Origin of the sequence: Sphingomonas pseudosanguinis, assembly GCF_014196255.1 — a bacterium.
GTDB lineage: Bacteria > Pseudomonadota > Alphaproteobacteria > Sphingomonadales > Sphingomonadaceae > Sphingomonas > Sphingomonas pseudosanguinis.
Genome location: NZ_JACIDH010000008.1, coordinates 1 through 112,814, shown reverse-complemented (window position 1 = coordinate 112,814; position 112,814 = coordinate 1). Strand labels below are relative to the sequence as shown.

Here is a 112,814-nt window from a genome sequence, read left to right as displayed (position 1 = left end):
CTCATGCCCACCGTGATCAGGAACACGCCGAGCGCGAGGCCCTTGAACGGCGCGGTCATCACCTCGACTTCCGAATGATATTCGGTTTCGGCGATCAGCAGGCCGGCGAGCAGCGCGCCAACGATCGGCGACAGCCCGGCGGCAGTCGTAGCGACGCTGGCGACGATGACGACGAGCAGCGAGGCGGCGAGGAACAGCTCCGGGCTCTTGGTCCGCGCGGCCTGGGCGAACAGGCGGGGCAGCACGAATTTGCCGCCGAGATACATGGCGACGACGGTCAGCCCGCCGCGAAGCGCGACACCGGCGATACCGACCCAGCCCTCGTCGCTCGCGGTCGGTGCCATCGCGCCCAGCGCGAAGATGATCGGGACGAGTGCCAGATCCTCGAACAGCAGCATCGCGAACGCGCCGCGCCCCACTGGGCTGGTCGTGCCGACCAGCGGCAACACCAATGCCGTCGACGACAGGGTCAGCGCCAGTCCCAAACCGATCGCCCCGGCCCAGCCCTGGCCCATCAGATGCAACGCCGTGCCGATCAGCACCGCCGAGCCGAGCAGCTCCGCCGCACCGGTGCCGAACACCAGCCGACGCATCGCCCATAGCCTGCGAAAGGACAGCTCCAACCCTATGGAAAACAGCAATAAGATTATGCCGAACTCGGCGAATGGCTCGATCGATTCCGGGTTGGATATGGTCAGATAATAGAGCCACGGCGCATGGGGCACGAGCGAACCCAGCCCGGCCGGGCCGACCAGAAGCCCGACCAGGATGAAGCCGATCACCGGGCTGACGCGGAACCGGGCGAAGGCGGGGATGACGATCCCCGCCGAGCCGAGGATGACGAGCGCGTCGGAGAAGCCTTGATTGTCGAGCCGTAATGCCATGCCGACAGACTAACCCGGCTTTGCCACGCTTGTCAGGTCGTTAATCCCGCGAAACGGTCATGGGGCAATCGGTCCACTGCCGTGTGGCCGATGGTGGCGCTAGGGCGCGGCGATGACCCGCCCGTTCCGTATTGCTTCTGCGCCCGTTCTTTCGATGCTCCTGCTGGCCGGGTGCGGTGACGGCGACCGGGCAGCCCGGTTGAAGGCGGCGGGGCCGAACCCGTCGCTCGACGCGCTGATGCGCGTGGCCGATGCCGATGCCGGGGCGCGGACCTTCGGCCAATGTCTCGCCTGTCACACCATCGGCAAGGGCGAGCTGGATCGCGCCGGGCCGAATCTGCACGGGATCATGGGCAAGCCGGTGGCGGGCGGTAGCGATCGCTTCGGCTATACGGGGGCTTTGAAGACGGTCGGCGGGGTCTGGAATCGTCCGACGATGGACCGCTGGCTGACCTCGCCGCAACGCTTCGCGCCGGGCACGAGGATGACCTTTGCCGGCCTGTCCGACCCGCTCGCGCGGGCGGATGTGATCGCTTATCTGGAGCGCGAGGGGCGGGAATAAAGCTTTGCTTGAGCGGAGAGGGCGGGGCGCGCGCTTCGACTTCGCTCAGCGTGAACGGCTTTGGGGGGCAGGGGCCGCCCTAATCCCAACATCAACCCCCCAACGTCCGTTCAGCCTGAGCGACGTCGAAGGCTACGCCGGAACCTCTTCAATGTCCGTTTTGCAGAGGGCCTCCCTTGGCCTTCGACTTCGCTCAGGCTGAACGGAGGTGGGGCGGGGGCATAAAAAAGAGCCCGGAGACAATGCCTCCGAGCCCCTTCTTCACAACCTCTCGACAGAATTACTGCCAGTTGGCCATTTCCGTTTCAAGGTTGACGCGGATCGCCTCGAAGAACTGCTCGGTGGTCATCCAGGGCTGATCCGGGCCGATCAGGATCGCGAGATCCTTGGTCATCTGGCCGTTCTCGACGGTCTGGACGCAGACCTTTTCCAGCGTCTCGGCAAAGCGGACGACGTCCGGCGTGTTGTCGAACTTGCCGCGATACTTCAGGCCGCCGGTCCAGGCGAAGATCGACGCGATCGGGTTGGTCGAGGTCGCCTTGCCCTGCTGGTGCTGGCGATAGTGACGGGTGACGGTGCCGTGCGCCGCTTCCGCCTCGATCGTCTTGCCGTCCGGGGTCATCAGGACCGAGGTCATCAGGCCCAGCGAGCCGAAGCCCTGCGCCACCGTGTCCGACTGCACGTCACCGTCATAGTTCTTGCACGCCCAGACGAATTCGCCGTGCCACTTCAGTGCCGAGGCGACCATGTCGTCGATCAGCCGGTGCTGATATTCGATGCCCGCCGCCTTGAACTGCTCGGCGAACTCGGCGTCGAAGACTTCCTGGAAGATATCCTTGAAGCGGCCGTCATAGGCCTTCAGGATAGTGTTCTTGGTCGACAGATAGACCGGCCAGCCGCGGTTCAGGCCGTAGTTCATCGAGGCACGCGCGAAGTCGCGGATCGATTCGTCGAGATTGTACATGCCCATGGCGACGCCGGCGGCGGGGAAGTTGAACACCTCCTCCTCGATCGACTCGCCATTCTCGCCTTCCCACTTCAGGGTCAGCTTGCCCTTGCCGGGAACCTTGAAATCGGTCGCCTTATACTGGTCGCCGAATGCGTGACGGCCGACGACGATCGGGTGGGTCCAGCCCGGAACCAGGCGGGGAACGTTCTTGATGACGATCGGCTCGCGGAACACCACGCCGCCCAGGATGTTGCGGATCGTGCCGTTGGGCGACTTCCACATCTTCTTCAGGCCGAATTCCTCGACGCGCTGCTCGTCGGGGGTGATGGTCGCGCACTTGATCGCGACGCCGTACTTCTGGGTCGCATGCGCGCTGTCGATCGTCACCTGGTCGGCGGTCGCGTCGCGGTTCTGAACCGAGAGGTCGAAATAGGCCAACTCGATGTCGAGATACGGCTTGATCAGGCGTTCGCGAATCCATTCCCAGATGATCCGGGTCATTTCGTCGCCGTCGATCTCCACGACGGGGGTGTTTACCTTGATCTTCGCCATATGCGCATCCTTCAGATTAGGCGGGTTTTGCACGCGTCTAGGGGAGGGGGCGCGGCGGATCAACCACCCCTTGGGCGGTGCCGGATGATGGTGAAAGGGCCGGGGCGAACCGAAAAGATTGTGCGATGGCCGGTGGACAGGTAGACAGGCCCGATGCCTTCGCTTGAAAAGCCCCCCGTCGCGACCACCACCGTCAAGTGGCGCTTCCCCGCCGTCCATCCCGAAGGGCGCAAATATGTGCTGATCGGGGCGGGCCTGACCCTGATCGCCACGCTGATCACCAAGATCCTGTTCTGGCCGTTCGTCGGTCTGTGCATCTGGATCGCGGCGTTCTTTCGCGATCCGGTTCGCACCACGCCGCAGGGCGACGACCTGATCGTCGCGCCCGCCGATGGCCTGGTCACGATGATCCAGCGCGTGCCGATCCCGCGCGAGCTGGTCGGCGAGCTGGGCGAGGCGCCTTTGGTCCGCGTGTCGATCTTCATGTCGGTGTTCGACGTGCATATCAACCGCACGCCGGTGGCGGGTGTCATCCGCCAGGTCGTCTATATTTCGGGCAAATTCCTGAACGCCGATCTCGACAAGGCGTCGGACGAGAATGAGCGCCAGCATTTCGTGGTCGAAGGCCGTGACGGCCGCAAGATCGGTTTCACCCAGATCGCGGGTTTGGTCGCGCGTCGCATCGTCGGCTTCGTGAAGCCCGGGGACATGGTCGCCGCCGGTCAGCGCGTCGGCCTGATCCGTTTCGGCAGCCGCGTCGACGTCTATCTGCCCGATGACGTTACCCCGCAGGTCTGCCTGGGCCAGCGTTCGGTCGCGGGCGAGACGGTGCTGGGCCGCGTCGGCGGCAAGCCGATGACCGGCATCGCGCAGTAACCCATGGCCATTTCCCCCCGTTTCGCCCGTCGCGGTCCGCCGCGTGGCCTGCCGCTCCGGGCGATCGCCCCCAATGCGGTCACCGCGCTCGCGCTGTGCTCCGGTCTGACGGGCGTGAAGTTCGCGATCGCCCAGTCCTGGGAGGCGGCGGTCACCATGATCATGGTGGCGGCGGTGCTCGACGGACTGGATGGACGGATCGCCCGACTGCTGCGCGGGGAAAGCCGGTTCGGTGCGGAGCTGGACTCGCTGTCCGATGCCATTTCCTTCGGCGTCGCGCCCGCGCTGATCCTCTATCTCTGGTCGCTCTGGACGCTGCCGCGCATCGGTTGGATCGCGGCGCTGCTGCTCGCCGTATTCTGCGCGCTTCGTCTCGCGCGCTTCAACTCGCAGCTCGATGTCGTCGATCAGCCGCGCAAGACGGCGGGCTATTTCACCGGCATCCCTGCGCCCGCAGGGGCCGGCCTGTCGATGCTGCCGCTCTATCTCTGGTTCTGGACCGGCGAGCCGCTCTTCGCATCGCCGCTGCTGGTCGCCCCTTGGGTCACGCTGATCGCGCTGTTGATGGTATCGAGTGTCGCGACCTTCTCATGGACCTCGTTCCGGCTACGCCGCAATGTGCGCTTCGAGGTACTGGCGATCATCGTTCTAGTGGGAGCGGCGCTGCTGTCGGCCCCCTGGCATGCCCTGACCGCAATCTGCCTCGCTTATCTGGGCAGTATCCCGTTCAGCATGATCGCCTATGCCCGGGTCAGGCGGCAGCGCGGCGGCGCGACGCCATCGCGGGGACCGGCGAGCCCGCCGCCCAGCGCCTGACCGCGATCCGCCGCTCGGCCACAACCAGTGTGGCCAGCGGCGTGAAGGCGGGTTCGGTGTGGCCCGTGGCGAGGTGAAGGATACGCCGCCACTGGGGCGCGATCATCATCGCGATGGTGGCGATGGCGGCGACCAAGGCGCCCGTGAAAACCAGAACACTCACCACGATCATCATGATGTCTGCCTCCTGCCTTACCATGGGGTCCGGCATATTAACCGAACCGTAACCATTGGAAATTTTGATCAGTTCCGTTGTCATAATCGCGACAACAGGACGAACCGTGCCAAATCAACGACGTTGCGTTCGCGATTAACCGCAATCAAGCCGTGTTCCCTCTTGCGGTCATCTTATGTTCCACCACTGTTCCCGAGTCAACGGCGTTTGGAACAAAAGTGAACAGCGGAACGCGCTTGCCATGGCGTATCCCGTTCGCTAAGGGCGCGCTCCTCAACACCGCATGGGAAGCATCATATTTCGGTGCGCATGGGCTTTGCCCGCCGCGTCATCCGCTTCCCAGAGGCATAACCGGAAGGAATTAGATTATGGCGGCACCCGTCGTCACCATGCAGCAGCTGGTCGAGACCGGCGCGCACTTCGGCCACCAGACCCACCGCTGGAACCCGAAGATGAAGCCCTACATCTTTGGCGACCGCAACGGCGTCCACATCCTCGACCTGTCGCAGACCGTGCCGCTCTTCGCGCGCGCTCTGGAGTTCATCAGCTCGACCGTCGCTGGCGGTGGCAAGGTCCTGTTCGTCGGCACCAAGCGCCAGGCGCAGGAGCCGGTCGCCGAGGCCGCTCGCCGCGCTGGCCAGCACTTCGTCAACCACCGCTGGCTGGGCGGCATGCTCACCAACTGGAAGACGATCTCGAACTCGATCAAGCGCCTCAAGACCCTTGAAGAGCAGCTGTCGGGCGACACGCACGGCCTGACCAAGAAGGAAGTGCTGAACCTGACCCGCGAGCGCGACAAGCTCGAGCTGTCGCTGGGCGGCATCCGCGACATGGGCGGCATCCCGGACGTGATGTTCGTGATCGACGCCAACAAGGAAGAGCTGGCGATCAAGGAAGCCAACACGCTGGGTATTCCCGTCGTTGCGATCCTCGATTCGAACGTCTCGCCCGACGGCATCGCCTTCCCGGTTCCGGCGAATGACGACGCCAGCCGCGCGATCCGTCTGTACTGCGAAGCCGTTGCCATCGCCGCGACCCGTGGCGGTCACGAGCAGCAGCGCCGTGGCGGTGCGGACTTCGGCGCAATGGCCGAGCCGCCCGTCGAGGACGCGCTGACCGTTGCCCCGACCGAAACCGCCGAGCAGGCGGTCGAGGCCGAGCGCCAGATCGACGCATAATCGCGTGACAAAGCCCCGCGGTGCGGGCGGGGCGATCATCGACCGGATGGGGCAACTCGCCGGTCGGTGACATCGGCTTGACATGCAAGCCGTGCTAAGGGCCGCCTCCGATGGGGCGGCCCTACCCGCATCCCCCTTTTCAGACAGAGGATTGAGACAATGGCCGATATCACCGCAGCGATGGTCAAGGACCTGCGCGAAAAGAGCGGCGCGGGCATGATGGACTGCAAGAAGGCGCTGGCCGAGGCGAATGGCGACATGGACGCCGCGCTGGACTGGCTGCGCACGAAGGGCCTGGCGGCCGCGCAGAAGAAGTCGAGCCGTACCGCCGCCGAGGGTCTGGTCGGCGTCGCCACCAACGGCACCGTCGGTGCTGCCGTCGAAGTGAACTCGGAAACCGACTTCGTCGCCAAGAACGACCAGTTCCAGGCGTTCGTGAAGGACGTGACCGCGATCGCGCTGAAGACCAGCGACGACATCGAGGCGCTGAAGAACGAAGCGATGCCGCAGGGCGGCACCGTCGCCGAAGTGCTGACCAACAATGTCGCGACGATCGGTGAGAACCAGTCGCTGCGTCGCGCCAAGCGCCTCGAAGTGTCGAAGGGCGCGGTCGTGTCCTACGTCCACAACCAGCAGGCGCCGGGCCTGGGCAAGATCGGCGTGCTGGTCGCGCTGGAGTCGGAAGCCGCTGACGAGGTGCTGCAGTCGCTGGGCCGTCAGCTGGCGATGCACATCGCCGCTGCTTTCCCGAAGGCGCTGAACGAGGAAGACCTGGACGAGGCCGAGATCGAGCGTGAGCGCGCGATCGCGACCGAAAAGGCCGCCGAATCGGGCAAGCCCGCCGACATCATCGCCAAGATGGTCGAAGGCGGCATCGCCAAGTACCGCAAGGAGCACGCGCTGGTCAGCCAGCTGTTCGTGATCGACGGCAAGACCAAGATCAGCGACGTCGTGGCGAAGGCAGGCAAGGACGCCGGTGCCGAGATCAAGCTGGTGGACTATGTCCGCTTCCAGCTGGGCGAGGGCATCGAGAAGGAAGCGTCGGACTTCGCGGCCGAAGTGGCGGCGGCTTCGGGCGTTCCGCAGAAGGCGTAATCCTTCGCGCCGTCCCTTGATGGGACGGTGACGGTTCAAGGGGAGCGGCTGCCGCAAGGTGGCCGCTCTCTTTGCGTTTGGGGGCTTCTTCAAATCCTCCCTGAGCTACGCTCGGGGAGGGGGACCATCGCGTTAGCGATGGTGGAGGGGCCATGACAGGCGGGTCATGCCCCTCCACCACGCCCTGCGGGCGCGGTCCCCCTCCCCAAGCGAGCTTGGGGAGGAATGGAATTTCCAACCTCCGTTCGCCCTGAGCGAAGTCGAAGGGCACGCGATGAACGGAGTCGCATGGGCTTCGACTTCGCTCAGCCTGAACGGGGATGGGGTCATGGGCCGGGGGCGCTTGCACGCGTCCCACGAAAATCCCCGCAACCCGCCGCTCCACGGTTGCCCGCCGCCCTGACGCCGCCTAAGGTCCGCGCCACTTTCATGACCAAGATCCGAGAAACGATGACCACCCCGCCCTTTAAACGCATCCTCCTCAAATTGTCGGGCGAGGTCCTGATGGGCGAGGGGGGCTTGGCCATCTCGCCGGAGATCACCGCGCGTGTCGCGCAGGAGATCGCCGATGTGCGGGCCAAGGGCTATGAACTGTGCGTCGTCGTCGGTGGCGGCAACATCTTCCGCGGTCTGTCGGCAGCGGCCAAGGGTATCGAGCGGGCGACCGCCGATTATATGGGCATGCTGGCGACCGTGATGAACGCGCTGGCGGTGCAGAACGCGCTGGAGCAGATCGGCGTCGATACCCGCGTGCAGTCCGCCATCCCGATGGCGAGCGTGTGCGAACCCTTCATCCGTCGCCGCGCCGAGCGACATCTGGAAAAGGGCCGCGTGGTGATCTTCGCCGCCGGTGTCGGCTCGCCCTTCTTCACCACCGATAGCGGCGCCGCGCTGCGCGCCGCCGAGATGAAGTGCGACGCTTTGTTCAAGGGCACCAGCGTCGACGGCGTCTATGATGCGGACCCGAAGAAGGTGCCGACCGCGACCCGTTATGAAACGGTCAGCTATTCCAAGGTCCTGTCCGATGACCTGAAGGTCATGGACGCCTCGGCCATCGCGCTGTGCCGCGACAACAATATCCCGATCGTCGTCTTCAACATCCGCCAGCACGGCAATTTCGGTGCCGTGCTCGCCGGCGAAGGCGTGTCGACGATCGTCCAGAACCAAGGAGCGTAAACCATGGCCGCTTATGACAAGTCCGATCTCGAACGCCGCATGCAGGGCGCGGTGGAGTCGCTGAAGCACGACCTGAACGGCCTGCGCACCGGCCGCGCCTCGACCGCGCTGCTCGATCCGGTGACGGTCGAGGTCTATGGCAGCCACATGCCGTTGAACCAGGTCGCGACCGTTTCCGCCCCCGAGCCGCGCATGCTGTCGGTGCAGGTCTGGGACCGCTCGAACGTGTCGTCGGTCGAGAAGGCGATCCGCTCGGCGGGTCTGGGCCTCAACCCGATCAATGACGGCCAGACGCTGCGCCTGCCGATCCCCGACCTGACCGAGGAGCGCCGCAAGGAGCTCGCCAAGCTGGCCGGCAAGTACGCCGAGGGCGCGCGCATCGCGGTGCGCAACGTGCGTCGCGACGGCATGGACAGCCTGAAGGTCGACGAGAAGAAGGGTGTTTTCGGCGAGGACGAGCGCAAGCGTCACGAGACCGAAGTCCAGAAGCTGACCGACGCCACCATCGCCGAGCTGGATGCGGCGGCGGCGGCCAAGGAAAAGGAAATCCTGGGCAAGTGAGTCCTCCGGCCGCCTCGGCCCAGACGGCTCTGGGGTCGCTGGTGGCCGTGCCCGATACGGGTGCGGTCCCGCGTCACGTCGCGATCATCATGGACGGTAATGGCCGCTGGGCCAAACGCCGTCTGCTGCCCCGCTTCGCCGGCCACAAGGCCGGTGTCGACGCCGTGCGCCGGATCGCGCGTGCGGCGCGGGCGATGGGGATCGAGGCGCTGACGCTCTACGCCTTCTCGTCGGAGAATTGGCGGCGGCCCGAGACCGAGATCAGCGACCTGATGGGTCTGCTGCGCATCTTTCTGCGCAAGGATCTGGCCGAGCTGGTGTCGGACAATGTCCGGTTGCGGGTGATCGGCGATTATCGTCGCTTCCCCGCCGATCTGGTCGCGATGATCGACGATGCGGTCGCGCGCACGGCGGCCAATAGCGGCCCGATCCTGGCCATCGCGCTGAATTACGGTGCGCAGGCCGAGCTGGTCGAGGCCGCCCGGCGGCTGGCCGGCAAGGTCGCGGCCGGCGAAATGGCGGCCGACGCGATCACACCGGAGGCAATCGAAGGCGAATTGCAGACCAACGGCCTGCCGCCGCTCGATCTGGTGATCCGCACCTCGGGCGAGCAGCGCCTGTCCAACTTCCTGCTGTGGCAGGCGGCCTATGCCGAGCTGTTGTTCGTCGACACGCTCTGGCCCGATTTCGACGAAACCGCGCTGGCCGATGCGGTGGCCGAGTTCGGCCGACGTCACAGGCGTTTCGGCGGCCTGTGACCGATCCCGAATCCCCCAAGACCGGAGCGCACGAAGCGGCCCCGGTCAAAAGCATGTCCAACCTGACCAAGCGGGTGTTGGCCAGCGTCGTGATGATCGCGGTGGCCAGCCTCTGTCTGGCCCTGGGCGGTCTGGCCTTCTGGCTGCTCGCCGTCGTCGTCGGGCTGTTCATGATGGCCGAATGGTCCGACCTGTTGAAGGTGGACCGTTCGCGCAAGCGGCTGGCGCAGTTTACCTTGTCGGTGCCGCTGGCGATCATGGCGCCGGGGCTGGCCGCCGGACCGGGCTTTTTCGCGCTTGGGTTGATCGCTGCCGCCTTCTTCTTCCTGACGATCATTTCGCGGCGGCCCGAATATGGTGCGGGCGCGCTCTATGTCGGTCTGCCGGTCCTGTCGCTGCTCGCCATTCGGCTGCATGTCGATGGCCTGGCGCTGTCGCTCTGGGCGATGGCGCTGGTCTGGGCCTGCGACAGCGGCGCTTTCTTCGTCGGGCGGCAGTTCGGCGGGCCGAAGTTGGCGCCCAAAATCAGTCCCGCCAAGACCTGGTCCGGCCTGATCGGTGGCGTGGCGGCGGCGACGCTGCTCGCGGTCGTCATGCGCTGGGCGCATGGTTTGCCGCTGCATCTCGTCATTGCGACGCCCGTGCTGGCAGTGCTGGCGCAGGGCGGCGACCTCTTCGAAAGCGCGCTCAAGCGGCGGGCCGGGGTCAAGGATAGCGGCAATGTGCTGCCCGGCCATGGCGGCGTGATGGACCGGCTGGACGGTATCGTGCCGGTCGCGCCGATCGCGGCTCTTCTGATCTTCCTGCCGGACCTGTTCTGATGCGCAGCGTAACCATTTTGGGCGCGACCGGTTCGGTCGGCACCTCGACCCTCGACCTGATCGAGCGTGAGCCGGACCGTTACCGTGTCCGCGCGCTGACCGCCAATTGCGACGTGGCCAAGCTGGCCGCCGCTGCTCGGCGCACCCATGCCGAACTTGCGGTCGTGGCGGACGAAAGCTGTCTGCCCGATCTGCGCGACGCGCTGGCCGGCACCGAGACCCGCGTGGCGGGGGGGCGTACGGCGGTGATCGAGGCGGCGGCGCTGCATGCCGACTGGACCATGGGCGCGATCGTCGGTTGCGCAGGGCTCGAGCCGGCCATGGCCGCCATCGCCAATGGCGGCACGGTGGTGCTGGCCAACAAGGAGCCGTTGGTCTCGGCGGGCGAGGTGGTGCTGGCGGCTGCGGCCAAGGCGGGTGCGACGCTGCTCCCGGCCGACAGCGAGCACAACGCCATCTATCAGTGCTTCGACTTCGACCGCCCCGAACGGGTGCGCCGGATCGTCCTGACCGCCAGCGGCGGACCGTTCCGCACCTGGACGACCGAGGACATGCGCCGCGTCACTCCCGAGCAGGCGGTGGCGCATCCCAACTGGTCGATGGGCGCGAAGATCTCGGTCGACTCGGCGACGATGATGAACAAGGGGCTGGAGCTGATCGAGGCCGCGCGCCTGTTCCCGGTCCCCTCCGACCGGATCGAGATCGTGCTGCACCCGCAATCGGTCATCCATTCGGCGGTCGATTATATCGATGGCTCGATGCTGGCGCAGCTCGGCCCGTCGGACATGCGCGTGCCGATCGCGCATTGCCTGGCCTGGCCCGACCGGATGCCGACGCCGATGGCGCCGCTCGACCTGGTCGCCTTGGGGCGGATGGACTTCGCCGCGCCCGATCCGGTGCTCTTCCCCGCGCTGCGGCTGGCACGTGCCGCGCTGGAGGCGGGTGGGGCGGCGCCGGCCATCCTGAACGCCGCCAACGAAATCGCGGTGGCGGCTTTTCTCGGCAAGCGCATCGGCTTCCTCGAAATTGCCGCAATCGTCGAGGATGTTCTCCATCGCTACGACCCGGCCCCGCCGGAAACGCTCGACGCAGTGATCGCGATCGATGCGGAGGCGAGGGTCTTGGCGGGCGAGCGCGTAGAGGATTGCATCGTTTGATCGAAACCCCCGGCCTGTTGCTGACCATCCTGGCCTTTGTTTGCGCGCTCGGTCCGCTCGTGTTCGTTCACGAGATGGGGCATTATCTCGCCGGCCGCTGGTTCGGCGTGAAGGCCGAGACGTTCGCGATCGGCTTCGGTCGCGAGATCGCCGGCTTCACCGACAAGCGCGGCACGCGGTGGAAGATCGGCTGGCTGCCGCTGGGCGGCTATGTGAAGTTCGCCGGCGACATGAACCCGGCCAGCCAGGCGGACGCAGCCTGGCTGTCGCTGCCCCCTGAGGAGCGCGCGCGCACCTTCCAGGCCAAGCCGGTATGGCAGCGCGCGATCATCGTCGCGGCGGGGCCGGCGATCAATTTCCTCGCCGCCATCCTGATCCTCGCCGGCTTCGCCTATGCCTATGGCGAGGTCGTGATCCCGCCGGTCGTCGGACAGGTGATGCCGGGCAGCGCGGCGGCCGCGACCGGACTGAAGCCGGGCGACCGGGTCACCGCGATCGACGGCCGGGAGGTCACCGACTTCGCCGACATCGCGCGCTATGTGCAGATTCGCGCCGGTGAGCGCGTGACGATCGCCGCGACGCGGAACGGCACGCCCTTCACCACGTCGACGACCATCGGCACCGATCAGCAGCGCGACCGCTTCGGCAACGAATATCGCGTCGGCCGGCTGGGCCTGCGCGGCGCGGGCACGATCGACGTCCAGCCGGTCGGCCTGCTGCGCGCGCCGGTCGTGGCGGTGAAGCGGACCGGCGAGATCTTCCGCATGATGGTCGAGACGCTGGGGCAGGTGATTTCCGGCCGCCGTTCGGTCAAGGAACTGGGCGGCCCCGTCTCGATCGCCAAGGTGTCGGGCGAGCAGATGTCGCTGGGCCTCGACGCCTTTGTTTTCTTCGTGGCCCTGGTGTCCATCAATCTGGGGTTCATCAACCTGTTGCCGGTGCCGATGCTGGATGGCGGCCATCTTTTCTTTTATGCGATCGAAGCCGTGCGGCGACGCCCCCTGGAGCCGGCGGCTCAGGAATGGGCGTTTCGCGGCGGTTTGATCGCGATCCTGGCCCTGATGCTGTTCGTGACGTTCAACGATCTGGGCAATTTGGGGCTTTGGAAGAATATCGCCGGCTTGATCGGGTGACGCCGATGGGGCAGGGCGCGAGTACGACAGGGGTCGGTTCGACTTTTCTGGGGTGGGTTTGGTGACAGCAATGACGGGTATGAAGACTGTGCGCGCAGGCGCCATGCTGCTGGCGGGCACGATGCTGTCGGGTGTTCCCGTCATGGCGCAGGTCGCGCCGGCCGGTGCCGCGCCGCAGACGACCGCGACCCAGGTGGCCGCACCGGCACCGCAGCGGGTGATCAAGACGCTGCGGGTCGAGGGCGCGCAGCGTATCGAGCCGGAGACGGTGCTCTCCTACACCAAGCTGCGTCAGGGCATTCCCTACACGCCCGAAACGCTCGACCAGGCGCTAAAGGATCTGCAGGCGTCGGAGCTGTTCGCCGACTATTCGATCTCGGGCGTCGAGACCGGCGACATCGTCCTGCGCGTCCGCGAAAACCCGATCATCAACCGGGTGATCCTGGAGGGCAACAAGCGCCTGAAGGACGACAAGATCAAGAAGGAGATCAAGCTCGCGCCGCGGCAGATCTTCACCCGCACCGCCGTCCGCCAGGACGTGGCGCGCATCGTCGAGCTGTATCGCCGCCAGGGCCGGTTCGGCGCGGTGGTCGAACCGAAGATGGTCAATCTCGACCAGAACCGCGTCGATATCGTGTTCGAGATCAGCGAGGGGCCGAAGTCCAAGGTCCGCCAGATCAACATCATCGGCAACGAGAAGTTCTCGGACGACGAATTGCGCGGTGCGATGTTCACCAAGCAGTCGCGCTGGTTCCGCTTCCTGTCCTCGGCCACCAGCTACGACCAGGACCGCCTGGCCGCCGACCAGCAGAAGCTGCGCCAATTCTATCTGACCAACGGCTATGCCGATTTCCGCGTGACCAGCGCGGTCGCCGAGCTGACGCCGGACAAGCGCGACTTCATCATCACCTATGTGGTCGAGGAAGGTCCGCGCTACAAGTTCGGCGATGTGAAGGTCGACAGCCAGATCCGCGACTTCGACAATACCAAGCTCGCCGCGTCGCTGCCGATGAAGAAGGGTGACTGGTACAACGCCAAGCTGGTCGAGGACTCGATCGACAGCCTCAGCCAGACGGCGGGCCTGTTCGGCTATGCCTTCACCGATGTGAACCCCGACTTCCAGCGTGACAAGGACACGCTGACCATGTCGATCACGTTCAACATCGCCGAGGCGAAGCGCACCTATATCGAGCGCATCGACATCAACGGCAACACGCAGACGCAGGACAAGGTCGTCCGCCGCGAAATCCGCGTGGCCGAGGGTGATGCCTTCAACAGCTTCCAGGTCCGCCGCAGCCAGGACCGCATCAACTCGCTCGGCTATTTCCAGGAAAAGCTGGAGATCAAACAGAACCCCGGCTCGACGCCCGACCGTATCGTGCTGGAAACGAATGTCGAGGAACAGTCGACCGGCTCGCTCCAGCTGTCGGCCGGTTACTCGTCGCTCGAGCGCTTCATCGTCCAGGCGAACATCACCCAGCGCAACTTCCGCGGCAAGGGCCAGGAACTGCGCGCCGGCGTGAATTATTCGGCTTACCAGAAGTCGATCGAACTGGGCTTCACCGAGCCCTATGTGTTCGACAAGAATATCGCGCTGGGCGTCGACGTGTTCCGCCGCGACTTCAACTCGTTCAACTTCAACCTGGGGTCGCGCCAGACGACCTACACCCAGGTCTCGACCGGCTTCCAGGTCCGTGCCGGCGTGCCGTTGACCGAATATTGGTCGCTGTCGGGCCGCTATGGTCTCAGCTATGACGAGGTCGGCCTGGCGCGCGACTTCTTCAACGCCGATGGCAGCTGTAACTTCCAACAGGTGGGTCGCTATTTCTGCGACTCGGTCGGCAACCGCTGGACCTCGTCGATCGGCTATTCACTGATCTTCGACAGCCTGAACAGCCGTCTGCGTCCGACCGCCGGTCATCGCTTCTCGCTGAGCCAGGACTTCGCCGGTCTGGGCGGCGACGTGAAATATATCCGCACGCGCGCCGAAGGTGCCAAGTTCATGGGCCTGGGCAAGGGCTTCGTGTTCTCGGTGCTGGGTGAGGGCGGCTATATCCACTCGCTGGAAAAGAGCCGTGGCCCCGGTATCGATCCGGTCCGTATCGTCGACCGTTTCTATCTGGGCGAGCCGCAGTTCCGCGGTTTCGACATCCGTGGCGTCGGCCCGCGCGTGCTGCGTATCCCGTACAATGTGGCGGCAGACGGTACGCAGACGCGCGAGACGGACCGCCAGCGGTTCTTCGACGACGCACTGGGCGGCCGCGCTTATTATCTGGCGCGTGCCGAACTGGAACTGCCGCTCGGTTCGGGCGCCCGTGAAATGGGTCTGCGGCCCAGCATCTATGTCCAGGCGGGCAGCCTGTGGGGCATCACCCGTCCGCTCCCCTCGCTGGGCTTCCCGCAGGCGAAGGATGCGAACGGCAAGCTGCTGTTCAATAAGGATGGTTCGCCCACCCTGGCGCCGATCGCGGCGACCGATCAGCAGGGGCGGCCGCTGTATCAGGTGCCCACACCCGCGGCGGGAACGACCGATCCGAACGCCGGCCTGCAGACGACCTGCCCGGTCGGGTTCTCGTCGACCCTGGGTGGTGCCTGCACCGGCACGTCGGTCAACACCGCGGTCCAGAACACCAATTACACCCTCGAGGAATTCTACGGCGGCACGTGGAAGCCGCGCGTGTCGATCGGTATCGGCGTGAACTGGAATTCACCATTTGGACCGCTGCGCATCGACCTGGCCAAGGCATTGGTCACGCAGCCGGGCGACGACCCCAAGCTCATCACTTTCAACGTAGGGACGCAGTTCTGATGAAGACGATTTCCAAGCTCCTCCTCGCGGCGGCCCTGGTGGCCCCGGCCGCCACCGTCGCGACCAGCGCGCAGGCGCAGGTCAACGGTGTCGCCGTCGCCGATCCGCAGGGCGCGATCGCCGGTTCGCGCGCCTGGGCCGCCGCCCGCCAGCAGATCGAGACCACCTACAAGACCCAGCTCGACCAGGCCGAGACGCGCCGCACCGCGCTGACCCGCGAGCTGGAGCCGCTGGTCCAGGCGTTCCAGACCGCGCGTTCGCAGCCCAACGCCAACCAGACCGCGCTGCGCACCCAGGCCGAGCAGATCGAGACCCGCCAGCAGGCGGCGAACCAGGAACTGCAGCGCCTGACTCAGCCGGCGGTCCGTGCGCAGACCTATGCGGTCGAGCAGCTCCAGGCGCGTCTGGGCGAAGCGGTGCAGAACGCCGTGCGCGCTAAGAATGTCAGCCTGCTGGTCAGCCCGCAGGCCGTGCTGTTCATGCAGCCGACCGCCGACATCACCACCGCCGTGACCGCCGAGCTGGACAAGCTGGTCCCGACCGTCAGCATCACGCCGCCCGCCAACTGGCAGCCGGGCCAGGGTGGCCAGCAGGCCGCGACCCCGGCCAACGCACCGGCCCCCGCCGCCGCGCCGGCAGCGGCACCGGCGCGCCGTCAGAACAGCGGCCGGTAATCTCCGCCGATGACTGACGCAACGACGGACGGGGTGAAGACCGTCATCGGCCCGATGGACGTTACCCGGGTCATGGCGGCGATCCCGCATCGTTACCCGATGCTGCTGGTCGATCGTGTCGAGGAGCTGATCCTCGACACGTCGATCCGCGCGGTGAAGGCGGTGACGATCAACGAGGCCTTTTTCCAGGGCCATTATCCCGGCCGTCCGATCATGCCGGGCGTGTTGATCGTCGAGGCGTTGGCGCAGGCCGCCGGCGTCCTGGGCGTGGAAAGCCTGGGCCTCGCGAACTCGGGCAAACTCGTCTACTTCATGTCGATCGACGGCGTGAAGTTCCGCAAGCCCGTCGAACCCGGCGTCCTCCTCCATCTGGAGGTCGAGTTCGTGTCGAAGCGGACCCGCGTCTGCAAGTTCGCCGGCGTGGCCAAGATCGACGGCGTGGTCGTGGCGGAAGCCCATTTTACCGCGATGATCGCCGACCCGCCCGCCGCCGAGGTGTAAGCGGTCGCGGTTTTGACTAACGGAGCGCGGTCCGCTATGGGCCGCGCTTCCCGCTTTCAGGCTGGTCGGAACCAGCCATTTCCGGAGCAATATCATGAAGACCGACACGCATCCCGACTATCACATGATCAAGGTGCAGATGACCGACGGCACCGTGTTCGAAACCCGCTCCACCTGGGGCAAGGAAGGCGACACGATGCAGCTCGACATCGATCCGCTGGCGCACCCGGCCTGGACCGGCGGCCGTGGCCAGATGCTCGACACCGGCGGTCAGGTCGCGCGCTTCAACAAGCGTTTCGGTGGCGGTCTCACGCTCCGCAAGTAATCGCCCGCACGCCATTCGGCGTCGCTGGACAAAGGCCCGGTGCTTCCTCGCGGAGCGCCGGGCTTTTTTTGCGTAAGGCGCTGTGGCGGCAAAATTCCTTTGCGATGTGTTAACCAGCCTGCTTTAGCTTCGAGCCATGTTCGCCGCTGAATTCGAACCCTTGCAACCTCCCAGCCGCCGCCGGTCGAAGCGTGCGGCGGTGGCGGTCGAGACCGAATATGAAAGCGACGGCATGGCGCGCGCGCTGTGCAAGGTGCTGGACATTTCCGCCCATGGCGCACGGCTCGAAACCTATACCGAGCTGCAATGCGGTATGACGATCGGCCTGCGTCTGCCCAAGATCGGGCAGGTGATCGCCCGTGTCGTCTGGGCGACCGACTTCGCGGCGGGGTGCCAGTTCCATGAGCCGCTCGACAAGGAGTCCTTCGCGATCCTCGCGCCGCTCGCCTGAACCGCCGGGCGGGCGGTAACGGGTGGCCAGTCGGATGGGCATGGGTTATGTCGGGCCAACTCGTAACAATTGGAACGATCTTGACCCTGCCCGCCATTCCCGCCGCCACGCCATCACGAGCCGAGGACAGCGTCGCCGCGGTCAGCGTGACCGAGCTGTTCACCATCGGCATCGGACCGTCGAGCTCGCACACGGTCGGACCGATGCGCGCGGCCAAGGCCTTTGCGACCGAGATGCTCGACACCGGGCTGGTGCCGGACCGGGTGCAGGCCGAATTGTTCGGTTCGCTATCGTTGACGGGGCGGGGACACCATAGCGACCGCGCGGTCCTGCTGGGGCTGGCGGGCGAGACGCCCGAGGCGATCGATCCCGATGCGATCGAGACGATGCTCGCCACCATCCGCGACACGAACCGCATCATGCTCGACGGGCGGCATGCGCTGGCTTTCGATTGCGAGGACGATCTGCTGTTCCGCCCCGGCTTCCTGCCGGCGCATCCGAACGGCATGGTCTTCACCGCCTTCCTGTCCGATGGCAGCGCCGTCGTCCGGCGCTTCTATTCGATCGGTGGCGGCGCGATCCGCATGGAGGGCGCCGAGCCGATGAAGACCAACAGGCGGCTGGCGCATCCCTTCGCGTCGGGCGCCGAACTGCTCGAACGTACGGCGGAGACGGGACTGTCGATCGCGCAGATCGTGCGGGCGAACGAGGCGGCGTGGCGGGAGGATGGCGAAACCGATGCCTTTCTCGACCGGGTGCGCGACGCGATGTGCGCCTCGATCGAGCGGGGCTGTGCTGCCTCGGGCATCCTGCCCGGCGGCCTGAAGGTCCAACGGCGCGCGCAGGCGATCAAGCAGAAGCTGCTCGACCGCGGGCCACGTACCGACCCCAGCCTGGTGTTCGAATGGGTCAGCCTGTGGGCGCTGGCGGTCAATGAGGAGAATGCGGCGGGTGGCCGCGTCGTCACCGCGCCGACCAATGGCGCGGCGGGCGTGATTCCGGCGGTGCTGCGCTATTATGAGGCCTTCGTCCACGGCGCGACGCGTGACGGCACGCGCACGCTGTTGCTGACGGCGGCGGCGGTGGGGATGCTCTACAAGAAGCGCGCGTCGATCTCGGCGGCGGAAATGGGCTGTCAGGGCGAGGTCGGCGTGGCCTGCTCGATGGCGGCGGCCGGGCTGGCGGCAGCGCTGGGCGGCAGTCCGGCGCAGGTCGAGAATGCCGCCGAGATCGGCATGGAGCATAATCTGGGCCTGACCTGCGACCCGATCGGCGGCCTGGTGCAGATTCCCTGTATCGAGCGCAACACGATGGGCGCGATCAAGGCGATCAATGCCGCCTATCTGGCGCTGCACGGCGACGGCCGGCACATCGTCAGCCTCGATCAGGTGATCGAGACGATGCGGCAGACCGGCGAGGACATGAAGTCGCAATATAAGGAAACGAGCCTGGGCGGCTTGGCGGTGAACGTCGTCGAATGCTGACCCCGCCGATCAGCGCGCCGCCCAGCGGATCGCGTTGGTCAGGATGTGGCGATAGGACGGATCGTCGTACAGCTGCGGCTCATGCCCCAGTGCGGAGTAGAAGACCCGGCCTTTGGTGCGCGGATTGATCCACATGACCGGGTGGTGCGCGCCCATGCGGAGCTTTTCGCCGGGGCGATAGCTGGCCTCGTCCACCTGGGCGAGCACGGTCATGCCTTGCGCGGCGGGGTCGCGGTCGAAGCTGTACCATTCGTCGCGTGCGACCCAGGGCAAGGTGACGCCCGCCAGGATCGGATGGCGCGGTTGCGTCGCGGTCACCTGTGCGGTCTGGATATGATCGGGGCCATTGGGGTGGCCGATGAAGGTCGTACCGATGATCGTATCGGCGTACCACGGCGTCTTGTGGCTATCGTCCCCGGCGGAATGGAGCGCCACGACACCGCCGCCGCGCGCGACGAAGCGCGAGAAGGCGGCTTGCTGTTCGGGCGTCAGGAAGTCGCCGCTGGCGCTGTTCAGCACCACCACCGAGAAATGACGCAACTGGTCGTCGTTGAAGACCGCCGCATTCTCAGTGGTGTAGCTCGCGCGGCCCAGCCGCTTGGCGATGTCGGCCAGGACCGCGTTGGAATGCGGGATATGCTCGAAATGCCGCCAGCCATTGGTCTTGGAGACGATCAGCACGCCGTGCGCGATGCCGGCGGGCAGGGTGGGGGCGACAGTGTCGACGACCTTTGTGGGCAGATGTGGGTCGGAGAGTGCCTGTACCGCCGCGACCAGCGCGATCATCATCAGCGTTTTCAGCATCATCCCTCTCCCTTTTGGGGGAGCGTAGCAAGCTGACGGCTAAGGGCAATGCATTCCTCCCCTGCAAGGGGGTGGGGACCATGCGGAGCATGGTGGAGGGGTGTCACCAGCAGCGGTGACACCCCTCCGTCAGTCCTGCGGACTGCCACCTCCCCTTGCAGGGGAGGAATAATCTAGTCCGCCGCGATCGGGCCGTCATGCGGCTTGGGTCGCCGGGTGAACCATGTCAGTGCCGCCAGCACGATGCACAGCCAGGCCGAGACATAGAAGATGTCGGTCGAGGCGAGCAGATAGGCCTGGCCCACCATCTGGCGCGTGACGGCGGCGGCGGCCTGGGTATCGGTCAGCCCGAGATGGTTCAGCCCCATCCGCGCCATCTGCCAGACCGGGTTCTGCCCGATCGCCTCGGCCAGATGCGCCTGGTGCAGCGCCTCGCGCCGGTCCCACATGGTCGTGGTCAGCGAGGCGGCGAAGCTGCCCGCCGTGATCCGCGCGAAGTTCGAGATACCGGTCGCCGAGGGGATACGCGCCTGCGGCACACCGTCCAGCGCGATGGTCAGCATCGCCAGGAAGAAAGTGCTCATCGCGATACCCTGCACCATCAGCGGCAGGACGAAGTCGCCGAAGCTCGCCTGGGTATTGAGGCCCGAGCGCATCCAATAGGACAGGCCGAATGCGGCGAAGGCGATCGTCGCCATGATCCGCGCATCGACCTTGCCCGACAGCCGCGCGACGAAGGGCGTCAGCACCACCGCGACCGCGCCGCTGGGCGCGGCGACAAGCCCCGCCCAGGTCGCCGTATAGCCCAGCTGCGTCTGGAGCCAGAGCGGCAATAGCAGCGTGTTGGCGAAGAACACTGCGTAGCCCAGGCAAAAGGCCAGCGTGCCGATGGCGAAGTTCCGCCCTTTGAACAGCGACAGGTCGACCGCCGGATTGGCGTCGGTCAGCTCCCAGATCAGCCAGGCGATGAAGCCGACGACCGCGATGATCGTCATGACGACGATACGGGTCGAATGGAACCAGTCGTCATTCTTGCCCAGGTCGAGCATCATTTGCAGCGCACCGACCCAGACGACCAGCATGATGAGGCCGACCTTGTCGATCGGCAGGTTGCGGGTCGGCGTTTCGCGAGCGGACAGCCCGCGCCAGCACACGCCCGCACAGAACAGGCCGACCGGCACGTTGATCAGGAAGATCCAGCTCCAGTGATAATTGTCGGAAATATAGCCGCCCAAAATCGGCCCCATGATCGGCGCGACGAGCGTGGTCATCGACCAGATGCCGAGCGCGGTCGATCGCTTCTGCGGCGGGAAGATCGAGATCAGCAGTGCCTGGCTGCCCGGGATCATCGGCCCCGACACCGCACCCTGCAGCACGCGAAAGCCGATCAGCGAGGACAGGTTCCACGCGATGCCGCACAGGAAGGAGGCGATGGTGAACAGCAGGACCGAGACGCAGAAGGTGCGCACCACGCCGAACTTGCCCATCAACCAGCCGGTCAGCGGCACCGCCACGCCGTTCGCGACGGCGAAGGCGGTGACGACCCAGGTCGAATTGTCCGAACTGACGCCCAGATTGCCCGCGATGGTCGGCAGCGAGACATTGGCGATGGTCGAATCGAGCACCTGCATGAAGGTGCCCAGCGCCAGCGCGAAGGCGACGAGCGCCAGCGCCGGGCCTGTCAGCGGCGCCGGGCCCGCCCCCGCGCCCTGGGAAGGGGCGCCGGCCATCAGCGATTGGCCGCGATGATCTGCGCGATCCGGACCTCGACCGCCGGGTCGTTCGCATCGGTGGCGGGGGTGCGATAGGCCTGGGTCGCCGCCGAGCCGATACGCGGGCCGCGCTGATCGGCGGTGTCGACCGTGACGGTCGCGGACAGGCCGACGCGCAGCGGGTTCTGGCGCAGCTCGTTGACGTTCAGGCCGATGCGTACCGGCACGCGCTGGACGATCTTGATCCAGTTGCCGCTGGCGTTCTGCGGGGGCAGCAGCGCGAAGGCGTTGCCGCTGCCCGCGCCCAGGCCGATGACCTTGCCGTGATAGACGATCTTACCGCCATACATGTCGGCGACGATGGTCGCGGGCTGGCCGATGCGCAGGTCCTTCAACTGCGTCTCGCGGAAATTGGCGTCGACCCACAGCCGGTCGAGCGGCACCACCGCCATCAGCGGGGTGCCGGCGGCGACCTGCTGGCCGACCTGCACCGTCCGCTGCGCGACCACGCCGTCGATGGGCGCGATGATGTGCATATGGTTGCGAGTGATCGCGGCGCGGCGATAGGCGGCGATGGCGGCCATCACGGCGGGGTTGGTGCCGACCTGGGTCCCCTGCACGGCGGTCCTGGCCTGGGCGGCCTGCGCACGGGCGAGGTTCAGATTGGCGGTGGCGACCTTCACCGCATCGGCGGCGTGCGACAGTTCCTCGCCCGATACCGCGCCCTCGGCGGCGGCGCCCCGGCGGCGGGCATAGTCGGACTGGGCGCGGGCCAGCTCGGCCTGCGCCTGCACGATCGCCGCGCCGCTCTGGTTGACCTTGGTGAAGTCGGCGCGGGTCGCGCGCACCGCCTGTGCCAGCTGTGCGGCGGCCGAGGCCAACCCGACATCGGCGGTGGCCGGATCGAGGTCGATCAGCGGCGCACCGGCCTTCACCGTCTGGGTATTGTCGGCGTGGATGGCCAGCACCGTGCCCGGATCGCGCGCGGTGATCGACACCACGTCGCCCGCGACATAGGCGTCGTCGGTCTCTTCCTCGGGCTTGGCGAGCAGGAAGTGGAACACCGCCCACACGACCGCGATCAGCACGACGACCACCACCAGGATGGTCAGGCCCAGGCGGCGCGCCTTGGGCTTGCCGCCGGTCGGGGCCTGGGTCGTGGGGGCGGCCGGTGCGGTGGAGGGGGCGGCTTCGGTGTCGCTCATTGCGTGATACCTTGCGAGGAAGAGGAGAAACCGCCGCCCAGCGCGACGGCCAGCGCGATGCGCGCCTGGACCGCGTCGGCGGCGAGATTGATGTCGGCCTGCTGCGCTTCGAGCTGGCGGATGTCGGGATCGATCAGCCCGAGCTGCGATTGCAGCCCGGTCGACACGCGAATGGCGTTCAGGCGGCGGGTCTCGGCCAACCCGCGTACCACCTCGCGCTGTCGTGTCCGCTCGGTGGCGATGGTCCGGCTGCGCGTCACCGCATCGGCGGCTTCGCGCACCGCGCCGACGACGCGGTTGTTATAGTCGGCGGTCGCCAGATCGAGCGCGGCGGTCGCGCCCGCCAGCCCGGCGCGCAGCCGTCCGCCGTCGAAGATCGGCAGATGGATGGCCGGCCCGACGCCCGCCGTGGCGGCATCGGTGGTGAACAGATTGCCCAGGCCCACCGCCTGGAAACCGGCCAGCGCCATCAAATTGACGTTGGGCAGGAACGCCTTGCGCGCCACCTCCTGGCCCGCACTCGCCGCCTCGATCCGGGCGAGCGCGGCGGCGATGTCGGGCCGGCGCGAGAGGAGATCGGCGGGCACGGCCGCCGGCATGGGCAGCGCGGTATCGAAGCCCAGCCGCGTCGGCGTGATGGTGGCGGGATAGTCCAGCCCGCGTCCCGCCAGTGCCGCCAATGCATTGCGCGACAGGGCCGTCTGCGCCTCCGCCCGCGCCAGCGCGACCTGCGCCTGGGCGAGCAGCGTCCGGGCACCGGTGGCGTCCAGCTGGCTGGCCAGATTGTTGCGGATGCGCGCCTGGATCAGCGTCAGCGAATTGCTGCGCGTTGCGATGGTGCTGCGCGCGATGGCCGCCTGCTGCTCGGCGCGGGCCAGCTCGACATAGGTCTGCGCTACCGCGCTGGCGATGGCGAGCCGCGCCGCCGTCACGTCGAGCGCGGCGGCGCGGGTCGAGGCGCGCGCGGCGCCGATCGCGGTGGCCTGTCGCCCGAACAGGTCGATCGTCCAGTTCAGATTGGCCTGCGCCTGGCCCAGCCACTGGGTCGTGCCGGCAAAGGGTGGCGGGATCGTGTAGCGGCCCGAGATCCGGCTATATTGCTCCTGCGCGTTCAGCGAGACGTCGGGGCCATTGTCCGCACGGCGGCTGGCCAGCACCGATTCCGCCTGCCGCAAGCGGGCGAGCGCGATGTCGAGTGAGGGGTTGCCCGACAGCGCGTCGGCCATGATCCGGTCGAGCTGCGCATCGCCCAGACCACGCCACCAGTCGGCCGCGACGAGCGGCGCCTGCGCATCGCCCAGGCCCAAGCCCAGCCGATCCGGGGCGATCGGTGCGACGGCGGGGTGCGTCTGTGGCGCGGAACAGCCGGCCAGCAACAGGCCGATGGCGAGGGCGAAGCGCTTCATGCCACCGTCTCCAGCTTGTTACGCAGTCGCAGAAGATAATCGACCATCTGCTCGACATCCTCGGGTGCCCAGTCGGACAGCCACACATCCCATTGCGCCACGACCTTCTCCTTGCAGCGATGCGCGACTGCGCGCCCTTCGTCGGTCAGGCTCAGCCGCACGACGCGGCGATCCTCGGTGCAGCGGCTCCGCGCGATCAGGCCGTGCTCCTCCAGCGTGTCGACGATCCGGGTGGTGGCACCAGTGTCGTGACACAGATGACGCGACAATTCCGCCGCCGTCCCCGCCAGATCGTAGAGAAGCGCCATCAGCGCGGTCCATTGGACGTGCGTGACTTCCTCATGCTCGAAGATCGGCTCCATGCCGATCCGGGCGAGCTGGAACACACGCTTGGTCAGATAGCCGACCGAGCGTTCGGGGTCATAGGAGTCGGGTTGCTGCGTCACCATATCGCTGCCTTGGCAATGATTGCCTAGGCAGTCAACATCCCATGGCAGGATGACGCATTTGTCATGACGCGAACGCGGCCTGTCATGCGCGTGTAACATCATATCCTGTATTTGCCTGGCTTTTGGTCGGAGTATCCCCTCATGTGCCCTCCCAGCGCTTGCCATCGTCGCCTGTTCGGAGCCACGGCATGACCCTGTTCACCCGACGTCATCTGCTTGGCAGTGCGGTACTGCTCGGGGCCGCACCGGCCGTCCTGCACGCGCAGCAGCTATTCGCCGCCTATCCATTCCGGCTGGGGATCGCGGCGGGTGATCCTTCGGCGGACGGCTTCGTGATCTGGACGCGGCTCGCCCCCGATCCGCTCGCCGAGCATGGCGGCATGCCGATGGCGCCGGTCGCGGTCGACTGGCAGGTGGCGCGCGACGAGGGGATGCGCGATGTAGTCGCGAAGGGCACGGCGCTGGCCCGTCCCGAACTCGCTCATTCGGTCCATGTCGAGGTGACCGGGCTGGAGCCGGCGCGACCCTATTGGTGTCGCTTCCAGATCGGTGGCGAACGGTCGGCGCGGGGCGTGGCGCGGACCTTGCCACCCGCCGGTGCGCCGCTGGACCGGGTCCGCTTCGCGGTCGTCGGGTGCCAGGCCTATGAGGACGGGCTGTACACCGCCTATCGCCACATGGCCGAGGAAGCGCCCGACTTCGTCTTCCATTATGGCGACTATATCTATGAGGGCCGCGATTCCCCGCTCGCGTTCGGCTATGACGGGCAGCCGCGCCGGTTCGTGCGCGAGCATGTCGGGCAGAAGCTGTTCGACCTGGCCGATTACCGCCGGCGCTATGCCCAGTACAAGCTGGATACCGACCTTCAGGTCGCGCACGCCGCCGCCGCATGGTTCCCGACCTTCGACGATCATGAGGTCGAGAACAACTGGGTCGGCCTGATCGATCAGGAGGGCACGCCGCCCGAGGATTTCGCGCTGCGTCGCGCGATGGCGCTCCAGGCCTGGTATGAGCATATGCCGGTCCGGCGTGCCGCGATGCCGACGCCATCGGGGGTGACCGCCTATCGCCGGGCACGGATCGGCAATCTGCTCGACCTGCATCTGCTCGATACCCGCAGCTTCCGTAGCGATCAGCCCTGCGACGATGGCTTCAAGCCGGTCTGCGCCGGGGTACGCGATCCGGCGGCGCAGGTCATGGGCGATGCGCAGGAGAAATGGCTGGCGGCCAATCTCGCCAAAAGCGGCGCGCGCTGGAACGCCATAGCGCAGCAGGTGATGGTCATGCCGCTCGACCGCCGCACCGACGATGCGCCGGCGGCGATCCGCAACATGGACAGCTGGGGCGGCTATGACGGCCCACGCGAGCGGTTGCTGGCGATGCTCAGCGGTCGCAACGCGGTGGTGCTGACCGGCGACGAGCATCAGACCTTCGCCGGCGAATTGCGGACGCAAGGCGGCAACGGCGCGGCCAAGGCGGTGGAGTTCGTCACCACCTCCATCTCCTCGGGCGGAGACGGGGCCGATGTCCGCAAGGGCAATGACCGGATCATGGCGAACAACCCCTATCTGAAATACACCGCCGACCGGCGTGGCTATTCGATCTGCGAGGTGCGCCGCGATGCCTGGCAGACGCGCTTCCACGCGGTGCGCAGCGTCTCGACACGCGATGCGCCGGTGGTGACGCTCGCCACCGCGACCGTCGCGGCGGGGGAGCCGGCCATCACGATGGGGTAGGGCCGATCACCCGGCGCTCCGGGCGGCCTGGCGGCGCCTGGCGCGCCGGGTAGCGTCGCCAACATGACAACGTAAATATGCGATTGATTATCATTAGTGGTATCACTAAAGCCGCCGCCGAACCCCCGAACGGGTGAGAGACAGCAGCGGAGGAAGTATGAAGCGCAGCCTGTTGGCAGGCCTGCTGGCCGGTGTCGCATCGGCCGTGATCGGTGCACCGGCATGTGCGGCGGAGACGGCTCCGGCCAATGATCCGCAACGCGACAACGACATCATCGTCACCGGTGCCCGCGTCGCACAGGCGGGGGATCAGCAGAGCGCATCGCCGACCGGCCTGTCGCTGTCGCTTCGCGAAACGCCGCAGTCGGTGACGGTGATCGATCGTCAGCGGATCGAGGATTTCGCGCTGACCAATGTCCAGGATTTGTTGACCCAGACGGTCGGCATCAATGTCGAGCGGACCGAGACCGACCGGACCGAGTTCAACTCGCGCGGGTTCGACATCACCAATTTCCAGTTCGACGGCATCGGCCTGCCGCTGTTCTACAGCATCCAGACCAGTGACCTCGACACCGTGCTGTTCGACCGGGTCGAGGCGGTGCGCGGGGCGAACGCGATCATGACGGGCGTCGGCAATCCGTCCGCGACGATCAACTTCCTGCGCAAGCGCCCGACGACCGGCTTCCAGGCCAATGGCTCGGCCTATCTCGGCTCGTTCAACATGTGGCGGCTGGACGGCGATGTCTCGGGGCCGCTGACGACGAATGGTGCGCTGCGGGCGCGGGTGATCGGCGCGCATGAGGAGCGCGACAGCTATCTCGACTATAACCACGTCAATCGCGACGTCATGGCGGGGCTGCTCGCCTCGGACGTGACCCCGGCGCTGACCGCGACGCTCGGCTATTCGCGACAGGACAATCGTTCGCGCGGGGTGCTGTGGGGCGCGCTGCCGCTGACCTATTCGGACGGGACGCGGATCGATTATGCCCGCTCGGCCTCGACCTCGGCCGATTGGACCTATTGGAACACCATCGACCAGACCGCCTTTGGCGAGCTGGCGTGGAAGCCGGGCGGCGACTGGGCGGTGCGTGGTGTCGTCACCTATCGCCGGTTCGAGGAAAGCGCGCGGCTGCTCTACGCCTTTGGCCTGCCCGACCGGACGACCGGGCGGGGTATGCAGGGGCAGACCGGGCGGTACGATTCCAACTACGACCAGCTCCTGTTCGACGGCTATGCCTCGGGCAGCGTGTCGCTGTTCGGGCGCGATCACCAGCTGGCCTTCGGCGTGTCGAACGGACGTTCGGACGGCGAGCAATATGCCGGCAACGGCCTGGCGTTCGTCGATTATGGCGATGTTCGCGACCTCGCCGATTTCCGCGCGCCGCAGATCGGCTACAGTCCGATGGCGCAACAGGCGGACACGCGCGACCTGCTGACCCGCGCGTACGGCGCGATGCATCTGAACCTGACCGACCGGCTGAAGGGCGTGGTCGGCGCGACCGCAATCTGGCTGAAGAGCTCGGGCCTGTCCTACGGCACCGATCAGGCGCGCAACAACAGCCGGGTCAGCCCCTATGCCGGGCTGCTCTATGACCTGACCGATCATCTGACCGCCTATGCGAGCTATACCAACATCTTCAATCCGCAGAGCGAGGTCGACATTACCAACCGCCGCCTCGACCCCGCCAGCGGGACCAGCATCGAGGCGGGCCTGAAGGGCGAGTGGATGGGCGGTCGCCTCTATGGCTCGGCGGCGGTGTTCCGCGCCGAGCAGAAGGGGCTGGCGCTGTTCGCAGGGCAGTTCGACGGCACCAACGGGCCTGTCGGCAACAGCTATTACACCGGGCAGGACTCGATCTCGAAGGGCTTTGAGGTCGAGGTGGCGGGGCGGATGACCGATCGCTGGCTGGTGTCGGGCGGCTTCACCCATCTCCAGATCGAGGATGGCGACGGCATCCGCGCGCGCAGCTTCATTCCGCGCGACACGTTCAAGCTGGCCGCGACCTACAGCATCGAGCAGTTGAACGACCTGAAGCTGGGCGGCCAGTTCCGCTATCAGAGCCGGATCAGCAACACCAATGGCGCGGTCGATGCGGCCGGGCAGGCGGTGCCGGTGGTGCAGGATGCCTATGCCACGCTCGACCTGCTGGGCAGCATCCGGGTGATCGACCATGTCCGCGCGAGCGTGAATGTGCGCAATGTGACCAATGCCAAGTATCTCGGCACGCTGAAATACGGCCAGGCCTTCTATGCCGCACCGCGCAGCGTGATGGCGACGCTGCGTTTCGATTATTGAGGCGGGTGAACGGGGCGGGACTATAGTGTCCCGCCCCGCATGCCATCACCGATCTTCCTTCGTCGCCTCGATCGCGGCGTTGGCGGCCAGGATATAGGCCGAGGTCGTCGCCACCGTATATTCATTTTCGAACCACAGGAACGGCCAGTCGGTCTTCAGCTCGGGGAAGTCCGGCTTTACGATCAGCACGCCCGGCACCAGCCCGCCGGGGATGAAGCCGTAATCGGCGCGATTATGGCCATAGCCGATCAGCTTGGAGGCGGTGCCCACCGTCGAGACCAGCGACAAATTATTCGCCGGGTGCCGCCCCAGCACATAGTCGATCGCGTTCAGCGTATAGTCGGTGCCGATGATCTCCGGGAACGCCTTGTGCATCAGGTACATGGTCGATCCGAACTCGACCACCTGATGCGACCCCGCCCAATTGCCCTCGCTGATCGGCACGCCGAACGGGTTCTTGCCGATTTCGGCATCGCGTTTGGCCTTGGCCGCACGCACCATAGGCACCAGCGCGGCACGATACTGGGCGTCCATATAGGGGATGGCGCGGATCGCCGAGGCACCGACCCAGGCGAAGCTCTTGGCGATCACCGGCATCAGGCCGCGCAGGCGATCGGCATAGAGCTTGTCACCCTTGCTGGTGATCAGCAGCTCGACCGTCGCGCCGACATTCGCGCCGTCCGCCGACCAGGGCGAGCCGGAGTCGTCGCGGCCGTCGCCGGCCTTGATCTTGCCCTTCTGCTGGCGCGCCCAGAGGACCTTGGCGGCGTCGAGCGCCTCGGCGGCCATGGCGGGATCGCTGTCGGCCAGCGCGCGCGAAGCGGCGGCCAGCGCGCCCGCCACCGCCAGATTGTTGGCGGGCAGATCGGTGGTGAAGGCCCAGCGATCGTCCTGCGCGCCCGACGAGCCGCCCTTACGCTCGGTCGTGCCCAGCGCGGCGTCATAGGTCAGATTGTCGGTCTGCGACCCGGCATCGCCCAGATGGGCATATTGGCGCTGCGCCGGATCGATGATGCCGACGATCGCATGGCCGAACACCTTGTACTGGGCGAGCAGTTGCAGGACGCCGTGGCGGATCTGCTGGACTGCGTCCGGCTTGCCATCGGGCTTGCGGATCTCGACCGCGCGGGCGGCTTCGTCGACGCTCGTCTCGTCCCAGTCGAGGCCATAGAGTTCACGCCCCCAGACCAGATCGCGAACCACGGCGGCGTTCTGCGGCGTCTGGATGTCGTAATCGCCCGCGTCCTGGAACCCGCCGACGTTCAGGCCGGGGATATGCTCGCCGGGCTTGAAGGGGGAGTCGAGGTTCGGCCCCATCTTGTATCCGTCGAAATGGACGTGATTGGGCGGGGCTTGTCGCGCGTCGTCGAGATGCGAGGGCGCGGACCAGACGCGGTACTGCTCGCGAATGCCGACATGATCCATTTGCTCAGCGATGAAGGTGTCGAGCGAGGTCTGCCAGATGCGGTCATAGGCATCGGCGGCGATGCGGAAGGGGTTGGTGACCTGCCCGCCATAAGCGATGGCATAGACGCCCGGCTCGCGCACGCTGGAGAAGTCGAAGGCGGCGTAATTGTACCGCATCCAGCGCCCGCGCGACGTGACGGCGGCGCGCAGCACCGGCTGACGGGTGCCGTCGGCGGCCAGCTTGACCAGTTCGGCCTCGGCCGGAGCGGGCCCATGCGGATCGGTTTCGATCAGCGCGACCTTCGACCGGCCTGGGGTATAGCCGGCCTGGTTGAACGACACGACCGGCGGGCGCACCCAGTTCTTCACGACATTGGGGCGGACATGCCAGACGACGGCATTGTCCTTTGCCCCGACGGCGATCGGCGAGCGCACCACGAACCAGCCATTCTGCGCCCGGTTGCGCGCGTCATAGAGTTCGAGCGCGCCGGCATCCGAGGTGATGGTGACGCGCGTCAGCGGGTCTTCGGGGGCGAGCGTGATCGACTTGCCGCCCGCCGCCAGCGGTATCGGATCGCCCGAGCCGTCCTTGGCCATCGGCCCCGTCGCGTGGCGCGGGAACAGGCCCGGCGCGGCGTCCATCAGATAGGTCTTGCCAAAATAGCTGGTCGGCAGAAAATCGAGATTGAACCCGGCCTTGCCCGCCAGGCTGGCGGGCAGCGGCTGGTCGAGGTCGACCGCGATGCGAAAGCCGTCGCCCTCGGCGGTGACCTTCACCTTATAGGCCAGGTCGACATCCTTATAGGCGGAACGGACCACGATCTGATTGGCCTCGGTTCCGCGCGTGCGGCCGAGAAAGGCGGGGACGGGGTCCCACTGTTCGGGCGTGCGATTGAGCCGAACCGCGCCATCGGTGGCGATCCGCTCGCCATGCAGCACGATCTGGATGCCGGCATTCTTCTCGTCGAAGAAGATCGGGCTGAACTGGTTCTGGTCGACCATCACGGTCAGCCCCTGGGTCTCCAGCGTTTCGGCCGGTGTCACCGCCAGCGTTTGGGCAAGAGCATGGGCGCTGGCCAACAGGCTGGCCGAGGTCAACAAGGTGAACCCTATCCGTTTCAGCATTACCCCTCCTATTGCGCGATAGCGCTATCATTTCTGCAGATGGATAAGGCGTGAAACGGGCAGGGTGCCCGGTACCTGACCGTCCGCAAATACGGGGCGATTGCCGCCTCCGTTACGGGGCAATCTGAGCGAAGCGTAAGGATTAAACAATGGGAAAATAGCGTCTTGCTTCAGATCAGCATGATCGCGCAGCTTGACGGTCGGGCGAGATTGGCCGGCCAACATTCGCATCCGAATAACGCTCACATGGCTTTGGGCTTTAAATCGACAGGGCATGAAAAAAGGGCGCGGATGGCATGGCCACCCGCGCCCCTCTGGAACGTGCGGATTGCGATCAGGGCTTGGATTTGTAGCGCGGCTGGGCGCGGCCGGCTTCGTCGGCAGCCTGGCGGATCAGCTGGATATTGCGCTTGATCGACGCGGCCAGCGTGGAACGGATCGCCTCATCGGCATCCGAGCCTGCGGGCACCTCGCGCAGCAGCTGCAACCATTCGCCGATCGCCTCGTCATGCTGGCCCTTGAAGTCCTTTTCCATCGCGAAATAGAAGCGGGCGCGCGCGTCGCGCGGATCGATGGCCAGCGCCTTGCGGAACGCCTCGGCGGCCTGGGGCGGCAGGTTGACGTCGTTCGACTTGGTCGTCTGCATCAACGTCTCGCCCAGCGCCGACCAGGCGGTGGACTGGTTCGGATCGATCGCCAGCGAGGCGCGATAGGCGGTTGCGGCCTCCGCGAATTGACGCTTGGCGAGCAGGGCGTCGCCCAGCTGCTTCTGCGCGGCGGCGTCCCCCGGCGCCTTGGCGGCGGCGGCCTTGGCGGCGGTCGGATCGGCGGCGGGGGTGGGGCGCTCGATGAAGACCGGCGTCACCACGGGCTTGGTGTCGGCGGGACGCCGCAGCAGCGCCACCGCGATGAAGGCCAGGATGGCCAGGACGAGCACGATGCCCGCGATGACGAAGATTTTGCCCCGTTTCATTGATCGATCCCTGCTCATTGTGGCGTCAGCCTATCGTGCGATTCGCCTTGCCATAACGTAAAAGGGGCGAAGCACCGGAAAATCCATGTCTTATCTTGAAACAGATTCGACCAAGTCCCTGCACCACAAGGTTATTGTCCGGAATTTTACCGGGTGCGATAGCGATGACGTCCGCGATATACCGGCCTTCAAGTTCGAGGCGCCGAGTCGCCAATTGATTGACGTTCGGAGTGTTGTCGATGCGCAAGTTCACCACCGCCCTGATTTCGGTCGCCGCCGCCGCGCTCGCCGCGACCTCGGCGCAGGCCGCGCCGGGCACCGTGACCAGCACCGCTAACGATTATTATTCCGCGCAGAGGAACGTGCCGGCGGGTTCGACCGTGGTGACGTTCGACACGCCGCAGCTTCCCAACGGCTTCTCGCTGCAGGGCGGCACGATCGGCACGGGTTCGGTCTGGGACCCGAGCGTGGGCAACTGGAAATATGTCGCGCCGTCGGGTGACTCGACCAATTTCCTGGTGACGCTGCCCAACGCATCGACCACGCTGACCGCCGACAAGCGCTTCGGCTATGGCAGCGTCGGGCTGAACTGGGGTTCGATCGACACGTCGAACATCCTCGATGTGCTCGACATCTTTGGCAATGTGATCACCTCGATCACCGGTTTGAACCTGTTGTCGAACCGTTCGTTGCTCGACTTCAGCACCAACCGCTACGTCACCTATTCGCTCGATCCCAATAGCGGTCAGCAGATCGGTGGCCTGCGCTTCACCTCGCCGAACAACAATGGCTGGTCGTTCGAGGTAGACGATATCGCATTCAGCAACGCTTCGCCCGCGGCGGTGCCGGAACCGGCATCGATCGCGCTGTTCGGCGCGGGGCTGGCGGGTCTGGTCGGGGTGGCGCGTCGCCGCCGCCGTCAGGCCGCCTGATACGGAACGGTCCGCAGCGCTGGCATCGCCCGCCGCGCGGACACAGAGAAGATCGGAAGCCGGTATCCGGCGTGTTGCTTTGGTCAAGGACAACAGGGAGAAAGATGATGGCTGGCGTAAAGACGATGATGGCGGTGGCAGGCATGCTGGCCGGTGCGATGGTGTCGACGGCGGCGGTGGCCGGCGTGACGAGCGTCGCCTATGACCAGCCGGCACCGGCGGGCGCGACCCTGGTCGACTTCAACAGCAACGGCACGCCGGGCATGACCAACCTGCCGACCGGCTTCTCGCTGTCGGGTGGCCAGCTCGTCACCGGTTCGGCCAATGGCTACAGCACGCCGCTGGGCGACACGACCCAGTATCTGCTCGTCAACAAGAGCAGCGCGACGCTCAAGTCGAACAACGCCGCCGGCTATGACAGCGTCAGCCTGTATTGGGGGTCGATCGACACCTTCAACACGCTGAACATCCTCGACACCGCCAGCCGCGTCATCAAGACGATCACCGGCACGGAAATCGCGTTCCCGGGCGCGAACAACTCGTTCGGCGATTACAACAACCCGAAGTACAACCAGTATGTTACCTACACGCTGGACAGCCTGACCGGCGCGCGCATCGGTGGCCTGCAGTTCCTGTCGACGGACACCGCGTTCGAGCTCGACAATGTCGCCTTCTTCAACAAGAACCCGACCGCGGTGCCGGAGCCGGCGACGCTGACCCTTTTCGGTGCCGGCATCGGCGGCCTGATCGCCGCTTCGCGCCGTCGTCGCAAGAAGACGGCCTGACGGGCTTTCATAACGGCACCGGCCATTAGGCTGGTGCCGTTTCGAAAAAGGCGGCCTCGGCCGCCCTTTTTTATGCCTGTCGCAGGTGATGGGGTGGGCCGCCGCTCGACGGCATGGCGCAGCCGGGGCAGGGGGCAAACCAATCGGATATGTGCGCGGGGTGGTGGAGAGGGGCAGGCGCCCCTCTCCGGTCAGGCGGCGGCGGAGCGCAGCGCCTCCATCTCGCCCATCACGCGCGCCTTGCGGCCATAGACGAACTCGAACAGCGGGCTGGCCATCATCGTGGTCACGATCGCCATCAGTACGAGCATCGAAAACAGCGTCGGCCCGATGATACCCTTTTGCAGACCGATATTGATGATGATCAGCTCCATCAGCCCGCGCGAGTTCATCAGCGCACCGATGCCGAGCGCGGTCCGGTTATCCTCGCCACAGACACGCGCGGCGAGGTAGCAGGCGCCGAACTTCGCCGCGATCGAGGCGAGGAGGATGGCGAAGGCGATCAGCAGCAGGGGCGCGGAATTGACCATGTCCATCCGCGTGTTCAGCCCCGAATAGGTGAAGAACATCGGCAGCAGCAGGACGACCGCCAGCGGCTCGACCTTCTTCTTGAGTTCGGTGACGAACAGCCCGCGCGGCATGAAGACGCCCAGGATGAAGCCGCCGAAGATGCCATGCACGCCGATCGCGTCCATGATGAACGCCGACACGCAGAAAGCCATCAGGGTGATCGCCAGCACATTGGTCGACATCTCGCCACGCGCCTCGACCGCGCGGCCCAGCGGGGCGAGGATGCGGCGGCCGAACAGCAGGAGGAAGCCCACATACAGGATCGCCCCGCCGATCGCGAGGATCGCAACGCCGCTGCCGCCGCCAAAGGTCGCCAGCACCACCGCCAGCACGCACCAGGATGCGGCATCGTCGAACGCCCCCGCCGCCAGTGACAGCGTGCCGAGCGGGCTGTCCGCCAGTCCCCGTTCGTTGATGATGCGCGCCAGCATCGGGAACGCGGTGAGCGCAATGCAGGCACCCATGAACAGCGAGGCATTGGCCTGGCTGATCCCCGGCGCGAACAGGCCGGGCACGGTCATCAGCCAGGGGGTAATCAGCATCGCGATCAGGAAGGGCACCACGACCCCCGAGGCGGACACCGCCATCGCGCTGCGCGCCTTGGATTCGAAATGGTCGAGGCGCAGCGTCAGCCCGACCAGGAACATGTAGAGCGCGACGCCCAGCTGCGCGCCCGCATAGAGGACGTTGCGCGTTTCCTTGGGAAAGATCGCGCCCTGCAATTCGGGCCAGACCAGTCCCAGCAGCGAGGGGCCGAGCACGACGCCCGCGATCATCTCGCCCACGACCGGCGGCTGAGCGAGGAACTTCTGCCCCAGCCAGCCGACCAGACGACAGGCGAACAGGATCACCGCCAGTTGCAGGAAGAAATGGATGCTATAGTCGCCCGGCGCATAGGTGGCGGCGGCGCCGGTGCTCGCCGGGCCGTGCGGTGACAGGATCGTCGTGGCGGTTCGCCAGAAACTATCCAACGCATTGTGAAGCATCGCCAATTCCCCTCCGCCCGACCGCGCCTCGACGCGGCGGGCCGGCGATGGACGCACCACCGCCTTCCCCTCTTATGCCCTTTGTTTGCCGGGGGACTTTTGGGGCGACAAGAGGAAAAGCGGCCGCCATCACGCGATCGGCCGGTGATCCGCGGGGCGGAAACGATGGAACATGGCCGCGGACCGCGCGCCAGGCGGTCCGCGGCCTATCCTTGAGGTCAGGCGATCTCCGGCAGGCGATCGAGATGCTTTTCCAGCGTCAGCGGATAGTCGCGCACGCGAACCCCGGTGGCGTTGTACACCGCATTGGCCACCGCCGCACCGACCCCGCACAGGCCGAGTTCGCCGACGCCCTTGGCCTTCATCGGGTTCGCCTTGTCATCGGCCTCCTCGAGGAAGATCACCTCCTGGTGCGGGATGTCGGCATGGACCGGCACTTCATAGCCGGCGAGATCGTGATTGACGAAGAAGCCGAAGCGCGTGTCGACGGCCAGTTCCTCCATCAGCGCCGAGCCGACACCCATCGTCATCGCGCCGATCACCTGGCTGCGCGCCGCCTTGGGGTTCAGGATGCGCCCGGCGGCGCAGACGGCCAGCATCCGGCGCAGACGGACCACGCCGGTATAAGCATCGACGCCGACCTCGACGAAATGCGAGCCGAAGGTCGACAGCTGAAAGGTCTTGCCCAGATCGCCGAACTCGATCTTGTCCTCGGCGGTCAGCGGCGCCGATTTCGCCGCGTCGCGCAAAGGCACCGACCGGTTGCCACCCGAGACCTGTCCGCCGGCAAAGGCGATGTCGGCCGAGTTGAAGCCCAGCGTCTGCGCCACCGCCTCGCGCAACTTGACGCAGGCGGCATAGACGCCGGCGGTCGCATTGGCCGCGCCAAACTGGCCGCCCGACCCCGCCGACACCGGATAGGCGGAATCGCCCAACCGGACCTCCACCCGATCCAGCCCTACGCCCATCATCTCGGCGGCAGTCTGGGCAATGATCGTATAGCTGCCCGTGCCGATGTCGGTCATGTCGGTTTCGACCAGCACCCGGCCATCGGATTGCAACGTGACGCGCGCGCCGGAGCGGCGGTTGATATGGTTGCGGAACGCCGCCGCCATGCCCATGCCGACCAGCCAGCGCCCGTCGCGCACCTGCCCCGGCTTGGCATGGCGCCGCGACCAGCCGAAACGCTGCGCGCCTTCCTCGAGGCAGCGGACCAGCTGGCGCTGCGAGAAGCGGCGATCGGGCTTTTGCGGATCGACCTGGGTGTCGTTCTTCACGCGAAAGGCGACCGGGTCCATGCCCAGCTTCTCGGCCATCTCATCCATGGCGATTTCAAGCGCCATCATGCCCGGTGCCTCGCCTGGCGCGCGCATCGAATTGCCCTCGGGCAGGTTGAGCACGGCCAGACGCATCGCGGTCAGGCGGTTGGGGCCGGCATAGAGCAGCTGGGTCTGGTTGACCGCCGTCTCCGGGCCACCGCCCGGCAGGTCGCCCGATCCGCTCTCATGCGCGATCGCCTGGATCGTGCCGTCCTTGGCCGCACCGATCCGGATACGCTGGCGGGTCGCGGGGCGATGGGTGGAGTTGTTGGCCATCAGCGGCCGCTGCATCGCGACCTTGACCGCCCGCCCGACGTCACGCGCGGCCAGCGCCGCCATGATCGCATCGGCGCGCAGGAACAGCTTGCCGCCGAAACCGCCGCCGACATAGGGCGACATGAAACGGATCTTGTCCTTGGCGATGCCCAGCGTCTTGGCCAGATCGCCGCGCCCCCAGTCGATCATCTGGTTGGACGTCCAGATGTGCAACTCATCGCCCTTCCACATGGCGGTGGAGGCGAAGGGCTCCATCATCGCATGGCTATGATCGGGCGTCGTATACGCCGCATCGAGCGTTACCGGCGCGGCGGCAAAGGCCTTCTCGAAATCGCCGACCCGGTCGGCGGCGGGCGCCTTGTTCCCCTCGTTGCTGTCACCACCCACCAGCGGCGCGGTCTTGAGCGCGCTGTCGAGGTCGAAGCTGCCCGACGCGCGGTCATAATCGACACGGACGAGGCCAGCCGCCGCACGCGCCTGTTCGAAGGTCTTGGCAACCACGATCGCGATCACCTGATGATAATGGTCGACCTCCGGGCCGCCGAGCAGCTTGGCAGTGTTGAAATTGCCCTTGGCCAGCGGACCGGCATTGCCGGCGGTGACGATGCCCAGCACGCCGGGCGCGCCGCGTGCATCGTCCAGATCGATGCTGCGGATACGCCCCTTGGCGATCGCTGCACCGATGATCCAGCCATAGGCGGCATCGGGGGCATCGGCATGGCGCTCATAGGCATAGGGCGCGGTGCCCGTGGTCTTGCGCGGTCCGTCGATGCGGTCCTGCGCGCGGCCGACCACGGTCATGCGATCGATGGGATTGGTGCCTGCCGGCTCGGTGAATTTCATGCGGTCCTCGCCTGGCTGATGACGGCGGCGATCGTCCGTTCGACGAGCGGCACCTTGAAGGCATTATGCTCGGTCGGCCTGGCGTCGGCGAGCAGCCTGGCCGTCACCGCCTTGGCCCCGGCGGGCAGCTGGGCATCGGCCGCCTCGACCCGCCACGGCTTGTGCGCGACGCCGCCGACCGCGACCCGGCCGCTGCCATCCTTCTGGACGACCGCCGCGACCGAGATCAGCGCAAAGGCATAGGAGGCGCGGTCGCGTACCTTTTCATAGATGTGCGTGCCGCCAAGCGGGCGGGGCAGGGTGACCGAGGTGATCAGTTCGCCGGGCTGCAACACGGTTTCGATATGCGGCGTGTCGCCGGGCAGGCGGTGGAAGTCGGCGATGGGGATGGCGCGGGTCTGCCCTTGCGGGTTCACCGTCTCGACCACCGCGTCCAGCACCCGCATCGCGACGTTCATGTCGCTGGGGTTGGTCGCGATGCACTGGCCGCTCGTCCCGACGACCGCCAATTGCCGCGAATAGCCGCCGATGGCGCTGCATCCCGAACCCGGCTTGCGCTTGTTGCAGGCCATGTTGGTGTCGTAGAAATAGGGGCAGCGGGTCCGCTGGAGCAGGTTGCCCGCGGTTGTCGCCTTGTTGCGCAACTGGCCGCTCGCACCGGCCGCGATCGCGCGCGACAGGACGCCGTAATCGCGGCGCACCCGTTCGTCCGCCGACAGCGCGGTGTTGGTGACGAGCGCGCCGATGCGCAGGCCACCATCCTCGGTCTTTTCGATCCGGTCGAGCTTCAGGTCCTGCACGTCGATCAGATGGGTCGGCGTCTCGACCTCGATCTTCATCAGGTCGAGCAGGTTGGTGCCGCCCGCCAGGAACTTCGCGCCCGGCCGGGTCGCGGCGCGCGCCGCCGCGACGGGGTCCTTGGCGCGCTCATAGGTGAAGGCCTTCATGCCTTGGCTCCCGCGACATCTGCCATGGCGTCGGCGATGTTGGAATAGGCGCCGCAGCGGCAGATATTGCCGCTCATCCGCTCACGCATCTCGATATTGCTGGCCTGGGGGCGGGCCATCAGGTCGGCCTGGACATGGCTGGGCACGCCGGCGCGAATCTCGTCGAGGACCGCGACCGCCGAGCAGATCTGGCCTGGGGTGCAATAGCCGCATTGATAACCGTCGTGGCGGACGAAGGCCGCCTGCATCGGATGGAGCTTGTCGGGCGTGCCCAGCCCCTCGATCGTAGTGATCGCGTCGCCGTCATGCTGGAGCGCCAGGCTGAGGCAGCTGTTGATCCGTTGGCCGTTGACCAGGACGGTGCAGGCGCCGCACTGGCCATGGTCGCAGCCCTTCTTCGTGCCGCTCAGGTGCAGATGTTCGCGCAGCGCGTCGAGGAGCGTCGTGCGCGGGTCGAGCGACAGCGGCCGATCCTTGCCATTCACCTTCAAAGTGACGGGCATGGTCACGGGCATCGCGGCGGGATCGGGCGGCATGGTGGTCCTCTTGGTCTGGGCGTCCGACGGGGTGGAGGCGGCCATGGCCGTGGCCGCGCCGCCAACCATCACTCCGCGCCGGGAAAATGAAATATTACAAGCGCCTGAAGTCTCGTCCGCCACCGTGCATCTCTCCCTTGGTCCTACCGTTCACCCGTCACCATCAAGCGTCCCACCCTGGGGACATGGGCGCCAAGGGGTCTGGCGTTGTTCGGCATGATAACGCCCGCCCGGGAATTTGGTGTCAAGCGGTGTGGAACAAACACAAAATTCCGTCAGGCGGAAGGGGGTTGGGGGAGAAAGGCGGCGACGCACCCGTCACCCTGTGCTAACCCCGCCGCATCGCCGGTTTGACGACCGCAAGCGCTGGCGACTGAGAGACCCATGTGCTCCCGCTTGTTGGCCGGAGCATCAGCATGACGTCTTTCGATCGGTATCGACGAGGGCGCTTGTCCGCCGCCGCGCGCCCATGGTGAGTGCGCAGGAACGGATGCGGACGCACCGCGCGCTGATGGATGGGATCGGCGCGCTGGAGGATCGTATCGCGCCGCTCTGGGCCGCCGATCGTCCGCCGCCGACATCGCTGCACCATGCGGTCCGTGCCCGCGTCACCTCCAACAGCTTTCGCGAACTGGACGTGCTGCTGGCGCATTGGATAGGGCTGATGATGGGGCAGCCGGTGCGGATGGATGACGTCGACGGCTGGCGTGAGGAGGCCGCGCGGGATTATCCGTTCGATGCGGTCTATACGCCGTTCGAGATCGCGCGGATCGCGGCGACCTATCGGCTGGCGGCGCTGCCGCGGATCGTCACGAAGCGCGATCTCGCCGCCTGAGCAGGCGATCCCCCAAGACCTGCGGTTGATCGGGCACGCCCGCGCGTGCACAGAAGTGGGCGGGGCATCGTGCATGCCGCATCGGGGGAGGGTAGGGCTTTGCGACGGGCATTCATGGGGGCGCTGGGCGCGCTGGCGATCGCGGGGTCCTGCTGGGCCCAGGAGACCCCGGTGCCGCATATCGTCACGCGTGCCGGCCGCCACGCGCTGATCGTCGATGGCCAGCCTTTCCTGATGCTGGGCGCGCAGGTCAACAATTCCAGCAACTATGCCAGCGCGCTGCCGCAGGTCTGGCCGATGCTCGACCGGCTGCATGCCAACACGATCGAGATTCCCGTCGCCTGGCAGCAGATCGAACCGCGCGAGGGGCAGTTCGACTTCGGCTTCGTCCAGACGCTGCTCGACCAGGCCCGCGCGCATGACAAGCGGGTCGTGCTGCTCTGGTTCGGGACCTGGAAGAACACGTCGCCCGGCTATACGCCCGATTGGGTCAAACTCGACAATCGCCGCTTCCCCCGGATGAAGACCCGCGACGGCAACGACCATTATGTCCTGTCGCCGATGTTCCGCGCGACGCTGGAGGCGGACAAGCGCGCCTTCGTCCGGCTGATGGCCTATCTGAAGGCGCATGATCCGCAGAACACCGTCATCATGGTGCAGGCGGAGAATGAGGTCGGCAGCTATCGCAACCCGCGCGATTTCGGCGCGGCGGCGCAGGCGCTGTTCGCTGGACCGGTGCCGGCGGCTCTCACCCGTAAGCTCGGCAAGGCGCCCGGCACCTGGTCCACTGTCTTCGGCGCGCAGGCGGACCGCGCGTTCAACACCTGGTACACCGCCCGCTTCGTCGACGAGATCGCCGCCGCCGGCAAGGCGGTCAAGCCGCTGCCCATCTATGTCAACGGGGCGCTGGCCGGACCGTCCAACGTCCCCGACCCGGACGGGGTGGCGAGCGGCGGGCCGCAGCAGGACGTGCTCGACATCTGGAAGGTCGCTGCGCCCGTGATCGATGCCGCCGCGCCCGATCTCTACGACCGGGCCAGCGCCAATGTCGCCTTGTATCTGAAGGCCTATGCGCGGCCCGACAACCCGCTGCTGGTGCCCGAGATCGGTAACGCCCGCGACTTCGCGCGCTATTTCTATGAAGCGCTGGGGCGCGGCGCGATCGGCTTCGCGCCGTTCGGCATGGATGACACGGGCTTCTTCAACTATCCGCTCGGCGCCAAGGCGCTGGACGAGGCGACGCTGGACGCCTTCGCCAAGCCGTATCGGGCGATGGCGGGGGTGATGCGCGACTGGGCGCGACTGTCCTTCGCGCATGACAGCTGGGGGACGGCGCGGCCCGACGACGGATCGGATCGCCAGACGGTGATGGGCGACTGGTCCATCCGCGCCAGCTTCGGCGGATGGCAGTTCGGGGAGAAGAGCTGGAGCTGGCTCAAGTCCGAACCCGCGCCCTGGGCGAAGGAGCCGATCGGCGGCGTGGCGGTGCTGCACCTGTCGGCGGACGAATTCCTGATGATCGGCGATCATGTGCGGATGCAGTTCGAGCCGGCCACGCCCGACCCCCGCGCGATGGTCGTGCGGGTCGAGGAAGGGCATTTCGCCGATGGGCAATGGGTCATGGACCGGGTGTGGAACGGCGACCAGACCGATTATGGCATCAACATCATCGATCGTCCGGTGGTGCTGAAGGTGACGATGGGCCGCTATCGCTGATCCAGCGGATGGACGGCCGGGCGCAGGCTGATCCGCATCGTCGTGCCCGGCCCCTCGTCGAGCAGGTGCAGTTCGCCGCCCGAAGCATGGAGCAGCGACCGGGCGATCGGCAGGCCCAACCCCGTGCCGCCGCTGACCCGGCGCGAAGTGAAGAAGGGCTCGAAGATGCGCGCCCGATCGGCGGCGGGGATGCCGCCGCCATTGTCGCGGACCGTCAGCAGGAGCCGGTCACCGGCGGCGATGCTAATGACGATCCGGTCGGCATCGGCCTGGACGGCATTCTCGACCAGCGTCGTCAGCACGGCCTCCAGCGTCGAGGCGGGAACGGCGGCGAACAGGGCTGGGGACGCGGCCTCGACGAGGATGGTCATGCCGGTCTTGCGCAGCGCATCGGCCACCTTGTGCGCGGCGGCCACGACATCGGCGCTGCCTTCGGGGCCTGCAATCATCATGTCGGCACGCGCCAGGTCGAGCAGGCGCGACACCAGAAGCGTCAGGCGGGTCGCATCGGCATCGGCATTGGCCAGGAAACGGGCGCGGTCCGCCGCCGTCATGCTGTCGGCATGATCCTGCAACAGCTCGATCGCGCCGCGTATGCCGGTCAGCGGCGTCTTGAACTCATGGCTGACCGCATGGGCGAAGTTGCGGAGATAATGCGAACGCGCCTCGATCGCCTCGGCCATGGCGGCGAAGTCGCGGTAGAGATCCTGTATCTCGATCGCGGCGGTCGGCGGAATGGCGGGCACGCCGCCCCGCCCGGCCGCGACGCTTCGGGTCGCCTCCTGCAATTGCTCGATCGGCCGGGCGATCCCGCGCGACAACAGGCCGGACAACAGGATCAACAGCGCGAGGATGGCGAGGATGCCGATGACGATCTTGCCCCAGTCCTGATCCAGCCCGACGAACAACGATCGGGCCGAGCGCGACAACAGCAGTACGCCGACCACGCGACCATCGACCAGCACGGGCCGCGCATGATGGACCCGCGTCGCCGCCGCGCGGGTCAGCCAGTCGAAGCGATAGACGGCGTGATAGCTGGCGTTGCGGCGCAGTTCGGTGCGCGGCTGGCCCTGAAGCGCCGAGGCGACTTCGGCCAGTCCGGCATAGCTGCCGCGTCGCCCCGTCCCGCCGGCGATCCGCCCGTCGCGGTCGAGCAGGATGATCGAGGCCAGGGTCGCCGCCCGCGTCGCGGCCAGGACGGGGGCAAGCCGGATCGCGGCTGCTCGCGCATCGGCCAAGGGTGCAGGTGCTGCCGAAGGCGCGGGGCGTTCGGGCAGGATCGGCGTCGCGCTGAGGTCGACCGTACTGTCGCCTTCGCCATATCGGGCAGACGCCGGCGTGACGGATCGCCCAGGTGGCGCCTCGGGCCAGAGGACCGCCGCGCTCGCCGCCAGCGCGGCGCCTTGCGCGGCGAGTTCCGCTTCGGTCTGGCGGACCAGCGTATTCTCATAGACCCGCAGCGCCACCGCACCGACGCCGGGCAGCGCGGCGACCAGGAAGAAGCTGGCGAACAGATAGGTGCGCAGGCTCAGGCGCGGCCAGTGCCGCTTGGCCCAGCCCTTGACCCCGCCGATCACGCGCCCGCGCCGGTGCAGGCCCCCAGGCGATAGCCGATGCCGGGCCGCGTCTCGACCAGGTCGGTGCCACCCACGGCGGCGAACTTGGCGCGCAGGTTGCGGATATGGCTGTCCACCGTCCGGTCGGTGACGGCGAAGCCCGGCCCGTGCAGCCGGTCGATGATCGCATCGCGGCCGAACACCTTGCCCGGCATGACGGCCAGGGTCCGCAGGATCGAGAATTCGGTGACGGTCAGCGGCACCTCCGCCCCGTTCCAGTGCGCCTGCCATCCCTCGACATCCAGGGTCAGTCGCGCGTGCTGGATGGTCGCGCCCATCTGCTGGACGCTCGACGGATGGGCATGGGTGCGACGCAGGATCGCCATCACCCGCGCCACCACCTCGCGCGGGGAAAAGGGTTTGACGACATAATCGTCCGCGCCCAGTTCGATCCCCAGCACGCGGTCGATTTCGTCGTCGCGCGACGACAGGAACAGGATCGGGCAATCGCTGTCGGCCCGGAGGCGGCGGCACACCTCCAGCCCGTCCATGCGCGGCATGTTGATGTCCAGCACCACCAGATCGGGCGCATGGGTCAGTGCGGCGGTCAGCGCCGCCTCGCCATCCGCCGCCTCGATCGTGTCCAGCCCCGCCTTGCCCAGCGCGAAGACGAGCAACTGGCGGATATTGGGGTCGTCATCGGCGATCAGGATGGTGCGCGGCATGGGGCACAGGATCATGGCCGGGGCGACTTCGTCAACGGGGTAGGCGCCGGAGGCGGGGCGTCGTCGACGATCCGGATACGCAGGCCGCCACAACCCATGATCCAGCCGTCGGTCAGCGGCGGCGGCGCGGCATGCGGGCGGACCCGCGCCTCGGCCGCCGCCAGCCGTCGCGCGCCGCGCCAGGTCCAGCTATGCCAATCCCGCTGGTCCCGCTCCAGCCGGCCCATCGCCTCGTCGATCAGGTAATTGACGCGCCCCCGCAGCACCGGCCCGCCCGCGCGCTGCTCCAGATCGATCAGCGGCAACAGTGCCGAGGGGCCCAGCTGTTCGAGATAGCAGAGGTCGAGCGCGTCGCCGCGGCGGGCATGGCGGACATTCCAATCGGCGGCGATCGCCCCCAGATCGACCGCGCAGACGCTGGCCAGCACCAGCCCGGCCGCCAGCGCATTGGCGTTGATCAGCCAGGCCACCGACCGGCCCGTCACCATCCGCCAGGTGATCAGGATCAGCCCGGTCGCGACCAGCCCCATCCACAACAGTGCCGCGATCCGCCAGCCCGTCAGCATCGAGGCCGCGATGTAGTCGAGTGTACGCAGCATGCTGGACGCGACGAGCAGGAGGTTCTGCGCGACCCACAACAGGATCAGCCGGCGAACGAGCGGGCTGCGCGCGCCATCGCTGTCGGGCCGAGCCGCCAGCAGCACGAAGGCGCCGGCAAGCAGCGCGGTGACGATCAGCGGATAAGCGCCGCGATGGGCATATTCGGCGGGCGTCACCCCGGCGGGCAGGGCCGCACCGCTCCAGAGAAAGGCGAGGTCCAGCGCGTTCTGGACGGCGAAGATCGCGTTGAAGGTGACCAGCGACAGGATCAAGGCGGTGACCGGCAGATGCCGGGCACGGGCCGTATCCGCCACACCGCCAAAGTCGAACCGCAGCACCGCGCGGTGCGGCCGCAGCGCCGGCCAGACGGCCAGCAGGATGATAAGCCAGAAGACGGCGTGAAAGATCATCGCCGACAGGTCCGGGAAACGGATCGCGGCAAAGGCACCGGCGATCAGCGGGTTGGCCTGGGCGAACAGATACAGGAACAGCGCACCGCCCAGGACGGGCAGGATCAGCAGCCCCGAAACGGTGACCAGCGCGCGCGACGGACATTGTCGGGCGAGACGCCGGGCGTCACGAAAAGGCGTGGCCAGGCCGAATATGCCATGCAGGGCGATCCGCAGGCCCCAGCGTATCGCGTCGTCGAACCGGCGCAGCGGCAAGAGGCTGGCGGACATCAGCGCCAGCCCGAACAGGCACCAGTCGAGCGGCCCGGGATCGTCGACCAGCATCACGCCGAACAGGAGCGCGACGACGAGCGCCACCCGTGCCGCGCGATCGTGCCGCACATCGGGGCGGGTGACGGCCAGCACCAGGGCCCAGGCGAGCGCGAAGCCGCCCAGCGTCCAGCCCGGCTCGTGATCGTAGAAGAACAGGTCCGCCAGGCCGATCAGCGCGGCAGCGCCGAACAGCTTGGCCAGGAAAGAATATCGCGGTGATCCGATGACGGTCATGCCGGTCTCCTTAGCAGGCCTTGCTGATGGCGGGCGGATATGGAGCGGGATCATGGCACCCGTTGCGAATCTCGCGAGCCTTTTGTGCAGAAGCCGTGCAGACCGGTGTCCTGCCTTGACCGGGGGGACTTGAAGACGCGCCGTTTCTTGCGCATGGGGGCGCGGCAAAGACGGGTGGATGGCCGAGTGGTTTAAGGCTCCATTCTCGAAAGCCACTGGAGGTTCAGGGCTGACGCGGTGAGAAGGCAAGGATTTCTGCGGGTCTGCCGCTACATCTGGGTTGCGGGTGCAAACACCCGTAAGTAGATTGTAAACAGCAGGCGCGATGATGGTACGGAAGAGTGTCCGAGTGGTTTAAGGAACCGGTCTTGAAAACCGGCGAGCGGGCAACCGTTCCGTGGGTTCGAATCCCACCTCTTCCGCCAGCCAGTGCTGCTACCTGTGACTTACCTGCAACAGTTCCAGGAAAGTAACGATCTTGGCGCGCCGGCCCCTTGGCACGAAGTCGCGCGTTCCTACTTCGATCACGTCCCCGGAATTGGCCGACGGATACGATCGTTGCAACGCGCAACCCGCGATACGAGTAGCAGTTCCACGGCGATGCCGCGGATCAGCGACTCTGCGAGTGCGAGTGTCAGATTGACGAGCATAGCTCCGATGATCTCCTCGATTACACGATACCACATAGCGTTCTAGACCCGCGCCGACGAGCAGCCTCACACGGGCCTAACAGGGGTGGATTGTGGTGTGCGTCCGGGGGCATCCAGCTTGCTGGGGTCTCGGGTCAAGACTGGCCCCCGGACTCTGCTATTGATAGGCTCGCCTGATGAAGACGCCTAACTGGTTCCGCCCGCGCGGTTATCTCCACCTAGACATGCCCGTTAAGCCCGAGTTCGCGACTGGGCTGACGCCCGCGAAGGTCGCGGCGCACAAGTGGTCACCTTTGATCCACTACGTAAAGACCGAGAAGCGCTACAAGGTTAAGGAGCGAAAGACGGTCGCCAAGGAGCGCCCGATCATGTTTGCCTCCCACCGCGACTCCTGCATCCTGTCCAAGTACTCGGCCGAGCTGGTGACGCGGTTGGACGACTGGTACGCCGCCAACGGGCTGGACGACACGGTGATCGCCTACCGGTCGCTCGGCAAGTCCAACTACCACTTCGCTCGGCGGGTGGAGGACTTCGTGCGGGCGCACCCGTCGCTCACCGTCATGTGCTTCGACGTCACTGGCTTCTTCGACAACCTTGACCACAAGAAGCTCAAGGAGCGGTTGAAGTGGGTTCTGGGCTGCGGTGAACTGGCGGATGACTGGTTCGCCGTCTTCCGCACGGTGACGCGGTACCACTACGTCCACCTGGAGGAGATCAAGAAGCACGACGACCTGGCGAAGCGCCTCCGCGAGCGGAAGCGGCACCCGCTCGCCACCATCGCAGACCTCAAGGCGCTGGGAGTTCCAATAGAGAAGAATCCGAAGGCGGTCGGCATCCCGCAGGGCACCCCGATCAGCGCCAGCCTGTCCAACCTGTACATGACCCGGTTCGACGCTGAGATGGAGGCAGAGGCCGCCAAGCGCGGCGCACTCTATCAGCGGTACTCTGACGACATCCTCGTGGCGTGCCCGCCGACGAGGCACGGTGTGCTCAAGGCGCTGGTCGAGGAGAAGTTGGCCGACCACGGGCTGGAACTCCAGTCGGCGAAGACCGAGGTTGTGACGCTGCACGCACCGGCCAGCACCCTCACCTTTCAGTACCTCGGCTACCAGCTAGGGCTCGTGGACGCCCGTCTGCGCCTGAAGTCGCTGTCCAGGCAGTGGCGCACCGCGAAGCGCGCCATCCGCAAGACGGAGCGGGTCGGACTGAACGCCATCAAGCAGGGCAAGGCCAAGCAGATATTCACCCGCAAGCTGCACAAGCGCTTCACCGGGGCTGGCGACCGGAACTTCCTCGCATACGCGGAGCGCTCTGCTGAGGCGCTGGACTCCCCGGCCATCCGTAAGCAGGCGAAGAAGCTGCGACGCTACATGCACGATGAGTTGGCGAGGCTGAGGGGAAAGCCGAAGCCCAAGCCGTGACCGCTTCCGATACGCTTCTTGATCCCGACGCGCGTGGAAGAACGCGCGCGTTCTGAGGCGTCTAGCGGTCGGCTCCGTCAAATATGATAACTGGCGAACGGGTAACCGTTCCGTGGGTTCGAATCCCACTCCACCCGCCATTAGTGCTTGATCCCCGACAGCGGCTGATCGTGCCTTCCCTGCGGTGACGTGAGGTTCCGGATGCGGGGCCGCTATGGCAAAGAACGGTCCATGTGGGGGAACATTACCCGGCGCGGGATGCGCCTCGGCATTTTTTCGGTCCTGGCGACGCTGATGAGCAGCGCGCCCGCGCTGGCGCAGGACGAGGCTGGGTTTCAGAGCTATCTGCAACAGGTTCGCGGCACTGCGCTGGCGCAGGGCGTCAGCCGCGCGACGCTGGACGCGGTGCTGCCGACGCTGACGCTCAACGAGCGGGTGATCGAGCTCGACCGGCGTCAGCCCGGCGGCCCCGCCAATAGCGGTTTCAGCCCCTTCGCCCCCTATAAGGCCGCGCATGTCGATGCCGCGCGGATCAGCCGGGGGCGCAGCAAATATCTGGCGCAGCGCCCGCGCCTGTCGCGGATCGAGCGCGAGACGGGCGTGCCCGAATCGATCATGGTCGCGATCTGGGGCCACGAGACCAATTACGGGTCCTATACCGGCAATTTCGACCTGATCCGCTCGCTGGCGAGCCTGGCGTATGAAGGTCGCCGCCGGCCGCTGTTCGAGGGCGAGTTCATCGCCGCGATGAAGATGATGGACCGGGGCGTCAGCCGCGAGCAGTTGAAGGGCAGCTGGGCGGGCGCGACGGGCAATCCGCAATTCCTGCCCTCCATCTATCTCCGCCTGGCACGCGACGGCGATGGCGATGGCCGCGCCGACATCTGGAACAGCGAGGCGGACACGCTGGCCTCGATCGGCAATTATTTCGTCAACGCCGGCTGGCGCGCGGGCCAGCCCTGGGGCTTCGCGGTCAGCGTGCCCGCCGGGTTCGACCGGTCGATGGTGCGCAACCAGCTGGTCAGCCCGCGCTGCCCCCGCGTGTTCGAACGGCATAGCGGCTGGCGCACCATCGCCGAATGGCGTGCGCTGGGCATCGTGCCGCAGGGTGCGGCCTGGCCCGACGACCGGGTGCTGGCAACCTTGATGGAGCCGGACGGGCAGGGGGCGACCGCCTATCTGCTGACCGGCAACTACCGGGTCATCCTGGATTACAACTGTTCCAATTTCTATGCGCTGTCGGTGGGATTGCTGGCCGATGCGATTGCGGGTTGAGCGCCTCGCCATCGCGGCGCTGGCCGCGATGCTGGCGGTGCCCGCGACGGCGGCGGCACCGGACGATGCGCCGGCGGCGCGTTATGGCAGCTATCAGGCGACGGGCCGCGCCAGCTGGTACGGGCATGAATTGGCCGGGCGGCGCACCGCGACCGGCCGGCGTTTCAACCCCGACGATGTGATGATCGCGCACCGCTCGCTCCCGCTCGATTCGATGGTCGAGGTGACCGATGTCGATACCGGCCGCACCATCGTCGCACGCGTCGGCGATCGCGGGCCGGGCCGTGCGGACCGGGTGGCCGACCTGTCGCTCGGCGCGGCGCGCCTGCTGGGCACCAATCGCCGCGCGGTCGCCAATATCCGGCTGCGGGCGCTGAAAGCCGGCTCCGACAATCCCGGCCTGATCCTGGCGGGGGCGAGCGCCGCGCCGCCCGTCGCCCGGCCGATCAAGCTGGATGCCGCCGGCACCTACCGCGTCCAGATCGCCAGCTTCACCAGCCAGGGCCGCGCCGAAGCGCTCGCCCGCCGGTTCGACGCCCGTACCCAACATGTCGGCCGCGTCTGGCGCGTCGAACGCGGCGCGCTCGATGCAAATTCGGCGAAAGCGCTGCGTGACGCGGCTGCGCAGGCCGGTTATGACGACGCCCGCGTCCTGCATCAGGATTGACCTCCTCCCGCCCTTTGGTCACGGAACACCCATGAAGACGTTGTTCGCATCGCTCGCCGCCCCGCTCGCTCTCGTCGCGCTGGCCCACCCCTCGATCGCGGCCGCGCCGCAGTTCGACACGCCCGCCCCGGTCGCGTTCATGAAGGATCTGTCCTCGGGCGCGATCCTGTTCCAGCGCGATGCCGATCGCCGCATGCCGCCGGCCTCGATGGCCAAGATGATGACCGTCTATGTCGCCTTCGATCTGGTCAAGAAGGGCCAGTTGAAGCTCAACGACATGGTCACCGTCCAGCCCGAGACGTGGAAGAAGTGGCACGGGCCCCAGGCCGGATCGACCATGTTCCTGTCGCCGAACGAGCAGGTCAGCGTCGCCAATCTGCTGTACGGCATCGTCACGCTGTCGGGCAACGACGCCTGCGTCGTGCTGGCCGAGCATATCGCGGGCACCGAGCAGAATTTTACCGAGCGGATGAACCGCACCGCCAAGCAGATCGGGCTGAACAACAGCCATTTCGGCACGTCGAACGGCTGGCCGGACGGCGGCGTGACCTATGTCACCGCGCGTGACCTGGCCGACCTGGCCGAGCACACGATCCAGGACTTTCCGCAGCTCTACAAGCAATTCTATTCGCGCCGCGATTTCTCGTGGGGCAAGACGATGGGCGGCAACGCCATCACCCAGGCCAATCGCGATCCGCTGCTCGGCCGCGTCGCCGGCGCCGACGGTCTGAAGACCGGCCACACCGAAGAGGCCGGCTATGGCTTCACCGGCTCGGCCGAACAGAATGGCCGCCGTCTTGTGATGGTCATGGCCGGGCTGAACAGCTCGGGCGCGCGGGCCGAGGAATCGGTCAAGTTCATGAACTGGGGCTTCCGCGCATGGCAGGCCAAGCCCGTCGTGTCGCAGGGCAAGAAGGTCGCCGATGCCGAGGTCCAGATGGGATCGTCGAGCAGCGTCGGCCTGGTCGCGCCGCGCCAGTTGACCGTCACGCTGCCCGCCGGGCTAGACCCGCAACTGAGCGCCAAGGTCGTCTATCAGGGGCCGATCAAGGCGCCGATCAAGGCCGGTCAGCATATCGCCGATTTGGTCGTCAGCTCGCCTGACATGCCCGCGCAGCGCCTGCCGCTGGTCGCGGAAAAGGATGTGAGCGAAGCGGGCTTCTTCGGCCGTGCCTGGTCCGGGCTGACCTCGTTCTTCGGCTGATCGGATGACCCTGCCGGTCGGCAATGATGCAGGCCAGGCCGCTTTCGCCGCCGCGTTGGGAGGCGCCAAGCTCCACCATGCCTGGCTGATCGCCGGGCCGGAGGGTGTGGGCAAGGCCAGCTTCGCGCGCGCGGCGGCAACGCGGCTGCTGGCGCGGGCGAGCGGGCAGGGTGACCTGCCCCCCGGCCTCGCCGTGCCGGAGCAGCATCCGACCGTCAAGCTGATCGAGGCGGGGTCGCATCCCGACTTCCGCGTGCTCTCGCGCCTGCCCAAGGATGCGGAAAAGCCCGATCAGGATCTGGCGCGGTCGATCACGATCGCGCAGGTCCGCACCCTGCAACCCATGTTCGCCACCGCACCCGCAATGGGGCCGGCGCGGGTCGTGTTGATCGATGCGATCGACGATCTGGAGCGGGGCGGCGCGAACGCGCTCCTTAAGAATTTGGAAGAGCCGCCGGCGGGGACGGTGTTCCTGCTGGTCAGCCATGCCCCGGGGCGGCTGCTGCCGACGATCCGATCGCGGTGCCGGCTCCTGCGCTTCGAGCGGCTGTCGGACAGCGATGTCGCGCGCGTCCTGCGCCAGCAACTGCCCGAGGCGGATGAGGGCGAGATCGGCGCACTGGTCGCCGCTGCCGAGGGCGCGCCGGGTCGCGCCTTGCGCTTTGCCGGTCTGGACATCGCGGGCATGGACGCGGCGATCGCGCGCATCGCCGAGAGCGGCGACCCCGGCAATGCCGAGCGGGTGAAGCTGGCCAAGTCGCTGGCCGGCAAGGCGGCGCAGGCGCGGTACGAGGCGTTTCTCGACCGGGTGCCGGCCTTCATCGCCACGCAGGCGCGGGGGCGTTCCGGCGCGCGGTTGAAGGTGGCGCTGGATGCCTATGCGGCGGCGCAGGATTTGGCCGGCGCGGCGCGGGGGCTTTCGCTGGATGCGCAGGGGACGGTGTTCGAGATGGCGGGGATCATCGCGACGTTGCGGTGAGGGGTTCCCTTGGCCTTCGACTTCGCTCAGGCTGAACGGGGTTTGGGGCGTAGGGCTTCTCCCTCCAGCCGTTCAGGCTGAGCGAAGTCGAAGCCCACGCCCCAACGCTTTCACCCCACGCGTTCGAAGTGCCCCGGCGTAAAGCCTTCGATCGCCAGCGCGGCGATCCGGTCCGCCACCACTTCGGGCGCCTTTACCGACGCGGGGTCTTCCCCCGGATAGGCCTTGGCGCGCATCTGGGTCCGGGTCGCGCCCGGATCGACGATAGCGGTGCGGATGGCGCTGATCTCGGACGTCTCGTCGCCATAAGCGCCGAGCAGCGTCTCGAACGCCGCCTTGGACGCGCCGTAAGCGCCCCAATAGGCGCGCGGCTTGCGCCCGACCGAGGAGGTCACGCCGATCACCCGCGCCCCTTTCGACCGACGCAGCATCGGGTCGAACGCGGCGATCAGCGCGGCCTGCGCGCTGACGTTCAGGGTCAGGACGCGGGCGAATTCCTTGGCGTCGATCGCCGGCACGGCGGCGAGCGAGCCGAGCATCCCGGCGTTCAGCACCATCACGTCCAGCGCCTGCCAGCGCTCGCCGATCGCGCCCGCCAGCCGACCGATCGATTCGTTTTCGGTCAGGTCGAGTGGGGCGATGGTCGCGGCCCCGCCGGCGTTGAAGATGGTCTCCTCGACCTCCTCCAATCCCTTGGGCGTCCGCGCGGTCAGGATGACATGCGCGCCCTGCGCCGCCAGCGCGATGGCGGTGGCGGCACCGATCCCCCGGCTGGCCCCGGTGACCAGCGCCAGCTTGCCGTCGAGCGCGCCCGCCATCAGGCGACCCGCTCGGCCAGCATCGCGAACTGGTCGACCGTGGCGGTTTCGTCATGGTCGGTCAGCGTCGTCGGATAATCGCCGGTGAAGCAGGCGTCGCAATAGCTGGGCTTGCCGTCCCGCGCGGCGTTCAGCGCCTTGTAGAGGCCCTCGATCGACACGAAGGACAGGCTGTCGGCATGGATGAAGTCGGTCATGCCGCCCAGATCGAGCTTGGCCGCCAGCAGCTTGGCTCGCTCGGGCGTGTCGACGCCGTAGAAGCAGGAATGGCGGGTGGGCGGCGACGCGATCCGCATATGCACCTCGGCCGCGCCGGCCTCGCGCATCATCTGCACGATCTTGAGCGACGTGGTCCCGCGCACGATCGAATCGTCGATCAGCACGACCTTCTTGCCCTGGATCAGCGCGCGATTGGCATTATGCTTCAGCTTGACGCCGAGGTGACGGACCTTGTCGCCCGGCTGGATGAAGGTGCGGCCGACATAGTGCGACCGGATGATGCCCAGCTCGAACGGGATGCCCGATTGCTGCGCATAGCCGATCGCGGCGGGGACGCCCGAATCGGGGACCGGGATGACGAGGTCGGCATCGACGGGCGCTTCGATCGCCAGCTGTGCGCCGATTTCCTTGCGCACCGAATAGACCGACTGGTCGCCCGCGATCGAATCGGGGCGGCTGAAATAGACCCATTCGAAGATGCAGGGGCGGGGGCTGACCGCCTGGAAGGGATGGATCGAGCGGATCTCGGTGCCCTGGACGATGACCAGCTCGCCCGGTTCGACCGCGCGTTCGAAGGTCGCACCGCACACGTCGAGCGCCACCGTCTCCGAAGCGAAGATCACCGCGCCGTCCAATCGGCCCATGACCAGCGGCCGGATGCCCAGCGGATCGCGGCAGGCGATCATGCCCTCGGGTGTCATCACGATCAGCGAATAGGCGCCCTCGACCTGCTTGAGCGCGTCGATGAAGCGGTCGAGGAGCGTGCGGTAGTTGGACGTGGCAACCAAGTGGATGATCGTCTCGGTATCGCTGGTCGACTGGAAGATCGAGCCGCGACGCACCAGTTCGCGACGCAGCTTCATCGCGTTCGAGATGTTGCCGTTATGCGCGACGGCGAAGCCGCCGGTCGACAGGTCGGCGTAAAGCGGCTGGACGTTGCGCAGCGCCGTCTCGCCGGTGGTCGAATAGCGGACATGGCCGCAGGCGACCTCGCCGGGCAGGCCACGGATCACGTCGTCGCGGTCGAAATTGCCCGCGACATGGCCCATCGCGCGGTGGGTGTGGAACAGCGTGCCGTCGAAGCTGGTGATGCCGGCGGCTTCCTGTCCGCGATGCTGCAGGGCGTGGAGCCCCAGCGCGGTCAGCGCGGCCGCGCCGGTGGCGCCGGACACGCCGAAGATACCGCATTCCTCGCGGAGTTTGTCGTCGTCGAAGGGGTTGGTGGTCAGCATGGGAGAGGCGCTCGCAACGTTCGCAACTAAGGGGCAGACGGGGCGCATATAGGAATGTGATCGGCGTTTGTCGCCTGTTTGTCATGGTTGACGGGATCATTTTCGACAGGTCCGCGTTTCGAACCCGAAAGCAGGAGATGCCATATGGCCCGCGATCACGGCGCCCAGATCAAGGATGATGGGCTGTACGAGGAACTGCGCAAGCAGGGCCAATCCAAGGAAAAAGCCGCGCGCATCGCCAATGCCAAGGCGAACGACAGCCTGAAGCATAACGCGACCCATTTGGAGGATCGGACCAAGGACGATCTGATGCAGGAGGCGCGCAAGATCGGCATCGAAGGGCGGTCCAAGATGAAGAAGGCCGACCTGATCGAGGCGATTCGCAACCACGGATAGCTTGGAAGAGGCCGGGGTTGCGGCTAGATCGCGATCATGGCCGACCAACGCGACACCGGGCTGACGCTCGACCCCAAATTCGATGCCCAGGGCTTGCTGACCGCGATCGTTACCGATCGTGTCAGTGGTGAATTGCTGATGGTCGCGCATATGAATGCCGAGGCGCTGGCGGCGACCCGGGCGACCGGACAGGCGCATTTCTGGTCGCGCAGCCGCCAGCGGCTGTGGAAAAAGGGCGAAAGTTCGAACAACGTGCTGAACGTCGCCGAAATCCGGATCGACTGCGATCAGGATGCGCTGTGGCTGATCTGCGACCCCGCCGGGCCCACCTGTCACACCGGCGCGCGCAGCTGTTTCTTCCGCCGGGTCGAGGGGGACGGGCTGGCGCCGGTGGCGTGATCGCGCGTCGCCTTGGCCTCATCCTGTACCTGTTGATCGCCGCCTGCACGTCATCGGGCGAGACGGCGGACAATGCGGCGGGCGAGCGGTTGGAGGCGGCCAGCATCGCGACCGGCCTTGTCGCCGATCCGGCGACCATTCCACTCGACGGCATCTGGGCACGCGATTCGGACCGGATGTGCATCATGCCCGCCTCGGGGGGTGAGGATGATGCGCCCCGCCACATCGGCGTGCTGCTCGATTACGGCGAAGGACAGGGCTGTACCGCGCGGGGCACCCTGACCCGTTCCGGCCGGGACCTGACGATCGCGCTGGGCGCATGCCGGTTTTCCGCCCGGCTCGATGGCGACAGCATCCAGTTTCCCGCCGCTTTGCCAGCGACTTGCAACGGCCTGTGCACCGGCCGCGCCACATTGTCGGCGCTGGCGGTCGAGCGGGTCAGCGCTTCGGTGGCGGAGGCACGCACCCTGCGTGGCCCCAACGGGACCGCACTTTGCGCCGATTGACGTTGACGTAAAGGGTATTTAGCGTCGCGACCATGACCAGGGTCGCCGCCTATGCCGCCATTCCCCCTCGGGGCGATCGGGACGATTACACGATCACCGAGCTATGCGGTGAGTTCGGCGTCACGGCCCGCGCGCTTCGCTTCTATGAGGATGAAGGGCTGATCGCGCCCGAGCGGCGGGGCACACAGCGTATCTATTCGCAGCGCGATCGCGCCCGGCTCGCGTGGATCTTGCGGGGTAAGCGGGTGGGGTTCAGCCTGGCCGAAATCCGCGAGATGATCGATCTCTACGACCTGGGCGACGGCCGGCGGCAGCAGCGCGAGGTCACCGTCGCGCGCTGCGCCGCCAAGATCGATGCGCTCCAGGCCCAGAAGCAGGACATCGATGCCGCCATCGCCGAGCTGACCGAGTTCGTCGACCTGTTGAACGCCCATCGCGACTGAGCAGGTCAAGGGCGGGGCTGCGCCTCCGCCGGTGCGGCGCTGGCGCGACGGACGCCGGGCAGTTCACCGGGCGCGGGGGTAGGGGCGGGTGCCGGCGCGCCGGCCTGCAATGTCTGGCTCGGCGTGATGGGCATCGCCGTCAGGCTCTGCCGTTTCATGCAACGCGGCCCTTTCATCGCGGTATAGACGGTGCAGTTCCACAGGGTCCGCTCGATGCCGATCCCGGTGTCGCGATAATAGCTGAACGCCATCGTCTCCATCTGAAGCGGCGTCAGCGGCACCGCCTGCGGCGTGGCGGCGGTTTCGCGCCAGGCCATGACGGTGCAATGCGCCCGGTCGCCGCACAGCTTGAGCGCGTATGCCGGGAATCCCTCCGCCGCCAGACCGCCGGGCAGCGACACCAGGAAGGTATCGGGTTCATTCGCCAGCGGTGTGGCCGCGCCGGTGGCAGCCGCCCCCTCGGCCAGCGCGGCGCCCGCCTCGGCGGTGCCGTCCACCCCGGCCCGGTGCGCGGGCGAGAAGGGTGCCAGCGACGCGATGACCGGCTCGCCCGGCACCAGATGTCGGTTGAACGCGGGCGGCGTTCCCCACCATCCCGACCAGCGGAAGAACAAATGGCTGCCGACCGCCGCCACTTTGTCGAGGCTCGCCTGCCAATAGGGCACGACCCAGTCGGTGTGATAATGGGTCGCATGGCCCACGGCACGGAACACCTTGCCGTTCAGCGCCATGCCGGCGATGTCGCGGGCGCGGGTCCAGGCGGCTTCGGGCGGCTGCCACTTGGTCAGCGCGCCATCGCAGCTGAAGGTGAACTGGCAGCCGGTGCTGCGCTCCTGCCCCTCGAACACCACGCCACACACCGTCTTGGGAAAGGCGGGATGGCGCAGCCGGTTGAGCACGACCTGCGCCACCGCCTGTTCGCCCTTGGCATCGTCGCCCGCCTCGTAGAGCACGCCCGCCGCCAGACAGTCGAGCGCCCGCGCCTTGTCCTCCGCCGTACCGCGAAAGACGAAGGGACGCGCCGCCGGATTGGGATCGTTCGAAAAGGGGACGCTGGCGTTATAGACCCGTGCTTCGTCGGGGGTCATGTCGACAAAGGCGACCGGCTCCACCGCCGGCACTTCGGCCGGGGGCACGACGCGACCCGCCCGCGCCGGACCTTGCGGCCGGGCACGGGCCTGATGCGGGATGGCGGGGGCGTTCGCCACGAGCAAAGCCGGTACGGCGCTGGCCGTACCGGCGATGACGAACAAGGCCGCGCGGATGCCGCCGCGCGGCCGATCTGGCGTGCTCACTGTTCGGGCAGGAAGTCCGGCACCGACAGATAGCGCTCGCCCGTGTCATAGTTGAAGCCGAGCACGCGGACACCCTCGGGCAGGTCGGGCAGCTTCTGCAGGATCGCCGCCAGCGTCGCACCCGACGAGATGCCGACCAGCAGCCCTTCCTCGGTCGCCGAACGGCGCGCCATGTCCTTGGCGACATTGGCATCGACCTCGATCACCCCGTCGATCGCCTGGGTGTGGAGATTGGCGGGGACGAAGCCTGCGCCGATGCCCTGGATCGGGTGCGGGCCGGGCTGGCCGCCCGAAATGACCGGCGAGGCGGCGGGTTCGACCGCATAGACCTTCAGTTCGGGCCATTCCTTCTTCAGCGTCTCGGCAACGCCGGTGATATGGCCGCCGGTGCCGACGCCGGTGATGATGACGTCGATCGGCGAATCGCGGAAGTCGTTCAGGATCTCCTGCGCGGTCGTGCGGACATGCACGTCGATATTCGCGGGGTTCTCGAACTGCTGCGGCATCCAGGCGCCGGGCGTGTCGCGCACGATCTCCAGCGCGCGCTCGATCGCGCCCTTCATGCCCTTTTCACGCGGGGTCAGGTCGAAGGTCGCGCCGTAGGCCAGCATCAGGCGACGGCGCTCGATCGACATGGATTCGGGCATGACCAGGATCAGCTTGTAACCCTTCACCGCCGCGACCATCGCCAGGCCGACGCCGGTGTTGCCGCTGGTCGGCTCGACGATGGTGCCGCCGGGCTTCAGCTCGCCCCTGGCTTCCGCCGCCTCGATCATGGCGAGCGCGATACGATCCTTGATCGAGCCGCCGGGATTGGAACGCTCCGACTTGATCCAGACTTCCGATCCGGGGAACAGCCGCTGGATCTTGATGTGCGGCGTGTTGCCGATCGTTTCCAGGATGGTGTTGGCCTTCATGGCTTGGCTTCTCCGTGGGTTGGTTCGGTGCTGAGGATTTCAGGCGGATCAAAGGTTCGCGCGCGCCGGAGTTCCGGAAACAGCCGCGACCAGAGCAGGGTAACGCCGATCGCGCCCACCCCGCCGAACACGACGGCGCCGACCGGACCGAGGATCGAGGCCATCACGCCGCTCTCGAACTCGCCCAGCTCGTTCGAGGCGGAGATGGTCAGCTGCGACACCGCGCTCACCCGCCCGCGCATGACATCGGGGGTGTGGAGCTGGATCAGCGACTGGCGGACATAGACCGACACCATGTCCGCACCGCCCGCCACGATCAGCGCGACGAGGCTGAGCAGGAAGGCCGGATGGACGAAGAGGCTGGCCCCACCCAGCCGGACGGTGCCGGTATCCAGTCCCAGCGCGCCGGTGATGTGGCTGGCGATGCCGAAGGTCAGGATGGCGAGGCCGAAGACGACCACGGCGACGAGCATCTTCACCCCGACATTCGACTTCATCGGCCGGACTGAGAACCAGATGGCGGTGGTCGCCGCACCGATGCCCATGCCGGCGGCCAGCAGCCCCAGCCCCTGCGACCCGACATGCAGGATGTCGCGGGCATAGACCGGCAGCAGCGAGGTGGCGCCCGCCAGCAGCACCGCGAACAGGTCGAGCGTGATCGCCGCCTGGACCAGCCGGTTGCGCCGGACATAGCTGAACCCCTCGATGATCCGGGTCAGCGGCCGGCGATCGGTCTGCGCCGGCGGCTGCGGAACCGGGCCGATCAGGAAGATGCAGAACAGCGCGACCGCGAACAACAAGGTCGCGACGCCGTAGGCGAATTCGGGATGGACCGCGTAGAGCAGCCCGCCGACGCTGGGCCCCGCGATCGTGCCGACCTGCCACGCGATCGAGCTAACCGCGATCGCGGTGGGCAGACTTTCGCGCGGCACCAAATTGGGCGCGAGCGCCGAATAGGCCGGACCCGAAAAGGCGCGCGCGATGCCGAAGGCGACGGCGGCGGTGAACAGCGCGCCCAGCGTCAGATGCCCCGACCAGGTCAGAAGCCACAGGCTGGCGGCGGTCAGCACGAGCAGCGTCGTCGTCGCCCGCACGATCCAGCGCCGGTCGACGCTGTCTGCGACCAGGCCGGTGATCGGGGTCAGCAGGAACAGCGGCACGAACTGCGCGAAGCCGATCATGCCCAGCATGAAGGCGGCCTGACGCACGTCCATCGTCTCGCGCGCCAGATTATAGACCTGCCACCCGATGACGATCGACATCGCCGATACCGCGATCGTGCCGCTGAAACGGGACAGCCAGTAACTGCGGAAATTGGCGATGCGGAAAGGGTGCAGGGGTCTATCCATGGTCGGCGTGCGTTGTAGGCTCCGGCTTGACAGCAAGGCAACCGAGGCTGAGCTATCACCCGGCAAAATCCAGCTGTCCCGTGATGTTTTGTAACGGGGAATTGAGTTTCGCGCAGAACCGCGCCAATAGGCGTCGATCCTTCCCTAACGGAAACAAAGGTGTTCCCGACTGTGGCAAAAGCTCCAAGCCGTACCAGCGAGCCCCCCATTCCCAATCGGGAGCGTCCCGCCGAACCGCAACCGTTCCAGGCTACCAAGGAACAGTTGCTGGATTTCTACAAGCAGATGCTCCTGATCCGCCGCTTCGAAGAGAAGGCGGGCCAGCTCTACGGCCTCGGCCTGATCGGCGGTTTCTGCCACCTGTATATCGGCCAGGAAGCCGTGGCGGTGGGTCTGCAGTCGGCGCTCGACGGCGACAAGGATTCGGTCATCACCGGCTATCGCGACCATGGCCATATGTTGGCCTATGGCATCGATCCCAAGGTCATCATGGCCGAGCTCACGGGGCGTGCCGCCGGCATCTCCAAGGGCAAGGGCGGGTCGATGCACATGTTCTCGACCGAGCATAAATTCTACGGCGGCCACGGCATCGTGGGCGCGCAGGTGTCGCTGGGCACCGGCCTGGCGTTCGGGCACAAGTACAGCAATGACGGCGGCGTCTGCCTCGCCTATTTCGGCGACGGTGCGGCCAATCAGGGCCAGGTGTACGAGAGCTTCAACATGGCCGAGCTGTGGAAGCTTCCGATCATCTTCGTGATCGAGAACAACCAGTACGCCATGGGCACTGCGGTCAACCGCGCCTCGTCCGAGGACCAGCTGTATCGCCGCGGCGAGAGCTTCCGCATCCCCGGCATCCAGGTCGACGGCATGGACGTGCTGGCGTGCCGTGGCGCGGCCGAAGAGGCGCTGGCCTGGGTCCGCGCGGGCAAGGGTCCGGTCATCCTGGAGATGAAGACCTATCGCTATCGCGGTCACTCCATGTCCGACCCCGCCAAGTATCGCAGCCGCGAGGAAGTGCAGGGCGTGCGCGACAAGTCCGATCCGATCGACCATGTGAAGCGGCTGCTCGAAGAGCAGGGCGTCACCGAGGCCGATCTGAAGGGCCTGGAGCAGGACATCCGCAAGACGGTCAACGAGGCGGCCGACTTCGCCGAGCAGACCCCCGAGCCCGATGTGGCTGAACTCTACACTGAAGTGCTGGTGGAGCGTTACTAAGATGGCGATCGAGATCAAGATGCCGGCCCTTTCGCCGACGATGGAAGAGGGCACGCTCGCCAAGTGGCTCGTGAAGGAAGGCGATACGGTCAAGTCCGGCGACATCATGGCCGAGATCGAGACCGACAAGGCGACGATGGAATTCGAAGCTGTCGATGAAGGCGTGATCGCCAAGATCATCGTCGCCGAGGGCACCGACAATGTGAAGGTCGGCACTGCCATCGCGCTGCTCGCCGAAGAGGGCGAAGACGTCGCGTCTGCCGCCGCGTCGGGTTCGCGTTCGGGCGATGCGGCCAATGCCGCGCCGAAGAACGAGCCGACCGACCATAACGCCCCGCCGATGCCGGAAGGCGCGGCTGCGGCCGAGCAGGAAAGCGGCACGCAGAAGCTGGTCGCCGCCGCCGAGCAGGAAGCGCCCGCCTCGCCGGAAATCCCGGAAGGCACCGAGATGGTGAAGCTCACCGTCCGCGAAGCGCTGCGCGATGCGATGGCCGAGGAAATGCGCGCCGACGACCGCGTCTTCGTGATGGGCGAGGAAGTCGCCCAGTATCAGGGCGCGTACAAGGTCACGCAGGGCCTGCTGGACGAGTTCGGCGACCGTCGCGTGATCGACACGCCGATCACCGAATATGGCTTTGCCGGTGTCGGCACGGGTGCCGCCATGGGCGGCCTGCGTCCGGTCATCGAGTTCATGACGTTCAACTTCGCCATGCAGGCGATCGACCACATCATCAACTCGGCCGCCAAGACCAACTATATGTCCGGCGGCCAGATGCGTTGCCCGATCGTGTTCCGTGGTCCCAACGGCGCCGCCAGCCGCGTCGGTGCACAGCACTCGCAGAATTACGGCCCCTGGTACGCCAGCGTCCCCGGCCTGATCGTGATCGCGCCCTATGACGCGGCCGATGCCAAGGGCCTGCTGAAGGCCGCGATCCGCTCGGAAGATCCGGTCGTGTTCCTCGAGAACGAGCTGATGTACGGCCGTTCGTTCGACGTGCCCAAGCTCGACGATTTCGTCCTGCCGATCGGCAAGGCGCGGATCATGCGCGAGGGCAAGGACGTGACGCTGGTCTCCTACTCGATCGGCGTGGGCGTTGCGCTCGAAGCCGCCGAGAAGCTGGCCGCCGAGGGCATCGATGCGGAGGTCATCGACCTGCGCACGCTGCGTCCGCTCGACACCAAGACGGTGCTCAAGTCGCTCGCCAAGACCAACCGCCTGGTCGTGGTCGAGGAAGGCTGGCCCACCTGCTCGATCGCGTCGGAAATCACGGCCGTCGTGATGGAGGAAGGGTTCGACGACCTCGACGCGCCGGTGCTGCGCGTGACCAACGAGGACGTGCCGCTGCCTTATGCCGCCAACCTCGAAAAGCTGGCGCTGGTCGACGCGAACAAGGTCGTCGCGGCGGTCAAGAAGGTGACCTATCGCGGCTAAGCCGTGAGGTAAGCTTTTGGTTTGAAAGGGGCCTTCCGGGAAACCGGGAGGCCCTTTTTCATGGCCGCCACCTGTGCGAAGGGCAAGGGATGACCGATGCTCCTGCCGCCCCTACACCTCCGCCCGCCATCGAGGCAGTGATGCGCGAACAGGCGCTGGCGGTCGGCTATGCGCCCGCGTCGGCGCGGGACGGGTTTGCGGCGCTGCTCGATCTGGACCACCAGCTCGCGTCGATCCTGCAAAGCACGACCGAGCCGATGATCGGCCAGATGCGGCTGACCTGGTGGTTCGAGGCGCTGGAAAAGCTCGACCGCGAGCCTGCCCCTGCGCATCCGGTGTTGCAGCGGCTGGCGTCGTCTGTGCTGCCCGGTGGTGTGCGGGGGGCAGACCTCGCCCCGATGATCGAGGGGTGGGAGGCGCTGCTCGATGATGGCGAGCCGCTGGATGACGAGCGTGTCGCGCGCCATGCCGAGGCTCGGGGGGGGGTGTTGTTCGCATCCGTTGGGCAACTGCAAGGGCAGGCCGGGATGGCGCCGCTGGGAACGGCCTGGGCCAGGGCCGATCTGGCGCAGCATGTCTCCGATCATGCCGTTCGCGCTCGAATCGCAGGGGCGGCCTTGTCGGAATTGGACGGAGTGCTGACGGCGAAATCGCCGAAGCCGGCTCGCGGTTTAAGCGGTCTGGCGGTTCTGGCCCGCGAGAGCCTGCGCCATCCGGATCGCTTGCCCGGTCATCCGCTACGTGCCGCAAGGCTGGCATGGCACGGCCTGACCGGACGCTGACCCACTGCACTTCCAGGTGAAGCCGTACCCCGGCGAAGGCCGGGGTCCAGATGCAATGCCCTCGCTATAGCGAAAGGCGTTTGCGTCTTCGTCTACCCCGGCGCGCCTTCAGCAGCATAGAAACTGGACCCCAGCCTTCGCCGGGGTACGCCCGAGAGTAGGGCCGCCCCTACCGACCCCCCGTTCAGCCTGAGCGAAGTCGAAGGCCAAGGGAATCCTCTTGCCGCTCATCCTCAACCCCGGTTAACCATAGGTCCGTCGAATGGGGGAGACGGGACCGATGTGGCGCTATCTGGCCGGTGGGTTGGGCACGCTCGCGCTGGTGGGGGCAGGGTTGTTTCTCTGGGGCAGTCGCCCCGACACACCGTCCCCGCTGCCCGCCGCGAGTGCCGCGACGACAACTGCCCAGCAAGCCGCAGATGACGACACGGCACTCCCCGAAGCCTCCGCCCGTACCCGCGAGCAGAAGCGCTTCGACCGCTATGACAAGGACCGCGACGGCACGATCACGCGCGAGGAGTATCTCGCCGCGCGGCATAAGGCTTACGCCAAGCTCGACCGCGACGGCGATGGCAAGCTGTCGTTCGACGAATGGGCGATCAAGGCCACGACCAAATTCGCCACCGCCGACCGGGACAAGTCGGGTACGATGAACGCGGCCGAGTTCGCCACCACCGCCGTCAAGCGTCGACCGGCTGCGCGGGCGAACTGTCCTCCGGCACGAACGGCACCGGCTGAGGCACCGGAGGCGGCCCCGGCGGAAGAGAGTTGAGCCAGCCAGGCAGCGCTTCGCGCGCACGGTCGGTGTACATCCGCTTGCGGTCGGCCTTCTTGGTCCGGCCGGGGATGGGCGGGAACAGGCCGAAATTGACGTTCATCGGCTGATAGGTCTCGGCCTCGGCCAGGCCCGTGATGTGCCCCAGCAGCGCACCCAAAGCCGTCTCGACCGGCGGCGGCGCGATGGCCTTCCCCGTCAGCTCGGCGGCGGCGAAACGCCCGGCGAGCAGGCCGATGGCGGCGCTTTCGATATAGCCCTCGCACCCCGTGATCTGGCCCGCGAAGCGCAGGTTCGGCCGCGACTTCAGCCGCAGCGTCGCGTCGAGCAACTCGGGCGAGCGGATGAAGGTGTTGCGGTGCAGACCACCGAGCCGCGCGAACTCGGCCTTTTCCAGCCCGGGAATGGTGCGGAAGATGCGGATTTGCTCGGCATATTTCAGCTTGGTCTGGAAGCCGACGATGTTCCACAGCGTCCCCGCCGCATTGTCCTGCCGCAGCTGGACGACGGCATAGGGCCAGCGTCCGGTGCGCGGGTCGTCAAGCCCAACGCCCTTCATCGGGCCGAAACGCAGCGTCTCAACTCCGCGCTCGGCCATCACCTCGACGGGCATACAGCCGTCGAAATAAGGCGTGTCCTTTTCCCACTCGCGAAATTCGGTCTTCTCGCCGTCAAGCAGCGCCTGATGGAAGGCGTAATATTGCTCCTTGTCCATCGGGCAGTTGATGTAGTCTTTGCCCGTGCCCTTGTTCCAGCGGCTCTGGAACCAGGCGACATCCATGTCGATCGACTCGCGGTGGACGATCGGCGCGATCGCGTCGAAAAAGGCCAGCGCTTCGGCGCCGGTCGCCTCGCCGATGCCACCCGCCAAGCTTGGAGCGGTCAGCGGGCCGGTGGCGATGATCGCAGGCCCGTCGGGTAGCGCGTCGATCCGCTCGCGGACGATGGTGATGTTGCGATGCGCCGCCAGCGCCGCCGTCACCCCGCCCGAAAAGCCGTCGCGGTCGACCGCCAGCGCGGACCCGGCGGGCACGGCATGGGTGTCACCCTTGGCCATGATGATCGAGCCGAGCGCGCGCATTTCCTGATGCAGCAACCCGACTGCGTTGGAGGTCGCGTCGTCCGAACGAAAGGAGTTGGAGCAGACGAGCTCCGCCAAGTCGCCGCCATGATGGGCGGGCGTGGTGTCCGCGCCGCCGCGCATTTCGGACAGGCGCACCTTCAGCCCCGCCTCGGCGAGCTGCCACGCGGCTTCCGAGCCCGCCAGCCCGCCGCCGATCACATGAATGTCATAGGTCATCGCGACGCCTTAAACCCGGACGGCCCCGGTTGGAAGGACTTGGCGCGTGAGGCACGGCTCCCCAAGTCGGTGATATGACGACCATCTTCACCATCGGTTACGAAGGCGCGACCGTCGACGGCTTTCTCGCGACGCTGAAAACGGCCGGGGTCGCGCGGCTGATCGATGTCCGCGCGCTGCCGCTGTCACGGCGGCCCGGTTTTTCCAAATCGCCGCTGGCCGCCGCGTTGAAGGAGGTCGGGATCGACTATGTTCATCTCAAGGATCTCGGCACGCCCAAGCGCGGGCGTGATGCCGCGAAGAAGGGCGATGTCGGCACGCTGCGCGAGGTCTATGATGACCAACTTGCCTTGCCCGAGGCGCAGGCGGCGGCCGCGCGGATGCTCGATCTGGCGGGTGAGAAGCCCAGCGCGCTGCTCTGCTATGAGCGCGATCCCTGTCATTGCCACCGCACCTTGTTGTTGGAAGCGGTGGGGCAGGGGGTGGACGTGGTCGATCTCTACGTCTGACAGGTCAGAGGGCGACCAGTTCGACGAAGCGCGCGGTCCGTTCGCGCAGGGACTCGATCGTGTCGCCGAGCGCCTGTGACAGCGTGTCGAGCGATCCGGCATCGCGGTCGATCCGGGTCGCGTCGCGCTCGATCTGTGCCACCTGCCGGCCGATCTGATGCGCCGCCGTCACCGACTGTTCGACATTGGTGGCGATGGCGGTGGTTGCGACTGCTTGGGCCGCGACCGCGACGTCGATCGACTGCGAGATGGCGCCGATCGCGGAGACGGCCTCGCCCAGCTGGCCCTGTTCGGTGACGAGCGCGTGGAGGTTCGCCTTGACCTCGGCGATGTTGCGGGCGGCGTCCTGCGCAGCGTCGCGGGTCTGGCTGGCGAGCGCCTTCACCTCATGCGCGACGACGGCGAAGCCGCGTCCGGCGTCACCGGCGCGGGCGGCCTCGATCGCGGCGTTCAGCGCGAGCAGGTTGGTGCGCGCCGACACCGTCTCGATCAGCGCGAGCAACGCGTCGATCGCGGTGGCGCTGTCGGCCAGCGCGGCGGTGCGGCGGCTGGCCCTGGCGATACGGTCGCTGACTCTGCCACGTATCTCGCGCGCTTCGTCCATGTCGCGGGTGATCGTGGCGAAAGCGCTGGCGAGGCCGCGTCCGCGCGTGGCGGTGTCGCCCAATGCCGACCGGCTTTGCGCCACCGCTTCGGTCATCCGTGCCGCGCCGTCCTGAGTCTGCCCGGCGTAGCGCGCAAGGTCGCCGGCGACCCGGCCCATATCGCCGCTCGCATGGCCCAGCGTGTCGCATAATATCGCGATGTCGGCCATGAAGCCGCGCGCCGCGCTGTCGATCTGGCGGGCTCGCACCATCCGTTCGCGCGCCAGGGCGGTCTGCGCATCGGCGGCCTGCCGCGCGATGGTGGCGGCGTCGAGCGTGCCGGCAAATACACCGTTTTCGGTCAGAATCAGCGCGTCGGGCGCCCCCCAGTCGGCATGGAGCGCGAGCCGCTCGGCGACGCTGGCCGTGACCTCGCAACAGGGATGCGCGCGGACATAGGATGTCAGGCTGGCCCCGAAATCGGGATTTTGCAGCAGCGCATGGCCAAAGGGGTTGTAGAGCAATCCCTTCACATCGCGTTCCAGGATCGCACCGATCGGCCGCCGCTCGGCATCGAGCACGGGCAGGAGGCGCATGTCGGGATAGTGCCGGAACAGGCCGACCGCCTCGGTCAACGACGCCGCATGGTCGATCACCGGATCGCCGCCGCCGGGGGCGGACCATGTGGAGAAGTGGGGCGGTTTCATAACCAATCCCTAACGCCGCAACCGTAAATGCGGCGTTAGGGATTTATGACGTTTCAGTGACGACAGAAGTTTTGCGACCTATCCCGCGATGGGCAGCCGCACCGTCCCGTCATCGTCACGCTTCATCGGGCCATAGGCGATCACCGCCGTCAGCGGCAGATCGGCATAGAGATGCGGGAAGAGCTGGCCGCCCCGGCTCTCCTCCCACTTCGCCGCCTCGCCCATCGCCTCCAGATCGACCGCCGCGATGTGCAGGTCGCTCTGTCCGGCGAAGTGCTTGTCGACCGTCTCCGTCAGCTGCGCGGCGGTGGACAGGTGGATATAGCCATCGGCCAGATCCACCGGGGCGCCCGTGAAGACGCCCTCATGCTCCAACACCGCCATCTGATCGGCGGTCAGCACCTTATAGGCGGTGGTCGGGTGGCTCACTCGCCATCCTCCGGCCCGGCAGCCAGGTTCTCGCCGACGATCGCATCCGGCTCCGGCGCGATTTCGGGGGTGCCCTCGGCCAGGTTCATCTCGGCGTCTTCCTCGGTTTCCTCGATGCGCGCGGCCGAGACGACATGCTCGCCCGGTGCCACGTTGAAGAGCCGCAGACCGGCCGAGCCGCGCCCGATGACACGGAGGCTCGCCAGCGACATGCGGATCAACTTGGCCTGGTCGGTCACCAGCATCAGCTGGTGCCCCTTGGATGCCGGGAAGCTGGCGACGACATCGCCGTTGCGGGCGATATTGTCGATGTTGGTGATGCCCTGACCACCGCGACCCGTGCGGCGATATTCATAGGCCGAGGACAGCTTGCCATAGCCGTTGGCGCAGACGGTCAGGATGAACTGCTCGCACTGGCGCAGTTCTTCGTACCGCTCGACCGACAGCTCGGGCTCGCCCTCCTTCTCGCCCTTCCAGGGGGCGAAGCGGAGGTAAGCCTCACGCTCTTCCTGGGTGGTGCCGACACGGTGCAGGACCGAGAGCGAGATGACCTCGTCCTCGCCCTTGAGCGCGATGCCGCGCACGCCGGTCGAGGTGCGGCTCTGGAACTCGCGGACATCGTCGGCGGCGAAGCGGATCGCGCGGCCGCAGCGCGTGGCGAGCAGCACATCGTCTTCTGCCCCGAGCAGCGCGACGCCGATCAGCCGGTCCTCGCTGCCCTCCTCGAAGCGCATCGCGATCTTGCCGTTCGAGGGCACGTTGGTGAACGCATCCATCGAGTTGCGGCGCACGGCACCCTTGGCGGTGGCGAACATGACGTGGAGCTTGCCCCACTCCGCCTCGTCCTCGGGCAGCGGCAGCACGGTCGAGATGACCTCGCCCGGTGCCAGCGGCAGCAGGTTGACCATCGGCCGTCCGCGCGTGGCGGGGCCGCCCTCGGGCAGGCGCCACACCTTGTAGCGATAGACCTTGCCATGGTTCGAGAAGAACAGGACCGGCGTGTGGGTGCTGGTCACGAACAGCTCGGTAACGACGTCCTCGTCCTTGGTCGCCATGCCCGAGCGGCCCTTGCCGCCGCGATTTTGCGCGCGGAAGGCATCGAGCGGGGTGCGCTTGATATAGCCCTGCATGGTCACGGTGACGACCATGTCCTCGCGCTCGATCAGGTCCTCGTCGTCGATGCCATCGGCGGCGGCGGCGATTTCCGAGCGGCGCGGGGTCGCGAACTGGTCGCGGATCGCCACCAGCTCGCCGCGCATGACCTCATAGAGCTTCACGCGGTTGGCGAGGATTTCGAGCAGCTCGGTGATCGAGTCCGCCAGACCCTTCAACTCGTCGCCGATCTCGTCGCGGCCCAGCGCGGTCAGGCGATGCAGGCGCAGGTCGAGGATGGCGCGAACCTGAGTCTCCGACAGGCGATAGGTGTCGCCGAAGCCCTCATGCTCGACCGCCTCGACCAGGCGGATATACCCGGCGATCTCGGCGATCGGCCATTCGCGGGCGAGCAGGGCTTCGCGCGCGGCGACCGGCGAGGCCGAACCACGGATGATCCGCACCACCTCGTCCAGGTTCGTCACCGCGATGACGAGGCCGAGCAAGATGTGCGCCCGCTCGCGCGCCTTGGCCAGTTCGAACTTGGAGCGGCGGGTGATGACCTGCTCGCGGAACTGGACGAACGCCTGGATGATGTCGCGCAGGTTCAGCAGCTCGGGCCGGCCGCCGCGAATGGCGAGCATATTGGCCGGGAAGCTGGTCTGGGCGGGGGTGTGCCGCCACAGCTGGTTGAGCACGACCTCCGGGGTCGCATCGCGCTTCAGGTCGATGACGATGCGAACGCCTTCGCGGTTCGATTCGTCGCGAATGTCGCTGATCCCCTCGATCCGCTTTTCCTTGGCGGCCTCGGCGATCTTTTCAACGAGCGCGTTCTTGCCCTGCTGATAGGGGATTTCGGTGAGGACGATGGCCCGGCGATCGCCACGCATCTCCTCGATCTCGTGGCGCGAGCGCACGATGATCGAACCGCGCCCGGTCTGGTACGCCGAACGCGCGCCCGAGCGGCCGAGGATCAGCGCGCCCGTGGGGAAGTCGGGGGCGGGGACGATCTCGTTCAGTTCCTCAACCGTGATCTCGCCGTTTTCCATGTACGCGAGACAGGCATTGACCACCTCGCCCAGATTGTGCGGCGGAATGTTGGTCGCCATGCCGACCGCGATACCGCCGGCACCATTGACCAGCAGGTTCGGGTACTGGGCGGGCAGGACCGAGGGTTCGCGCTCCGAGCCGTCATAGTTCGGCTGGAAGTCGACCGTGTCCTTGTCGAGATCGTCGAGCAGCGAATTGGCGACCTTGGCCAGGCGCGCCTCGGTGTAACGCATCGCGGCGGGCGGATCGGGGTCCATTGATCCGAAATTGCCCTGACCGTCGATCAGCGGCACGCGCATCGACCAGTCCTGCGCCATGCGGGCCAGCGCGTCGTAGATCGCGCTGTCGCCGTGCGGGTGGTATTTACCCATCACGTCACCGACGATGCGCGCCGACTTGCGGTACGGCTTGCCCGCGACGAAGCCGCTTTCGGCGGCCGAATAGAGGATACGGCGATGGACGGGCTTCAGGCCGTCACGCACATCGGGCAGCGCACGCGCCACGATCACGCTCATCGCATAGTCGAGATAGCTCGACTTCATCTCGTCGACGATGGAGATCGTCGAAATATCGGAAGGTTCCGCGAGGGTCGTCTCGTCGGCCAAAGTCTGTTGCTTTCCGGCTTGATGGTCAGATGGGAATTGTCGTTCCTAGCCCAGCGGAAAGCGCCTGACCACCCCCGCGCAACCCATAAGCGAGCGGCCGTTTGGGAGGAACGGCGGGCGCGGAAAACGGGGTGGCGGGGGCGGGCCCGACGGAATGTGCTCCCCCCTCGGCAGCAATATCGCGGGACTTCGAAGGCGCTGGTCGCCAGCGGGAGTAAAGGCGACCAGCCCCGCCCTTATGCCGGCCACGCGGTTTCGACCTGATGTCGCAAATGTTACAATGTTGTAATCTGAATGATAAATAGGGGTCGGCCATTCCCGGGCTGGGCAAGCCTGTCCTGACCTCCGTTCAGCCTGAGCGAAGTCGAAGGCCAAGGGATGACGGCGGCCACGCCGCGATGTCCGGGCGTGCGCTTCGACTTCGCTCAGCTCGAACGGATGATGGGGTTGAGTCGGCCCTCCACCTAAGGCTGGACCTCCTTGCCCTCCCAATCGAAGAGCTTGCCGCTATCCGGCGCCTTCAACCCGTCCAGCACGTCGAGCAATTGCACCGCCGCGCGGTCGGGCGCGAACAGGCCGCCGGGGCGGACATTGCCCTGGAACGGCTTGGACAGCGCGGTGTCGACGGTGCCGGGATGGAGCGCGACGACGATCGAGCGGTCGTTGCGCCGCTTGTGCTCGATGGCGAGCGTGCGGATAAACTGGTTGAGCGCCGCCTTGGACGCGCGATAGCCGTACCAGCCGCCCATGCGATTGTCGGAGATCGATCCGACCCGCGCCGACAGCGCCGCGAAGATCGTCTTGCCGGTGCGCGGCATCAGCGGAAGGAAATGCTTGGCGACCAGCGCGGGGCCGATCGCATTGACCGCGAAATTGCGCGCCAGCCATTCGGGCGACAGCTGATCGATCGCCTTTTCCGGACCGTGTGCGCCATCGTGCAGCAGACCCGTCGCGACGATCACCAGATCGGGGGCGGAGCCGTCGGCGATCTGCTTGGCGGCGGCGGCGATGCTGGCTTCGTCCTCCAGGTCGATATGCGCGTCACCGGACAGGGCGCGGGCGAGGCGGGTGATGGACACCCCTTCTTCCTCCAGCGCATCGGCGATCGCTCCGCCGATCCCGCCCGAGGCACCGATGACGATCGCCCGCTTCCATTCGCTCATCGCACAAATCTCCACTGCGTCGGCGTGCTCGCCTCGGCGTCGAACGCATAACCGTCGCTATCGAAACCCCGCATCGCGTCGGTATCGGTGATCCCGTGCTCGATCATCCAGCGCGCCATGGCGCCGCGCGCCTTCTTGGCGTGGAAGCTGATGAAGCGGTCGCCCTCACGGAAATCGACCGCGATGATGCGGATCGCGGGCGGCAGCTTGCCGTCGACCGCGTGCCAATATTCCTGGCTGGCCAGGTTCAAGATCGCGCCCGATCCTTCGGCCTCGACCTCCTCCGCCAGGCGCGCGGCGATGCGATCGCCCCACCAGTCGGTCAGCTTGTCGCCGCCCGATCCACCCCGATGGGGTGCCCAGCGCGTGCCCATTTCCAACCGATAGGGGCGCATCGCGTCGAGCGGGCGGAGCAGGCCGTACAGCCCCGAGAGCATGCGCAGATGGTCTTGCGCGAACAATACCGCCGGCTCGTCCAGCGTCTTGGCCTCCAGCCCGGTATAGACGTCACCGGCAAAGGCGAAGAGGGCCGGCCGCTCCGGCCCGTCGGCGAAATCGCGGAAGCGGTCGGCATTGAGCTTGGCCAGCGCGGGCGAGATCCGCATCAGCGCGGCAAGCTTCTCTTCGCCCAGTCCGGCGGCGGCGGCGGCCAGCGTCTCGGCCTCGCTGGCGAAATGGGGGCGGGTCGGGGCGAGGGCGGGGAGCGGACTTTTATAGTCCAGCGTCTTGGCGGGGGAGATGACGGCGATCATGATGGCCCGCCCGCTAGCGCCGGGAGCGTTCGCGTTCAATCCGCGTTCAGCGGCTGGTGGATAGGAGGGCACGGATCATCGCGTTGCTTGAACGGGGCGGCCGCTGCCCCTATCAACCCGCCATCGACGGTTCCCGACCCGACAGGCTTTATTCTTGGAGAGAATTCGCATGAAAATCATTCCGAAGCTCGCGCTTGCAGCGGTGCTGGCGACGAGCGTGAGCGGGGTCGCGCTGACCGTTCCGGCCGCCGCGCAGAAGAAGAAGGAAGAGGCCGGCGGCCTGAAGCTGAGCCCCGAGGCGCTGAAGGCGGCACAGGCCGCGCAGCCCGTGCTGCAGCAGAAGAATTATGCGGCGGCCGAGCCGCTGATCCAGGCCGTCGAAACCGCCGCCAAGACCGAAGACGACAAGTATATCGCGGCCGCGCTGCGCTACGAGCTCGAATCGGGCAAGCTGTTCGCGGCCCAGCAGGCCAATCCGAACGCCCCGATCGACGAGGCACCGCTCGCCAAGCCGCTCGACGCGCTGATCGCTAGCCCGTCGACCCCGGCCACCGACAAGCCGCGCTATGTCTATCGTCGCGGCGCGCTGGCGTTCAACGGCAAGCAGTATCCGGTCGCGCTGAAATATTTCGAGCAGGCCAAGCAGCTGGGCTATAACGATCCCAACCTGCCGATGCTGATCGTCAAGGCGAAGATGGAGATGGGTGACGTCGCCGGCGCCAATGCCGACCTCGCCGCCGCCATCGACCAGATGAACGCCTCGGGCCAGAAGGCGCCGGAGGACTATTACAAGTACGCCATCGGTCGCGCCAACAAGAGCAAGATGGTGCCCGAGACGCTGAGCTGGATGCGCAAGTGGATCGCGGCCTATCCGACCGCGCAGAACTGGCGCAACGCGCTGGTCATCTATGGCCTGCAGCCGGGCTCGCTGGCGACGCTGGACAAGAACCAGCGCCTCGATCTCTTCCGCCTGATGCGCGCGTCGAAGTCGCTGGCCGACCAGAACGACTATATGGAATATGCCCAGTACGCGACCGACAAGGGCCTGCCGGCCGAAGCCGCGACTGTGCTGAAGGAAGGCATGGCGACCGGCAAGATCCCGGCCGGCAATGCGACCGCCAAGGCGATGCTGGCGGCGGCGGACGCCAAGAACAAGCAGGAAGGCTCGCTTGCCCCGACCGAGGCGCGCGCCAAGTCGGCTGGCGACGGCAAGCTCGCCGCGTTGACCGGTGAGGCCTATTACGGCCAGGGCAACTACGCCAAGGCGGCCGAGCTGTACCGTCTGGCGCTGCAAAAGGGCGGCATCGACGCCAATGAGGTGAACACCCGCCTCGGCATCGCGCTGGCCGCGCAGGGCGACAAGGCCGGGGCCAAGGCGGCGTTCGACGCGGTCCAGGGGTCGCCGCGCGCCGAACTGGCCGGGTTCTGGAAGACCTATCTCGATACCCAGGCTTGATCTGGTGATGCCCCTGCACCGGCAATGGTGCGGGGGCGTTATCGGGTGAGGTGTGGGCGTGGCCTTCGACTTCGCTCAGGCGGAACGGGGTTGGGAGGTTGGACCAAGACCAACAGTCGTTCAGCCTGAGCGAAGTCGAAGGCCACGCTCCACCACAGCAAAAAGGGCCGGCCCTCCACCCAGGAGGACCGGCCCTTTCGCATTCTCACCAACGCCGATCGTTCAATCGGCCTCGATCGGAATCCCCGACACCTGCTTGGCGGTGCGGATGGTCAGCGACGTCTTGACGCTCGCCACATTGGGCGCGGGCGTCAGGTGCGTGGTCAGGATTTCCTGGAAGCTCTTCAGGTCGGACGCGACGATCTTCAGGATGAAGTCGATCTCGCCGTTCAGCATATGGCATTCGCGCACTTCGGGAATGCCGGCGACATGCGCCTCGAACGTCGCCAGGTCATGCTCGGCCTGGCTGCGCAGCGAAACCATCGCGAAGACGGTGATCGGGAAGCCCAGACGGGCGGCATCCAGGTCGGCATGATAGCCACGGATCGCGCCCGCTTCCTCCAGCGCGCGAACGCGACGCAGGCAGGGTGGGGCGGTCAGGCCGACACGTTCGGCCAGTTCGACATTGGTCATCCGACCATCGGCCTGCAACAGCGCCAGAATTTGCCGATCGATGCGATCGAGCGCCATTACACGATACTCCACATAAAAAACCGAATCCCTATGCCCATTCGGGGCTGAATATAAGAAAATTACGCACTACCGCAATTGTCACACAATGCAACGGGGATGCGATCGGATATTTGCAGGTTACCAGTTGGAAGGATAAGGGCGTTAAGTCAGATGGCTGATGGCCATCCGGCCCAATGAAAAGGGAGCTGTGTGCGGTTCGACGATAGCCTGGCGACGATCCTGTCGGCCGACACGGCAACGCCTTTTGGCGCGCAGACCGCCTGGCGTCAGGTCGTCGACCTGATGGGGCGCGGCCGCATAGCCGCCGACCCGGCGACGCTGGCGCGTCTGGCCGAACTGCGTGGATCGGTGTCCGACGCGACGCGCTCGGCGAGCGCACGACTGCTCAGCCTGTGCCAGCCCCCCGCCGCGCTGGTCGCCTTCTTCGCGCAGGACGATCTGGCGATCGCCGCGCCGGTGCTCCGCATGGCGCAGCTCAGCGACGCCGAATGGCTGGACATCCTGCCGCAACTCAATCCCCGCACCCGATCGGTGCTGCGCCATCGCCGCGATCTGTCCGATGCCGTGATGCGGGGCCTGGAGAGTTTCGGGCCGGTCGACTTCGTGCTGCCGAACATGGCCGCCGCCCCGTCCGCGCCCATGCCCGTCGAGCCGCCGGTCGCAGCCGCCCCCGTCGCCGAGCGGCCGGTTCCCAAGGCGTCGCCGCAGCCCTGGCCAATCGCGGCACCGTCCGCGCCGAGGGCCGACGCCGTCAGGGAAGCACCGGCCGTGCCGCTGTCGGTGATGCTCGATCCCGTGCCGACCCAGGCGGCGACGCCCTTTGTCCCACTGGGGCAGGTGGCGCGCAGCCTGCCGTTCATGGCCGAGGCGCTGCGTCATGCGCCGTCGCCCGCCGCACCGCCACGTTACGAGATCGCCGATCTGGTCGCCCGGATCGACGCCTTCAACCAGCGCCGCGAGGAGGTGACGGGCACACCGGACGCCCATGCCGGCCCGGCGCATTTCGATTTCGAAACCGATGAGCGCGGCCTGATCCTGGGCGTTGACGGCGTGGCGCGCGGTGTGCTGGTCGGCGTCAGCATCGCCGCGACGGCCGCCCAGGGTCTGGCGCAGTTCGATGGCGTCGCGATGGGCGCCTTTCGCAGCCGTGCACCGTTTCGCGATGCGCGGCTGGAGATCGGTGGCATGTCCGACGCGGCGGGATCGTGGCGGGTGTCGGCCGCGCCCTATTTCGATGGGCTGTCGGGGCGTTTCCTGGGCTATCGCGGCAGCGGGCGACGGCCGCGTCGCGACGAATGCGCCACCATCGCGACCGTGCCGGCGGGGGCCGATGCGGCCTCGTCCGACTCGCTGCGCCAACTGGTCCATGAGCTGCGGACGCCAGCCAATGCGGTGGCGGGCTTTGCCGAGCTGATCGAGAGCGAGTTGCTGGGGCCCGTCGCCCCGGTCTATCGCGACCGCGCGACCGCGATCCGGTCCATGGCGTCGGACCTGCTGGCCGCCGTCGAGGATCTGGACACCGCCGCGCGGATCGAGGGGCATGTGCTGGAGCTTCGTCCGACCAAGGTCCCGCTCGCGCCGCTGATCCAGCGCCTGCTCGGTGAGTTGCAACCGCTGGCCGAACTGCGCCGCGCCGAAATTCGGTTCGAGCCGCCGGCCGCAATGATCGCCGCGATGGCCGACGACCGCGCGACCGAGCGGTTGATCGCGCGGCTGTTTTCCGTGCTCTTGTCCAATTGCGTCGTCGGCGAGCGGCTGACGGCCAGCCTGACCGAGGAGCAAGGCATGGCGAGCCTGCGGGTGGATCGTCCGCTGGCGCTCGCGATCGAGACGGATGCGGCGCTGTTGAGCGATGCCGGCGATGAGGAGCAGCGCGACGGCGCGCCGCTGCTCGGCACCGGCTTTTCGCTTCGACTGGTCGACAAGCTGGGGGCCGAGATGGGCGGTGGCCTGAGCATCGGGCTGCACCGCGTCGTCCTGACGCTGCCGATGGACATGGACCAGCGCGCCGGGAAAGCGTCGACCCGCTGACCGTGTCCGTGCCGGTCCGACCCTGGCGCCCCGATGCGCCGACCGCGGCCGAACGGATCGACTGGCCGGCGGCCTTCGGCACCCGCTTTCTGGTGACCGTCGATGTCGAGGAGGAGTTCGACTGGTCGGCCCCGCTCGACCGGCGGCACCGCGCCACCTCGGCGATGCGCGCCTTTCCCGAGGCGCATCGGCGCTTCTCGGCGGCCGGGGTGGGGTTGAACTGCATGGTCGACTATCCGGTCGCGGTCGATCCGGCGGCGGTGGCGATCCTGTCCGACTGTCTGGCGGATGGCCGGTCGGAGATCGGTGCGCAGCTTCATGCCTGGGTGACGCCGCCTTATGGCGAAGTCGTCGACCCTGTGACCAGCCATGCCGGCAATCTGCCGGTCGCGCTGGAGGCGGCGAAGCTCGATCAGCTGACCGACGCGATCACGGGCGCCTTCGGCATGCGGCCGCGCAGTTTCCGCTCGGGGCGTTATGGCCTGGGGCCCGCCAGCCTCGCGCTGCTGGCCGAACGCGGCTATCGGATCGACAGCTCGATGCGGGCCCTGCACGATTATGGCCGTACCGGTGGCATGGATTTCCGCGCGATCGACGCGCATGGCTTTCGGCGCGACGGCATGATCGAGCTGCCGCTGACCAGCGTCTATACGGGGATGTTGCGGCGAATGGGCCACCGTCTCTATCCGCCGGCCCGCCATGTGCCGCATGGGCGCGGCGTATTGGCGCGGCTGGGGCTGTTGTCGCGGATACCGTTGACACCCGAAGGGGTGGGCAGCGGTGACGCACTGGCTGCGATCGACCAAGCGCTGGCCGATGGTGTGCGGCTGCTGACCTTTTCGTTCCACTCGCCGACGCTGGAGCCCGGGCATACGCCTTATGTCCGCAATGCCCGGGACCGCGTGGCGTTCGATCGCTGGTGGGATGTGGTGTTCGAGCGGCTGGCGCTGCGTGGCGTCGAGCCGGCTACGGTTGCTAAGATCGTGCAGACCCTGACGCCATGATTGGGGACGGCCGGACCGGCCGCCCCCGGAATGCCGGTCAGCGCTTCATCGCCTCGATAAGCTTCTTGACGTCCTGGCTGCGTCCACGCGGCAGGATCAGCACGTCGTCGCCGCTCGCGACCACGATCAGATTTTCGACATCGACCGCCGCCACGCGCACCCGGTCGGTGCGGATCAGGCAGTTCTTGGTGTCGATCGCCAGCACTTCGCCGCGATGCGCATTTCCGAACCCGTCCAGCTCGCTGATCGCATGCAGTGCATCCCAGCTGCCGACATCGTTCCACCCCATCGCGACGGGCACCACCGCCACGCGGTCGGCGCGTTCCATCACGGCATAGTCGATCGAGTCCGACGGACAGTTGCCGAACTCCGTCTCGTCGGGGCAGATGCGCTTGCCGTCGCGCTTGGCGGCGCGCATCGCCTTTTCGGCGGCGACCAGCATCTCGGGGGCGTGCTGGCCCAGTTCCTCCAGATAGCGATCGGCGCGGAACAGGAAGATGCCGCCGTTCCAGGCATAGTCGCCGCGTGCCAGCATCGCCTCGGCCCGCTCCAGACGCGGTTTTTCGACGAAGCGCGCCACCTGATGCACGCCCTTGGCGATCTCACGCCCGACCTGAATCCAGCCATAGCCGGTCTCGGGCTTGTCCGGTGCGATGCCGAAAGTCGCCAGCCACCCCTGCGACACCATCGGCAGCGCGGCGTGGATGGCGGCATGGAAGGCGTCGAGATCGGCGATCACATGGTCGGACGGCATGACCAGCATGACGTCTTCCGGATTGGCCGCCAGCGCGGCGAGCGCGATGGCGGGCGCGGTGTTGCGCGCCACCGGCTCCAGGATCAGCGCCTGGGGTGGCGTGCCCGCGTCGGTCAGCTGCCCCTCGACCAAGTCGGCGTGGCGTTGGCCCGCGACGACGATCGGCGCGGCGAATTCGTTGGATGCGGTGCGCTGCGCGGTCAGCTGCAGCATGGTTTCGTCCGAGGTCAGCGCCAGCAGCTGCTTGGGCATTTCCGGCTTCGACATCGGCCATAGACGCGTGCCGGACCCGCCGGACAGGATGACCGGTACGATCTGATTATGCATATTCGCCCCTTCTCATGTCCCGTCACCAAAAACCGGGCGACGTGGCTCTCTACAACGCCGCATAACGCATATCTTCACGCTTCGTTTGTCATTCTCTGCAAAAATTGGGACAGTTGGTGATCACGCACGGCCCGGGTACGATCGATCGATAGATGATCCGTCTGTTCAAACACTATGTCCCGCACGCCGTGCTGCTGCTCGGTCTGGTCGATTTCGTGCTGTTGATGGCGGCGGCGGAGCTGGGCTGGACGGTGCGCGCGTGGCAGATCGGCTATCCCGCCGGGCGCGTGATCGACAATCTGCCGCAAATCCTGGGCTTCGCCGTACCGCTTCAGATCGCGCTGATGGCAGTCGGGGCCTATGCGGCGGCCTCGTTCCTGTCGCTCCGCTTCGCCGCCGCGCGGTTGATGGTGGCGATCTCGATGGGCGTGATCCTGTTGTCGCTCATCTATTTTTTCTTTCCCGCGCTGTCCTATTGGCGCTCCAGCCTGTTCTACTCGATGGTCATCGCGGTCGTCCTGCTGGTGGTCGTCCGCGGGCTGCTCGGGCGGTCGCTGGGCGGGGACCGGTTCAAGCGCCGCATCGTCCTGATGGGCGCGGGCGAGCGCGCCGCCCGAATTGCGACGCTCGCGGGACAGCCGGGCTGCAACTTCCTGGTTGCGGGCGTGATCGCGATGAACGCCGACGAGACCGCCTTGCCAGACGCGATCCCGCGTTCCGCGATACCCAATCTGCAAGGCTTCGTCATCGACCAGCGGGCGACCGAGGTCGTGCTGGCGATCCAGGAACGCCGCAACGCCTTGCCCTATCAGGATCTGTTGCGGGTGCGCACCGCCGGCGTGCAGGTGTCGGAACTGTCCAGCTTCCTCGAGCGCGAGACCGGGCGGATCGACCTCGCCTCGGTCAGCCATAGCTGGCTGATCTTCTCAGACGGTTTCGCATCTGGCCGGATGTGGTCGGCGATCGTCAAGCGTGCCTTCGACGTGACGGTCAGCCTGTTGCTGATGGTCGTCGCGCTACCGATCATTCTGATCACCGCCCTTGCCATCAAGCTGGAGTCCAGAGGTCCGGCCTTTTATCGGCAGCGGCGCGTGGGGCTGTTCAACCAGCCGTTCGACATCCCCAAGCTGCGGTCGATGCGGCAGGACGCCGAGCTGGCGGGGCAGGCGATCTGGGCCGAGAAGGACGATCCCCGGATCACGCGGATCGGCCGCTTCATCCGCAAGGTGCGGATCGACGAACTGCCGCAAATCTGGTCGGTGCTGCTGGGCGAGATGAGTTTCGTCGGCCCCCGCCCGGAGCGCCCGCAATTCGTCGAGCAGCTGGAGCAGCAAATCCCCTTCTATGCCGAGCGGCATATGGTCAAACCCGGCATCACCGGCTGGGCACAGCTCAACTATCCCTATGGCGCCTCGATCGACGATGCGCGGCACAAGCTGGAATATGACCTGTATTATGCGAAGAATTATTCGCCTTTCCTCGATGCGCTGATCCTGGTGCAGACGCTGCGCGTCATCCTGTGGCCGTCGGGCGCACGGTGAGCGAGGACATCCGGCCCGAGCGGGGCTATCGCGGTCGCGACCGACGCGCGGCGCAGCCCTATCCGATGATGCGGCGCAAGCGGCGGCGGATATGGCGGCGGCGTTCGATCCGGCGACGGGCAAGGCTGATCGCGATCCTGATGGCCATCGCGCTGGGCATGGCGGGTCTTGCCTATCTGTTGCGCGGCGGCGAGCCGCCGGTCGATCCGGCCGTCGCGCTTCGCAACGCGGCGACCGCGTTGCAGGCGGGCAATTATCACGCCGCGCATGATCTGGCCCGCCGTGCGAGCGTTGCCGCCCCGCGATCGCGCGCGGCGCAGATGACGCTGGCGCGGACCAGCCTGTTGCTGGAGGAGGGCGTCACCGCCGAGGCGGCGCTGGACCGCGCGATCGCGGCGGGCGTTCCGGTCGCGGACACGCTGGCGATGCGGGCCGAGGCGCGGTTGTTGCTCGGCAATCCGGCCGGCGCGCAGGAGGCGGTCGCGCAGATGCCAGCGGCTCGCGATGCCGAGATGATCCGTATCGCCGCCAAGGTGCGCGCCGCGCAGACGAACGGCGGTGGCGCCTACCGCGCCACGCTCCAGCAATTGGCGGCAGCGAAGCCCGATGACGCGGCGATCTGGACCGATCTGGGGCGCAGTCGCTTCGGCGCGGGGGATGTTGCGGGTGCGACCGAGGCCGCCTCGCGCGCAGCGGCGCTGGCCCCGGCCGATCCGCGCGCACTGACGTTGCGGGGGGAGATCGTTCGCGCGCGCTATGGGCTGACGGCGGCGCTGCCATGGTTCCGGCAGGCGCTTGGCCGTGATCCCTATTATCATCCCGCGCTGATCCAATATGCCGCGACGCTGGGCGATCTCGGCCGGGCGGGCGACGCGCTGGCGGCGACGCGCACCGCGCTGGTGTCGCTGCCGGGGAGTCCGGAGGCCTTCTACCTCCAGGCGGTGATCGCGGCACGCGCCAAGCGCTATGGTCTGGCCGAACAGCTCCTGCAACTGACCGGCGGAGCATTGGCGCAGCGACCGGCGACGGCGATGCTCGAGGGCGTGGTCGCCTATGCGCAGGGCCGCCCGCAGCGTGCGGTGCGCGCCTGGGGGCGGCTGGTCGGCATGCAACCGATGAATATCGCCGCACGGCAGCTGTTGGCGGCGGCGCAGATCGGTATCGGCGATCGCGCCGCGGCGCTGGCCACGCTCAGGCCGATGCTGAGCCGGCCCGATGCGGACGGCTATGCGCTGCGACTGGCGGTGATGGCGCTGGCGGGTGGTTCGGACAGCGCGGCCATGGTCGACCGGGCGCAGTCGGGGACACGCGGGGACTCGACCATCTTTCGCCCCGACCGCCCTCTTGCCGAACTGACCCAAGCGGCGGCAGGCGAGCCGACCGACCCGACATACGCGCTGGGCGTCATCCGCGGGCTGGCGAGCCAGGGCAATTGGGGCGCGGCGGCGGCAAGGGCGCAGGCGCTGGTTCGTGCAGCACCGGGGGCACCGGCGGCGCAGCTGGCCTATGGGGACATATTGGCGCTGTCCGGCCGCTCGGCGGAGGCGGTCGCCCCTTATGCCCGCGCGGCGAACCTGACCTTCGACGAACCGACGATGCTTCGCCTGATCGATGGGCAAATCCGCGCCGCCAAGCCGCGCGATGCGGCCGTCGCGCTGGGGCTGTACATATCGCAGAACCCGCAAAGCGTGGCCGCGCGGCGCTTGCTGGGTGAGTGGCAATTGCGCAACGGCGATTGGGACGCGGCGATCGAACTGCTCGAAGGTTTGCGCGATCAGCTCAGTTCGCGCGATGTCGTGCTGCTGCGCGACTTGGCGCTGGCCTATGCCGGGGCGGGGGACGGCGTGGTCGCACGTCGATATGGTGCGGCGGCCTATCGACTGGCCCCGATGAACCCCGAAGTGGCCGATGCCTATGGCGTGGCACTGGCGGCGGCGGGCGAGGCCGAGGGCGCGCGGCAGCTGTTCGACAAGGCGTTGTCGCTGTCACCCGGCAATCCCGTCGTGATCGCCCACCGCGACGCGCTGTGAGCCGCCATCTTTGCAGCAGGGTGCCGGCCGCCTAAGACGCGCGGCATGACCGAGCTTCCCACCGCCGCGCTGGAGCGGATCGCCGCCGCCCTCGAACGTCTCGCGCCCCAAGCGGCGGCTTCGGCCGATCCGCTGGCGCATCCGGCCTATCTGTGGCGCGGAGAGATGTTGCAGCCGGCGCGGGGCTTCGCGCCATTGCCGCTGGCGATGTTGCAGGGACTGGATCGCCAGCGCGAGGCGCTGGTCACCAATCTCGAGCGGCTGGCCGATGGTCATGCTGCGCAGGACGTGCTGCTCTGGGGCGCGCGGGGAACGGGCAAGTCGGCGCTGGTCAAGGCCTCGGTCGCGGCGGTTCAGGCGACCCGGCCCGGCCGGCTGGCGCTGGTGTCGGTCGACATGCTCGACAGCCTGCCCGCGTTGTTCGCGATGCTGGAAGGGGTCGACCGTGCCTTCGTCCTGTTCATCGACGATCTGGGTTTCGACGAAGCCGGCGAGGCGCGGCGACTGCGCTCGCTGCTCGATGGCGGGGCGGAGGCGCGGCCGGCGCATGTCCGCCTGCTGGTCACCGCCAATCGTCGCCATTTGCTGCCCCGCGATCTCAGCGAACAGGACAGCGCGATCAATCCGCGCGACGTGGTCGACGACCAGCTGGCGCTGGCCGACCGCTTCGGGCTCAGCCTCGGCTTCCATGCGCTCGACCAGGATGGCTATCTCGCCATCGTCCGCGCTTATACGGATCGCCACAACCTGCCGTTCGACGGGGCCGAGGCGGTCAACTGGGCGACCCGGCGGGGCAGCCGTTCGGGGCGCGTCGCCTGGCAATATATCGTCGATCTGGCGGGGCGGCTGGGCCGGGCGGTGTAAGAATTTTCGTTTCGGGTGAAAAACCGCTTGCGTGGTGTGCGGCCGCTGGCTATTGGCGCGCCTCCAGCATGGATCGGCCTTCCCGAAAGGCTCTGACAACCGGTCCATACTCTCTAGTCGGGGAGTAGCTCAGCCTGGTAGAGCACTGCCTTCGGGAGGCAGGGGCCGGAGGTTCGAATCCTCTCTCCCCGACCATTTCGTCGCGAAGCGCGCGGCCCAGCCCATCGATAGCGAACCGCCCCAGGGCGACCGGATTTGCTCCGGTGGCATGACCTGGCTTGAAATCGTCGCCTTCGTTCTGGGTATCGCGAACGTCACGCTCGTCGTGCGGCGCAGCCTGTGGAATTATCCGATCGCGCTGGTGATGGTGTCGCTTTACGGCCTGCTGTTCTGGCAGGAGCGGCTTTACAGCGACGCCGCGCTGCAATTATTCTTCTTCATCATCAACCTTTACGGCTGGGTCGTCTGGCGGCGCAGCCTGGCGCGTGAAGGCGAGGTCGCGGTCGGCACGCTGAGGCCTGTCGCGCAAGGCGTATGGCTGGCCGGGGTCGCGGTCGCGTCTTTATTGTGGGGCGGGGCGATGGCGCACTGGACCGATGCCGCCATGCCCTATTGGGACGCCGTCAATGCGGTGGCCAGCGTGGCGGCGCAAATCCTGCTGGCGAGGCGTCGGCTGGAGAACTGGCTGCTCTGGATCGCGGTCGATCTGTCCTCCATCGCGCTCTACGCGGTGAAGGGCCTGACGCTGACCGCCATTCTTTATGTCATCTTTCTGGGACTGTCGGTGTGGGGCTATCGCGAATGGCGGGTACGGGCGTGACGAGCATCTGTCTGCATGGCCCGGAGAGCACCGGCAAATCGACCATCGGCCCACGTCTCGCCGCAGCGCTCGGCGGGCGCTATCTGCCCGAATATGGCCGCGACTATGCCGAGGCGCATGGCACCGACTTCACCATGGCCGATCTGGTGGCGATCGGGCAGGGGCATGACGCGATGCTGGCCGAGGCGCTGGCGCAGGGTCCCTGGCCGGTCGTGACCGACACCGATCCGTTGATGACCGCCGTGTGGGCCGATATGCTGTTCGGTGCGCGCGACCCGTGGTTCGCCCGCTGGAACCGGCTGTCCGACGTCTATCTCCTGTTCGCGCCCGACCTGCCTTGGGTGGAGGACGGCACCCGCCTGTTCGGCACGCTGGCCGAGCGGCAGCGCTTCTTCGACTTGTCGCGGGCCGAGCTGGATCGGCGCGGGGTGCGCTATGCGCTGGTCGAGGGGCAGGGCGAGCGTCGCTATGCAAATGCGCTGGCGGCGATCGATAGCTTTGGCATCCGCGCGCATCTTTGCTAACGGCGTCAGCTAAAGCTTTTCAGGAAACCATTCCCCCCGTGTCCACGCCGCTCGACAAGATCCGCAACTTCTCCATCATCGCGCATATCGACCATGGCAAGTCGACGCTCGCCGATCGCCTGATCCAGTTCACCGGCGGCCTGACCGACCGCGAGATGAGCGAACAGGTTCTCGATAACATGGAGATCGAGAAGGAACGCGGCATCACCATCAAGGCGCAGACCGTGCGCCTGGCGTACAAGGCGCAGGACGGCGAAACCTATACGCTGAACCTGATGGACACGCCGGGCCATGTCGACTTCGCCTATGAGGTCAGCCGGTCGCTGGCGGCGTGCGAAGGCGCGCTGCTCGTCGTCGACGCGGCGCAGGGCGTCGAGGCGCAGACGCTGGCGAACGTGTATCAGTCGATCGAGCATGATCATGAGATCGTGCCCGTCATCAACAAGATCGATCTTCCCGCCGCCGAACCCGAAAAGGTCCGCGCCGAGATCGAGGACGTCATCGGCATCGACGCCTCGGGCGCGGTGTTGGCCAGCGCCAAGTCGGGCATCGGCATCGGCGACATCCTGGAAGCGATCGTCAAGAACATCCCCGCGCCCAAAGGCGACGCGACCGCGCCGCTGAAGGCGATGCTGGTCGACAGCTGGTACGACCCCTATCTCGGCGTCGTCATCCTCGTGCGCGTGATGGAAGGCACCCTGAAAAAGGGTCAGCAGATCAAGTTCATGCAGGCGGGCACCACCCATCTGATCGACCGCGTCGGCTGTTTCCGCCCCAAGATCGAGCAGCTGACCGAGCTGGGCGTCGGCGAGATCGGCTTCATCACCGCGCAGATCAAGGACGTGGCGCAGGCGCGCGTCGGCGACACGCTGACCGATGCCAAGAAGCCGACCGAACAGGCGCTGCCGGGCTTCAAGGAAGTCCAGCCGGTCGTGTTCTGCGGCCTTTTCCCGGTCGATGCCAACGACTTCGAGAAGCTGCGCGAGTCGATCAGCAAGCTGCGGCTGAACGACGCCTCGTTCAGCTTCGAGATGGAAACCTCGGCGGCGCTGGGCTTCGGTTTCCGTTGCGGCTTCCTGGGCCTGCTGCATCTGGAGATCATCCAGGAGCGGCTGACCCGCGAATATGACCTCGACCTGATCACGACCGCGCCGTCGGTGGTCTATCAGATTGAGCTGACCCATGACGGCGGCCAGATCGACCTGCACAACCCGGCCGACATGCCCGATCCCAACAAGATTGAGTCGATCAGCGAGCCGTGGATCGAGGCGACCATCTATGTCCCCGACGAATATCTCGGTTCGATCCTGAAGCTGTGCCAGGACCGGCGCGGCATCCAGAAGAACCTGACCTATGTCGGCGGCCGCGCGCAGGCGACCTATGAACTGCCACTCAACGAGGTTGTGTTCGACTTCTACGACCGGCTGAAGTCGCTGTCGAAGGGCTATGCCAGCTTCGACTATCACCAGATCGGCTATCGGGAGGGCGACCTCGTCAAGATGAGCATCCTGGTCAACGAAGAGCCGGTCGACGCGCTGTCGATGATCGTCCACCGCGGCACCGCCGAGACGCGCGGGCGCGGCATGTGCGAGCGGCTGAAGGAACTCATCCCACGCCACCTGTTCAAGATCCCGATCCAGGCGGCGATCGGCGGCAAGGTGATCGCGCGCGAGACGATCAGCGCGATGCGCAAGGACGTGACCGCCAAATGCTATGGCGGCGACGCGACGCGTAAGCGCAAGCTGCTGGAAAAGCAGAAAAAGGGTAAGGCAAAGATGCGCGAATACGGCTCGGTCAGCATCCCGCAGGAAGCCTTCATCGCCGCGCTGCGCATGGGCGACGAGGCGTAAGGATTCGAAGGCCGCCCCGATATAATCGGGGCGGCCTTTCCATATTCAGAGGAAAAACACGCTCGCCAGATCGTCTTCGGGCTCATGGGCCCAACGCATGAAGCGAAAGGCAAAGACGCCGAATACGCCCAAGGCAGCACCCGCCCAGATATAGTCGGCGTCACGGGCGACGTTTATGAAAATAGCATATCCGAGATACGCCGAGACAGCGAAGGCACAGGCCGTTCTTACCCACGCGGATCGGAGCGATCGTGTGACGGCGAACCATAAAATGGTCAACACACCGATAATCAGCAATATAACGAAGACCGGATGGACATCCTGCGCGCGCAGATGCGTCCAAATGGGTACACAAATTTCGAGCAGCGTCAGGCCGACAAATCCGATGATGCCCAGCGTCAAGCATCCATTTGCATCAATTCCTGGCGAGTCGAGACGACGCCCATATTCATCCTAAATTCCCGGCATTGCTTACCCTCTGCTGCGCGTTGCGCATCTTGTCTCAGAGAGTGGCGTACGAAATTCCGACGTCGTTCCATAAGAAATTGATGGTAAATAGAAAAACAATTTCGTGGGGAAAGGCCCGCCCGGTTTCCTCGGACGGGCCTTTCGATGTTCAACGAACGGGATCGGATCAGAACGCGATCTTGATCGTGCCCCGATAGGACTGGTTCTCGACATCCTTGCGCTCGAACGTCGTGTCGGCGCCCAGCGACAGCTGGACACGGCCCGAGGTGTAGGACACGCCCAGGCTCGCCTCGCCCCAATCCTTGTCATGACCGGGTAGCGCGAACAGCGCCGAAGGGCCGATGCCGCCCGCGAAATTGGCACCGAACACGCCCGGGCGATCCTGGAAGTCGTGGACATAATAGGCCGAAGCATAGGGACGGAACGGCCCGTCCGAGCTCAGCATCAGGCCGGCGCGACCCTGGACGCTGTTATAGTCCTGGCGGTCATAGCGCAGCGCGGGGCCGCCGCCGGTTTCGGCGGTGGGGGTGAAGCCCAGATGGCTGACCCGTGCAGCGATACGCGGTCCGATCTTGAGCCCGCCAAAGCCATAGGTCTTGGCCAACCCCACTTCGCTCGACAGTGCCAGGGCATTGTCGCGCGACCGCAGATTATAGGCGACGCCCGCCAGCGACACGTTGCGCTGCGTCCGCGCCTGGAACACGCCCGCGCTGAACTGGCTGTCCAGCGAGAGGCCGCCCAGCTCCGCCTTGCCGTAGAGCGTCCCCTGATACAGGTCGCCGCGCGCATATTGGCCGAACGAGGTGTTGCCGGTCGTCTTGGTATAGGAGAAGCCGAAGCCGAGGATGCTGGCATCGTCCACCTCGGTCTCGATACCGGTCGCGACGTAGAAGCCGTCGAACCGGTCGCGAATGTCGGCAGTCGCCGTCTGCGGCAGGGCCCGCGCCTTGCCGTCGAGATAGCCGCCCGCCAGGAACACCGCGACATTTTCGGGCAGGACATTCTCGCGCATCGACACGCCGCCGCTGTCGGTCGCCATCTGCGCCTGGCTGCCCGCCAGATTGCTCATGGCGAGGCTCGCGACCTGCACCGGCTTGCCGATCATGGTCAGCGTGCCGCCCAGGCCTTCGCTGGGCGACAGCGTCGCCAGATGCTCGCGGAAGAAGCGCGCGCTGTTGTCGAGCGCCATGGTGCCCTGCGCCCGCTTCAGCGCCTCGGTCGAGGGGGCCAGCCCTTCGAGCGTGGTGCGGATGGTCGATGCCGATTGCAGGTCCAGCGTGCCGTACAGGCTGCTGAAATTGCCCTGGATCGACCGGTTCTGGTCGAGCAGGCGCGCATAGGCCGTCTGATAGGGCGTGTTGGCGACGACATTGGCGTAAGCGCCGGCGACGATCCGCGCGGTGACGGCGTTGCCGCTATAGTTCAGCGTCGGCGTCAGGATCGCGCTGAGCGCGGTGGGGGCATTGAACCGCCCCGACACGCCGCCGCTGGCGGTCGCGATCGTGTAGACGTCGCCGGCGCGGATCAGGTGTCCGCTCACGGGTGCGAAGCCGACCGAGCCGCCGGCATTGAGCTGGCCGCCCGAAGTGCCATTGGCGACCACAGCGATCTTGTCCGAGGTGCCGCCCGGACCGACATCGATCAGCAACTGCGTCCCCGAGGCGAGCACGACATTGCCGCCGAAGGTCAGCGTGCCGATCGTGCCGACCGTGCCGGGGGCGATCATGCCGCCGACGCTGGTGAAGAACGGCGCGTTGATCCGCCCCGAGCCCTGCAGGCCACCGGCCAGCATCAGGAAATCGCCGCCGGCGTTGATCGTGCCGTTATTGGCGATCATGCCCGTCAGCTGGTTGAAGTCCGCCACGGTGGTCAATGCGCCGCCGCTGGCCAGCGACAGCCGCGCCTGCGACCCGCTGATCGTGAAGCGGTCGACCGTCGCCGCCGAGCTGAGCGTCGTATTGCCCGCCGCCGACAGGGTGACGTCATAATAGCGCGCCGCGATCGACGCGGTCGGGTTGACGTTGTTGGGCACGAAGTTGGTCGCACCCGGCAGGCCGTTGGCCAGCGTCGCGGCGGGAAGGGCGGCGGCGACCGCCTTGCCGCTTGCCTGCGCTTGGTCCTTGGCACCGGTCATGGTGTCGGTCAGCGTGGCGCGGCCGGCGGCGTTCAGCTCGCGGCCCATGCTGCTGGCATCGTCATTCTGCGCGGTGATCTTGCCGGTCTTGATGTTCTGGCACTCGACACCGTCGCAGATCTCGCCGAACTTGTTGTCCGGGTCATTCGCTGTGCCGATACCGGGCGTGGTGGGAACGCCGTTCACCAGCTGGCCGTTCTGGATGATCTGATAGGCCGGGTCGGTCGTCGTCACCCAATGCGCACCGTCCTCCCACGCGCCGTCACCGGCCTTGGCGGCGGCGTAGCGATAGGGGTTCTTGGCGGCGATATAGTCCCAGAAGAGGTAGAGCGGTTGGTAGAAGGACGAGGTGCCATAGGTGGAGAAGGGCTGCGGCCCGAAGAAGCGGCTGCCGCCCGACAGCACGCCGACCACGACCTTGCGCGCGAACGTCCGGTCGAGGATCAGCGGACCGCCGGAGTCGCCGCCTGCCGTCGTGCCTTCCTTCGGCAACGGCGCGTCGCGGAACAGGTTGAAGTCATAGGGGCTGGCCGCCGCGGTGCCCCGGCGCGGATCGTCGAAGTCGAGCTGGTACAGGTTCTGCGGCAGGTTCGCGCCCCGGCCGAACAGCCACAGATTGCGGTCGTCGAACGAGCCGAGCAGGCCGATATAATTCTCGGCGATGCGGCGGCGATAGTCGATGCCGTTGGTATCGCCCTGATTGCCGACACCGCTGCGGCCATAGCCGGTCAGCGTGACATGATAGCCGGTGCCCGTGGTCGGATCGATCGCGGCGGGCGCGGGCAGCGCCGACAACAGGATCGCCCAGGTCGGAACGCCGGTCGCCGGCGTGTCGAGCGAGGCCAGCGCGACATCGGCCTCCAGGAACGTCGTGCGCGCGGAACCCGAATTCCAATGGACCTGGTTCACATTGTAGACGGCGTTGGCGGTGTTCGTCTTGAACTGGTTGGCATTGGCCGCGCCGCCCAGCGTGCTCAGGAACCATTCGCGCACGCCCGGCAGATTGTCGGGCTTGAAGCCGAAGGCGATGGGCGTGCCGCCGCGCGCGGTGCCATAGCTGGCGGCGGTGGCGGAATTGACGCAATGCGCCGCGAAGATGACGGTGCGCGGGTTGATCAGCGTGCCGGTGCACAGGCTGAGGCCGCCGCCGCTGGCCGCGATGAACATCTGGCCGACGCCGTTGATGCCGCCGGCGGTGTCGAGCGCGCTGGTCGTGGTGCCGGGCTGCGAAATGACGATCTGCGGTTCGTCGACGACGCGCAGGCCGGGAATGGCACCCATGCGCTCCGGGCTGGACGACTGGGCATAGTCGATCGCCTGTTCGGGGCGCGCGGTCTGTGCCTGGGCCGGCGTGGCGAGCGACAGCGCGAGCAGCGCGCTGGATGCGAGCAGGACCGCGCGTCGTCGCGCCCCGCCCATCGATGCGAGATCGTGGACCATGAAAATTCCCCCTTGTTTTGGGGAGCGTGGCTTTTTCTCCATTCGCTCCGAAAACGGAGGCTATTCAGGAAATCGTTTTCATACAATTACTAAAGGGGCAATCGGCATGCCCTATTCGAACAGCGTTGCCGAATCCTCTGGGAATATTAACAATGTCGAGCGACAGCGACTCGGCGGAAAACAGGGAAAAACTGCCAATGGTAGCGCGTATGATCTTGGGGGTGGTGGCATTGTGCTGTGCGCCGCCGGTTTTGGCGCAGGAGCGTGCGCCGCTGGTCCTGGCGGCGGCGAGTTTGCAGGAATCGATGAATGCCGCCGCCGATTCGTGGGCGAATCAGGGACATACGCGTCCGGTCATTTCCTTCGCCGCATCCTCCGCCTTGGCGAGGCAGGTCCAGGCCGGGGGCAAGGCCGACCTGTTCGCATCGGCCGATGAGGAATGGATGGACGTGCTGCAAAAGGACGGCCTGCTGGCGGACCGGACGCGCGGCGCGTTCCTGGGCAATCGGCTGGTCGTGATCGCGCCGGCGGGGCGGGGCGGGCAGGTGACGACGCGGACCCTGGCCAAGACCCTGTCCGCCGGGCCGCTGGCCATGGCCGATACCGACAGTGTGCCGGCGGGCAAATATGGCAAGGCGGCGCTGGAGCGGTTAGGGGCATGGCCGATGATTGCCCCCCATGTCGTCCGGGCCGAGAATGTGCGCGCCGCCCTCGCTTTGGTCGAGCGTGGGGCGGCGCCCTATGGCATCGTCTATGCCACCGACGCCAAGGCGTCGTCGCGGGTCCGCGTGGTCGGCATGTTCCCGGCGGCAAGCCATCCGCCGATCACCTATCCGCTCGCCCGGCTGAAGGCCTCGACCAATCCGGCGGCGGAAGGGTTCCGGCGCTTTCTGATCTCGGCGCAGGGCAAGGCGATCTTCCGGCGTTTCGGGTTCTCGACCCGGTGATCGGTTGATGCTGTCACCTGAGGAATGGGGGATCGTGCGGCTGTCGCTGCTGGTCGGCGGCACGGCGATGCTGGTGACCCTCCCGGTCGCCTTTGGTCTCGCCTGGTTGCTGGCGCGGGGGCGCTTTCCGGGCAAGGTGCTGCTTGATGGCGTCGTCCATCTGCCGCTGGTCGTGCCGCCGGTGGTGACGGGCTGGGCGCTGCTGCTGCTCTTCGGACCGGCGGGACCGATCGGGGCCTGGCTGGCGCAGTGGTTCGGGGTCAGCGTGCTGTTCCGTTGGACCGGCGCGACGATCGCGGCCGGGGTCATGGCGTTGCCCTTGGTGGTTCGCGCCATCCGCCTGTCGATCGAGGCCGTCGACCGCCAGTTGGAGCAGGCCGCACGCACGCTGGGCGCGGGGCGCTGGCGGGTGTTCGCGACGATCACACTGCCGCTATGCGCGCCGGGCGTGCTGGCGGGGCTGGTGCTGGGCTTTGCGCGCTCGATCGGCGAGTTCGGCGCGACGATCACCTTCGTCTCGAACGTGCCCGGCGAGACCGCGACGCTGCCGCTCGCCATCTATTCCGCGCTCCAGCGGCCGGGTGGTGAAGCGATGGTCTGGCGGCTGGCGGGGGTGTCGGTCGGCCTGTCGCTGATCGCGCTGGTCGCCTCCGAATGGCTGGCGCGGCGCATGGGGCGGGGGCTGCATGTCCTTTGACGTTTCGCTGTCCGTCCGGCGGGGCGAGAGCCGGATCGCGGCATCCTTCGTCACGGGACCGGGCGCAACGGTGCTGTTCGGGCCGTCAGGGATCGGCAAGACCAGCATCCTCCAGATGGTCGCCGGATTGCTCAAGCCCGAGGCGGGGCATGTATGGATCGCCGGCGAGACGCTGTTTGACGCCGCGACGCAGGTAGACGTGCCGCCCGAGCGGCGCCGGATCGGCTATGTCTTTCAGGAAGCGCGGCTGTTCCCGCATCGGCGGGTCGCGGCCAATCTGCGCTATGGCATGCGGCCGGGCGCGGGCGATTGGGATGGGGTGATCGCAATGCTGGGCATCGGTCATCTGCTCGACCGCTGGCCCCGCACCCTGTCGGGGGGCGAGGCGCGGCGGGTGGCGATCGGTCGCGCGCTGCTCAGCGATCCGCGCGTGCTGCTGCTCGACGAACCGCTGTCGTCGCTCGACCGGGCACGGCGCGGGGATATTCTCGACGCGCTGATGTCGGTACGGGACCGGACGGGCATCCCCATCCTGATGGTCACGCACGACCCGGACGAAGCCGAACGGATCGCCACCGCGATCGTCCGGCTCTGATCCCCTCAGACCAGTTCGAAGGTCTGTTTCTCGCCATTCGCCGAGCTGGTCGCGACCCATAGGTCGAACTGGCCCGGCTCGACCACCCAATCGTCCTTGCCCCAGAAGCGCAAATCGTCGCGGGTCAGGCGCAGGCGGACGGTCCGTGACTGGCCGGGGTTCAGCATCACCCGCTCGAACCCCTTCAACTCGCGGACGGGGCGGGTGCGGCTGGCGACCTTGTCATGGATATAGAGCTGCACGACCTCGGCCCCGGCGCGCGCGCCGGTGTTGGTGACGGTCGCGGTCACCTCCATCGCATCGGTCATCCGCGCGGGTACCGAGACGTTGGAGATGGCGAAGCGCGTGTAGCTGAGCCCGTGGCCGAAGGGATAGAGCGGCTCGTTCTTCGTCTCGCGATAACGCGCCTTATATTCCTGCGCGCCGGTATCGGGGGCAGGGCGGCCGGTATTCTTGTGGTTGTAGAAATAGGGCTGCTGTCCGCTTTCCCGCGGGAAGCTGGCGGACAGCTTGGCCGAAGGGTTCACGTCGCCGAACAGCACATCGGCGATCGCATTGCCGCTTTCCGAGCCCAGGAACCAGGTGGCGAGGATCGCGGGGGCATCCTTCACCGCGCCGTGCAGCGCCAGCGCGCGGCCATGGCGCAGCAGCACGACGACCGGCTTGCCCGTCGCCGCCACCGCCTCTGCCAGCGCCATCTGCGCCTCCGGCACGACGATCTCGGTGCGCGACTGCGCCTCGCCCGACATCAGCTGCGTCTCGCCGATCGCCAGCAGCACGATATCGGCGTTGCGCGCGGCGGCGACGGCCGCGTCGATCCCGCCGGCGAAGGGGGCCTCGACCTCCGATCCCTTGACGACATCGACCGTCAGCTTGCGATTGCGAAGCCCCTGCGCGATCGACACGTTCAGCGCGGCGTCGGACATGAACGCCCAGGTGCCGACGACATTGTCACGGTCTTCGCCGAACGGGCCGATCAGCGCAATACGACCCGGATTGGCCTTGAGCGGCAGCAGGTCGCCCTCATTCTTCAGCAGCACGATCGAGCGCGCGCCCGCCTCACGCGACAGCTTCAGCATGGCCGGCGTCGACACCTGGGTCCGCTCGGCCTTCTGGCTGATCGAGCGATAGGGATTGTCGAACAGGCCGATCGCCTCCTTCAGTGACAGGACGCGGCGCACCGCCTCGTCCAGTCGGGCCATCGGCACCTCGCCCTTCTCGACCAGATCGGGCAGCCACAGATTGAACAGATTGGAGGCCATGGCCATGTCCATGCCCGCCAGGAACGCCTTCTTGGCGGCGTCGCGGCCATCAGCGGCATAGCCGTGCGCGATCAGTTCCTCATCGGCGGTATAATCGCCGACGACCATGCCCTTGAAGCCCCATTCGCCGTGGAGCAGGTCGGTCAGCAGCCACTTGTTGCCCGATGACGGTACGCCGTCGATGTCGTTGAACGCCGACATGATCGTCGCCACGCCCGCATCGACGCAGGCCTTGAACGGCGCGAGGTGCACCTCGTGCAGCGTCTGCGGCGAAATCTCGGTGAAGTTGTAATCCATGCCGCCGCTGACCGCGCCATAGGCCGCGAAATGCTTGGCGCAGGCGGCGAGGCTGGTCGGATCGCGCAAGGAACGCCCCTGGAAGCCGCGCACGCGCGCGACGGCCAGCCTGGTGCCCAGATAGACATCCTCGCCCGAACCCTCGGCCACACGGCCCCAGCGCTGGTCGCGCGCGACATCGACCATCGGCGCGAAGGTCCATTGCATGCCGAGCGCGGTCGTCTCGATCGCCGCGGCGCGCGCGGTCCGCTCGGCCAGGTCGGGGTCGAAGGCGCAAGCCTCGGCGATGGGCAGCGGATAGGCGGTGCGCAGGCCGTGGATGACGTCGCCCGCGAAGATCAGCGGAATCTTCAGCCGCGTCTCCATCATCGCGTCCTGCGCCGCCTTGGCCCCGGCATAGCCGACGCCGTTGAACAGCATGCCGATCTCGCCCTTGCGGATGCGCGCCAGCTGCGCGGTCGCATCGTTGCGGGCGGGCAGGCCGGGGTTGAAGGGCAGGCCGATCGGGCGGATCTGGTCGGAGAAGCAGGACAGCTGGCCGGCCTTTTCCGCCGGCGTCATCTGGCGGATCAGGCTTTCGATACGGTCCGACGCGACCGACGACTGAGCCAGCGCCCGGCCACCCAGCGACAGGCCGGCGATCGTGGCACCCGCCTTCAGCATCTGGCGGCGATCGAGGGTGGGGGACATGGACGCTCTCCTACAGGCATGGTGATTTTGTCACGCAGCTACCGCCCACCGGTGCGGCGGGCAAGTTTTGCGGACCGATCAGCGTTTTGGGGGCGTGCACCACAGCACCCGCGCGATCAGCCGGGGCTGGGGGCAGGGACCGTCGGGCAGCGGTAACGGACTGCCCGGCCGCCAGAGGTTCAGGCGTCGCAGCGTCTCCGGCATCTCGGAGTCGATGACGGCCAACGGATTGCCGTCGCCATAGCGCGTCGAGCTGCGATAGCGGAGTATGGGGGCATAGCGGCCGTCGCGCCCGATGCGGTTGACGGTGATCCAGAAGGCGAAGGGCGCACCCGTCGTCGGTTCGGCGGAAATGATCGCACCGCGCAAAGCGCCCTGCTCGATGAAGCGCACGTCCTGATTGTTGTTGCGGCCGGTCCGCTTGTCATAGACGGGCACGAAGCGCTGGCCCGCCCGGTCATAGGCCAGTGCCATACGCCCGACGATCTGGTCGCCATTGCCGGCATGGAGGCTGGCGACCTGCACCCAGAGCAGCGGTCGGTCGGGAGCGGGGCGGATGACCCTTGCGAACTCCAGATAATGCGCGGTGTCGAACACGCTCTTGCCGCCCCCGGTGACCAGCATGGTGTCGAGTGCGGGGCGGTAGGTCCTGCCCCCGTCACGCGTGATGCAAAGGTGAAGCGCGCCCGGTGCGCGGTTTCCGCCGGGGTCTTCCTCCTCGGGTCCCTGTGTCGTAAAGAGCTGCCAGTCGTGCGGCAGGCCGAAGGGGGCGGAGAGGTCGAGACGCGGCTGCGGGGTGCCGGGCGGCGCTGCGGCGGCCAGGGACATCATCGCCAGGCCAATCCCCATCGCTCGCCGCATGCCCGACCCTCCTGATAACCCGCTATAGCCCACCGATGCCGCCCGGTGATGGTGAAAATGGCGTATGATCAAAACGTCATCCGGCCGTCAGAACAGGGTCGTGATCAGGACGCCGCCAATGATGGCGATGCCCGACAGGACCTGCCGCAGACCCAGTCGTTCACGGAATAGCCGGTGCCCCGCCATGGCAGCGATCGGCGCCTCGATGATGCCAAGCGCGCGGACCGGCGCGGCGGGCGAGAGCGCCAGCGCGATGAACCATCCGGCGGAGGCGCAGGCACCGCAAAGCCCCGCCCCCAGTGAGGGACGCCAGCGGCGCGCCACCTCGACCAACGTCGCCGGATCGCGCCAGGCGAGGATGAGGCTGAGCGCGACGGTCTGCATCGCCTGTACCACCGCGACGCAGACCAAAGCGGCGAAGACGGGATGCGTGGGATCGAGCGCCAGCGCGGCATGGCGAAAGGCGTTGAGCGAAAAGCCGAAGAACAGCCCCGACGCCAGCCCCATGGCGGCCCCGATCAGCGAGGCGCGGCGCTGCTCGGCGGGCGGCCAGGACAGGGCGACCAGACCGATGGTGGTGACGACGACGCCCATCCAGGCGAGCGCGCTGATCCGGTCGTCATAGATAACCAGGCCCAGAAGCGCCGCGAGCGGCAGCGAACTCTGCTGAAGCGCAGTGCCCACGGCAAAGCCCGACCGGTGCATCGCATCAAGCAGCGCGGCCGTCGCCAGCACCTGCGACGTCGCGCCGACCACGGCCGACAGCCAGAAGGCGCCGCTCCAGTGCAGATCGGCCCCCGGCATGACATGATGGGCGACCGTGACGAACAGAATGGAAAAGGGCAGGCCGAACAGGAAGCGGACCAGCGTCGCGCCCCATGGACCCGAGGACGACATGACCCCGCGCTGCAAGGCGTTACGCCCGACCTGAAAGGTCGCGGCCGCGATCGTGGCGGGAATCCAGAGCGGGTTGGTCATGGGAAGCTCTTAGTGAAGTTTCGGCGCGGGTGAACCGGCTCCGGCCCTTTGTCTGGCACGACGAACTTATCGATATTCAGACGAATGCGCCTTCATTCCTCCACCTTTAGGGGATCTTCGCAAAATTCTTCACACCACCCCGGCGAAGGCCGGGGTCCAGTTGGGTAAGCGCTAATAAGTGATGGAAGGCATTCGGCATATGAACCTGGACCCTCGCTTGGGTGGTGTAGGAAAGAGCGGGGAAACGCCAATTTCGCACTGGTCGCCTGTAAGGAGTGACCATGTGGCGGGTAGTGTGGGGGGGCTCGGTCGCTGGTGGAGGCTGATCTCGCCAACGGGGATACCCCTCCGTCAGGCCTTTGGCCTGCCACCTCCCCTTGCAGGGGAGGAATGGAATTAATGTCGATCGGATTGGCCTGTCCCGCCTGCCTGCGGAACCCCGGCTTTCCGGCTGGCGTTGCCGGGGGATGGTCATATTGGGGTGCCTGCTGCTCATCATCCTGCCGCTGATGGGCTTCGTGATCGGCGGCTATCTCGGCGGGGTCGAGATCGGGATATGGGCGGCGCTCGGCGGTCTTGGCCTGGCCGTGCTCGCCTGCGTGATCCCGGTCATGGCGCTGGTGAAGGCCGGGCGTCGCTAGCACCGGGCATGTCTGGAACGACAAAGGGCGACCCGTTGCCGGATCGCCCTATCGTACCCTGTCCCCGGATGGCTTGAACCATCCGGGTGGGTCCGCGTCTTAGCGCTTCGAGAACTGGAAGCTGCGACGCGCCTTGGCGCGGCCATACTTCTTACGCTCGACGGCGCGGCTGTCGCGGGTCAGGAAGCCAGCGGCCTTGACCGGCGCGCGCAGGACCGGCTCGTACTTGGTCAGCGCCTGGCTGATGCCGTGCTTGACCGCACCGGCCTGGCCCGACAGACCGCCGCCCTTGACGGTGCAGATCACGTCATACTGACCTTCGCGCTCGGTGATGCCGAACACCTGGTTGATGACGAGACGCAGCGTCGGACGTGCGAAATACACTTCCTGGTCACGACCGTTGATCGTGATCTTGCCCGAACCCGGCTTCAGCCAGACGCGAGCGACGGCGTCCTTACGACGGCCGGTCGCATAGGCGCGGCCGAGCTTGTCCAGTTCCTGCTGACGCAGCGGGGTGGTGTTGACGCGCTCGGCGGGAGCGGCGGCGGGGGCTTCACCGGCGGCGGCGGGCTGCGCCGAAGCGGCGGCGGCCTGCTGGTTCAGCGTGGCGCCGAGATCGGCGAGCGACTGGCGGTTGTCGGACATTATGCGCCCACCTTGTTCTTGCGGTTCATGCTCGCGATGTCGAGCACTTCGGGGTTCTGCGCGGCGTGCGGATGCTCGGTGCCGGCGAAGATGCGCAGGTTGCGCATCTGCTGACGACCCAGCGGACCACGCGGGATCATGCGCTCGACGGCCTTTTCCAGGACGCGCTCGGGGAAGCGGCCTTCCAGGACCTTGGCGGCGGTGATGCCCTTGATACCACCGGCATAACCGGTGTGCTTGTAGTACACCTTCTGGCCCAGCTTGTTGCCGGTGAAGCGCACCTTGTCCGCGTTGATGACGATGACATTGTCACCGCAATCGACGTGCGGGGTGAAGGACGGCTTGTGCTTGCCGCGCAGGATGTTCGCGATGATGGTGGCGGCGCGGCCGACAACCAGGCCGTCGGCGTCGACGATATGCCACTTCTTCTCCACCTCGTGCGGCTTGGCCGCCTTGGTGGTCTTCATGAGCGCCTTCATGGGCGTGAGACCTTTCGGTTTGAAATGCAACGCGCCGCCCTTTGGATCGGGCGGCGCGGACAAGGGGCCAATGCTGGAGGGACTCGAAAATGTCAAGCAAAGCACGGCTTTGCTGACGGGTATTATGATACCATGGGCTTCTTCGGAGCTTGTCCCAGGCGGTGCGCTGCGGCGGTCGCGGCGATCAGCAACAGGGCGGCATTGCCCTGATGCGCGACGGCGATGTCGATCTGTACGCCACTCAGCAGCGTGGCGATGCCAAGCCCGATCTGAACGATGACCAGCACGATCACCAGCCAGCCGGCGCGCAGGGCTCCGCTGCGGATCGCACGCGCCGCCATCCACACCAGCAGGCCCGCCGCCGCAAAGGCGAACCAGCGGTGGATGAACTGGACGACGACCGGATTGTCGAAGGCGTTGGCGATGGCAGGCGTCATCATCGGCGTGCCCGCCGGGAACCAGGCATCGCCCATCAGCGGCCAGCTGGAAAAGGCATAGCCCGCATCCAGCCCGGCGGTCAGCGCGCCGAACATCAGCTGGACGAACAGGGTCAGCACCGCGCCGGCGCCCAGCCACGTCAACCGGGCGGGGGCCGCCAGCCGGTTGCGATGCAGCGCCATCAGGTCGAGCGCGGTCCAGACGATCCCCGCCAGGATGAACAGCGCGGTCAGCAGATGGACGGTCAGGCGGATATGGCTGACATCGGTCCGCTCGACGAGGCCCGAGGCGACCATCCACCAGCCGATCGCGCCCTGCAACCCGCCGAGGGCAAGGAGCGCGAGCAGGCGTGGCTTATACCCTGCCGGGATCGCCTTGCGCATCCAGAACCACAGCAAGGGGAGGGCGAAGGCCATACCGATCACCCGGCCCAGCACGCGGTGGAGATACTCCCAGAAGAAGATCGCCTTGAACCCCGCGAGCGTCATGTCGCGGTTGAAGGTCCAATATTCTGGGATGCGTTTGTAATTGTCGAACTCGGCCTGCCACTGGCTCTCGGTCAGCGGCGGGATGATGCCGGTGATCGGCTTCCATTCGGTGATCGACAGGCCGCTATTGGTCAGGCGCGTGATGCCGCCGACGATCACCATCGCGACGATCAGGCCGGCGACGACGATCAGCCAGCGGGCAACGGCGCGCGGGCGGGCGGTGACCATGAAGGCGGGGTTGGGTTGCAACATGCCCTATTGATAAGGTGTCGACGCGGCGGCGGATAGTGGACCGAATGCCCGATTTCGGTTCTCATTGCGAGTAATGTTATGTTGTAACTAGCGGCTGGCAGTCCTACATGGCGGGAATGAACGCCGCGACATCGACCCTTTCCGCGCGACCGCGCCATGCGTCCGGCCTGGATCGCTGGGCGATCGGACTGTCGGGCCTGTGCGTCGTGCACTGTGTGACGTCGTCGGTGCTGATCGCATTGATGTCGACTGCCGGCGGCCTGCTGGCCACGCCGATCATCCATGAGGTCGGGTTGGTCGTCGCGATCTTGCTGGGTGTCGTCGCGCTGGGGCGCGGTTTCTTGCGGCATCGCCGTGTCGTGCCCGCGCTGGTCGGTGTCGTGGGTCTCGGTACGATGGGTTGGGCCATGACCCTGCCGCATGATGCGTCGGGTGGCGAGGCGCTATGGACCATTGTCGGCGTCGTGCTGCTGGCCGTGGGCCACCTGCTGAATGAGCGCGCCGCCCGGCTTGCTCCCGTCACGACGACACCTTAAGTCCGGACCATGGCGCACGCGCATCACCATCATGAGCCCGAAGGGGCCGATCTCGCCCAAGCGGCGAAGACCACGCTCGAGCGGGCGGGCGAACAATGGACCGCGATGCGCGCCAGCGTGTTCGAGGCGCTGGCCGGGTTCGAAAAGCCGGCCTCGGCCTATGACATCGCCGATGCCATGTCGAAGGCGCAGGGACGTCGCGTGGCCGCCAACAGCGTCTATCGCATCCTCGACCTGTTCGTCGGCGCCAATCTCGCGCGACGCGTGGAAAGCGCCAACGCCTATGTCGCCAATGCGCATCCCGATTGCCTGCACGACTGCATCTTCCTGGTCTGCGACAAATGCGGGCAGACCACGCATATCGACGACGACCGCCTGACCGGCGCGGTCCGCGATGCGGCGCGCGGGGCGGGATTCAGCCCCGAACGGCCGGTGATCGAGGTACGCGGCCGCTGCTCTGACTGTGCGAAGGTCTGATCAGCCGGCGGGTTGATAGCGTCGATACACATTTCCTCTATTCCTCCCCTGCAAGGGGAGGTGGCAGGCCAAAGGCCTGACGGAGGGGTGTCGCCGCCAGAGGGATTGACCTTCACGCGCGACCGGGTACACCTCTCTACCATGCTCCACGTCGTCGCGCTTCCGCTCTCAGGGGAAGAGTGAAAGCCGCTCCATAGCGATCTACAGCGCTTTGCCCATGCGGATCAGCGGCACGCTGACCCCGTCGACCGGGGCGGATCGGACCGGCTCGATCACCTCATACCCGCAGGCGCGGTAGAGCGGTTCGCCCGCCAGCGTCGCCATCATCTCGGCCCGCCGGAACCCCGCCTCGCGGGCGGCATCCTCGCACCGGGTCAGGATCATCCGGCCCAGGCCCCGGCGCGTAAAATCGGGGTCGGTGTACATCGCCCGGATACGCGCCGCCTGTGTCGCGGGGTCGAGCATGGCGGCGTCACGCAAGCTCGTGCTGTGGTCGCCGCCATACAGAGTCGCGCGAGCGCTCCAGCCGCCGCATCCGGCCAGCCGACTTTCGCATTCGGCGAGTAGATAGGTGCCATCGGCGATCAATTGCGTGTCCAGCCCCATGACCGCGCGGCTGGCGGCGATTTCGGCCGGGGAAAGAAACGGCTGCTGGAGCGTTGCGATGGCGCGGTCCATCAGGACCGCGATGGCGGAAAGATCAGACGAATTGGCCCAGCGAAACGAAAACATGTCCCAATTTTGCAACAGGGTGATGTGTCGTCAACATGACATCGGTGAACGGTTGCAATCGACACCATCGATTTGCTGCGATAAGCCGGTGTGATGGCAGACATTCCTCAGACCCCGTTGCTCGATACGGTTCACACTCCCGACGATCTTCGGCGGCTCGCGCCCGAGCAGTTGCGGCAGCTGGCCGACGAGTTGCGGACCGAGACGATTTCGGCGGTCGGCACCACCGGCGGCCATCTCGGCTCCGGTCTGGGCGTGGTCGAGCTGACGGTCGCGCTCCATTATGTCTTCAACACCCCGGCCGACCGGCTGGTGTGGGACGTCGGCCACCAATGCTATCCGCACAAGATCCTGACCGGCCGTCGCGATCGCATCCGCACCATCCGTCAGGGTGGCGGTTTGTCGGGCTTCACCAAGCGGTCGGAAAGCGAATACGACCCCTTTGGCGCGGCGCACAGCTCGACCTCGATCTCGGCCGCACTCGGCTTTGCGGTCGCCAACAAGCTGGCGGGCACGCCGGGCAAGGGCATCGCGGTCATCGGCGACGGCGCGATGTCGGCGGGCATGGCCTATGAGGCGATGAACAATGCCGAGCAGGCGGGCAATCGCCTGGTCGTGATCCTCAACGACAACGACATGTCGATCGCGCCGCCGGTCGGCGGCCTGTCCGCCTATCTGTCGCGCATGGTGTCGAGCCGCGAGTTCCTGGGTGTGCGCGACGTGCTCAAGAAGCTCGCCAAGCGCTTCCCGCGTCCGATCCAAAAGGCCGCGCAGAAGACCGACGAGTTCGCGCGTGGCATGACCATGGGCGGCACGCTGTTCGAGGAGCTGGGCTTTTATTATGTCGGCCCGATCGACGGTCACAATCTCGACCATCTGATCCCGGTGCTGGAGAATGTCCGCGACGCCGAGGAAGGCCCGATCCTGATCCACGTCGTCACCAAGAAGGGCAAGGGCTATGCCCCGGCCGAGGCGGCGGCGGACAAATATCACGGCGTCCAGAAGTTCGACGTCATCACCGGCGCGCAGGCCAAGGCCCCGCCGGGGCCGCCCGCCTATCAGAATGTCTTCGGCGAAACGCTGGCCAAGGAAGCCGAGAGCGATCCGCGCATCTGTGCGATCACCGCCGCCATGCCGTCGGGCACCGGGCTGGATCGATTCGCCAATGCGCACCCCGAGCGCTTCTTCGACGTCGGCATCGCTGAACAGCATGCGGTGACCTTCGCCGCCGGTCTGGCCGCGCAGGGCATGCGGCCCTTTTGCGCCATTTACTCGACCTTCCTCCAGCGCGCCTATGACCAGGTGGTCCATGACGTCGCGATCCAGAATCTGCCGGTCCGCTTCGCGATCGACCGCGCCGGGCTGGTCGGTGCGGACGGCGCGACCCATGCGGGCTCGTTCGACATCACCTATCTGGCCAGCCTGCCCAACATGGTCGTGATGGCCGCCGCCGACGAGGCGGAGCTGGTCCATATGGTCCATACCTGCGTCAACCACGACAGCGGCCCGATCGCGGTACGCTATCCACGCGGCAACGGCGTCGGCGTGGCATTGCCGGAGACGCCCGAACTGCTCGAGATCGGCAAGGGCCGCGTCGTGCGCGAAGGCAAGAAGGTCGCGATCCTCTCGCTCGGCACCCGCCTAGCCGAGGCGCTGCGCGCTGCCGACACGCTGGAGGCCAAGGGGCTGTCGACCTCGGTTGCCGACCTGCGCTTTGCCAAGCCGCTCGACGAGGCGTTGATCCGTCGGATGCTGACCACGCATGAAGTGGCGGTGACGATCGAGGAGAATGCGATCGGCGGCCTCGGCGCGCATGTCCTGACCATGGCGTCGGACGAAGGGCTGATCGATGCCGGCCTCAAGCTGCGCACCATGCGCCTGCCCGACCTCTTCCAGGATCAGGACAAGCCCGAGGTGCAATATGCCCAGGCCGGGCTGGACGCCGACGCGATCGTCGAGACGGTGCTGAAGGCGCTGCGCCACAACAGCACCCACGTCACCGAGGGCGCGCGCGCGTGATCCGGGGATGGACCGCCGTCATCGTCTTCACGACGCTGGCGGTGGTCATCATGATCGGCGTGAACGTCCGCATGTGGCGCCGAATGAAGGCCGCCACCGCGGCGGCGAAGGCGGATGCGGAGCGGGGTGAGGGTGGGGCTGCGTGCCCCTCCGACCCAGACTCCGATCTCCGTTCAGCCTGAGCGCAGTCGAAGGCCAAGGGATGACATTCGTCCGATCGGGCCTTGGCAACGATCGGTCAGTCAGAGTGGAAATTAGCGAGAGCCTGGGCGTGGCCTTCGACTGCGCTCAGGCTGAACGGCGGGTGGGGTAAGGACGGGCTTCCTTAAGTCTCCCATCCCTCAGTGATGCGCCTGCGCAGGGCCGGGCATCGGCACCCTGCGCTTTGCCAAGCGAAAATCCGTTAGATCAAACCCAAACCCCCGTTCGGCCTGAGCGTAGTCGAAGGCCACGCCCAGTCCTTCGCCCTCGGACCCGCAAGTTTTCGCCCAGCCGCCAGGGGCTGCTCCAAAACAGGCGCTGTCCCTTGGCCTTCGACTATGCTCAGGCTGAACGGCGGGTGGGATGAGGACGCGGTTCCTTAAGTCCGTTCCCCACCTCTTCGTGATGCGCCTGCGGAGGGCTGGTCATCGGCACCATGTGCTTCGCCAGGCAGAGATGCGTCAGACCAAACTCCCGTTCAGCCTGAGCGTAGACGAAGGCCACGCCCAGTCCTTGGCCAACAGACCCGCAAGTTTTCGCCTAGCCGCCGAAGGCTGTGCAAACAGGCGTCGTTCCTTGGCCTTCGACTACGCTCAGGCTGAACGGGGGGTAGGATGCTGGGACAAGGTTCCTTGATCCGTTCTCACCGCCCCAGATAATGCGCCTGCGCGGCATCGGTCGCGTTGATCGCCAGCACCGCGCGGGCTTCGCTGGGCGAGAGGGGCCCCGACTGGGTCGGCCGATCCGCGCCGCTGGCCGAGATCACGCGGCCGAGCAGTTCCTGCCCCTCCTGCCACCAGCCCAGGCCGCTGGCGGCGTTGATATGCCCCTGATGCCCGGCATCGACGAAGTGACTGCCCCAATCGACCGCCAAGCTGTGCGCGCGCTCGATCGAGATCCAGGGGTCGTCGCGGCTCGCGACCAAAATCGACGGGAAGGGCAGGGGCGTGCGTGGCGACGGCGCAAAGCCCTTCAGGCTGTCGGGTGCATCGGCGCGGTCGACATCGGCGGGCGCGACCAGCAGCGCGCCGGCGACAGGCCAGCCATAGGGTTGCGGCGACAGCTCCGCCCACCAGGCCACCGCCAGACACCCCAGCGAGTGGGCGGCGAGGATGACCGGGGCCTGGGCCTGGCTGATCGCCTGATCCAGGCGCGTGACCCAGGCGTTGCGATGCGGCGTCGACCACATGCCCAATTCGACCCGGATCGTATCGGGCCGCGCCTCTTCCCACAGGCTCTGCCAATGCGATCGACCCGAGCCGCCCAGGCCCGGCACGGTCAGGATGGTCGGCTTGCGTGCTTCATAGGATGCGAACGAACCCATCGGGCGTCTCCTTGCTGCCGGAGCCGAACGGGTGAGTCCCCGTGTCGACTCATGACGGCATATTATTCCTACCATATTGATAGGCAATAGGCGTCGCGCCTGACGGATGGCGGCTTGCGACGAACCGAGCGGCGCGATAGGGGCGGCCATGGCCAAACAGCGTGTCGACCAGATGCTCGTGGATCGCGGACTCGTGGAATCGCGATCCCGTGCGCAGGCCATGATCATGGCGGGGCTGGTCTTTTCCGGCGAGACGAAGATCGCCAAGCCCGGCCAGCAACTGGCCGACGATGCAGGGCTGGAAGTGCGCGGGCGCGATCATCCCTGGGTGTCGCGCGGCGGCATCAAGCTGGCGCACGGGCTGGAGCATTTCGGCTGGGACGTGACCGGCGCGGTCGCGATCGATGTCGGGTCGTCGACCGGGGGATTCACCGATGTGATGCTGCAGAAGGGCGCGGCGCGCGTCTATGCGGTCGACAGCGGGACGAACCAGCTCGCCTGGTCGCTGCGCCAGGACCCGCGCGTGGTCGTCCATGAACAGACCAGCGCGCGCATCCTGACCGAGGCCCATATTCCCGAACCCGTCGACCTGATCGTCTGCGATGCCAGCTTCATCGGGCTGGCCAAGGTACTGGAGCGGCCGCTGAGCTTTGCGGGGCCGTCAGGGCGGTTGCTGGCGCTGATCAAGCCGCAGTTCGAGGCGGGGCGCGAAGAGGTCGGTAAGGGCGGGGTGGTGCGCGATCCGGCGGTCCATGCTCGGGTCTGTGAAGAGGTTGCCGCCTGGCTGACCGGCATCGGCTGGCGGGTGTACGGGGTGGTGCAGAGCCCGATCACCGGGCCGGAGGGCAATATCGAGTTTCTGGTCGCCGCATCCCGAAATTGAACGGCGCGTCGCCATCGTCGTTGAGCTTTCCGTTTACTGTCTTGTGGCAGTCCGGCAGATCGACGGCATCATAAGGAAAGAGGAACGAGTGGGCGCGATCGCATCGAAGGGGCAGTTGCGGATGGCATTTCTGCGCTGGGCGGTCGTAACCGTACCGCTGGTGCTGTTGCTGGGCTTCGCCTCGGGCCGCTCGGTCCCGGCGGGGAGCGACAATCTCTGGTATGTTGCGCTAACCAAGCCGCCGCTGACGCCGCCCGGCTGGGTCTTTCCGGTCGCCTGGACGACGCTCTACATCCTGATGGGGCTGGCGCTGGCGATGATCCTCCATGCGCGCGGCGCGAAGGGGCGGGGTGTGGCGATCGGCCTGTTCGTCGCGCAATTCGCGCTGAACCTGTCCTGGACGCCGCTATTCTTCGGGGCGCACCGCGTCGCCCTCGCGCTGATCGTGCTGCTCGCCATCCTCGCGCTGGCCATCGCCACGACCGTCGCCTTTGCGCGTATCCGGCGCGGTGCGGCGTGGCTGATGCTGCCCTATCTGGTCTGGCTGTCCTTCGCCGGCGTGTTGAACTGGCGGATCGGACAGCTCAATCCCGATGCGGAAAGCCTTGTGCCGCGCACCCAAACCTCCCAAATGCTGTGAAACGCTTATTGGGATTTTGATCATGCAGGCCGACAACAAGCTTTTCGACGATTTCGCCAAGGTGATGAACGGCCTGGCCGGCACCGTCGCGGGCATGGGCCGCGAGGCCGAATCCAGCGCCCGCGCTCGTGCGCGTGAATGGATCGGCGGCCTGGACTTCGTCAGCCGCGAGGAGTTCGAAGTGGTGAAGGCGATGGCCGTCGCTGCGCGCGACGAGGCCGACGAACTCAAGGCGCGGCTCGACGCGCTCGAGGCCAAGCAGCAGGGCGGCGTGACCGCGCCGATGACCGGGTCCGAATCCTGATCGGCACAGCCCTGCGGGATGGTTCACGCGTCGATTCGGGCGGCGCAGCTATCCACAGCTTTCGATCCAACGCTGCTTGCAGTGAGACCGTTACGGGTGCACCCTGTAACGGTCTGGTTTTGTTCGCAGGACAGCGCGATGCTTGAGTCGACCGATCATGAAGCCGAAGAATCAGCCCCCATCGATATGCTGGAGGCCTATTTCGCCGCGCATGGTTGGGAGCATGAACGGCATGATGAAGAGATCGTCGCGACCGTAAAGGGCAGCTGGGCGACCTATGAGTTGCGCGCGCTGTGGCGCGACGACGACAGCGTCCTGCAATTCCTGGCCTTCCCCGACATCAAGGTGACCGAGGATCGCCGCGCCGGCATCTACGAGGCGCTGGCGCTGGTGAACGAACAGCTGTGGATCGGCCATTTCGAACTATGGTCGAACAGCGGCATCCTGCTCTATCGCCATGCCGCCATGGTCGATGGCGGTGAGGATGGCACGATCTCGCTCAGCGCGACCGAATTGCTGGTCGAATCGGCGATCGAGGAGTGCGAGCGCTTCTACCCCGTGTTCCAGTTCGTGCTTTGGGGCGGCAAGAGCCCGCGCGAGGCGCTGGCCGCCGCGCTGATCGAGACGCAGGGCGAGGCGTGAGTTTTCCCGAAGGGCCGTTCTGGCTGATCGGATGCGGCAACATGGCCGGCGCGATGCTGCGTCGCTGGTTGTCGCAAGGGCTAGACCCGGCGCAGGTGACGGTGATCACGCGCAGCGGTCGCGGTGCGCCCGAAGGCGTGCGTTCGCTGACCGCGTTGCCGATCGACGAAACGCCGGCCACGTTGATGCTGGGGTTCAAGCCCCAGCAGCTCGACGACATCGCGCCGACGCTGTCGCATCTGAACCCCAGACTGGTTTTGTCGATCCTGGCCGGTGTCGAGGAACAGGTGCTGGCCGATCGCATCCCGGCGGGCGCGACGGTGCGGATGATGCCCAACCTGCCGGTCGGGATCGGGCAGGGGGTGACCGCCTTGTTCACCCGCTCGACCGATGCGCAGGTGCGTGGGCATGCGCAAGCGCTGGCCGAGGCGTTGGGATTGGCGCCGTGGATCGAGGATGAAGCGCGCTTCGATGCGGTGACGGCGCTGGCCGGATGCGGCCCCGCTTTCGTCTTCCGTTTCATCGATGCCATCGCGCAGGCCGGGGTCGCACTCGGCCTCGATGCGGACCTGGCTCAGCATCTGGCGCTGGCGACGGTGAACGGCGCAGGATCGATGGCGATCGGCGCCGATGCCTCGCCCGGCGTCCTGGCCGACCGTGTCGCCAGTCCGGGCGGCTCGACGCGCGAGGGGTTGAACGTCCTCGACGCCGATGATGCGCTCGAGAGGCTGATGGCGGCGACGCTGGCCGCCTCCGAACGGCGCAATCGCGAAATGGCCGCGGCGGCGCGCCGCTGACCGTCAGGCGTCGTTGGTTCGTAGATCCTCGACCCGGGCGCGTTCCTGCTCGGGGATCAGCCCTTCCAGTACGGTCCAGAACCCCGTCACCGCCTGCTGCCCGGCGCGGGCATAGGCCTTGGCCAGCTTCTCGCGCAATGCATCGAACAACTGCGCCTCCATCGCCGCGCCGGCCGGGGTCAGCCGCAACAGCCTTTGCCGACGGTCACGATCGCCCGGTCGGGTCTCGACCAGATCGCGGCTCGCCAACTCGTTCAGCACGCGCCCCAGCGATTGTTTGGTGATCGCCAGCAGCGACAATAGCTCGCTGACCGTCATGTCGGGCTTGCGCGCCATGAAATAGAGCGCACGGTGATGCGCCCGGCCCAATCCCTGTGCCGCGAGGCCGCGGTCGATGGAACGGACGATGTGACTATTGCCGAAATACAGCAGTTCCAGCCCGCGCCGAAGCTCGGGCTCGCGGAGAAATTGTGCCGATGCGGACTGGTTCGAGGCAGCCATGTTGACCCGTCTACTCACACGCCCTAGGCCACGGCAACCCAAAACAGAGAGATGGTCATGAAAGCGCAGCAATCCCTGACGTTTCGGTTCGATCCTTGCACGACTCCGGTCGCGGCGAGCGAGCGGGCGGCGCGGCTGGTAGACCCCGGCTTCGGGCGCGTTTTCACGGATCACATGGCCCTGATCCGCTATAGCGACGAACAGGGCTGGCACGATGCGCAGATCACCGCGCGTGTGCCGCTGACCGTCGATCCGGCCGCCTCGGTCCTGCACTATGCGCAGGAGATCTTCGAGGGGATGAAGGCCTATCGGCTGGCCGATGGTGGCACCGCGCTGTTCCGTCCCGAGGCCAATGCCCGCCGTTTCCAGGATTCCGCGCGGCGCATGGCGATGCCCGAACTGCCCGAGGAGCTGTTCCTGGAATCGGTCGAGCGTCTGGTCGAGGTCGAGCGCGACTGGATTCCCGAACAGGATGGCGGCGCGCTCTACCTGCGCCCCTTCATGTTCGCCAGCGAGGTGTTCCTGGGCGTGAAGCCCTCCTCCGAATATCTCTACATGGTCATCGCCTCGTCGGTCGGCGCCTATTTCAAGGGCGGCGCGCCCGCCGTGTCGATCTGGGTGAGCCAGGGCTATACGCGCGCCGCGCCCGGCGGCACGGGTGCCGCCAAGTGTGGCGGTAACTATGCGGCCAGCCTGCTCGCGCAGAAGGAAGCCATTGCCAATGGCTGTGACCAGGTCGTCTTCCTCGACGCGGTCGAGCGTCGCTGGGTCGAGGAACTGGGCGGTATGAACGTCTTCTTCGTGTTCGACGACGGCAGCCTGGTGACCCCGCCGCTGACCGGCACGATCCTGCCCGGCATCACTCGCGATTCAATCCTGACCATCGCGCGCGCGCAGGGCCTGACGGTGCGCGAGGAGCCCTATGCCATCGACCAGTGGCGCGCCGACGCCGCCAGCGGTCGCCTGGTCGAGGCCTTCGCCTGCGGCACCGCCGCCGTCGTCACCCCGATCGGCAGCGTTGCCGAGCCGGCGGGCCGCTTCACCATCGGCAGCGGCGGCCCCGGCCAGCTGACCACGCGCCTGCGCGAACAGCTGGTCTCCATCCAGCGCGGCCAGGCCCCCGACCCGCATGGCTGGATGCGCCGCCTGGGCTGATTTTTCCTAGAAATAAGGGCTTTTCAAGAGCGGCGCGCCCGGTATAAGGCGCGCCTCTCCACTGGGGCGTCGCCAAGCGGTAAGGCAACGGTTTTTGGTACCGTCATACGCAGGTTCGAATCCTGCCGCCCCAGCCACCGCCGATCTCACTGTCCACAAGGCAAGGCACTGAGTTCGCGGCTATATTTCATGAAAAGTGGTAGGACACGGTCGGCCAAATTAGGCCATTTCGGGACACCTATTGTGTCACAAATTCTGTGTCTTCACTGTCTCCGGGCGAGGTTTTGTGTCCGGTTTGTGCCCGGCTCTGTGTCCGATTTGTGGCCTCACAATGGGGTCGATTCGTGTCAAAGCTCACTGCAAACATTCTTGCCGCCCACTCGGTCGGATCGCTCAGCGATACGCAAACGCCCGGCCTGACGCTCGACGTTACCCCCGGCGGCAAAAAGCTCTGGCGTTTTAAGCGCCGCGTTCCTGCACGCGATCTTGATGGCCAACCGTCCCGCGATGCCGGAGTGATCGTCAAGCAATCGGGCGGCACCTATCCGGCGACGAACCTTCAGGCTGCGCGCCGGTGGGCTGGAACGATCAACGCTGAAGTCGAAGCGGGGCGTGATCCGGGGAAGGCGCGCCGCGAGGCCAAGCGGATCGAAATCATGACCGTCATGGCGGCTCACCGCCTTTACATGGTCGCGGTGGGGAAGGGGACTGCGTCGCGTGAGCGGCGAGTTCCCAAGCCCCGCACGGTCAAAGACAAGCTCGCCATTTTCACCCGCGACATCGAGCCCCGGATTGGTGCGAAATCCGTCTACGAGGTGAAGGAGAGCCATCTGGTCGCGATGGTGAAGGCCAAGGCGATGGTCGCCCCCGTCCGCGCCAACCGGCTGATCGCCGAACTCAAGGTCTTCTTCAATTGGTGTTGCTCACTGGACGCCAGCGACAGCATCGCGCTTGAGGTCAATCCCGCGACCCGGCTCCATCAGCTTGCGACCGATGAGACGGTTGACGCGCATGGCAACCGCAAAAATACGCGCACGCTCTCGGATGCAGAGATTGGGCTGTTCTTTCAAGCGCTGGCCGTTGAGCGGGAGACATATCGCCGGGGTTTTACCCTCATGCTCCTTACCGCGTGTCGCATTCAGGAAATCGCTCAGGCCAAGGCGTCTGCGATACGCGATGGCGTCTGGTATCGTGAGGCCAGTGACGTAAAGAACGGTGAGGACCACGCGATCCCGCTAGGGGCATGGGGGCGGGCGTTGGCTGTTGGCGGATCAGAATGGGTCCTGCCCTGCGAAAACGATCCCAAAAAGCCGCAGCGCTACGTCTGGTACAAGGTCCGTGATCGCCTCATAAAACGAATGACCGAGGCGAATGGCGGTCCTGTCGGACACTGGAAGCCGCATGACCTTCGGAGAACTGTAAGGTCGAATACCCGGCGATTTGGCATCGACCACCTGACTGCTGAGGCGATGTTGGCTCACAAGCTCCCTGCGGGCGTCGAGCGTATCTATGACCGCCACGACCCCATTGACGATCTGCGGCGTGCCTATGGCGCTTGGGAGGCCCATTTAGCGGCAATCGTTCGGAAGGCCGGTTTAGCCGAGGTCTTTGGGCTTTCAGCCGCTCAAGCGGAGGAGATGGGCGCTAAAGCGGCGTGAGCTTGATCTGGGCCATCTGGTCCATCTTCGCCGCCACTGTGAATGTGATTTGAATCGCAACTGTGGCGGCGGCGGTCTTCTAGAATGTTTGGTGTCTGGTGCGTCACGCCAGACACCGTTAAGCTGCCCCCGAAATGGGGGGAATTTATGCAAAAGATTAGTTTGATGGCGTGCGTCGCATTGTCTGCATGTGGTGGCGCGAACGGCGGTAACGAAGCTGTAGCTGCAAGCCCAACGGCTATGACGACGACGGCTGCCCCCTCAAACATTATAAATACCAAGGCCGGTAGATACCGTGTTGGGCGTAATCCTAAGATTAACCCAGCCGATCTGCCGAAAAACTCCGACCTCAAGATGCTCGATGGGGATGCTGCTCAGTATGCAGCAAAGCTATGCGGGCTCGATTTCGCCAATAAGACGCCACCAGTAAAGTGCGAATTATTTGTCCAACCGGATAAATCAGGATTGCTGACGGGATATGTGGCGTTGATGCAGGGTCGGAGTGACGGCGTTCGCATTGACACTGCTTTGGAAACCGATCGGCAAAAATCGGGAACAGGTTGCTTCATCAGCGGTAAGATAGATAACTCGGATTTTGATCATCCCGAGGCTCCGATTAATGTATCCCGCGATTTTCAAGGTCGTGTGCCATTCGCAGCATGGGAAAAATCTCCGGGTGATTGGATGGTTTCGTTCAACGACGACGAAGGTTCGGAAAACGCCGCCAATGGCATGTGGTATATCAAGCGGCTAAACAGTAAGCTACGTATCGAGCAAGAGCGATGGAATTATTGCTACAGCGATAAGAATGTGCACTTGGATGAGGTTTTCACCCAAGTTATATCACTTGAAAGAATTGCCGATTGAGGGGGCTGTCCCCCTCAGTCTCGTGATCACCATCTTCCACCCATCCTCATTGGCGAAGAAGAAATTCGTCACCGCAGGATGTTAAGAATTTGCCATCATGGTGGCGGGATGGACCGTCGTTTCGCTGCGCTGACCGCCACCCTTTCGATCGCCACTTTTGCAGGAGTTTGGATCGCGACGACACCGCCACAGGCGAGCGCTACCGCCGACCAACTCAAGTCGGTGGAGACGATTGCGCCATCGCCGGTCGCGCGCGCTAAGGCAGCGCCGATGGCGGCGACGGTCTATTATGCAGGCTGTGACGAAGTGCGGGCGGCAGGTCGTGCGCCGCTGTTTAGCGATCAACCCGGTTACCGCTCCGAGATGGACGGGGACGATGATGGCGTTGCGTGCGAACCACATGCGAGGTGACAGTCACTGAGTGAGCGAACCTGCTTCGCACCCACGTCAAATCGGAAGCGACATCTGTCCTTCTGGCGCGGGTTCCGGGCGTGTCAGGACATTGCAAAGGTGATCGGCGACAGCGCGAGCCGCGTCTTCGCGAAGGGTGTCTCGTGGCGCTGTTAGGCCGATCAGCGCCCACGCGGGTGCGTCATGAAGGGCGTGGGCTATCTGGTCTGGATTGATTGTCATGGCTCGAATCTCCGTCCTCCATGCCTAGAACAAAAAGGGAACGAGTCTCAAGCCTTGTCGATGCATCAGGCGGTGGCGGGAAGCTGCGGGGCGATTTCGGCTTTCGCGATTTCGAGCATCGGGCTGACGGCTTCGTCAAAAATCTCGCGTGTCGTGGCGTAAATCAGGGGAGGGATGTCGTCTTCATCCACTGCGTCTAACCGCGCCTCTATCTGCTCGAACCCCTCCACGAATGCATCGCTCAAGAGAAGCCGGGCACGCTCGTATTCCTCTTTGGTGGCCCGCCATTTATCCCAAAGGTCGTGGATCGCTTGGCCATAGGCGTCTGACTGGAAATACTCCTCTGGGTGTCAATCGGCGTCCAAAAAGGACCCCCTATCGGCGTCCAAAAGGGACCCCCTTCGTCGAGCAGCGTGACGGGTATGACGGGTGCACCGTTCGC

At 66.5% G+C, this 112,814-nt stretch carries 107 protein-coding genes and 3 tRNA genes (1 of these 110 running past the window's edge); 66 read left to right on the top strand and 44 right to left on the bottom strand.

Annotated elements, in window-relative coordinates; translation table 11 throughout:
- On the bottom strand, positions 1–884 hold the beginning of the coding sequence (locus tag GGR48_RS10585; RefSeq protein ID WP_183951875.1) for a cation:proton antiporter domain-containing protein. The gene continues 892 nt to the left of window position 1, outside the view; only the first 884 of its 1,776 coding nucleotides appear in the window; the start codon lies at positions 882–884; the stop codon falls past the left edge of the window.
- A gap of 154 nt (positions 885–1,038) precedes the next feature.
- Between GGR48_RS10585 and GGR48_RS10580 the strand changes: the two genes are divergently transcribed.
- The gene (locus GGR48_RS10580; RefSeq protein WP_420854058.1) at positions 1,039–1,446 is read left to right on the top strand and encodes a c-type cytochrome; all 408 of its coding nucleotides are present in this window, start codon (positions 1,039–1,041) and stop codon (positions 1,444–1,446) included.
- 280 nt (positions 1,447–1,726) lie between these two features.
- Here the strand turns inward: GGR48_RS10580 and GGR48_RS10575 are convergent, their stop codons facing one another.
- The gene (locus tag GGR48_RS10575) at positions 1,727–2,947 is read right to left on the bottom strand and encodes an NADP-dependent isocitrate dehydrogenase (RefSeq protein WP_058717884.1); all 1,221 of its coding nucleotides are present in this window, start codon (positions 2,945–2,947) and stop codon (positions 1,727–1,729) included.
- Between the two features lie 153 nt (positions 2,948–3,100).
- Here GGR48_RS10575 and GGR48_RS10570 point away from each other — a divergent pair, with 153 nt between their 5' ends.
- Both GGR48_RS10570 and pssA read left to right on the top strand, forming a co-directional pair.
- On the top strand, positions 3,101–3,823 hold the full coding sequence (locus tag GGR48_RS10570; protein ID WP_183951873.1) for a phosphatidylserine decarboxylase: 723 nt from the start codon (positions 3,101–3,103) through the stop codon (positions 3,821–3,823).
- 3 nt (positions 3,824–3,826) lie between these two features.
- The gene (gene pssA / locus GGR48_RS10565) at positions 3,827–4,639 is read left to right on the top strand and encodes a CDP-diacylglycerol--serine O-phosphatidyltransferase (protein ID WP_183951872.1); all 813 of its coding nucleotides are present in this window, start codon (positions 3,827–3,829) and stop codon (positions 4,637–4,639) included.
- Here pssA and GGR48_RS10560 read toward each other — a convergent pair.
- Complete coding sequence (locus GGR48_RS10560; RefSeq protein WP_240456016.1) at positions 4,575–4,814, bottom strand: hypothetical protein; 240 nt, start codon at positions 4,812–4,814, stop codon at positions 4,575–4,577. The genes pssA and GGR48_RS10560 overlap by 65 nt on opposite strands.
- A gap of 368 nt (positions 4,815–5,182) precedes the next feature.
- On the opposite strand from GGR48_RS10560, the gene rpsB reads away from it, so the two are divergent.
- From rpsB to GGR48_RS10490, 14 genes are all read left to right on the top strand, one after another.
- On the top strand, positions 5,183–5,992 hold the full coding sequence (rpsB, locus tag GGR48_RS10555) for a 30S ribosomal protein S2 (protein ID WP_183951871.1): 810 nt from the start codon (positions 5,183–5,185) through the stop codon (positions 5,990–5,992).
- Between the two features lie 159 nt (positions 5,993–6,151).
- Positions 6,152–7,087, top strand: coding sequence for a translation elongation factor Ts (gene tsf, locus GGR48_RS10550; RefSeq protein ID WP_183951870.1), 936 nt, complete (start codon positions 6,152–6,154; stop codon positions 7,085–7,087).
- A 450-nt stretch (positions 7,088–7,537) separates the two neighbouring features.
- Positions 7,538–8,263 (top strand): UMP kinase, encoded by a 726-nt coding sequence (pyrH, locus tag GGR48_RS10545; RefSeq protein ID WP_183951869.1) that lies wholly within the window; start codon positions 7,538–7,540, stop codon positions 8,261–8,263.
- A gap of 3 nt (positions 8,264–8,266) precedes the next feature.
- The gene (gene frr / locus GGR48_RS10540; protein WP_183951868.1) at positions 8,267–8,824 is read left to right on the top strand and encodes a ribosome recycling factor; all 558 of its coding nucleotides are present in this window, start codon (positions 8,267–8,269) and stop codon (positions 8,822–8,824) included.
- Between the two features lie 41 nt (positions 8,825–8,865).
- The gene (locus GGR48_RS10535; protein WP_183951909.1) at positions 8,866–9,582 is read left to right on the top strand and encodes an isoprenyl transferase; all 717 of its coding nucleotides are present in this window, start codon (positions 8,866–8,868) and stop codon (positions 9,580–9,582) included.
- Between the two features lie 53 nt (positions 9,583–9,635).
- The gene (locus GGR48_RS10530) at positions 9,636–10,403 is read left to right on the top strand and encodes a phosphatidate cytidylyltransferase (RefSeq protein ID WP_183951908.1); all 768 of its coding nucleotides are present in this window, start codon (positions 9,636–9,638) and stop codon (positions 10,401–10,403) included.
- Positions 10,403–11,560 (top strand): 1-deoxy-D-xylulose-5-phosphate reductoisomerase, encoded by a 1,158-nt coding sequence (gene dxr / locus GGR48_RS10525; protein ID WP_183951867.1) that lies wholly within the window; start codon positions 10,403–10,405, stop codon positions 11,558–11,560. The genes GGR48_RS10530 and dxr overlap by 1 nt, the downstream gene beginning before the upstream one ends.
- The gene (gene rseP, locus GGR48_RS10520) at positions 11,557–12,693 is read left to right on the top strand and encodes an RIP metalloprotease RseP (RefSeq protein WP_183951866.1); all 1,137 of its coding nucleotides are present in this window, start codon (positions 11,557–11,559) and stop codon (positions 12,691–12,693) included. The genes dxr and rseP overlap by 4 nt, the downstream gene beginning before the upstream one ends.
- A 79-nt stretch (positions 12,694–12,772) precedes the next feature.
- The gene (bamA, locus tag GGR48_RS10515) at positions 12,773–15,502 is read left to right on the top strand and encodes an outer membrane protein assembly factor BamA (RefSeq protein WP_183951865.1); all 2,730 of its coding nucleotides are present in this window, start codon (positions 12,773–12,775) and stop codon (positions 15,500–15,502) included.
- Positions 15,502–16,176: an OmpH family outer membrane protein gene (locus GGR48_RS10510; protein WP_221211472.1), complete on the top strand. Its 675-nt coding sequence runs from the start codon at positions 15,502–15,504 to the stop codon at positions 16,174–16,176. The genes bamA and GGR48_RS10510 overlap by 1 nt, the downstream gene beginning before the upstream one ends.
- A 9-nt stretch (positions 16,177–16,185) precedes the next feature.
- The gene (gene fabZ / locus GGR48_RS10505; RefSeq protein WP_183951864.1) at positions 16,186–16,677 is read left to right on the top strand and encodes a 3-hydroxyacyl-ACP dehydratase FabZ; all 492 of its coding nucleotides are present in this window, start codon (positions 16,186–16,188) and stop codon (positions 16,675–16,677) included.
- A gap of 94 nt (positions 16,678–16,771) precedes the next feature.
- Complete coding sequence (gene rpmE / locus GGR48_RS10500; protein WP_007404343.1) at positions 16,772–17,002, top strand: 50S ribosomal protein L31; 231 nt, start codon at positions 16,772–16,774, stop codon at positions 17,000–17,002.
- Positions 17,003–17,138: 136 nt separating this feature from the next.
- Complete coding sequence (locus GGR48_RS10495) at positions 17,139–17,453, top strand: PilZ domain-containing protein (protein ID WP_183951863.1); 315 nt, start codon at positions 17,139–17,141, stop codon at positions 17,451–17,453.
- Positions 17,454–17,533: 80 nt separating this feature from the next.
- Positions 17,534–18,937: an L-serine ammonia-lyase gene (locus tag GGR48_RS10490; protein ID WP_183951862.1), complete on the top strand. Its 1,404-nt coding sequence runs from the start codon at positions 17,534–17,536 to the stop codon at positions 18,935–18,937.
- A 9-nt stretch (positions 18,938–18,946) separates the two neighbouring features.
- Here the strand turns inward: GGR48_RS10490 and GGR48_RS10485 are convergent, their stop codons facing one another.
- The 5 genes from GGR48_RS10485 to GGR48_RS10465 all read right to left on the bottom strand — a co-directional run bounded on the left by GGR48_RS10485 (position 18,947) and on the right by GGR48_RS10465 (position 24,513).
- Positions 18,947–19,741 (bottom strand): ThuA domain-containing protein, encoded by a 795-nt coding sequence (locus GGR48_RS10485; RefSeq protein ID WP_240456018.1) that lies wholly within the window; start codon positions 19,739–19,741, stop codon positions 18,947–18,949.
- Positions 19,742–19,914: 173 nt separating this feature from the next.
- Positions 19,915–21,471 (bottom strand): DHA2 family efflux MFS transporter permease subunit, encoded by a 1,557-nt coding sequence (locus tag GGR48_RS10480; RefSeq protein WP_183951860.1) that lies wholly within the window; start codon positions 21,469–21,471, stop codon positions 19,915–19,917.
- Positions 21,471–22,658, bottom strand: a complete 1,188-nt coding sequence (locus GGR48_RS10475; RefSeq protein ID WP_183951859.1) for an HlyD/EmrA/EmrK family protein — start codon at positions 22,656–22,658, stop codon at positions 21,471–21,473. The genes GGR48_RS10480 and GGR48_RS10475 overlap by 1 nt, the downstream gene beginning before the upstream one ends.
- Positions 22,655–24,064, bottom strand: coding sequence for an efflux transporter outer membrane subunit (locus GGR48_RS10470; protein WP_183951858.1), 1,410 nt, complete (start codon positions 24,062–24,064; stop codon positions 22,655–22,657). The genes GGR48_RS10475 and GGR48_RS10470 overlap by 4 nt, the downstream gene beginning before the upstream one ends.
- Positions 24,061–24,513 (bottom strand): MarR family winged helix-turn-helix transcriptional regulator, encoded by a 453-nt coding sequence (locus GGR48_RS10465; protein ID WP_183951857.1) that lies wholly within the window; start codon positions 24,511–24,513, stop codon positions 24,061–24,063. The genes GGR48_RS10470 and GGR48_RS10465 overlap by 4 nt, the downstream gene beginning before the upstream one ends.
- Before the next feature lie 188 nt (positions 24,514–24,701).
- Here GGR48_RS10465 and GGR48_RS10460 point away from each other — a divergent pair, with 188 nt between their 5' ends.
- Positions 24,702–26,249, top strand: a complete 1,548-nt coding sequence (locus GGR48_RS10460) for an alkaline phosphatase D family protein (protein ID WP_183951856.1) — start codon at positions 24,702–24,704, stop codon at positions 26,247–26,249.
- 157 nt (positions 26,250–26,406) lie between these two features.
- Positions 26,407–28,545, top strand: coding sequence for a TonB-dependent siderophore receptor (locus GGR48_RS10455; RefSeq protein WP_183951855.1), 2,139 nt, complete (start codon positions 26,407–26,409; stop codon positions 28,543–28,545).
- A 45-nt stretch (positions 28,546–28,590) separates the two neighbouring features.
- On the opposite strand, the gene GGR48_RS10450 is transcribed toward GGR48_RS10455, so the two are convergent.
- From GGR48_RS10450 to GGR48_RS10440, 3 genes are all read right to left on the bottom strand, one after another.
- Entirely contained in the window at positions 28,591–31,077 is a 2,487-nt protein-coding gene (locus tag GGR48_RS10450; RefSeq protein WP_183951854.1) for a glycoside hydrolase family 9 protein, read from the bottom strand.
- Between the two features lie 334 nt (positions 31,078–31,411).
- Entirely contained in the window at positions 31,412–32,050 is a 639-nt protein-coding gene (locus tag GGR48_RS10445) for a tetratricopeptide repeat protein (RefSeq protein ID WP_183951853.1), read from the bottom strand.
- 25 nt (positions 32,051–32,075) lie between these two features.
- On the bottom strand, positions 32,076–32,297 hold the full coding sequence (locus GGR48_RS10440; RefSeq protein ID WP_183951852.1) for a hypothetical protein: 222 nt from the start codon (positions 32,295–32,297) through the stop codon (positions 32,076–32,078).
- Between GGR48_RS10440 and GGR48_RS10435 the strand changes: the two genes are divergently transcribed.
- Positions 32,290–32,982: an Npun_F0296 family exosortase-dependent surface protein gene (locus GGR48_RS10435; protein WP_183951851.1), complete on the top strand. Its 693-nt coding sequence runs from the start codon at positions 32,290–32,292 to the stop codon at positions 32,980–32,982. The two genes, GGR48_RS10440 and GGR48_RS10435, sit on opposite strands and share 8 nt — an antisense overlap.
- A 104-nt stretch (positions 32,983–33,086) precedes the next feature.
- Positions 33,087–33,767, top strand: coding sequence for an Npun_F0296 family exosortase-dependent surface protein (locus GGR48_RS10430; RefSeq protein WP_206362471.1), 681 nt, complete (start codon positions 33,087–33,089; stop codon positions 33,765–33,767).
- A 191-nt stretch (positions 33,768–33,958) separates the two neighbouring features.
- On the opposite strand, the gene GGR48_RS10425 is transcribed toward GGR48_RS10430, so the two are convergent.
- The 4 genes from GGR48_RS10425 to paoA all read right to left on the bottom strand — a co-directional run bounded on the left by GGR48_RS10425 (position 33,959) and on the right by paoA (position 39,367).
- Entirely contained in the window at positions 33,959–35,323 is a 1,365-nt protein-coding gene (locus tag GGR48_RS10425; protein ID WP_183951906.1) for a cation:proton antiporter, read from the bottom strand.
- A 218-nt stretch (positions 35,324–35,541) separates the two neighbouring features.
- The gene (paoC, locus tag GGR48_RS10420) at positions 35,542–37,761 is read right to left on the bottom strand and encodes an aldehyde oxidoreductase molybdenum-binding subunit PaoC (RefSeq protein WP_183951849.1); all 2,220 of its coding nucleotides are present in this window, start codon (positions 37,759–37,761) and stop codon (positions 35,542–35,544) included.
- A complete protein-coding gene (locus tag GGR48_RS10415; RefSeq protein WP_183951848.1) occupies positions 37,758–38,708 on the bottom strand; it encodes an FAD binding domain-containing protein in 951 nt (316 codons plus the stop codon). The genes paoC and GGR48_RS10415 overlap by 4 nt, the downstream gene beginning before the upstream one ends.
- Positions 38,705–39,367, bottom strand: coding sequence for an aldehyde dehydrogenase iron-sulfur subunit PaoA (gene paoA / locus GGR48_RS10410; RefSeq protein ID WP_183951847.1), 663 nt, complete (start codon positions 39,365–39,367; stop codon positions 38,705–38,707). The genes GGR48_RS10415 and paoA overlap by 4 nt, the downstream gene beginning before the upstream one ends.
- Positions 39,368–39,716: 349 nt before the next feature.
- On the opposite strand from paoA, the gene GGR48_RS10405 reads away from it, so the two are divergent.
- Both GGR48_RS10405 and GGR48_RS10400 read left to right on the top strand, forming a co-directional pair.
- Positions 39,717–40,079, top strand: a complete 363-nt coding sequence (locus tag GGR48_RS10405; RefSeq protein ID WP_221211470.1) for a hypothetical protein — start codon at positions 39,717–39,719, stop codon at positions 40,077–40,079.
- Positions 40,080–40,193: 114 nt separating this feature from the next.
- Positions 40,194–41,795, top strand: a complete 1,602-nt coding sequence (locus tag GGR48_RS10400) for a DUF5597 domain-containing protein (RefSeq protein WP_183951905.1) — start codon at positions 40,194–40,196, stop codon at positions 41,793–41,795.
- Here GGR48_RS10400 and GGR48_RS10395 read toward each other — a convergent pair.
- From GGR48_RS10395 to GGR48_RS10385, 3 genes are read right to left on the bottom strand one after another with little or no spacing between them, the layout of a single operon-like run.
- Positions 41,786–43,372 (bottom strand): ATP-binding protein, encoded by a 1,587-nt coding sequence (locus GGR48_RS10395; protein WP_183951845.1) that lies wholly within the window; start codon positions 43,370–43,372, stop codon positions 41,786–41,788. The genes GGR48_RS10400 and GGR48_RS10395 overlap by 10 nt on opposite strands.
- On the bottom strand, positions 43,369–44,091 hold the full coding sequence (locus GGR48_RS10390) for a response regulator transcription factor (RefSeq protein ID WP_206362473.1): 723 nt from the start codon (positions 44,089–44,091) through the stop codon (positions 43,369–43,371). Before GGR48_RS10390 ends, GGR48_RS10395 begins: the two co-directional genes overlap by 4 nt.
- Entirely contained in the window at positions 44,088–45,632 is a 1,545-nt protein-coding gene (locus tag GGR48_RS10385; protein WP_183951844.1) for a DUF4153 domain-containing protein, read from the bottom strand. Before GGR48_RS10385 ends, GGR48_RS10390 begins: the two co-directional genes overlap by 4 nt.
- Before the next feature lie 335 nt (positions 45,633–45,967).
- Here GGR48_RS10385 and GGR48_RS10380 point away from each other — a divergent pair.
- The 6 genes from GGR48_RS10380 to GGR48_RS10355 all read left to right on the top strand — a co-directional run bounded on the left by GGR48_RS10380 (position 45,968) and on the right by GGR48_RS10355 (position 51,828).
- Positions 45,968–46,057, top strand: a tRNA-Ser gene (locus GGR48_RS10380).
- 401 nt (positions 46,058–46,458) lie between these two features.
- Positions 46,459–47,703 (top strand): antiviral reverse transcriptase Drt2, encoded by a 1,245-nt coding sequence (gene drt2, locus GGR48_RS10375; protein ID WP_183951843.1) that lies wholly within the window; start codon positions 46,459–46,461, stop codon positions 47,701–47,703.
- Between the two features lie 258 nt (positions 47,704–47,961).
- Entirely contained in the window at positions 47,962–48,978 is a 1,017-nt protein-coding gene (locus GGR48_RS10370; RefSeq protein WP_183951903.1) for a lytic murein transglycosylase, read from the top strand.
- The gene (locus tag GGR48_RS10365; protein ID WP_183951842.1) at positions 48,962–49,645 is read left to right on the top strand and encodes a septal ring lytic transglycosylase RlpA family protein; all 684 of its coding nucleotides are present in this window, start codon (positions 48,962–48,964) and stop codon (positions 49,643–49,645) included. The genes GGR48_RS10370 and GGR48_RS10365 overlap by 17 nt, the downstream gene beginning before the upstream one ends.
- Before the next feature lie 31 nt (positions 49,646–49,676).
- Positions 49,677–50,849: a D-alanyl-D-alanine carboxypeptidase family protein gene (locus GGR48_RS10360; RefSeq protein ID WP_183951841.1), complete on the top strand. Its 1,173-nt coding sequence runs from the start codon at positions 49,677–49,679 to the stop codon at positions 50,847–50,849.
- Between the two features lie 4 nt (positions 50,850–50,853).
- A complete protein-coding gene (locus GGR48_RS10355; RefSeq protein ID WP_183951840.1) occupies positions 50,854–51,828 on the top strand; it encodes an AAA family ATPase in 975 nt (324 codons plus the stop codon).
- Positions 51,829–51,938: 110 nt separating this feature from the next.
- Here GGR48_RS10355 and GGR48_RS10350 read toward each other — a convergent pair whose 3' ends face one another.
- Entirely contained in the window at positions 51,939–52,646 is a 708-nt protein-coding gene (locus GGR48_RS10350; RefSeq protein WP_183951839.1) for an SDR family NAD(P)-dependent oxidoreductase, read from the bottom strand.
- Positions 52,646–54,097 (bottom strand): amidophosphoribosyltransferase, encoded by a 1,452-nt coding sequence (purF, locus tag GGR48_RS10345; RefSeq protein WP_183951838.1) that lies wholly within the window; start codon positions 54,095–54,097, stop codon positions 52,646–52,648. Before purF ends, GGR48_RS10350 begins: the two co-directional genes overlap by 1 nt.
- Positions 54,098–54,241: 144 nt before the next feature.
- Here purF and GGR48_RS10340 point away from each other — a divergent pair, with 144 nt between their 5' ends.
- Genes GGR48_RS10340 through GGR48_RS10325 form a run of 4 tightly spaced genes read left to right on the top strand, consistent with a single transcriptional unit; the run spans position 54,242 to position 55,841 of the window.
- Positions 54,242–54,493 (top strand): DUF7218 family protein, encoded by a 252-nt coding sequence (locus GGR48_RS10340; protein ID WP_183951837.1) that lies wholly within the window; start codon positions 54,242–54,244, stop codon positions 54,491–54,493.
- A gap of 36 nt (positions 54,494–54,529) precedes the next feature.
- Positions 54,530–54,892, top strand: coding sequence for a phosphoribosyl-AMP cyclohydrolase (hisI, locus tag GGR48_RS10335; RefSeq protein ID WP_183951836.1), 363 nt, complete (start codon positions 54,530–54,532; stop codon positions 54,890–54,892).
- A complete protein-coding gene (locus tag GGR48_RS10330; protein WP_338110501.1) occupies positions 54,889–55,398 on the top strand; it encodes a hypothetical protein in 510 nt (169 codons plus the stop codon). The genes hisI and GGR48_RS10330 overlap by 4 nt, the downstream gene beginning before the upstream one ends.
- A 32-nt stretch (positions 55,399–55,430) precedes the next feature.
- Positions 55,431–55,841: a MerR family transcriptional regulator gene (locus tag GGR48_RS10325; RefSeq protein ID WP_183951835.1), complete on the top strand. Its 411-nt coding sequence runs from the start codon at positions 55,431–55,433 to the stop codon at positions 55,839–55,841.
- A 5-nt stretch (positions 55,842–55,846) separates the two neighbouring features.
- On the opposite strand, the gene GGR48_RS10320 is transcribed toward GGR48_RS10325, so the two are convergent.
- From GGR48_RS10320 to GGR48_RS10310, 3 genes are read right to left on the bottom strand one after another with little or no spacing between them, the layout of a single operon-like run.
- Entirely contained in the window at positions 55,847–57,136 is a 1,290-nt protein-coding gene (locus GGR48_RS10320) for a cell wall hydrolase (protein ID WP_183951834.1), read from the bottom strand.
- Complete coding sequence (cysK, locus tag GGR48_RS10315) at positions 57,133–58,053, bottom strand: cysteine synthase A (RefSeq protein WP_183951833.1); 921 nt, start codon at positions 58,051–58,053, stop codon at positions 57,133–57,135. Before cysK ends, GGR48_RS10320 begins: the two co-directional genes overlap by 4 nt.
- Positions 58,050–59,402 (bottom strand): MFS transporter, encoded by a 1,353-nt coding sequence (locus GGR48_RS10310; protein ID WP_183951832.1) that lies wholly within the window; start codon positions 59,400–59,402, stop codon positions 58,050–58,052. Before GGR48_RS10310 ends, cysK begins: the two co-directional genes overlap by 4 nt.
- A 171-nt stretch (positions 59,403–59,573) precedes the next feature.
- On the opposite strand from GGR48_RS10310, the gene pdhA reads away from it, so the two are divergent.
- From pdhA to GGR48_RS10290, 4 genes are all read left to right on the top strand, one after another.
- The gene (gene pdhA / locus GGR48_RS10305) at positions 59,574–60,617 is read left to right on the top strand and encodes a pyruvate dehydrogenase (acetyl-transferring) E1 component subunit alpha (protein WP_183951831.1); all 1,044 of its coding nucleotides are present in this window, start codon (positions 59,574–59,576) and stop codon (positions 60,615–60,617) included.
- A 1-nt stretch (position 60,618) separates the two neighbouring features.
- Positions 60,619–62,049 carry a pyruvate dehydrogenase complex E1 component subunit beta gene (locus tag GGR48_RS10300; protein WP_183951830.1) on the top strand — a complete coding sequence of 477 codons (1,431 nt, stop codon included), beginning with the start codon at positions 60,619–60,621 and terminating at the stop codon, positions 62,047–62,049.
- Positions 62,050–62,138: 89 nt separating this feature from the next.
- Positions 62,139–62,831 carry a squalene/phytoene synthase family protein gene (locus GGR48_RS10295; RefSeq protein ID WP_183951829.1) on the top strand — a complete coding sequence of 231 codons (693 nt, stop codon included), beginning with the start codon at positions 62,139–62,141 and terminating at the stop codon, positions 62,829–62,831.
- A 280-nt stretch (positions 62,832–63,111) separates the two neighbouring features.
- Positions 63,112–63,603, top strand: coding sequence for an EF-hand domain-containing protein (locus GGR48_RS10290; RefSeq protein WP_183951828.1), 492 nt, complete (start codon positions 63,112–63,114; stop codon positions 63,601–63,603).
- On the opposite strand, the gene trmFO is transcribed toward GGR48_RS10290, so the two are convergent.
- Complete coding sequence (gene trmFO, locus GGR48_RS10285) at positions 63,512–64,906, bottom strand: methylenetetrahydrofolate--tRNA-(uracil(54)-C(5))-methyltransferase (FADH(2)-oxidizing) TrmFO (protein WP_183951827.1); 1,395 nt, start codon at positions 64,904–64,906, stop codon at positions 63,512–63,514. The genes GGR48_RS10290 and trmFO overlap by 92 nt on opposite strands.
- Positions 64,907–64,980: 74 nt before the next feature.
- Between trmFO and GGR48_RS10280 the strand changes: the two genes are divergently transcribed.
- Entirely contained in the window at positions 64,981–65,415 is a 435-nt protein-coding gene (locus tag GGR48_RS10280) for a DUF488 domain-containing protein (RefSeq protein ID WP_183951826.1), read from the top strand.
- 4 nt (positions 65,416–65,419) lie between these two features.
- Here the strand turns inward: GGR48_RS10280 and GGR48_RS10275 are convergent, their stop codons facing one another.
- From GGR48_RS10275 to GGR48_RS10255, 5 genes are all read right to left on the bottom strand, one after another.
- A complete protein-coding gene (locus GGR48_RS10275) occupies positions 65,420–66,706 on the bottom strand; it encodes a methyl-accepting chemotaxis protein (protein WP_183951825.1) in 1,287 nt (428 codons plus the stop codon).
- Positions 66,707–66,784: 78 nt separating this feature from the next.
- A complete protein-coding gene (locus GGR48_RS10270; RefSeq protein ID WP_183951901.1) occupies positions 66,785–67,090 on the bottom strand; it encodes a DUF952 domain-containing protein in 306 nt (101 codons plus the stop codon).
- Positions 67,091–67,131: 41 nt separating this feature from the next.
- Entirely contained in the window at positions 67,132–69,882 is a 2,751-nt protein-coding gene (gene gyrA / locus GGR48_RS10265; RefSeq protein ID WP_183951824.1) for a DNA gyrase subunit A, read from the bottom strand.
- A gap of 464 nt (positions 69,883–70,346) precedes the next feature.
- Complete coding sequence (locus GGR48_RS10260; protein WP_183951823.1) at positions 70,347–71,045, bottom strand: SDR family NAD(P)-dependent oxidoreductase; 699 nt, start codon at positions 71,043–71,045, stop codon at positions 70,347–70,349.
- Positions 71,042–71,797: a YaaA family protein gene (locus GGR48_RS10255; RefSeq protein ID WP_183951822.1), complete on the bottom strand. Its 756-nt coding sequence runs from the start codon at positions 71,795–71,797 to the stop codon at positions 71,042–71,044. The genes GGR48_RS10260 and GGR48_RS10255 overlap by 4 nt, the downstream gene beginning before the upstream one ends.
- A gap of 169 nt (positions 71,798–71,966) precedes the next feature.
- Here GGR48_RS10255 and GGR48_RS10250 point away from each other — a divergent pair, with 169 nt between their 5' ends.
- Positions 71,967–73,253, top strand: a complete 1,287-nt coding sequence (locus tag GGR48_RS10250) for a tol-pal system YbgF family protein (RefSeq protein ID WP_183951821.1) — start codon at positions 71,967–71,969, stop codon at positions 73,251–73,253.
- Positions 73,254–73,475: 222 nt separating this feature from the next.
- On the opposite strand, the gene GGR48_RS10245 is transcribed toward GGR48_RS10250, so the two are convergent.
- Complete coding sequence (locus GGR48_RS10245; RefSeq protein WP_007404259.1) at positions 73,476–73,943, bottom strand: Lrp/AsnC family transcriptional regulator; 468 nt, start codon at positions 73,941–73,943, stop codon at positions 73,476–73,478.
- Between the two features lie 192 nt (positions 73,944–74,135).
- Here GGR48_RS10245 and GGR48_RS10240 point away from each other — a divergent pair, with 192 nt between their 5' ends.
- On the top strand, positions 74,136–75,977 hold the full coding sequence (locus GGR48_RS10240; protein ID WP_183951820.1) for a histidine kinase dimerization/phospho-acceptor domain-containing protein: 1,842 nt from the start codon (positions 74,136–74,138) through the stop codon (positions 75,975–75,977).
- A gap of 8 nt (positions 75,978–75,985) precedes the next feature.
- Positions 75,986–76,981: a polysaccharide deacetylase family protein gene (locus GGR48_RS10235; protein WP_183951900.1), complete on the top strand. Its 996-nt coding sequence runs from the start codon at positions 75,986–75,988 to the stop codon at positions 76,979–76,981.
- Positions 76,982–77,018: 37 nt separating this feature from the next.
- Here the strand turns inward: GGR48_RS10235 and GGR48_RS10230 are convergent, their stop codons facing one another.
- The gene (locus tag GGR48_RS10230; protein WP_183951819.1) at positions 77,019–78,062 is read right to left on the bottom strand and encodes a mannose-1-phosphate guanylyltransferase/mannose-6-phosphate isomerase; all 1,044 of its coding nucleotides are present in this window, start codon (positions 78,060–78,062) and stop codon (positions 77,019–77,021) included.
- A gap of 152 nt (positions 78,063–78,214) precedes the next feature.
- On the opposite strand from GGR48_RS10230, the gene GGR48_RS10225 reads away from it, so the two are divergent.
- The 7 genes from GGR48_RS10225 to lepA all read left to right on the top strand — a co-directional run bounded on the left by GGR48_RS10225 (position 78,215) and on the right by lepA (position 85,691).
- Positions 78,215–79,603 (top strand): TIGR03013 family XrtA/PEP-CTERM system glycosyltransferase, encoded by a 1,389-nt coding sequence (locus tag GGR48_RS10225; RefSeq protein ID WP_183951818.1) that lies wholly within the window; start codon positions 78,215–78,217, stop codon positions 79,601–79,603.
- On the top strand, positions 79,582–81,633 hold the full coding sequence (locus GGR48_RS10220; protein WP_206362475.1) for a tetratricopeptide repeat protein: 2,052 nt from the start codon (positions 79,582–79,584) through the stop codon (positions 81,631–81,633). Before GGR48_RS10225 ends, GGR48_RS10220 begins: the two co-directional genes overlap by 22 nt.
- Before the next feature lie 45 nt (positions 81,634–81,678).
- Complete coding sequence (locus tag GGR48_RS10215; protein WP_183951816.1) at positions 81,679–82,497, top strand: ATP-binding protein; 819 nt, start codon at positions 81,679–81,681, stop codon at positions 82,495–82,497.
- 118 nt (positions 82,498–82,615) lie between these two features.
- A tRNA-Pro gene (locus tag GGR48_RS10210) sits at positions 82,616–82,692 on the top strand.
- Between the two features lie 73 nt (positions 82,693–82,765).
- Positions 82,766–83,317, top strand: a complete 552-nt coding sequence (pnuC, locus tag GGR48_RS10205; protein ID WP_183951815.1) for a nicotinamide riboside transporter PnuC — start codon at positions 82,766–82,768, stop codon at positions 83,315–83,317.
- On the top strand, positions 83,314–83,841 hold the full coding sequence (locus GGR48_RS10200) for an AAA family ATPase (protein ID WP_338110504.1): 528 nt from the start codon (positions 83,314–83,316) through the stop codon (positions 83,839–83,841). The genes pnuC and GGR48_RS10200 overlap by 4 nt, the downstream gene beginning before the upstream one ends.
- Positions 83,842–83,879: 38 nt before the next feature.
- Positions 83,880–85,691: a translation elongation factor 4 gene (gene lepA / locus GGR48_RS10195; RefSeq protein ID WP_183951813.1), complete on the top strand. Its 1,812-nt coding sequence runs from the start codon at positions 83,880–83,882 to the stop codon at positions 85,689–85,691.
- Between the two features lie 45 nt (positions 85,692–85,736).
- Here lepA and GGR48_RS10190 read toward each other — a convergent pair whose 3' ends face one another.
- Together GGR48_RS10190 and GGR48_RS10185 are read right to left on the bottom strand one after the other, a co-directional pair.
- Positions 85,737–86,093, bottom strand: coding sequence for a hypothetical protein (locus tag GGR48_RS10190; protein WP_183951812.1), 357 nt, complete (start codon positions 86,091–86,093; stop codon positions 85,737–85,739).
- A gap of 232 nt (positions 86,094–86,325) precedes the next feature.
- Positions 86,326–89,733, bottom strand: coding sequence for an autotransporter domain-containing protein (locus tag GGR48_RS10185; RefSeq protein ID WP_183951811.1), 3,408 nt, complete (start codon positions 89,731–89,733; stop codon positions 86,326–86,328).
- Positions 89,734–89,930: 197 nt separating this feature from the next.
- Here GGR48_RS10185 and modA point away from each other — a divergent pair, with 197 nt between their 5' ends.
- From modA to GGR48_RS10170, 3 genes are read left to right on the top strand one after another with little or no spacing between them, the layout of a single operon-like run.
- Complete coding sequence (gene modA, locus GGR48_RS10180; RefSeq protein WP_183951810.1) at positions 89,931–90,680, top strand: molybdate ABC transporter substrate-binding protein; 750 nt, start codon at positions 89,931–89,933, stop codon at positions 90,678–90,680.
- A 7-nt stretch (positions 90,681–90,687) separates the two neighbouring features.
- Complete coding sequence (modB, locus tag GGR48_RS10175; RefSeq protein WP_183951809.1) at positions 90,688–91,377, top strand: molybdate ABC transporter permease subunit; 690 nt, start codon at positions 90,688–90,690, stop codon at positions 91,375–91,377.
- Positions 91,367–91,972: an ATP-binding cassette domain-containing protein gene (locus GGR48_RS10170; protein WP_183951808.1), complete on the top strand. Its 606-nt coding sequence runs from the start codon at positions 91,367–91,369 to the stop codon at positions 91,970–91,972. Before modB ends, GGR48_RS10170 begins: the two co-directional genes overlap by 11 nt.
- Before the next feature lie 5 nt (positions 91,973–91,977).
- Here GGR48_RS10170 and GGR48_RS10165 read toward each other — a convergent pair whose 3' ends face one another.
- The 3 genes from GGR48_RS10165 to GGR48_RS10155 all read right to left on the bottom strand — a co-directional run bounded on the left by GGR48_RS10165 (position 91,978) and on the right by GGR48_RS10155 (position 96,060).
- Positions 91,978–94,221 carry a glycoside hydrolase family 3 N-terminal domain-containing protein gene (locus GGR48_RS10165; RefSeq protein WP_183951807.1) on the bottom strand — a complete coding sequence of 748 codons (2,244 nt, stop codon included), beginning with the start codon at positions 94,219–94,221 and terminating at the stop codon, positions 91,978–91,980.
- A gap of 78 nt (positions 94,222–94,299) precedes the next feature.
- Positions 94,300–95,082, bottom strand: coding sequence for a hypothetical protein (locus tag GGR48_RS10160; protein WP_183951806.1), 783 nt, complete (start codon positions 95,080–95,082; stop codon positions 94,300–94,302).
- Between the two features lie 87 nt (positions 95,083–95,169).
- Positions 95,170–96,060 carry a DMT family transporter gene (locus tag GGR48_RS10155; RefSeq protein WP_183951805.1) on the bottom strand — a complete coding sequence of 297 codons (891 nt, stop codon included), beginning with the start codon at positions 96,058–96,060 and terminating at the stop codon, positions 95,170–95,172.
- 467 nt (positions 96,061–96,527) lie between these two features.
- Here GGR48_RS10155 and GGR48_RS10150 point away from each other — a divergent pair, with 467 nt between their 5' ends.
- Complete coding sequence (locus tag GGR48_RS10150) at positions 96,528–96,701, top strand: hypothetical protein (protein WP_183951804.1); 174 nt, start codon at positions 96,528–96,530, stop codon at positions 96,699–96,701.
- Positions 96,702–96,800: 99 nt separating this feature from the next.
- Here the strand turns inward: GGR48_RS10150 and rpsI are convergent, their stop codons facing one another.
- The 3 genes from rpsI to GGR48_RS10135 all read right to left on the bottom strand — a co-directional run bounded on the left by rpsI (position 96,801) and on the right by GGR48_RS10135 (position 99,003).
- Entirely contained in the window at positions 96,801–97,346 is a 546-nt protein-coding gene (rpsI, locus tag GGR48_RS10145; RefSeq protein ID WP_183951803.1) for a 30S ribosomal protein S9, read from the bottom strand.
- Positions 97,346–97,825 (bottom strand): 50S ribosomal protein L13, encoded by a 480-nt coding sequence (gene rplM, locus GGR48_RS10140; protein ID WP_037568175.1) that lies wholly within the window; start codon positions 97,823–97,825, stop codon positions 97,346–97,348. The genes rpsI and rplM overlap by 1 nt, the downstream gene beginning before the upstream one ends.
- Positions 97,826–97,947: 122 nt before the next feature.
- Positions 97,948–99,003 carry a COX15/CtaA family protein gene (locus tag GGR48_RS10135; RefSeq protein WP_240456020.1) on the bottom strand — a complete coding sequence of 352 codons (1,056 nt, stop codon included), beginning with the start codon at positions 99,001–99,003 and terminating at the stop codon, positions 97,948–97,950.
- Positions 99,004–99,119: 116 nt separating this feature from the next.
- Between GGR48_RS10135 and GGR48_RS10130 the strand changes: the two genes are divergently transcribed.
- A complete protein-coding gene (locus tag GGR48_RS10130; RefSeq protein ID WP_338110505.1) occupies positions 99,120–99,539 on the top strand; it encodes a MerC domain-containing protein in 420 nt (139 codons plus the stop codon).
- A gap of 9 nt (positions 99,540–99,548) precedes the next feature.
- The gene (locus GGR48_RS10125) at positions 99,549–100,016 is read left to right on the top strand and encodes a Fur family transcriptional regulator (protein WP_183951801.1); all 468 of its coding nucleotides are present in this window, start codon (positions 99,549–99,551) and stop codon (positions 100,014–100,016) included.
- A gap of 201 nt (positions 100,017–100,217) precedes the next feature.
- Here the strand turns inward: GGR48_RS10125 and GGR48_RS10120 are convergent, their stop codons facing one another.
- Positions 100,218–100,694, bottom strand: a complete 477-nt coding sequence (locus GGR48_RS10120) for a GNAT family N-acetyltransferase (protein WP_244954857.1) — start codon at positions 100,692–100,694, stop codon at positions 100,218–100,220.
- A gap of 147 nt (positions 100,695–100,841) precedes the next feature.
- Here GGR48_RS10120 and dxs point away from each other — a divergent pair, with 147 nt between their 5' ends.
- Together dxs and GGR48_RS10110 are read left to right on the top strand one after the other, a co-directional pair.
- Positions 100,842–102,767: a 1-deoxy-D-xylulose-5-phosphate synthase gene (gene dxs / locus GGR48_RS10115; RefSeq protein WP_183951799.1), complete on the top strand. Its 1,926-nt coding sequence runs from the start codon at positions 100,842–100,844 to the stop codon at positions 102,765–102,767.
- Positions 102,764–102,949 (top strand): hypothetical protein, encoded by a 186-nt coding sequence (locus tag GGR48_RS10110; protein WP_183951798.1) that lies wholly within the window; start codon positions 102,764–102,766, stop codon positions 102,947–102,949. Before dxs ends, GGR48_RS10110 begins: the two co-directional genes overlap by 4 nt.
- 662 nt (positions 102,950–103,611) lie before the next feature.
- Here GGR48_RS10110 and GGR48_RS10105 read toward each other — a convergent pair.
- Complete coding sequence (locus GGR48_RS10105) at positions 103,612–104,292, bottom strand: RBBP9/YdeN family alpha/beta hydrolase (protein WP_183951797.1); 681 nt, start codon at positions 104,290–104,292, stop codon at positions 103,612–103,614.
- Positions 104,293–104,440: 148 nt separating this feature from the next.
- Here GGR48_RS10105 and GGR48_RS10100 point away from each other — a divergent pair, with 148 nt between their 5' ends.
- The 5 genes from GGR48_RS10100 (at position 104,441) to GGR48_RS10080 (ending at position 107,558) form a co-directional block, all read left to right on the top strand.
- A complete protein-coding gene (locus GGR48_RS10100; RefSeq protein ID WP_183951796.1) occupies positions 104,441–105,175 on the top strand; it encodes a TlyA family RNA methyltransferase in 735 nt (244 codons plus the stop codon).
- A gap of 121 nt (positions 105,176–105,296) precedes the next feature.
- Entirely contained in the window at positions 105,297–105,815 is a 519-nt protein-coding gene (locus GGR48_RS10095) for a TspO/MBR family protein (protein WP_183951795.1), read from the top strand.
- 22 nt (positions 105,816–105,837) lie between these two features.
- Positions 105,838–106,119, top strand: coding sequence for an accessory factor UbiK family protein (locus GGR48_RS10090; protein WP_183951794.1), 282 nt, complete (start codon positions 105,838–105,840; stop codon positions 106,117–106,119).
- A gap of 138 nt (positions 106,120–106,257) precedes the next feature.
- The gene (locus GGR48_RS10085; RefSeq protein ID WP_183951793.1) at positions 106,258–106,761 is read left to right on the top strand and encodes a type III secretion system chaperone family protein; all 504 of its coding nucleotides are present in this window, start codon (positions 106,258–106,260) and stop codon (positions 106,759–106,761) included.
- Positions 106,758–107,558 carry a pyrroline-5-carboxylate reductase family protein gene (locus tag GGR48_RS10080; protein ID WP_338110506.1) on the top strand — a complete coding sequence of 267 codons (801 nt, stop codon included), beginning with the start codon at positions 106,758–106,760 and terminating at the stop codon, positions 107,556–107,558. Before GGR48_RS10085 ends, GGR48_RS10080 begins: the two co-directional genes overlap by 4 nt.
- 3 nt (positions 107,559–107,561) lie before the next feature.
- On the opposite strand, the gene GGR48_RS10075 is transcribed toward GGR48_RS10080, so the two are convergent.
- Complete coding sequence (locus tag GGR48_RS10075) at positions 107,562–108,059, bottom strand: MarR family transcriptional regulator (protein ID WP_183951792.1); 498 nt, start codon at positions 108,057–108,059, stop codon at positions 107,562–107,564.
- 57 nt (positions 108,060–108,116) lie between these two features.
- Between GGR48_RS10075 and GGR48_RS10070 the strand changes: the two genes are divergently transcribed.
- From GGR48_RS10070 to GGR48_RS10050, 5 genes are all read left to right on the top strand, one after another.
- Positions 108,117–109,214: a branched-chain amino acid aminotransferase gene (locus GGR48_RS10070; RefSeq protein WP_183951791.1), complete on the top strand. Its 1,098-nt coding sequence runs from the start codon at positions 108,117–108,119 to the stop codon at positions 109,212–109,214.
- Positions 109,215–109,276: 62 nt separating this feature from the next.
- Positions 109,277–109,351 (top strand) — tRNA-Gln (locus GGR48_RS10065).
- 207 nt (positions 109,352–109,558) lie between these two features.
- The gene (locus tag GGR48_RS10060; RefSeq protein ID WP_183951790.1) at positions 109,559–110,872 is read left to right on the top strand and encodes an integrase arm-type DNA-binding domain-containing protein; all 1,314 of its coding nucleotides are present in this window, start codon (positions 109,559–109,561) and stop codon (positions 110,870–110,872) included.
- 147 nt (positions 110,873–111,019) lie between these two features.
- Complete coding sequence (locus GGR48_RS10055; RefSeq protein ID WP_183951789.1) at positions 111,020–111,739, top strand: hypothetical protein; 720 nt, start codon at positions 111,020–111,022, stop codon at positions 111,737–111,739.
- Positions 111,740–111,847: 108 nt separating this feature from the next.
- The gene (locus GGR48_RS10050; RefSeq protein WP_183951788.1) at positions 111,848–112,150 is read left to right on the top strand and encodes an excalibur calcium-binding domain-containing protein; all 303 of its coding nucleotides are present in this window, start codon (positions 111,848–111,850) and stop codon (positions 112,148–112,150) included.
- Positions 112,151–112,186: 36 nt separating this feature from the next.
- On the opposite strand, the gene GGR48_RS18425 is transcribed toward GGR48_RS10050, so the two are convergent.
- A complete protein-coding gene (locus GGR48_RS18425; RefSeq protein WP_420854059.1) occupies positions 112,187–112,372 on the bottom strand; it encodes a DUF6771 family protein in 186 nt (61 codons plus the stop codon).
- A gap of 65 nt (positions 112,373–112,437) precedes the next feature.
- Positions 112,438–112,617 (bottom strand): hypothetical protein, encoded by a 180-nt coding sequence (locus GGR48_RS10045; protein ID WP_206362476.1) that lies wholly within the window; start codon positions 112,615–112,617, stop codon positions 112,438–112,440.
- Positions 112,618–112,814: the final 197 nt, after the last annotated feature.

Excerpts from the sequence above, each read along its gene's own strand:
- GGR48_RS10580 (WP_420854058.1), top strand. The coding sequence starts at position 1,039 with ATGCTCCTGCTGGCCGGGTGCGGTGACGGCGACCGGGCAGCCCGGTTG.
- GGR48_RS10575 (WP_058717884.1), bottom strand. The coding sequence starts at position 2,947 with ATGGCGAAGATCAAGGTAAACACCCCCGTCGTGGAGATCGACGGCGAC.
- GGR48_RS10570 (WP_183951873.1), top strand. The coding sequence starts at position 3,101 with ATGCCTTCGCTTGAAAAGCCCCCCGTCGCGACCACCACCGTCAAGTGG.
- pssA (WP_183951872.1), top strand. The coding sequence starts at position 3,827 with ATGGCCATTTCCCCCCGTTTCGCCCGTCGCGGTCCGCCGCGTGGCCTG.
- GGR48_RS10560 (WP_240456016.1), bottom strand. The coding sequence starts at position 4,814 with ATGATGATCGTGGTGAGTGTTCTGGTTTTCACGGGCGCCTTGGTCGCC.
- rpsB (WP_183951871.1), top strand. The coding sequence starts at position 5,183 with ATGGCGGCACCCGTCGTCACCATGCAGCAGCTGGTCGAGACCGGCGCG.
- tsf (WP_183951870.1), top strand. The coding sequence starts at position 6,152 with ATGGCCGATATCACCGCAGCGATGGTCAAGGACCTGCGCGAAAAGAGC.
- pyrH (WP_183951869.1), top strand. The coding sequence starts at position 7,538 with ATGACCACCCCGCCCTTTAAACGCATCCTCCTCAAATTGTCGGGCGAG.
- frr (WP_183951868.1), top strand. The coding sequence starts at position 8,267 with ATGGCCGCTTATGACAAGTCCGATCTCGAACGCCGCATGCAGGGCGCG.
- GGR48_RS10530 (WP_183951908.1), top strand. The coding sequence starts at position 9,636 with ATGTCCAACCTGACCAAGCGGGTGTTGGCCAGCGTCGTGATGATCGCG.
- dxr (WP_183951867.1), top strand. The coding sequence starts at position 10,403 with ATGCGCAGCGTAACCATTTTGGGCGCGACCGGTTCGGTCGGCACCTCG.
- bamA (WP_183951865.1), top strand. The coding sequence starts at position 12,773 with ATGAAGACTGTGCGCGCAGGCGCCATGCTGCTGGCGGGCACGATGCTG.
- GGR48_RS10510 (WP_221211472.1), top strand. The coding sequence starts at position 15,502 with ATGAAGACGATTTCCAAGCTCCTCCTCGCGGCGGCCCTGGTGGCCCCG.
- fabZ (WP_183951864.1), top strand. The coding sequence starts at position 16,186 with ATGACTGACGCAACGACGGACGGGGTGAAGACCGTCATCGGCCCGATG.
- rpmE (WP_007404343.1), top strand. The coding sequence starts at position 16,772 with ATGAAGACCGACACGCATCCCGACTATCACATGATCAAGGTGCAGATG.
- GGR48_RS10495 (WP_183951863.1), top strand. The coding sequence starts at position 17,139 with ATGTTCGCCGCTGAATTCGAACCCTTGCAACCTCCCAGCCGCCGCCGG.
- GGR48_RS10485 (WP_240456018.1), bottom strand. The coding sequence starts at position 19,741 with ATGCTGAAAACGCTGATGATGATCGCGCTGGTCGCGGCGGTACAGGCA.
- GGR48_RS10480 (WP_183951860.1), bottom strand. The coding sequence starts at position 21,471 with ATGGCCGGCGCCCCTTCCCAGGGCGCGGGGGCGGGCCCGGCGCCGCTG.
- GGR48_RS10475 (WP_183951859.1), bottom strand. The coding sequence starts at position 22,658 with ATGAGCGACACCGAAGCCGCCCCCTCCACCGCACCGGCCGCCCCCACG.
- GGR48_RS10470 (WP_183951858.1), bottom strand. The coding sequence starts at position 24,064 with ATGAAGCGCTTCGCCCTCGCCATCGGCCTGTTGCTGGCCGGCTGTTCC.
- GGR48_RS10465 (WP_183951857.1), bottom strand. The coding sequence starts at position 24,513 with ATGGTGACGCAGCAACCCGACTCCTATGACCCCGAACGCTCGGTCGGC.
- GGR48_RS10460 (WP_183951856.1), top strand. The coding sequence starts at position 24,702 with ATGACCCTGTTCACCCGACGTCATCTGCTTGGCAGTGCGGTACTGCTC.
- GGR48_RS10455 (WP_183951855.1), top strand. The coding sequence starts at position 26,407 with ATGAAGCGCAGCCTGTTGGCAGGCCTGCTGGCCGGTGTCGCATCGGCC.
- GGR48_RS10450 (WP_183951854.1), bottom strand. The coding sequence starts at position 31,077 with ATGCTGAAACGGATAGGGTTCACCTTGTTGACCTCGGCCAGCCTGTTG.
- GGR48_RS10445 (WP_183951853.1), bottom strand. The coding sequence starts at position 32,050 with ATGAAACGGGGCAAAATCTTCGTCATCGCGGGCATCGTGCTCGTCCTG.
- GGR48_RS10435 (WP_183951851.1), top strand. The coding sequence starts at position 32,290 with ATGCGCAAGTTCACCACCGCCCTGATTTCGGTCGCCGCCGCCGCGCTC.
- GGR48_RS10430 (WP_206362471.1), top strand. The coding sequence starts at position 33,087 with ATGATGGCTGGCGTAAAGACGATGATGGCGGTGGCAGGCATGCTGGCC.
- GGR48_RS10425 (WP_183951906.1), bottom strand. The coding sequence starts at position 35,323 with ATGCTTCACAATGCGTTGGATAGTTTCTGGCGAACCGCCACGACGATC.
- paoC (WP_183951849.1), bottom strand. The coding sequence starts at position 37,761 with ATGAAATTCACCGAGCCGGCAGGCACCAATCCCATCGATCGCATGACC.
- GGR48_RS10415 (WP_183951848.1), bottom strand. The coding sequence starts at position 38,708 with ATGAAGGCCTTCACCTATGAGCGCGCCAAGGACCCCGTCGCGGCGGCG.
- GGR48_RS10400 (WP_183951905.1), top strand. The coding sequence starts at position 40,194 with ATGGGGGCGCTGGGCGCGCTGGCGATCGCGGGGTCCTGCTGGGCCCAG.
- GGR48_RS10390 (WP_206362473.1), bottom strand. The coding sequence starts at position 44,091 with ATGATCCTGTGCCCCATGCCGCGCACCATCCTGATCGCCGATGACGAC.
- GGR48_RS10385 (WP_183951844.1), bottom strand. The coding sequence starts at position 45,632 with ATGACCGTCATCGGATCACCGCGATATTCTTTCCTGGCCAAGCTGTTC.
- drt2 (WP_183951843.1), top strand. The coding sequence starts at position 46,459 with ATGAAGACGCCTAACTGGTTCCGCCCGCGCGGTTATCTCCACCTAGAC.
- GGR48_RS10370 (WP_183951903.1), top strand. The coding sequence starts at position 47,962 with ATGCGCCTCGGCATTTTTTCGGTCCTGGCGACGCTGATGAGCAGCGCG.
- GGR48_RS10365 (WP_183951842.1), top strand. The coding sequence starts at position 48,962 with ATGCGATTGCGGGTTGAGCGCCTCGCCATCGCGGCGCTGGCCGCGATG.
- GGR48_RS10360 (WP_183951841.1), top strand. The coding sequence starts at position 49,677 with ATGAAGACGTTGTTCGCATCGCTCGCCGCCCCGCTCGCTCTCGTCGCG.
- GGR48_RS10355 (WP_183951840.1), top strand. The coding sequence starts at position 50,854 with ATGACCCTGCCGGTCGGCAATGATGCAGGCCAGGCCGCTTTCGCCGCC.
- GGR48_RS10350 (WP_183951839.1), bottom strand. The coding sequence starts at position 52,646 with ATGGCGGGCGCGCTCGACGGCAAGCTGGCGCTGGTCACCGGGGCCAGC.
- purF (WP_183951838.1), bottom strand. The coding sequence starts at position 54,097 with ATGCTGACCACCAACCCCTTCGACGACGACAAACTCCGCGAGGAATGC.
- GGR48_RS10340 (WP_183951837.1), top strand. The coding sequence starts at position 54,242 with ATGGCCCGCGATCACGGCGCCCAGATCAAGGATGATGGGCTGTACGAG.
- hisI (WP_183951836.1), top strand. The coding sequence starts at position 54,530 with ATGGCCGACCAACGCGACACCGGGCTGACGCTCGACCCCAAATTCGAT.
- GGR48_RS10325 (WP_183951835.1), top strand. The coding sequence starts at position 55,431 with ATGACCAGGGTCGCCGCCTATGCCGCCATTCCCCCTCGGGGCGATCGG.
- cysK (WP_183951833.1), bottom strand. The coding sequence starts at position 58,053 with ATGAAGGCCAACACCATCCTGGAAACGATCGGCAACACGCCGCACATC.
- GGR48_RS10310 (WP_183951832.1), bottom strand. The coding sequence starts at position 59,402 with ATGGATAGACCCCTGCACCCTTTCCGCATCGCCAATTTCCGCAGTTAC.
- GGR48_RS10300 (WP_183951830.1), top strand. The coding sequence starts at position 60,619 with ATGGCGATCGAGATCAAGATGCCGGCCCTTTCGCCGACGATGGAAGAG.
- GGR48_RS10295 (WP_183951829.1), top strand. The coding sequence starts at position 62,139 with ATGACCGATGCTCCTGCCGCCCCTACACCTCCGCCCGCCATCGAGGCA.
- GGR48_RS10290 (WP_183951828.1), top strand. The coding sequence starts at position 63,112 with ATGTGGCGCTATCTGGCCGGTGGGTTGGGCACGCTCGCGCTGGTGGGG.
- trmFO (WP_183951827.1), bottom strand. The coding sequence starts at position 64,906 with ATGACCTATGACATTCATGTGATCGGCGGCGGGCTGGCGGGCTCGGAA.
- GGR48_RS10280 (WP_183951826.1), top strand. The coding sequence starts at position 64,981 with ATGACGACCATCTTCACCATCGGTTACGAAGGCGCGACCGTCGACGGC.
- GGR48_RS10275 (WP_183951825.1), bottom strand. The coding sequence starts at position 66,706 with ATGAAACCGCCCCACTTCTCCACATGGTCCGCCCCCGGCGGCGGCGAT.
- GGR48_RS10270 (WP_183951901.1), bottom strand. The coding sequence starts at position 67,090 with ATGGCGGTGTTGGAGCATGAGGGCGTCTTCACGGGCGCCCCGGTGGAT.
- GGR48_RS10260 (WP_183951823.1), bottom strand. The coding sequence starts at position 71,045 with ATGAGCGAATGGAAGCGGGCGATCGTCATCGGTGCCTCGGGCGGGATC.
- GGR48_RS10255 (WP_183951822.1), bottom strand. The coding sequence starts at position 71,797 with ATGATCGCCGTCATCTCCCCCGCCAAGACGCTGGACTATAAAAGTCCG.
- GGR48_RS10250 (WP_183951821.1), top strand. The coding sequence starts at position 71,967 with ATGAAAATCATTCCGAAGCTCGCGCTTGCAGCGGTGCTGGCGACGAGC.
- GGR48_RS10245 (WP_007404259.1), bottom strand. The coding sequence starts at position 73,943 with ATGGCGCTCGATCGCATCGATCGGCAAATTCTGGCGCTGTTGCAGGCC.
- GGR48_RS10230 (WP_183951819.1), bottom strand. The coding sequence starts at position 78,062 with ATGCATAATCAGATCGTACCGGTCATCCTGTCCGGCGGGTCCGGCACG.
- GGR48_RS10225 (WP_183951818.1), top strand. The coding sequence starts at position 78,215 with ATGATCCGTCTGTTCAAACACTATGTCCCGCACGCCGTGCTGCTGCTC.
- GGR48_RS10215 (WP_183951816.1), top strand. The coding sequence starts at position 81,679 with ATGACCGAGCTTCCCACCGCCGCGCTGGAGCGGATCGCCGCCGCCCTC.
- pnuC (WP_183951815.1), top strand. The coding sequence starts at position 82,766 with ATGACCTGGCTTGAAATCGTCGCCTTCGTTCTGGGTATCGCGAACGTC.
- GGR48_RS10185 (WP_183951811.1), bottom strand. The coding sequence starts at position 89,733 with ATGGTCCACGATCTCGCATCGATGGGCGGGGCGCGACGACGCGCGGTC.
- modA (WP_183951810.1), top strand. The coding sequence starts at position 89,931 with ATGGTAGCGCGTATGATCTTGGGGGTGGTGGCATTGTGCTGTGCGCCG.
- modB (WP_183951809.1), top strand. The coding sequence starts at position 90,688 with ATGCTGTCACCTGAGGAATGGGGGATCGTGCGGCTGTCGCTGCTGGTC.
- GGR48_RS10170 (WP_183951808.1), top strand. The coding sequence starts at position 91,367 with ATGTCCTTTGACGTTTCGCTGTCCGTCCGGCGGGGCGAGAGCCGGATC.
- GGR48_RS10165 (WP_183951807.1), bottom strand. The coding sequence starts at position 94,221 with ATGTCCCCCACCCTCGATCGCCGCCAGATGCTGAAGGCGGGTGCCACG.
- GGR48_RS10160 (WP_183951806.1), bottom strand. The coding sequence starts at position 95,082 with ATGCGGCGAGCGATGGGGATTGGCCTGGCGATGATGTCCCTGGCCGCC.
- GGR48_RS10155 (WP_183951805.1), bottom strand. The coding sequence starts at position 96,060 with ATGACCAACCCGCTCTGGATTCCCGCCACGATCGCGGCCGCGACCTTT.
- GGR48_RS10150 (WP_183951804.1), top strand. The coding sequence starts at position 96,528 with ATGGTCATATTGGGGTGCCTGCTGCTCATCATCCTGCCGCTGATGGGC.
- rpsI (WP_183951803.1), bottom strand. The coding sequence starts at position 97,346 with ATGTCCGACAACCGCCAGTCGCTCGCCGATCTCGGCGCCACGCTGAAC.
- rplM (WP_037568175.1), bottom strand. The coding sequence starts at position 97,825 with ATGAAGGCGCTCATGAAGACCACCAAGGCGGCCAAGCCGCACGAGGTG.
- GGR48_RS10135 (WP_240456020.1), bottom strand. The coding sequence starts at position 99,003 with ATGTTGCAACCCAACCCCGCCTTCATGGTCACCGCCCGCCCGCGCGCC.
- GGR48_RS10130 (WP_338110505.1), top strand. The coding sequence starts at position 99,120 with ATGAACGCCGCGACATCGACCCTTTCCGCGCGACCGCGCCATGCGTCC.
- GGR48_RS10125 (WP_183951801.1), top strand. The coding sequence starts at position 99,549 with ATGGCGCACGCGCATCACCATCATGAGCCCGAAGGGGCCGATCTCGCC.
- GGR48_RS10120 (WP_244954857.1), bottom strand. The coding sequence starts at position 100,694 with ATGGACCGCGCCATCGCAACGCTCCAGCAGCCGTTTCTTTCCCCGGCC.
- dxs (WP_183951799.1), top strand. The coding sequence starts at position 100,842 with ATGGCAGACATTCCTCAGACCCCGTTGCTCGATACGGTTCACACTCCC.
- GGR48_RS10105 (WP_183951797.1), bottom strand. The coding sequence starts at position 104,292 with ATGGGTTCGTTCGCATCCTATGAAGCACGCAAGCCGACCATCCTGACC.
- GGR48_RS10100 (WP_183951796.1), top strand. The coding sequence starts at position 104,441 with ATGGCCAAACAGCGTGTCGACCAGATGCTCGTGGATCGCGGACTCGTG.
- GGR48_RS10095 (WP_183951795.1), top strand. The coding sequence starts at position 105,297 with ATGGCATTTCTGCGCTGGGCGGTCGTAACCGTACCGCTGGTGCTGTTG.
- GGR48_RS10090 (WP_183951794.1), top strand. The coding sequence starts at position 105,838 with ATGCAGGCCGACAACAAGCTTTTCGACGATTTCGCCAAGGTGATGAAC.
- GGR48_RS10085 (WP_183951793.1), top strand. The coding sequence starts at position 106,258 with ATGCTTGAGTCGACCGATCATGAAGCCGAAGAATCAGCCCCCATCGAT.
- GGR48_RS10075 (WP_183951792.1), bottom strand. The coding sequence starts at position 108,059 with ATGGCTGCCTCGAACCAGTCCGCATCGGCACAATTTCTCCGCGAGCCC.
- GGR48_RS10070 (WP_183951791.1), top strand. The coding sequence starts at position 108,117 with ATGAAAGCGCAGCAATCCCTGACGTTTCGGTTCGATCCTTGCACGACT.
- GGR48_RS10055 (WP_183951789.1), top strand. The coding sequence starts at position 111,020 with ATGCAAAAGATTAGTTTGATGGCGTGCGTCGCATTGTCTGCATGTGGT.
- GGR48_RS10050 (WP_183951788.1), top strand. The coding sequence starts at position 111,848 with ATGGACCGTCGTTTCGCTGCGCTGACCGCCACCCTTTCGATCGCCACT.
- GGR48_RS18425 (WP_420854059.1), bottom strand. The coding sequence starts at position 112,372 with ATGACAATCAATCCAGACCAGATAGCCCACGCCCTTCATGACGCACCC.